Here is a 115,343-nt window from a genome sequence, read left to right as displayed (position 1 = left end):
AGCCGATGAAAATACTATAATTGGCGTATCCTTGTCCAGAGCAATTCTTATATGACTAATTACTTCTAGTCCGCTAATAAAGGGCATCATAATGTCTGTAATAATTAGGTCTGGATTGGATGCTTCAATTAAGGTTATGGCTTCTTTACCATCTTTGGCCATGAATAGTTCGTAACCTTCTTTTTCTAACCTAAACTTTAATAATAGGGAAAGTGTATTGTTGTCTTCTGCTAAAACAATTCTTTTTTTGTCCATTGGATTTAGATTTGGGTCTTAGATTATTGAAAGTCATTTATTTAATTATCTGATTAATTTTACTTTCAAAAATCGGTGTAATATACAAAAAAATCGACAAAACGTAAAAAATATTAGATGAAATGCAGTTTTTTTTAAAATGAATAGGGTAAATGCAGAACGTTTTGGATTATGGCATTTAAAAAGGTATTCTTTAGAAGAAAAAAAATGAGGGTGTCTAAAAGTATGAAATCTATCATTTCTGAATTTATATCAAACAGGATTGTTATACCAATTACACATTAAAATGATCTAAAAAGGGTTTGCATAATTTTTGATTATAAATAATCCATTTTATGATTTCATTGTTTAATTTATTATTGACAAAATCATATAGCCATTGTTTTATGTTATCAAGGGTTTCGAACACGTTGTTTTTGTAGTGTTGTTTGATGTAATGCCATATTTTTTCACTTGGATTCAATTCGGGAGAATATGGTGGTACTCTAATGAGTATAATATTGTCTGGTAATGTGTATTTTGATAAGCTATGGAATGCAGCATTATCTATAATTATGATTATAATTTCTTTAGGTTTATATAGTGAGAACGCTTTTAGGTATTGATAAAATATTTCACTAATTATACCTTGAATCTCGTAAATAAAGGCATCGCCATCAATAGGAGAAAAACTATCGTATAAATAGGTGTTTTTAAAAGCGTGTTAATAATTAACAATTGGCTTAACATCTTTTGCTGTTAAGCAGCTTCCAATATGGGTTTTGAGTCCAAATCTGCTTTCGTCTTGAGCATATAGATTTACTGTAGTTTCAGCATTAAAAACTATGCCTTTTTTAATGATTTCAATTCATTTGGAAGTTTTAAAAAAGGCTTCAATAGCCTGCTCATCTTTTTTGTAGTGTGATTTTCTTGGTACTTTTATTTTGGTTTTAAAATGACGTATTAAATAGGTGCGAACCGTATTGTATTTCATCTCTAAACCAAAATTATTTTTTAGCCATAGTTGCGCTTCCCAATACCCTTTGAGAGGATTGGAAGCGTTATTAACCTTTTGCTCCAACTGATGATGCACCTTCGGTGTTATAATACTAGCCTTATTACCTCCAGAATTGATGCTCAAATAACTGGCTAAACCTTCTTCTCTATACAATTTAAACCAGCGTTTTAAAGATGAATAATCAACCCCTAAATGGGTCGCTAAGATTGTTTGAGTTTTGTACTTATTCTCTTTAGTATAAATCAAACACTTTAAACGACGTCTTAGCTTTGGATTTGATTCCTTTTTATGTAAGTCCTTAAGTTCTTCTATAGACTCTTTAATAATAATAGTTGCTTGTCTTCCCATAAGAGAAAGATATAAAAAATTTAGCTTGTTTTAAAATTTATTTGGTATTACACGTTTTCCATATAATCATTTTCTATATCCTGATTATAATTATGAAGATATGGCGTAGAATTTGGGCGCTACCTAAAGCTCAGGCATTCACTAAAAGTTTACCTTGAGCGCAGCCGAAAGGCTTTTTGCAAGGAGATCCAATAAACCTATGCTGAGCATAGTCGAAGTATGTCTTAATCCTTAACGCAAAAAAATGCGCTTCTTTAAAAATTTATAATTATATATATTAAGTTTTAAAAGGAGTAATTAAGTCCTAGCATCCAGTAAGATTGCAACTTATTATCAACGTTTTCAAGTCTTGCCGCAGAGATACTTCCTGGTTGGCTTTGTTGGTAGTTAAAGGCCTCTTGTTTGTTTTGTCTTAAACCAAAATCAAAACCAACACCAATCATTTTCCATAAGGTGTATCCAAAAGAGTTGGTCCATGTCCAGTTCGATAAATCACCAGATTTATAACTTTGAAACATCGATAAATTAGTTTTAAAACTTACAGCATCAATTTGTCTGGTATAGTCAACAAGAATTTTTGCTCCTAACGACGATTGAAAATCAATAACCGAATTACTACTAAATACAAAATTGTAGTTAAACGGGTGCACAACTACTACTAAATCTTTAGTAGGAGTCCAAGTAGCACCAACACCTAAATCTAAAAATCCAGGGTCGTTAAAGTTACTTAAAAGGGTTGTTCTATATTCTCCCATTCCAGAAATGGCAAATTTTTTGCTTAGTTTGTATCCGTATAAAGAATTAATATTGAAAACGTCTGTCGCTTCCCTAAACTTGTCACTATCTGTTGGGTCATCTTTATCATCTAATTTCACCCAAGTTAAGTTTACGTTAGCCGCATTTCTCCAAAAGAATTTATCCTGATTTAAGTTTGCGAAAGCATTAACGGTAAATCCAATATTTCCAGAATTATTATTTGGCGTACCTTGAGCATACCAATTTTTAAAACTAGAAATGCTTCCGCCAATAGTACCAAATGCCCCTTTTTTCCATCCAGGTAAAGCATCTATTTGTGCTTGAATAGCATCAACCCGACCTTGGATAGCAGTAATAGAATCTTTTTTAGCTGCTTGGGTTGCCTTTAATTCCTCTAAAGTTTGTGCGTTAATCGAAACAATTCCAATTAAAAAAATAAATAATAATAAAGTTTTTTTCATTTTAAGTAGATTTATTTTTTTACTTGTTCAAGTAATAAGACACTAAAGTATTAATTTATGTCACTGTAAAAGTAAATATTATTTTTTTTTAAATAAAGGAACAGAAGAGCAAGCTTCTCCGTACATAATAGATTTAGCAACAAGTTTTAGTTTAGTTGCTAGCATAATATAAGCGTTTTGAGGTACGGGTTTATTTGAACAGCCTTTAATAATGATGGGTTTGTTTTTGTATTCTGAAACATCAAGCCTATTAATAACATCTTGATAAATGGAAGTTTCTAAAGTGTCCAGATTACCTATAATAGTTTTTTTAGTAAAAGACTCTAAATGAATACTTAACAACATAAAAGCCCATGCCGGAATTATAGCATCTGTACTACAAGTTAACGCTACATAATTATCTTGATATTGAGACCAATCGTGTTCTGAAACTTTTTGTCTAAACTCTTTTTCACGCAATACAAAACCTTCAAACAACCAGTCTTTAATATCGAATAAAACACGTTTCCCTTCAGGATAATAATCCTCAAGGTTTAACGTGATTAATTTACTATTCGCTACGCGATTTACGATTTCGTTTGGCATATTGATTCCAAGTTATAAATTATCTTATAAACTTTATAATGTTAGGGTAATAATTTTTGATTTTTCCATTTCTGATCATTATTGCAAAAATAATGGATAAAACAATGTTAGGAATAATGAATACAAAATATGTAGTTACTATAAGCAAATTACCTGTAAATGGCCCAATCTCAAAATGAATGATTTTAAAAAAGGCTCCAACCATTAACACTAAAAATGTAATAAATGTCCAAACAATTTGAAAATTTAAAAGATTAACTCCAATACTTTTCAGCCCAATTATTTTCTCTTTATTAGTTACCCATAAAATAAAAGGAAGGATTATATTTCCTATTGGAATTACTAATCCTATTATAACTGATAAGTGCATGTAAACTAAAAAACTATTATCATTTTGCTTTCCGTAGTCTAAAATATCTTCAACATTTATTTCTAAAACATCACAAATTAAATGCAGTGTTTTTCCCCTAGGCTCACTTTCATTATTCTCAATGCGTTGGATGGTTCTTAAATTAATAGTTGCAGATTCAGCTAGTTCTTCTTGAGATAGTCCTTTTTTCTTTCTTACGTTTTTAATTTTCTCTCCAATGTTGTCCATAATTAAAATTGTTTTAAATTTTGGTCAAAACTAATTATGAAAGCATCTTTTTGATAACGGTTTTTATACGACATTTTTACGACAAACTTGACTATAGGTAGATTTTACGGGAAAAGCTGAATACTGCAACTGCCAACTGAATACTGCTAACTAAACTAAAGCATCCCTAATTCTAACTTCGCTTCTTCGCTCATTAAATCCTGTGTCCAAGGCGGATCGAAAGTAATTTCTACTTCAGCAGATTTAACGTCGTTTAGAGATTTTACTTTTTCTTCAACTTCCAGCGGTAATGTTTCGGCAACCGGACAGTTAGGTGTTGTAAGTGTCATTAATATTTTAACGTCGTAATCTTCGTTTACAAACACATCGTAAATTAACCCGAGTTCGTAAATGTCTACTGGAATTTCTGGATCGTAAATGGTTTTTAAAACGTTTACTATTTTTTCGCCTAAGGCGTTGGTATCTATTGTTGTTTCACTCATAATTCATGCTGTTTTTTGTTAAGTTGTTTGTTGTAAAGTCGACTTTAACTATAATGACTCAACGGCAAACGATTCTACTATCTACTAATTTAATTGTGTTTGGTATGCAATAGCATACATTTTAAGTTGTTTTACCATACTTACTAAGCCATTTGCACGTGTTGGCGACAAATGTTCTTTTAACCCAATTTTATCAATAAAATCAGTATTGGCATCAATAATATCTTTTGGATGCTGATTTGAAAATGCACGAATCAAAATAGCAATAATACCTTTTGTTATAATGGCATCACTATCAGCAGTAAACTCAATTTTATCATCCTTCATTTCGGCATGTACCCAAACTTTACTTTGGCAACCTTTAATAATATTGCTTTCGGTTTTGTATTGGTCGTTAATTAAAGGTAAATCTTTACCTAAATCAATCATATATTGATAACGTTCTTCCCAATCTTCAAACATTGAGAATTCGTCTATTATTTCTTTTTGTATATCTTCAATACTCACAGTTACAGTTTTATGCAAAAATACAATAACAAATATTCTTATTCAATGTTTTCAGAAATAGATAAGATTTCTTTAACAAGTAAAGCGATTTCTTTTGGAGGATTACCATGATCGAAGCTTTGCGATTCGTAAACTTGATTGTTATAAGTGATTTTTAAAACAGCTATTGCTGCACCATCAAAAAAGCGTTTTTCTGAAGGTGCTTTTAAAGTTAGAATATTTTTAACCTCAAAAGTTTCAAAAGCGTCTATTAGTTTTTGCCAATCGGCTTTATTGCATGCTTTTTTATTCGGTTTACCGTTTTGTGTAGTTGTTGATGAAATACTTTTTTGATTAATTTTAATTAATTTATAAGTGCCTCTAGATATGGCAGAATATTCAAAACTAACATCTATATTGTCTTCTTTTTTAATGGCTGATAATAGTACCTTCTTTTTATTGTAAAGTGCAAAACCATCTTTTGTAAAAAGAATTAAATTGGCTTTTTCTAATGCTTTGAAAAACTCTATCTCAACTTTATTGAACTCTTCTTTGCATAGCATTTTTGTTGAGCCTAAAGCACCGAAGTTTAATGCATTATTTTTTAAAGAATAAGAACCAAAAAACCGATTACAACCTAAAAAACCTGATACTTGTTTGGTGCTATCGTTAAAAACAATATTGAGCTTGTAAGACGAAACGTCTCTATTGTATAAATGCTTTATTTGATATGTGTCATTGAGTTCTTTCAAGATTGTATTGTCATTTTGTTGTGCTATAATTAATTGATAATCTGATGGTCCCCAACAACAGCGTAATACAATCATACTGAAAATCATTAACATAGATTTCATTTTAATTTAGGTTTTTTTGATTTATAAGTGAGAACTCATCTTGACTTTTTCTGTTTCCTAAAAAATGAATCAAATTCGTTCAGATGAGTTCTGAATATACAAAAAGGAAGCCAAAGTATTAAGCCAACATCATTTTAGCTTTTTTAACGCCTTTAACTAAAACATCAATTTCTGCTTTGGTATTATAAAACGCAAAAGAAGCACGTATAGTTCCAGGGATTTTATAAAAATCCATGATAGGTTGTGCACAATGATGCCCTGTACGGACAGCAATACCTAATTTATCTAAAATAGTACCAACATCGTATGGATGAATACCTTCTAAATTAAATGAAATAACCGATGTTTTATTTTTTGAGGTTCCGTAAATTTTTAATCCATCAATTTTTAAGAGCTGTTCTGTAGCATAATTTAACAACTCGTTTTCGTATGAAGCGATGGAATCAAAACCAATAGTATTCATATAATCAATGGCTGCACCAAATGCGATGCCTCCAGCAATGTTTGGTGTACCTGCTTCAAACTTATGTGGTAAATCTGCATAGGTGGTTTTCTCAAAAGTGACTTCGGCAATCATTTCGCCACCACCTTGATAGGGTGGTAATTTTTTTAACCATTCATCTTTTCCGTAAAGCATGCCTACTCCTGTTGGACCACACATTTTATGCGCTGAAGCGACATAAAAATCAACATCTAAATTTTGAACATCTGGTTTTATATGCGGGCAGGCTTGAGCACCATCAATTAAAACTGCTGCGCCAACCTTGTGGGCTTGTTCTATAATATACTCGATAGGATTTATGGTACCTAAGGCATTGGATATATGATTTACAAAAACAAGTTTTGTTTTTTCAGAAAGTAAATTGTTGTATTTAGTCATTTCCAACTCGCCAGATTCGTTCATTGGAATAACTTTTAAAACAGCTCCAGTACGCTCACAAAGCATTTGCCATGGCACAATATTGCTGTGATGTTCTAAAGCAGAAACGATAACTTCGTCACCTTTTTTTAAGCGTGATGAAAAGCCATTTGCTACTAAATTAATACTATGTGTTGTGCCAGATGTTAAGATAATCTCGTGCGAATATTTTGCATTAAAATGTGTTTGTATTTTTAAGCGTGCTTGCTCGTATAAATCTGTTGCTTCTTGACTTAAGGTATGCACGCCACGATGGATATTAGCATTATAGTTTGAGTAATAATCTACAATAACATCGATAACTTTTTGTGGTGTTTGTGATGTTGCTGCATTATCAAAATAGACCAAGGGTTTACCGTTTACTTGTTTGTTAAGTATCGGGAAGTCTTGTCTTATGTCGTTTACCTTAAACATGGCTTATGGTTTAGCCCCGATAGAAGCGGCATCCTTTTTTGAGGTACGAAAAAAAGATACAGCGAATAGCGGGAAATAGCTTCAAATAATTTTAAAGATCGAATCCAATATTAACGCCTAATTTATTAGCGATTATTTTGGTGATACGTTGTTTTATTTCTGGAATTTTAACCGAATTTAACACGTTATTGCTAAAAGCGTACATTAAAAGTGCCTTAGCTTCTTTTTCTGGAATACCACGCGAACGCATATAAAACATGGCACTTTCGTCTAGTTGACCAATGGTGCAACCGTGAGAACATTTAACATCATCGGCAAAAATCTCAAGTTGTGGTTTTGTGTTTATCGTAGCTTTATCGTTTATTAAAATATTGTTGTTAGACTGAAATGCATTGGTTTTTTGCGCTTCTTTTTCAACAATAATTTTGCCGTTAAAAACGCCTGTTGAGTTCTCTCCAAATATGCCTTTATAATCTTGGTGGCTTTCGCAATTTGGTTTGATATGATGCACCAGAGTATTATGATCGACATGTTGCTTGCTGCCTAAAATAGTAACCCCTTTTAATATAGAATTTATACGCTCGCCTTCTTGATAAAAATTAAGGTTATTACGCGTTAATTTTCCTCCAAAAGCAAAGGTGTGCACCGAGGCAACACTTTCGCGCTTTTGCTTAATAAACGTATTATCTATTAACGATGCGTTTGCATTATCATTTTGAACCTTGTAATAATCTACTATAGCACGTTTGTTTGCAAAAATTTCGGTTACACTATTAGTTAAAACGGCATTATTGGTTAAACTTTGGTGACGCTCAATAATTTGTACATGAGAATTCTCATCGACAACAATTAAATTACGAGGTTGCAATAGTGTAGCAGACTCATTACCTGTTGACAAATGTATAATTTGAATAGGTTTTTCTACCAGTTTGTTTTTTGGAATATGTATATAAGCACCTTCTTTAGAAAAAGCTGTGTTAAGCGATGGTAAGCTTTCTTTTGTTGCCGCTTTATTAAAGTAGTTCTCTATAATTAAGCGGTATTTTGGTTTTGATAATGCTGCCGACATTAAGCAAACATCAATTCCATCGTGCGTGGTTTGCGATAAGTGCGATGAATATTTTCCATCAATAAATACGATTTTATAGCTGTCTATATCGTGGATAAAATATTTTTTTACATCTCTATATTCTAAAGCATTTTCTTGTTTCGGGAAAACACTATAATCTTCTTTTAAAATTTTGTTTAAAGAGGTGTATTTCCAAGCTTCTTCTTTTTTTGTTGGGAAGCCTTTTTCTTCAAATATTTTTATGGCATCATTTCTAACGTCATGAACGTAAGTGTCAACATCAGCTTGATCTTCAAATACTAGAAAGGATGATACTAATTTTTCTTTTAAATCCATTGTTTTCAGTTTTCAGTCTCAGTCTCAGTGTTCAGTAATAAGGAAAACTAAGAAAGTACTGTTTACTATTTTTAAACTTTTGAGTAATCAGTCTAGAGTAAGCAACTGCAAACTGCGACTGAATACTGCCAACTAATGTTACGCTTTCACTTCTTCTTTAATCCAGTCGTAACCTTTTTCTTCAAGTTCGTGTGCTAATTCTTTTGGTCCAGATTTAACAATACGACCTTCGTGTAAAACATGCACATAATCAGGAACAATGTAATCTAACAAACGTTGGTAATGTGTTATAACAATTACTGCATTGTCTTTGCTTTTAAGTTTATTTACGCCGTTTGCAACAATTCGTAGAGCATCAATATCTAAACCAGAATCGGTTTCATCAAGAATAGCCAATTTAGGTTCTAACATGGCCATTTGAAAAATTTCGTTTCTTTTTTTCTCACCGCCTGAAAAACCTTCGTTTAGCGATCGCGATAAAAATTTTCTATCAATTTCTAACAAATCAGCTTTATCGCGAATTAATTTAAGCATATCTTTTGCAGGCATGTCTTCTAATCCTTTTGCTTTTCGTGTTTCGTTAATAGCCGTTTTAATAAAATTGGTAACAGAAACCCCTGGGATTTCTACAGGATATTGAAACGAAAGAAAAATACCTTTATGTGCCCGCTCTTCAGCTGAAAGCTCATCTATATTTTCATTTTGTAAAATAATTTCGCCTTTATCAACATCGTATTCTTCTTTTCCAGAAATAACAGAGGCTAACGTGCTTTTTCCAGAACCATTAGGTCCCATTATGGCATGAACTTCTCCAGGTTTTACCTCTAAATTAATACCTCTTAAAATAGCTTTGTCTTCAATACTTGCGTGTAAGTTGTTTATTTTTAACATAATTATTCTTTTCCTGATTGCACAACATTATTTTTTTCTTTTGAAGCAGGTTTTACACTTAGTATTTCTATTATTTCTAAACGATTGTCCCAACCTTCTTCGCCTTCTGGTTTTTGAGTGATTTTTCCTCGAACCTCAACTAGAACAAAATCTGTTGCTTCTTTTTTAAATGCTTTTGCTTTATCGTTTAACTCGTCAACTTTATTGTTAAGAATTACACCATAAATTTCGGCATGTGTTTGTAAAATTGCTGCATCAGCATAATATACAAAATCACCTTTTAAAAGGGTTAATCCATCACTTTGCTTTTCTGTTCTTTCAGAATTTTCAGTTGAAATATTTTCATCTGTTTTCTTTTCGTTTTTGCAATTAAAAAATGCAGAAAAACAAATAATAACAATTAATACGTTTTTCATGTGTTTATATTTATTAATTTAACCAACGCTTCCTTCTAAACTAATTTCTAATAATTTTTGAGCTTCAACAGCAAATTCCATGGGTAGCTTATTAAGCACCTCTTTACTAAATCCATTTACAATCAATGCAATGGCTTTTTCGGTATCGATGCCACGTTGGTTGCAATAAAAAATTTGATCTTCTCCAATTTTACTGGTTGTGGCTTCGTGCTCTATTTTTGCCGATTTATTTTTTGCTTCAATGTATGGAAAAGTGTGTGCGCCACATTCGTTACCCATTAACAAACTATCGCATTGCGAAAAGTTACGAGCGTTTTCGGCTCTGGAATTTATTTGAACTAATCCTCTGTAACTGTTTTGAGATTTTCCTGCGGAAATTCCTTTTGAAATAATAGTCGATTTGGTGTTTTTTCCCAAATGAATCATTTTGGTTCCCGTATCGGCTTGTTGATAGTTATTAGTTACAGCAATAGAGTAAAATTCGCCAACCGAGTTATCACCTTTTAAAACACATGAAGGGTATTTCCAAGTAACTGCAGATCCTGTTTCAACTTGTGTCCAAGAAATTTTCGCATTCTTTTCACATAAACCGCGCTTGGTTACAAAGTTGTAAACACCACCTTTGCCTTGGGCATTTCCAGGATACCAGTTTTGTACTGTTGAATATTTTATTTCAGCATCATCTAAAGCTATTAATTCAACAACTGCTGCATGTAATTGGTTTTCGTCTCTGCTTGGTGCGGTACAGCCTTCAAGGTAACTTACATAACTACCTTTGTCTGCAATTACTAAGGTTCTTTCAAACTGACCAGTTCCTGCTTGGTTGATTCTGAAATAGGTTGAAAGTTCCATTGGACAACGCACCCCTTTTGGAATATAACAAAACGACCCATCACTAAATACAGCAGAATTTAGTGCAGCATAAAAGTTGTCTTTTTGTGGAACGACAGTACCTAAATATTTTTTTACAAGTTCTGGATGCTCTTTGATAGCTTCAGAAATACTCATAAAAATAATGCCTTTTTCGCCCAATGTTTTTTTGAATGTTGTTGCTACCGAAACCGAATCAACCACAACATCCATAGCAACTCCAGCTAGTTTTTTTTGCTCGTCTAATGAAATCCCTAATTTTTCAAAAGTTGCTAATAACTCTGGATCAACTTCATCAATACTATCGTATTTAGGTTTACTGTTTGGTGCCGAATAATAAGAAATACGTTGAAAATCGGGTTTTTGGTAATTTACATTTGCCCAGTCAGGTTCTGTCATCTCTTTCCAAACTCGAAAAGCTTCCAAGCGCCAATCAGTCATCCATTGTGGCTCTTCTTTCTTTTTAGAAATAGCACGTACAATTTCTTCATTTAAACCATTAGGGAATGTATCCGATTCAATATCGGTGTAAAAACCATATTCATATTCTTTGGTCTTTAATTCTTCCCGTAGGTCGTCCTCTGTATATTTGTTACTCATATTTTATTTTAAAGTGAAAACGATTCCCCGCAACCACAAGTTCGGTTAGCATTAGGGTTATTAAATACGAAACCTGTTCCGTTTAATCCTCCAGAATATTCAAGAGTAGTACCAATTAAATATAAAAAGCTTTTTTTATCGACAATAATTTTTACACCGTTGTCTTCAAAAACCTTGTCGCCATCTTGCTGTTCTTTATCAAATTTTAAATCGTAAGACAATCCAGAACAACCACCACTTTTTACACCCACACGAACGTAATCGGTTAATGCATTATAGCCATCATCTGCCATAAGCTCAACTACCTTTTTCTTAGCTGTTTCAGAAACTTTTATCATAATTTTTATATAGATTGTGTCTAAATAGAGTGCAAATATACAATATAAGTCATGGATTACCGAATAACCTAACATTATATTATTATATGGTTTTATAAGTTTTTCTTATTGATTTAAGAAGTTAGGATTGCTTATAAAATCAAAATCAGATAGCGATAATAAAAAGGCTTTTAAATCGGCTTTGTCCTGGCTTGATAATTTTACGCCACCTTGAGTTACTTTTTTTATTAAAGGATCTATGGTTGGAGAGTTTTGTAAACCTTCACTGTAGTGATTTATTACTTCATCTAACGTTGCAAATCTGCCATCATGCATATATGGTGCCGTAAATGCAAGATTACGTAAAGAAGGTGATTTGAATTTGCCATTATCAGCAGGATCGCCAGTTACTTCGCCCAAACCTAAATCTGTAATTACTGTATCTAAACCATTGTTATGAAAAATATTATCTGTCCAGAGTGGGTTTTTATCGCTACCATGGCAATGAAAACAGTCGCCTTTAGCTTCATCCATAAACACATTAAAACCGTTTAGTTCTTGTGGAGTTAATGTTGCTTTGCCTAAAAGAAATTTATCGAACTTAGAATTTGATGAAATTAAAGTGCGCTCAAATTGCGCAATAGCTTTTGTGACAAGAGTGGAATCAATTTTTGAAGTGCTGAATGCTTGTTGAAATAAATTTGGGTATTCTGGATGCTGTTGAAGTTCGGTTTCTAGTTCAGTCCAAGAGCTTTTCATTTCAATAGGATCAGAAACAGGTACAAATGCTTGATGTTCTAAACTAAAAGAACTTCCATCCCAAAAGAATTTCTCATCGTAATTCCATGCGAGATTAAATAAAGGCATTGAGTTTCTATTGCCTCGAATACCATCAATTCCATCGCTAAATCTGTCGGTGTCAGAAAAAGCATTTTCGGGTGCATGGCAATCGGCGCAGGCTTGTGAATTATCAGCAGATAAAATAGGGTCGAAAAACAGTTTTTTACCTAAAGCGATACCTTCAATAGTTTGCGGATTATCTATTGGAATTACAGGGTTTAAAATATTGTCTTCAAATAATTGAGGGATTTGTAACGGACTTGGTGTTGCCACATAGGTTTCTACACTTTCATTTGAACAAGATGAACAGATGAAAATAAAAACACAGGCAATATGTAGAATCCATTTTTTCAAAAAGATTAGGGTGTAACAGATTTTAAACTAAATACATTTTGCCTATTTTCAAACATCATAATTTGGGCATTAAAGTTGAACATTAACGCGTTGTTTAAAATATTTAAATCCCATGTGTTTGGGTTTTTAAACCATTCGGCAATATTCATTTCTATATTAAATGTTGAATTGTTTTCAATGCTTACTGCTCCTAAATCAACCACAAAAAAAGTGTCCTGAAATTCTTGGGGTATTTTAGAGTTATCAACCGCTCTTATTACATGATATGCATAACCTGTTTCAGCACCTGTATTGTTAATAAACTTACCCTCTAATTGCATAAAATGATAGCCACCACCTAATATTGCAGGAACTATCCATGAAACCGAGTTTAAATCTTGATAATTGTTATTGTAATTAGCATTGTTATCAAATCCAAAAGTAAAATAAACATGGCTATAATTACCTGAAGGAATTGTTGCCGATGGCGTAAATGATAGATTTGTGTTGTTGGTAACATCAACTAAATTGTAACCTTCCAGAATAATTTTTTCTCCGTTTGATTTTTGAAAAGTGATTTTAGAAATTAAATATCTGAGTTTAGTAATGCTTAATTGCTCTCCATTTGCATTAGTATATTTAATTTTGTTAAAGTCTGCGTTTGAAACCGATAATTCGTCCCAACTATGAGTGAACCTGAAAGTAGCGTTAACTTGATTAATGTTGTCGTCATTATCTTGACTACAAGAAATAAGAAGTAAACAAGTAAATAATATTAAAGTTGCTTTAGTCATTTATTTTATTTTGAAAATCAGCATATCTGTAAATCCTTTGTTTTCTTTAACATCAAAATCTGAGCTGTTTGTTTCTCCAACTCCTATTATGGATTTATCATTTAGTTCAATCACATCAAATGCAAAATCAATATCGGTGCCTCCAATGGTTTTTTGCCATTTTAAATTAGCATCAGCATCAATTTTTAAAACCCAAGCGTCATTTTGCCCATTATTGTTTGAAAGATCGCCATTGTTACTTCTTGAGCTTCCTGAAATTAAATAACCATTATCTTGAGTTTTTGTGATTGAACGAGCGACATCAAAACTATTGCCTCCAAAAGTTTTCTCCCATATTAATTCTCCTAAAGGAGAGATTTTAATCACCCATAAATCTGCTGCACCATTATTTTTAGAAACGTTTAAGTCGTTGCTTCTAGTATCTCCAACTATAATGTAATTACCGTCATTTGTATTTGTAATACCACTTGCTTCATCAATTTCTGAACCTCCAAATGATTTTTCCCATTGTAAAGTTCCAGTTTCGGATATTTTAATTACCCAAAAGTCGTAAGATCCTTTGTTATTGGAAATATCGACATCGTTACTATCTGAAGCTCCCACTAAAATATAACCATTATCACTCGTTTGAATCACATCATAAGGGGTGTCTGTAAATGTGCCTCCGTAAAATTTGCTCCATTGTTTATTGCCAGTTGCATTAAGCTTTATAGCCCAATAATCGCCTCCAGCATGTTTTGTGGCAAAAGTTTTGCTATTACCTAAACCACCAGAAGCTGTAACGTCTAAAACACCTGTAATTAAGTATCCATTATCGCTGGTCTCGATTAAAGAAATGCCATCATCAGCACCAGAAAAACCAAACGATTTTTGCCAAGAGATATTTCCAGAAGCATCTAATTTTAATATCCAAAAATCGCTAGCACCTGCATTTTCGGTAATATCGCCATCGTTACTTTGGCTAAAACCAAAAACAGCAAATCCGCCATCTGCAGTTTGTACTATATCTGAACCTCTATCATCGCCACTTCCTCCAAATGTTTTTTGCCATTGTAAGCTACTTTCAGCATCAAATTTTAGCAACCAGTAATCAAACCCCTCTTCAATTTTATCAGTAATATCACCATCTGTACTTTGGGTATATCCAAAAACGGTATAACCACCATCTTGGGTTTTAATGACTGCTTTGGCACTTTCGTTTTTAGAACCTCCAAAGGTTTTTACGAATTCTATTTCTGGTTGAATAATACTAGGAGTATTTGTGTTGTCTTCGTTTTTAGAGCAGTTAACAAAACAGAAAACAAGAATAAAAAGGCTTAATATTTTAAGGCATTTTTTTAACATAAAAATAATTTTATGTACCGCTTTTTCTAACTATAAATAGACCACCTTGAATATCACTAATAACTATATTACCGCTTTGAAAATAAGGATATACACTCCAGACTCCATTAAAGTTTGCATTATCGTTTGATGGGAAAGTATCAAAAAAACCAACTTCAGTCATAGCGTTTGATGATGCAGAAATATTGGTGATATCTAATATTCGAAGTCCTGCACTATAATTGGCTAAATAGTAAGTTTTGTCTTTAACATAGCCATTATGGTCTATGGCAAGTGTTGGTCCAAAATAAATAGATGACAAGTCAGGGTTGTCTAAATCTGTAAAATTAAAAACTAATGTTTTTGTATTGTCTCCAAAACGCTGTTCATCTAATTCATCACCTAAAATAAAATATTGCTGATCTTCGGTAAACCAACCTTGATGTGTATAACCTGAATTAGGATATGTTATATCTGCAATAAATTGCGGATTCGCTTTGTCTGAAACATCAATTATTACTACTTTATTAGTGCCAGAAGCACTTCCGTTACTGCCTATATAAATTTGTTTGCCTGTATAATCGCTATCTGGACCACTGTATGTTATTACCTGTGCATCGTGTGAGTAGCCATTAGTTGAATAACCACCAACAGAAACGGGGCTTTTAGGGTTTGTAATATCGATAAAATTTGGGCCACCGCTAAAGGTGTTACAGCCTACTAAATAGGCAAAACCTTCTTCTTCATTAATAACTATGTTATGGCAGCTTCCTACACCTGTATAAACGGCATCTGTAGTAAAAGTTTCTGGCGGATTTGCAACATTTCGTAAACGGGTTAAATCGAATACTTGCATGCCATGAGCACCAACATTATCAGCTACTATAAATGCATGATCTTTATAAACCTTTACATCGCGCCAAGAGTTAGGAACTGTTTCTGTAGGTACATGACCTAAATATATTGGGTTTATAGGGTCTGTAATATCAATAAAAGAAACGTTTGTATCAGTTGCTAATAAAGCATATTCATTGCCAGTAGATTGGTCTGTCCAACCCCAAGAATCATTTCCTCTTGTTGCTCCAAAAGTACTTATTGGCAAATGCGCCATTAAGTCGTAATCCTTACATGGGTAAATGCCTGCAAACCCATTTTCGCAAGGTAAAAAGACTTCAGTATCAACTACTTTTTCAGCTTCAACAGTTTCATTATCACAAGAAAAAAATAGTGACAATGAAAAACATCCTAAAATTATAGTATATAAGACGTTGAGTCTTTTTAAATGTAAGTACATGTTTCGCAATTTTTTAACTATTCTTTTTCAATTTTTTAGAATCGTTTTAATATCATAGCATAATACTAAAACGACAATTTGTTACAGGTAGTATAACTTTAAAAAACTAATTAATAGAGAATTACCAGTTTCTACTACACAACAAAGTTAGCTTAATAATAGCAAAAAAGACTGACAACTCATCGATTTTAATGTTAAAATTGAATGATACGTTTCACAGAAAGGGCTTGTTTTTGTAGTTATAATGTTAAAAGCATACTGATTAATTAAAATAGCTTCTTATTTTTGCAACATGATAGAAGATAAAAATCAACAAACTACACAATTAAGTGATTTAGGTGAGTTTGGACTTATTGAGCATTTAACTAAGCATTTTAAAATTAAACAAAAATCTACCATTAAAGGTATTGGTGATGATGCTGCTGTTTTGGAGTTTAAAAATAAAAAAATAGTTGTTACTACCGATTTGCTTGTTGAAGGAGTCCATTTCGATTTAAGTTATATGCCACTAAAGCATTTAGGGTACAAAGCGGTTATTGTTAATTTATCAGATGTGTTTGCAATGAATGCTACTGCAACACAAATTACGGTTTCTATTGCTGTATCAAACAGATTTCCTCTAGAAGCTCTAGAAGATTTGTATGCTGGAATTGGTACTGCAGCTAATATTTATAATGTAGATGTTGTTGGCGGAGATACTACATCTTCAACTAAGGGATTATTAATTTCTGTTACTGCTATTGGTGAAGTTGAGAATAATGATGAGGTTTATAGAAATGGTGCTAAGCCAAATGATTTACTTGTGGTTTCGGGCGATTTGGGTGCTGCATATATGGGGTTGCAAGTTTTAGAACGCGAAAAAGAAGTGTATAAAGTAAACCCAAACAATCAACCAGATTTAGAGCCCTATACTTATATTGTAGAGCGTCAATTAAAACCTGAAGCAAGAAAAGATATTATTAAATTGTTGAGCGACTTGAAGCTAAAACCAACTGCGATGATTGATGTTAGCGATGGTTTGTCATCTGAAATTATTCATATTTGTAAACAGAGTAAAGTGGGTTGCGATTTGTATGAAGAAAAAATTCCGTTGGATCCTCAGGTTATTTCTACTTGCGAAGAATTTAATATTGATAGTACAACAGTTGCTTTAAATGGAGGTGAAGATTATGAGTTGTTATTCACAATTTCTCAAAAGGACTATCCCAAGATTAAAGCGAATCCAAATTTTTCAATAATTGGTCATATAAAAGAAGAGCGAGCAGGCACACATTTAATTACCAGAGCAGAAACAAAAATACCAATTAAGGCGCAAGGGTGGAAAAATTTTAGTGCTTAAAGACCAGTAAATCTGCATTAAAATTTTGCCGATTAATTTTAGAGACACGTTTCTTGTGAATGTATTCTAAAACTTTGTTTATCTCTTTGTACTTGGAAGTGAGTTCTATTAAATTGCCATTACTACTAGTAGTAAACTCTTTTCTGCAATTTTTACAAGTGTATTCTTTAACATGATATGTAACCTCTCGAGCAACTTCTAAATCATGCCCAAACACTTTGCAATGAATGTTTTTCATAAACCTTAACTATTAATAATTACTACTTCTTTTGGAGAGAAACGTTAAATGTATTAAAAAGTCGTTAAAGTTATGAACAAGGTGTTAATAAATCGACGAAGCGAATGATTTCTTCTTTAAACGTTGCGTTCTTGAAGCATGTATACGGCTTAAAATGTCATTTATTTCTTTAAACTTAGGGGTGAGTTCTGTTAAGTTACCGTTGCTATTTGTTGTTAATTCTTTTTTGCAATGTCTGCAAGTGTATTCTTTAACATGGTAGGTTACTTTTTTAGAGACTTGATAATCATGTCCAAAAAGATTGCAATACATTTTTGGGATAATAGTAGGTTTGCTTTGTGTTTTTTTCATGGGTTAAAATTTAGGAAAATAAAAATAAGGAAAATAATTAATAAAAACGACGAAAAGATATTAATTTTCGATAAAATGCATTATGTGGCATAAGAATTTACCCCTATTTTCAATATGACACATATGTCCATCAGGAAATTCTACTACTTTTATACGTGCTTTTTTTGCTTGTAATACTAATGAATTGTAATTTAAAACGGGATCCCTTTTGCTAATTATCATCATTACCTTAAATTGGTTTGAGCTTAAAACTGATTCTTTATTGTATCTAATTTTCATGCCTTCTAAAGCAGCAATAATACCCTGCAAAGGTGTTTGTAAAGCTTCAGCAACTATTTGTTTTATTTCATTAACAAAAATAGTTCTGTTTTTTGGTCTGAATAAATTACTAATCGCAATTCTAATAAATGTTTTATGGTTTTGCTTTACTGCTATAACAGCTCTATCTCTATTATCTTTTTTTTCTTTTGTATCTGCTTCAGCAGTAGAATTCATTAAGCATAAACTTGTTACAGATGTTGGATTTTTTTCCGCGAAAGCGAGTGCCACATAACCCCCCATGGAATGTCCAATAAAAATAGATTGTTTAATTTTTAAATGATTTAAAACCGCTTTAACAACATTAGCCATAAGTTCCATAGAATGAATATACCCTAAACAATTTGTCTGCCCATGACCCAATAAATCGATACAAACAACTCTGTTGTTTTTGGTTAATTCTGGCAGAAAAGGCGTCCACATGTTAGAGTTTTCTAAAAAACCGTGAAGTAAAACAATGGCTTGCCCTTTGCCCTCATCGGTATAAAAAACATTGATTCCTTTGTGTACTAAAATCATATTTATACTATATTAGGCAAAGATAAAATCATAAATGAATAAAACTAAAGAAATACTAATTACAGGTTTCAGTCATTGTCCTAGATAATGCAACGTTCCATAAAAGAAATGATGCATCACAAGCAATACAAAACGCTGGACATACTTTAGAATTCCTTCCTCCATATAAGTCCAGATTTGAATCCTAATTGAAAAGAAATGGGCGCAAGCAAAAAGTATCAGAAGAAAATATGATTATAATACTGATGAATTTTTTTTACATCCTAAATTATAACATTTTATTTTGATTTAACTATAAAATCGGTCAATTCAGAACAATACTCTAGCTCATGTTCCAAATTATCATCTTCATTCTTTTTAGGCAATTCATTCTTTATGCTTTCATCAACAGAATAAACCGATTTGCGAAGTAGTTTAGCTCTTTGCTTTAAAACTTCAAGAGGCGATAAAGTATTGGATCTGGCTTTTGTGTGGGTAGCATCAACAATAATAAACTTTGATTTGATAACGCCTTTCTCAAAAGCAATAGAAACCGTTTTTCCTATTAATAAATTTAATAGTTCTGAATCTCTTAAGCACAACTTTCTAAACTTGGTTGGTGAACTTGGTCTTATCAGACTGTCTTCTGGTGACATACCCAAAAAATATTTAAACGACATATCAAATCTTGAGCGTTCAACAACCTCAATGTCCGAGATGTTATAAAATGTTTTAAGCAATAAATACTTAAACATCCTTATAGGGCTCTCTGGGTTGTGTCCTTTATTAAGGCAATATTTTGTAACAATTCATTATACACAAAAGTAAAATCTATTAATTCATTTATTTTGCGCAGTAAATTGTCTTTTCTTTGGCTACGATTAAATCATAAAGATCAGAATAGGCACTTAAAGGCAGACTTTCTTTTTGAACTAGCACTAGCATAAACTGTATTTAGAATAATCAAGATACGAAAAAGCAGTAAAAACTTTGATTGAATCAACGCTTTACTGCTTGTGTTTTTATGTTACTTTTTCAGCGCCCTCTTTTCAGACAGCACTCTTTGTTTTTTGTTAAAGAAAACTTCTAAAGTTCTTAAGCCTCAAAAGGCTCAATAGATACGTATGATTTGTTATCTTTTTTCTTTGTAAACTTTACAAGACCATCTACTTTAGCGTGTAAAGTATGATCTTTTCCTTGGTATACATTTTCACCTGGGTGATGTGTATTACCACGTTGTCTTATGATAATGTTTCCAGCAATAGCAGCTTGACCACCAAAAATCTTAACACCTAAACGTTTCGATTCTGATTCTCTACCATTCTTAGAACTACCTACTCCCTTTTTATGAGCCATTGTCTTAAGTTTTTATATTATTAATTTAGCTTAATGCAGCAATTAAATCAGCCTTTTTCATTGAAGAAATCCCTGTAATTCCTTTTGCTTTTGCCATCTCTTTTAATTCAGCAACTGTTAATTTTCCTAAATCTTGAGTTGCCTCAGCTTTTGGTACTGCAGTTTCAACTTTTGCTTTTGGATCTGCTTTTTTAGCTTCTTTACTTGGAACGGCTTTCTCAGCTTTAGCTGGAGCTGCTTTTTTTACTCCTGAAGCAGCAATGCTTTCAATTACAATTTCTGTTAACGATTGACGATGACCATTTTTAACACGGTAACCTTTACGTCTTTTCTTTTTGAAAACGATTACTTTATCACCTTTAAGGTGCTTTAAGACTTTAGCACTTACTTGTGCTCCGTCTATAGCTGGGGCGCCTACAGTTATTTTGTCACCATCACCAACTAAAAGAACGTTATCGAAAGAAACTTTCTTACCTTCTTCTGTTGCTAAACGGTTAACAAAAACTTTTTGGTCTTTTTCAACTTTAAATTGATGCCCTGCTATCTCTACAATTGCGTACATAGCGAATTTTTATTAATTAATTTGTTCAAAAAATGAGTGCAAATATACAGCTAAATAATTAAACTGCAAACGTTATTATTTGTTTTAAAGAATATTTCTACTGTTTTTAAATAACTGCATAACTGCCAAGGTAGAAACTACTGATGTAACAAGACCCATAATAGCAACTATAAAAATAACCATACCAATATCTATAGAAAAAACACCATTGATTTTTTCAAATAGTTTTTATAAAAACTCTAAATTTACCTCGTTAGCATAAAATAAGAAAAATGTAGTCATACCATTTTAAATGCATTAAACCAAACTAGCCCTTTCTTTTATGTACCAAATACACACCTAACAAAATAATTAAACCTGCAAATACTTGTAATAAAGTTAAGCTTTCATCATCCAAAATACCCCAAAAAATAGCAACTATTGGCATTAAATAAGTTACAGAAGAAGCAAAAACAGGTGTCGCAACATACACTAATTTATTAAATAAAACTTTTGCCATGGCAGTACCAAAAAGTGATAAAATCAATAAATATAATAGTGCCGGTTTTAAACTAGGAGACACTAAAACTTCTGTCTTAAAAAACCCGGAGCTAATTAATATAATTACTGCTGGAATAATTATTACAGCAAAATTTCCAACAGCAATGGTAAGCGCATGCATATTTTGTAAATACCGCTTTAAAACATTAACGCTAGTTGCATATGAAAGTGTTGCAAGAATTATAAAAATAACATATAAATAATTCTGATTTGAATGAATTGAAGCACCATTAACAATTAACATAACTGTACCTAATAACCCAATAAAAACACCTAGTATTTGCCGTTTAGTAGATACTATTTTAAAAACAAGAAAACCAACAAGAACTGTGTTAAGTGGCACTAAAGAATTTAAAATAGAGGCAATAGAACTATCTATTTCAGTTTGTGCATAAGCAAAAAAGAAAACAGGAAAAAAAGTGCCCAAAAGCCCAGTTAAACCAACCCATTTCCAATCTTTACTTGTAATTGTTTTTATTTTATTAAACCCAACTATAAAAAGAAAAAAACCTGAAAAAATTATTCTTAACGAACCTAATTGTACCGCAGTTAATCCTATCAATACTTTTTTCATTAATATAAAAGAACTACCCCAAATTAATGAAAGTGTAAAAAGATAAATCCATTTTAAATTGACATTGTTCATTTAAACCGTTTACAAAAATCACAAAATTCTACTTTTTTACTCAATAAACAGCTTTATTTAGTAATTTTGTAGCTCATAATAGGTATTTAATTATTTTAGAAAAAATACCTTAGATTATATTAATTAAAATTTAAACATATAAAATATACCCAAATGAAAACTTTTAAAAATATTATAACTATTGCTTTAGTCACTTTTTTTGCCTTTAACTGTAAAAATGAAACTAAAGCCGAAGTAAAAACTGTTGAAATAGCTTCTGAAGCTTCTAAAACATTAGACCCAAATGCAACATACGCTAAAGCGGAATTTACTATTGATGGTATGACCTGCGAAATTGGATGTGCTAAAACCATTGAGAAAAAAATCTCAAAAATGGAAGGTGTAAAATCTGCAAAAGTAGATTTTGACAGAAAACTAGCGATGGTAGAATATAACGAAGCCAAGGTTACGTCTACATTGCTTGAAGAAACCGTTACCAATGTTGCCGATATTTATAAAGTTAGCAACATGAAAACGGTTGAAGAGTTTTCAGAAAAAAAAGCATGTGATGCAGATTGCAAAAAAGCGTGCTGCGCTAATAAAACTGATGCTGAGAAAAAAGCTTGTTCAGCCGATTGTAAAAAAGCATGTTGTGCAGAAAAAGCTAAAGCATAACTTTTTAAAACACAATTTACACTCAAAAGCTTCTCAATAATTGAGAGGCTTTTTTATTCCCACCTTACCGTTTCCATAATATGCTTTATGTCTTTTTGCAAATAATTTGCAGCTGGAAGTATAGAATCGTAGTTGGGTTTAGCATAAAAATAAAGGGACCCCGTTAAAAAATGATTAACACTATCAGTTACATAAAATTGTGCAGGTGAGGCAACATTTCCTATAACTTCAGCAAATGAACCATAAACTTTCCGATTATCATTTTCATAAGATGTTACGGGAATTTCATCTGCCTTAATTGTATGCTTCTGAGTAAAGTTTTGAGCATCTCGCAAAAAATCAATGAGGTTTTTTCTATTACCTTCAACAGATTTATAGGTTAAGAAAATAGTGCCTTTTAATGATGGATATTCTAAAGTAATACCATAACTTTTTGTTGTTGCTCTAACAGGTTTTGATTCTATTTTTGATGCTAAAATATTGGTTTCAAATGAGAAAGGAATATTTAAATTCGACTTCACATATTTTGCTTTTGGGTAATCTAATCTTAAATACCCTTTTGGCTTTGGCACATAACTTTCGCCACAAGAAAAACACACCATTATTAACAATAGCAAATAAAAATTTTTATTCATGTGTTTATATTTATTGTTATTCAACGGTCACATGTAACATCCTAAACAATCATTTGGTTGAGTGATTAAATATTAATCATGGATGTTTCATTAAGTCTTAGTTAATTTAATACGTTTAATACGTTTTTTATCTAAAGCCTCTATAGTGAAAACGTAATTTTCAAAATTTATTTTACTATTCAGTTTCGGAAAGCTTTTTGAGATTTCTAAAACAAAACCCGCTAAGGTTTCTGCTTCGCCTTTTTGGTCTTCAAAAATGGATTCCTCTTCAATTTTAACAACTTTGTAAAAATCTTTTAAAGCGGTTTTACCTTCAAACACATAATTATTATCATCTAATTTTGAGTACATCAAATCTTCATCATCAAACTCATCACTAATATCGCCAACAATTTCTTCAATAATATCTTCTAAAGAAATCAATCCTGAAGTTCCACCATATTCATCAACAACAACAGCTAAATGCACTTTTTTCTCTTGAAATTCTGCCATTAAATCATCTAACTTTTTGTTTTCTGGCACAAAAAATGGTTCGCGTATTAAGGTAGACCAATCAAATTGTTTTCTATCAATATATGGTAATAAATCTTTTACGTATAAAACGCCTTCAATGGTATCGATATTCTCTCTGTAAACAGGAATTCTTGAATATCCATTGGCTATTATTTCAGGCATAATTTCAGTATACTTCTGCTCAATATTAAGCGCAAAAATATCAATTCGCGGGCGCATTACTTGTTTGGTGTCGGTATTCCCAAACGATACAATCCCTTGGAGTATTTTTTGTTCTTCTTTAGTAGTATCGTCTTCACTTGTAAGCTCTAAAGCTTGTGATAACTGATCAACACTTAAATTAGATTTTTGTTTGCCTAATTTTTTATGAATTGCTAACGTAACACCACGCATAGGCATACTAATTGGTGTTAATAACACATCTAAAAACCATAATGGATATGCCATAAACGAAACAAATTTCATCTTGTTTCTGCTGGCATAAATTTTTGGTAATATTTCGCCAAATAATAGAATAAGAAAAGTTACAATAATAACTTCTAACACAAATTTTAATATAGGAGATGTTATGGATTCGAACATGTTACCACCTAAATAAGCGAATAAAATTACAATGGCTATGTTGATAAAATTATTTGAAACTAGTATAGTAGCCAGTAATTTTTTTGGGCGTTCTAAAAGTTTCGCTATGATTTCAATACGCTTAGAATTATCTTCAAAACCTTCTTCAATATCGGTTCTTGTTATTGAAAATAAAGCAACTTCGGCTCCAGAAATAAGGCCTGAGCAAATTAAAAGCAAAAATAGTAATGCAAAACCACTAACAACTGAAAAATCAATTGCAATTAATAAGGTAAAAAAACTCGCGGGATCAGGATCCAATTACGATAGTATTAGTTAAACATAGGATTTAAAAAACAAATCCACTCATAATATTAAAACGGAAGATCATCATTTTCTTCCTCAATAGGTTTTGTTGTTTCAGATGGTTTAGCAACAGCGTTTTGGGCTACAGGTTTATTAACGGCATTATTTTCACTTTCTTTTTTTGTAGATAAAAACGTGAAATCTGAACAATGAATTTCAGTCGAATACCTATCTGCGCCTTTATCATCTTGCCATTTTCTGGTCTTTAATCTACCTTCAATATAAACTTTGTCGCCTTTACTTAAATATTTTTCACATATTTCTGCACCTTTGTTTCTAACCACAATATTATGCCATTCAGTATTTGTAATACGTTCATTTGTTTGCTTACTGGTGTACGTTTCGTTTGTTGCCAACGGAAAACGCCCGATGCACCCGCCTCCTTCAAAATAATGCATTTTTACTTCATCTCCTAAATACCCTATAAGCATCACTTTATTTAATGTACCTGACATAATTAATCCTTTTAATTTAATGCAGCAAAATTACTCTTTTGCATTTTGATAAACTTAAAATTAATAAAAAAATCTCATTGTTTATATATTACATTCAAAAATGTAGAATTCATTGAGTGTACTAATTCATATTATAAAGATTCCCTCCCGATAGTTATCGGGATCGGGAATGACAATTTCAATAGCTTCTCAAAAGTTTACTTTTGAGAGTAATGTTAGAAATTAAAGTTTTCAATAAAATTACCTATTAAAATGGGTACAGGAAAATCCTGGATTTTATCAACTGAAATGCTATTAGCACTCAAAGCATCAGTATTTACAATCCAAAATTTAGTATATAAATGCTGGTGCGATAATTTATGAATTATGGCGTCCTTATTATATAATGTTAATTCAAAAGGCGTGTCTTTTAACAAATGATGCGATGTTACCCTTTTTTTAAATGCATTATAAGTTTGCTCTCTGCTAGTTTCTACTAACGGAAATTGATACAAGTTTTGCCAAATGCCCTTGTTTTCTCGTTTTTCTAAAATGGTTTTTTCGTCTTTAGAAATAAATACCAAGAAATTAAAATGCTTTTTTTTCGCTTTTACGGATTTTATTTTAACTGGTAATTCGGCTATTCTGTTTGTATTAAAAGCTATACATCCTTTGTTAAGAGGGCATATATTACAATCAGGCTGCTTTGGCTTACATTGCATAGCACCAAATTCCATAATGGCCTGATTAAACTCTGCAGGGTTTTTTTTATCAATTAGTTCTTGTGCTAATTGTTTAAATTCTTTTGATCCTTTTGAAGAATTAATAGGTGTATCAATTCCAAAAAAACGTGATAAAACGCGATACACATTACCATCAACCACTGCAGTAACTTCGTTAAAGCAAATTGAGGCAATAGCACTTGCCGTATAATCGCCAACACCTTTTAATTTTAGCAACTCGTTATAGCTATTAGGAAATTTTCCGTTTAGCTCATAAGCAATATGTTTTGCTGTTGTATGCAAGTTTCTGGCACGAGAATAATAACCAAGTCCTTGCCATAACTTTAACACATCTCTTTCATTGGCTTTAGCCAAATCAAAAACCGTAGGATATGTCGCAACAAATGCTTCATAATAAGGCAAACCTTGTTTTACTTGTGTTTGCTGTAAAATAATTTCTGATAACCATATATAATAGGAATCTTTAGTTTGCCGCCACGGTAAAATCCTCTTACTATTTGAATACCAGTATATTAATGTTTTTGAAAATATCATTAATTAGTTAAATAGAGTAAACAAAAATAAACCTTTATATTCTTAAATTTTAATGAATTAGGTTTGAAATATTGAATATTTAATTCCTATATTTGCATCCCTTTTGTAATCAATAATAGTAACTAAAAAATAATATATTAAAAATGACGAAGGCTGATTTAGTAGCAAAAATTTCTGAAAAATTAGGAATTGAAAAAGGTGATGTTCAAGCAACTGTTGAAACATTTATGGAAGAAGTAAAAGCATCATTAGAAAGTGGTGATAATGTTTACTTAAGAGGTTTTGGAAGCTTTATAATTAAAACTAGAGCTGAAAAAACTGGTAGAAATATTTCTAAAAATACAACAATTAAAATACCAGCTCATAACATACCTGCATTTAAGCCTGCAAAAGTTTTTGTAGAAGGCGTTAAAACAAATGTAGACGTTAAATAAAAGAGCACAAGTGCTGAACTTGTTTCAGTATTAAACGAATTATTAATTAAAAAAAGACACTATTTATGCCAAGTGGTAAAAAACGTAAAAGACATAAGGTAGCGACGCACAAACGTAAAAAACGTAGACGCGCTAACCGTCACAAAAAGAAAAAATAAACCGAAAAAGTAGTTAGAACAACTACTTTTTCGGTTTTAAAAAAACAAAGTTCTTTGAAATGAGTTCATTAAAATTTTAACATCATTTTTCTGATGTTTTTTTGAACTCCACAGATTTAAAATCCTGTGAAATGCCTTAGTAAAAAGTTAATCTTAAACCAATTAGATTAATTAAGGCATTCAATCTGGCAATTATAAAATATCATTAATTATCAGATTAAAAATAATGTATAATCCATCTGTACAATTCAGCTGGCAGTATTCAGTAACAGTTAACAGTAAAAAAACTGTAAACCGTAAACCGAGACTGTAAACTAGAGTGTATGGATAAAAATTAACTAAATGGATAAAGAATTGATCATTCGATCTAGTTCCGACAACGTTGATTTTGCCTTATTAAAAGATGGAAAACTTATTGAATTACAGAAAGACGAAGATGATAACAACTTCTCGGTTGGCGATGTGTTTATAGCCAAAATACGAAAAGCTGTTCCTGGTCTAAATGCCGCATTTGTTAATGTAGGTTACGAGAAAGATGCCTTTTTGCATTATCATGATTTAGGACCAAAATTACCTTCGCTTTTAAAATTCACAAAACGTGTAAGCACAGGTAAACTAAACGATTTTTCTTTAAAAAATTTCCCATTTGAAAAAGATATTGAGAAAGATGGCAAAATTGCCGACGTCTTAAAATCTAATCAATCGCTATTAGTACAAATAGTTAAAGAACCTATATCAACAAAAGGCCCTAGAATAAGCTCCGAGCTTTCTATTGCCGGTAGATATATTGTTTTAGTCCCATTTTCTAGTCGTATTTCTATTTCTCAAAAAATAGAAGATAAAGCAGAAAAAGACCGGTTAAAACGCTTGGTTAAAAGTATCACACCGCAAGGTTTTGGTATTATTGTTCGTACGGTAGCACAAGGCAAAAAAGTAGCTGAACTAGATAAAGATTTACAAAATTTGCTTAGTCGATGGACGGCAATGTGTAAAAAGCTACATAAAGCACATCACCCCAGTAAAGTATTAGGAGAAATGAATAAAGCCTCGTCTATTTTACGAGACATATTTAACGACTCTTTTACAGGAATTACTGTTGATGATGAAGAGCTTTACTATCAAATTAAAGATTACGTGCAAGAAATTGCACCAAAAAAAGAATCAATAGTTAAATTGTATCAGTCTAAAGTTCCAATTTTTGAAAAATTCGGGATTGAAAGACAAATTAAAACTTCCTTTGGTAAAACCGTTTCTATGGCAAAAGGTGCGTATCTCGTTATTGAGCATACAGAGGCACTACATGTTATAGATGTAAATAGCGGAAACAGATCTAACAAAGCAAATAACCAAGAGGATACTGCACTAGAAGTTAATTTAATTGCAGCTACTGAAATGGCTCGCCAACTCCGATTGCGTGATATGGGTGGCATTATTGTAGTAGATTTTATTGATTTAACCAAAGCAGAAAACAGGCAAAAATTGTTTAATCACCTTCGCGACGAAATGAAGGACGATAGAGCAAAACACAAAATATTGCCTCCAAGTAAATTTGGATTGATACAAATAACAAGACAACGTGTTCGACCAGAAATGAACATTAAAACTCGTGAGGAAAACCCCGATGAGATTATTAATGGTTCTGAGGTTGAAGCTCCAATAGGTTTGGTGCAAAAAATAAATCACGATCTTGAAAGACTATTAAAAAAAGACTATAAAAAGTTGACTTTAAACACACATCCTTTTATAGCAGCCTTTTTAACAAAAGGTTTTCCATCAGTGCGTTCAAAATGGTTTTTTGAGCACAAAAAATGGGTTAAAATTTTACCAAGAGATGCTTACACATACTTAGAATATCATTTTTTCGATAAAGATGGTAATCAAATTAAATAATTTAAAAACGCCTTGCTATTTGTTTAGTAAGGCGTTTTTGTTTTATACGCCATTGAGAGAAGTGAAACGACGTGACAATCTGTTGAATTATTTTATTTTTATTTGAGCGTTACCACAAGGGTCGGGCTTTTTCGCTGTATCTTTTTTCGTGCCTTAAAAAGGATGTCGCTTCAATCCCTAACGCAGTCTAAATATTTATTAAGTTAATGAACCGAAGCAATTTGTTTTTTAGGAAGTTCGTTTAACGTTTAGTATATGGCAGTAGGGCAATAGAAAGCGATAAACTTTCGGGTTTGCTCTGAGCCAAATCGTTGTATTTTGTTTTTATCTTATTCATTTTAAAAGCCAAATCAACGATTTGGCGGTATTGGTAAATAGCACTAAACTTCCGTAAACAACAGAACGCCCTATTTGCTATATACAGTGTTATGCCCTTTTTTTATTCTTCCCACAATGCATTGCTTGTTATAGTCCACTCATTATTTATCTTCTTAAACATTAGAGATAGAGTTATTCCTTCAATCGGATAATACAATTGCATTCTCACGGAATTTGTCCCACAAACCCAATCACCAAGTCCAAAGTAATTCTTAATTCCTTCTTTCTTAATTTCCTCTTCCGTTTTAATGATTACTTGTCGATCAAATTTTGACACACCTTGCAAATTGTTGTGGTTCGCATCTCCGAAATACTTAATAATTACTTGTTTTCGAGTAGAGTCAAAGTCGGTGTGGTAATACTGTTGTAAATCTGGAAAGTCTAACGCTTTTTGAAATATCTCTTTGAAGTCAGCTGGTGTTAAATCTTTTGTTCTATCATAAAGTCCCATTAGCCGATTTAACTCAATAGTCGATTCCGAACCAATTAAAGTGTCAGATTTTCTATTTGCCTTTAGCCAATATTCGCCACAGTTCGAAATTGAGTAATCATTCTCCGTTTCATTCAAATGACCAAATTCACTTCCTTTTTCTCCTTTTTGAAATGCGATAACATATATGCTGTCAACGGAAAATTGATTTAGGTAAGGTCTGCACAAATGTCCAACGTCTCCCCAAACTTTAACTGTTTTTCTATTATCAACTCCTTTAAAAACTTCAAGTATTTCAACTTCCATTGACATTGGTGTCGGACTATCGTAAATATCCTTAAATGTCAAATATTTATTGATTTTTACTAAAGCAACTAAGTCAGAATTTGGTGAGACTTTGTAGAAATTCCCTTGAGATTCACAATCACAAGCATATGTTTTCATAGACAACTGACTAAGGAATACTGTCAATATGATAATTGCTGTTCTCATTTTTTTCTAATTGGGCATAATGCTCAACTGATATGAAATCGTTTTAATGTTTTATATCAGCCGTTAAACGAAGTTATCATTTTTTTCTGACAAAGTCAAATAGAACATTAAGATAGAGAATCAATAAAATAGCAAGAAAACAAGAACTGTTGCTCACTCAAAAATTAAGGCGCAGGATTAGGTATCACATCATGCACTTCATTTATTTGAGTCAAAACCGCATCACTTAAAACCACATCAACACTATCAATATTTTCTTTAAGCTGCTCTAAATTAGTAGCACCAATAATATTACTGGTTACAAAAGGCTGTTGGGTTACAAATGCTAAACTCATTTGTGCTAAAGTCATGTTATTATCTTCAGCAATTTTTAAATACTTTTTTGTTGCTTCAGTAGCTTGCGGATTGGTATAACGACCAAATCTTGGGAATAGTTTTAAACGCGCATTATCAGCAGCTGTTCCTTTTATATACTTTCCAGATAGCACACCAAACGCCATTGGCGAATATGCCAACAAGCCTATATTTTCGCGAATAGACACTTCGGCTAAATCACCTTCAAAGGTTCTGCACAATAACGAATAAGGGTTTTGAATGGTTGCCATTCTTGGTAAATTATGGTTTTTAGATTCTTCTAAATAACGCATAGTTCCCCAAGCCTTCTCGTTTGAAATACCAACGTTTCTAATTTTACCTTCTTTAATTATGCCGTCAAGTGTGTGTAAGACTTCATTAAAATTATCTTCCCAAGCATCATTTGTATTATGCTTATAATCTCTAACTCCAAAATAATTCGTTTCGCGCTCTGGCCAGTGTAATTGATACAAATCAATATAATCAGTCTGTAAACGTTTTAAGCTATTATTCACTGCCTCTTTAAGTGCCTCTGGAGCAAAACCATTAGTACGAATGTGTGCTGTATAATCACCATTACCAGCTATTTTTGAGGCTAAAATTACTTTATCTCGATTACCATTTTTAGCAAACCAATTACCAATAATAGTTTCTGTACTTCCGTAAGTTTCAGGACTTGCAGGAACAGCATACATTTCGGCTGTATCCCAAAAATTAACACCTCTGTCTAAAGCATAATCCATTTGAGCAAAGCCTTCTTCTTGAGAGTTCTGGTTTCCCCAAGTCATGGTGCCTAAGCATATTTTGCTAACTTTTATTTTTGTATTTGGTAGTGTTGTGTATTTCATAAATGCTGTTTTTATCATTCCCACCTTCACGGGAATCTTTTTAATTTAATTTCAAAGTTTATATAGATTCCTGCCTTCGCAGGAATGACAACTTAGTTAGATTTTTAGACTAGTTGATAAAGATAAAAAACCTTTAAAAGTTATTAATAACTTTTAAAGGTTTTTTATGCGTTAGTGACCCGATAATTATCTGGAGAATCAATATGCTTTTTTAAAAAGATAAAATTACTTTTGCTTAAAGTAATATTTAGCAATAAGCCACGTACTTCGTACTTGATATGACGTAAAAAATATATAGCGAATAGTCCCGACCTTTTTTGAACAACCTGCCTGTCGACAGGTAGGCGCCCTACTTCTCGATATAATTTCAATACATTGAAATCACTCGAAGTGACGATTAATTATCGCTTAACAACTTAGAAAGCTCATCTAACTTTGGTGTTAAAATAACTTCTATACGTCTGTTTTTTGCTTTACCTTCGGGGGTATCGTTAGTTGCTATTGGTGCAAATTCACCACGACCAGCAGCAGTTAAATTTTCTGGATTAATATTATTATTTTCTCTTAAAATATTAACGATTGCAGTTGCTCGCTTAGTCGATAAATCCCAGTTACCACTAAGATTACCGCTACCTTGATACGGTGCATTATCGGTGTGTCCTTCTATTAAGACTGCAATATCTGGATTATCTGCCAACACACCACCTAATTGATTTACGGCTCTTCGGCCTTCTGCCCCAACTGCCCAACTACCTGAGCTAAATAATAGCTTATTTTCCATAGACACATATACCTTCCCGTCGCGTTGCTCAACTGTTAATCCTTTGCCTTCAAAATCGGTTAAAGCCCTTGAAATAGCATTTTTAAGAGCTGTCATTGCTGCGTCTTTTGATGCTATTACGCTTTCTAATTCTGCAACTCTATTTGAACGATCTTGCAACTCTTTTTTAAGTTTTGCTAATCGTGCACTTTCGGCAGCTAAAGCTTGCTCTTTAGCTTCTAACTGCGCTAACAATTCTCTATTTTTTTTAGAGTTTTCTGTAATGGCTGCAGTACTATTTTTTTCTAAAGCATCATAAGACGCCTTTAGATTTTCTAGATTGGACTTTGTCGCATTGTAATCGGCTTGTAATTTATCGCGTTCTGCAACAGCTTCATTATAAGCTGTTGTTAATTGCTTCAACTCATTTTCAGCTGTATTTTTAGCATTTAATAGTGCTTCGTTTTCATCTGAAAGTTTTCTGTTTTCTTGTTTTAAATTGGCATACTTACCTTCTAATTCTTTATATACTTTAGGTGATACACATGATGCTAAAAGCGCTAAAGTTAATACGGCAAATGAGATTTTTTTAATCATGATTTTGGGTTAAATTTATTATTTATAAAAATTAATTTTCTATTTCAACTAAAATAGGGCAATGGTCACTATGTACAGCTTCGGTTAGTATAACGGCTCTTTTTATATTTTCTTGTAATGGCTGCGAAACCATAGCGTAATCTAATCGCCATCCTTTATTATTGGCACGTGCATTGGCACGATAACTCCACCAGCTATATTGCTGTAATTCTGGATTTACAAACCTAAAAGAATCGATAAATCCGCTATCAATAAAATTTCCTATCCACTCACGTTCTACTAGCAAAAACCCAGAAACACCTTTCATTTTAGGGTTATGAATGTCTATTTCTTCATGACAAATATTATAATCGCCACAAATCACTAGGTTTGCAATATCTTTTTTCAGCTTATTTATATAGTCTTGAAACATATCCATATATTCCAATTTATGGTTTAATCTTGCATCATTAGTGCCAGATGGCAGATACAAGCTCATTATAGAAAAACCATCGAAATCTACTCTAAGGTTTCTACCCTCAAAATCCATTGACTCTATTCCTGTGCCATATTCAACATGATTTGGTTCTGTTTTACATAAAATAGCCACTCCGCTGTAACCTTTTTTTTGGGCACTAAACCAATAGTTATATTTGTAACCTGCTGCTTCAAAAAGATCTAAATCCAACTGCTCTTTTAAAGCTTTAATTTCTTGTAAACAAATAACATCTGGATTTGCACTTTTTAACCAATCAATAAAGCCTTTATTTATTGCAGCACGAATACCATTTACATTATAGGATATAATTTTCATAAATTCTGATATCTTTCAAAAGATCTCAACCTTCGCTGAGATAACTCTTTTTATATAAAACGAGTTAATTTTAGCTAAAATAAATAATGCGTTACATTTACACTATTAAATCTAGCAGGAGTTTTAACGAAGCTATTAACAAAATATTTTAAGCTATTTGTAGTTTATGTAACTGAATGAAATATTTACTGTTTTTTTTATTTTCTTTAATTGGTTTTTGCGCCTTAGCACAAAACAAAAATTCTAATTATAAAACTAAAAAAGTTGCAATAAAAGATACTATTAGGATTGACAGTGTTAGTATTAACGCTAATTTCTTTTCAATTAAAAGGAAAGATAGCTCAATAATTGATTCTACGTATTATAATATAGATTTTGCAAAAGCCATTTTAACTTTTAAAAAGCCTATTCTTGCAGATTCTGTAATTATACATTATTTAAAATTTCCAGATTTTTTAACAAAAACCTATAAACAATTAGACGACAATATTATTGTTGAAAACAATAGTACCGCACAAACGCTTTACAAATTATCGCAACCTAGCGAATCAAAAAACTTTATTCCTTTTGATGGTTTAACAACTTCGGGTAGTATTTCTCGTGGCGTTACTATTGGCAATAATCAAAATTCGGTTTTAAATAGTGAACTCGATTTACAAATTACAGGAAAGTTGAACGACAAAGTATCGTTACGAGCGTCTATTCAAGATGCTAATATTCCATTACAAGAAAGCGGATATAGCCAACGTTTAGATGAATTCGATCAGGTTTTTATTGAATTGTTTAGCGCCAATTGGAACATACGTGCAGGAGATATTGATTTACTAAATACCAATTCATATTTTGCTAGTTTTTCTAAACGAGTTCAAGGATTAAGTATCAATGCAACATTAGGTAGCGAGGATGCTAAAACTAATTTATTTGCTGCGGGTGCTTTTGTACGTGGGCAATTTACCAGAAGTACCTTTACAGCACAGGAAGGCAATCAAGGCCCGTATAAACTACAAGGGCAAAATGGCGAATTATTTGTACTTATTGTTTCTGGTAGCGAAACTATTTATGTAAATGGCGTTGCTTTAAAACGTGGCGAAAATCAAGATTATATTATCGACTATAATGCTGGCGAAATAATTTTTAACTCTACATTTCCGGTGACTTCAGAAATGCGTATTACAGCCGATTACCAAGTTAGCGAACGCAATTATTCGCGCTTAGTAGCTTATGGTGGCGCACGCTTTGAAAGCGATAAACTTAAACTTGGTGTTTCGGTTTATTCTGAAAATGACGCTAAAAACCAACCTTTGCAACAAAATTTATCATCAGAACAAGTTCAAATATTGGCAGATGCTGGCGATGATAGAGCACAAATGGTTGCCCCATCAGAAGTTTTAGAAGCATTAAATGATAATAGAATTTTATATAAAAAAGAACTTGTTAGTGGTGTTGAAACCTTTGTGTTTTCTAACGACCCAAATGATGAATTGTATCGTGTTACCTTTACACTAGTTGGAGCAAATCAGGGCGATTATATTTTAAGTAGTATTAATGCTATTAATAATATTTACGAATATGTTGGTGTGAATCAAGGCAACTATGCTCCTATAGTTCAGCTTGTTGCTCCAACAAAACTTCAAATTGCAGTTATTAATGGAAGTTTTAATCCTTCTGAAAAAACAAGTATTAATTTTGAAGCCGCTGGTAGTAAAAATGATTTAAACCTCTTTTCTAATTTAAATGATGAAGATAATGACGGGTTTGCTGGCAAGCTAAAAATTAATCAGAGCATTATAAAAAAAGATAGTCTTTGGAATTTAAATGCCTATATAGATGGCGATTACATTCAGAAGAATTTTAAAACTATTGAGCGCTTATATAATGCTGAATTTAACAGAGATTGGAACTTAGACCAACCACAAAGTAACGCCATTGCTGGTAGTTTTGGTAATCAAATTCTTTTAAACTCTGGTTTTAAAATATTTCACCATAAAAAAGGGTTTATAAATTATCATTTTGAACATTTAGAATTTTCAGAAAATTTTAGTGGCAACAGGCATGTTTCAAACATAAATCTGTTTCTTGATAGGTTCAATATTAATTCTAATTCTAGTTTTTTAAAAGCACAGTCAAATATTAATTCATCAACTTTTTTAAGGTCGCACAACACCATAACCTATGGTATGCAAAAAAGTTGGTTAGGTTCTAAATTAGCGATTGAAGCTAACGAACAAAAAAATACTGCTACCCAAATATTAACGCCTTTAAGTCAGAAATTTAAATCGTACGAGTTGTTTTTTGGTGTTGGAGATAGCACCAAGATTTTTGCAGAAATTGGGTATAAAAATAGAGTTAATGATAGCATTAGAAATAATGAATTACAAAAAGTAAACACTTCTAATACATTTTATTTAAATTCAAAACTTATACAAAACACAAACACCAACTTATCGCTTTTTGCAAATTACAGAACACTTAAAAGTGAAGAAGAAAGTATTGAAGATGAACAATCCATAAACTCCAGATTGCAATTCAACCAAAAACTGTTTAAGCAAGTGGTTTTATGGAATACTGTTTTTGAAACTAATTCAGGCACATTACCACAACAAGACTTTACTTATGTTGAAGTTGAACCTGGACAAGGTACCTATACTTGGATTGACTATAACAATAACAGCATCCAAGAACTAGAAGAATTTGAAATTGCTCAATTTCAAGATCAAGGTAAATATATTCGTGTGTTATTGCCCAATCGTATTTATATAAAAACGCATCAAAATAGATTGAGTCAAACATTAACTATTAATCCGTCGCAATGGTCTGTTACTAACAATACATCCAAGACTTTTTGGTCGCATTTTTACAACCAAACTAGCTACTTAATAGATCGAAAAATACAGCGAGAAGGCAATAGTTTTAATCTTAACCCTTTTGAAAATGATGTAGATAATCAATTAGGTTTACAATTAAATTTTAGAAATGTATTGTTTTTTAATCGCGGGAAACAGCGTTACACAACATCTTACACATATTTGTCTAATCAGTCTCGAAATATATTGTCTGTTGGATTTATAGAAAATAATTTGAACAGTCATCAGTTTAACTTTAATCATAAAATTGAAGAAAGTTGGTTGCTATCATTTCAATCTGCTTTTGATAAAAATGAAAGTGTTAGTGAAAATTTTGCTAGTAAAAATTACAATTTTGACGAAACGCTTTTTAATCCTAAAATTTCTTATTTATTTAATGATAATTCACGTTTCGACATCTTTTACCAACATACAAAAAAGCAAAATACCATTGGTGGTTTAGAATCTTTAACACAGCAAAAGTATGGTGTTTCGTTTGCCTTTTCAAATAAAGACAAAAATGCTATAAATGGAGAGTTTAATTATTTTTCTAATGCGTTTAACGGAAATTCAAATACCCCTGTTTCTTATCAAATGCTAGAAGGTTTACAACCAGGGATAAACTTTACATGGAGTTTATTAGCACAAAAAAAACTGACTACATTTTTAGATTTAAACTTAAACTACTTTGGACGAAAAACTGAAACTAGCCGAACTATCCACACTGGAACCATTCAATTGAAAGCTTATTTTTAAGTATAAAAAAAGCCTAAACAAAAGTTCAAGCTTCTTGACTTATTTTATGACTTGCTAAATATTTGCCTTCATTAATTCTCTATTCATTCTTGCAATATTATCCAAAGAAATTCCTTTAGGACACTCTATCTCACATGCTCCAGTATTAGTACAGTTTCCAAAACCTTCCAAATCCATTTGTGCTACCATATTTTTTACACGATCAGCAGCTTCAACTTGTCCTTGTGGTAATAATGCATATTGAGATACTTTTGCACCAACAAATAACATAGCAGAAGAGTTTTTACAAGTAGCAACACAAGCGCCACAACCAATACAAGTTGCTGCATCCATAGCTTCATCGGCTGCATGTTTTGAAATTGGAATTGAATTTGCATCTTGAGTATTACCAGATGTATTTACGGAAATATAACCTCCAGCTTGTTGAATACGCTCAAAAGCTGTTCTGTCAACAACCAAATCTTTTATTACTGGAAATGCTGCTGCTCTAAATGGCTCAATTGTAATAATATCACCCTCTTTAAACATGCGCATATGCAACTGGCAAGTTGTAATACCTCTATCTGGACCATGTGCTTCTCCATTTATATACATGGAGCACATTCCACAAATTCCTTCACGACAATCATGATCGAAAGCAACTGGATCTTCTCCTTTAGCTACTAATTGCTCGTTCAACACGTCCATCATTTCTAAAAAAGACATGTGTTCTGAAATCTCAGTAACTTTATAATCTACCATTTGACCCTTTGAACTCGAGTCTTTTTGTCTCCAAATTTTAAGCGTTAAATTCATAACTTTTAGTTTTTAGTTTTCAGTTGATAGGTGCTGGTTTAAAACTAATAACCAACAACTATCATCCAATAACTATTTATAACTTCTTTCTTTTACTTCAATATTTTCGTACTCTAATGACTCTTTATGAAGCTTTGCCTCACTTGGTTCGCCTACATATTCCCAGGCAGAAACAAATTGAAATTCTTTTCTTCGCTTTGCCTCTCCTTCTTCGGTTTGATATTCTTCTCTAAAATGCCCCCCTGCAGATTCCTCTCTAACAAGTGCATCTTTAGCAAATAACTCTCCTAATTCTAAGAAATCTGCAACACGTCCTGCTTTCTCTAATTCAGGGTTCATTTCGTTTGCCCCACCAGGAACAGTAACCTCTTTCCAAAATTCTTCACGAATCTCTTTAATCTCTTTTATGGCTTCTTTTAGTCCTTTTTCATTACGCGACATCCCACATTTATCCCACATTACTTTTCCAAGTTTCTTATGGAAATAATCTACAGATTTTGAACCTTTATTGGTTGTGAAGAATTCAATTTTATCTTTAACTTCTTTCTCGGCTTCATCAAACTCTTTAGAATCTGTTGGAATTTTACCTGTTCTAATATCATCAGCTAGATAATCACCAATAGTATAAGGCAACACAAAATATCCATCAGCTAAACCTTGCATTAAAGCTGAAGCTCCAAGTCTGTTTGCACCATGATCAGAGAAGTTGGCTTCACCAATACAATACAACCCAGGTACGGTAGTCATCAAATTATAATCTACCCAAACACCGCCCATAGTATAGTGTACTGCAGGGTAAATCATCATTGGCGTTTCGTATGGATTTTGATCTACAATTTTCTCATACATCTGGAAAAGGTTTCCGTACTTAGCTTCAACAATGGCTTTACCTAAATCATATATTTTTTCTTTTGAAGGATTTGAAATATTATGAATTTTAGCCTGCTCCGTCCCATAACGATTAATCGCATCTGCAAAATCCAAATACACAGCTTCTCCAGTAGCATTTACACCAAAACCAGCATCACAACGTTCTTTAGCGGCTCTTGAGGCAACATCTCGAGGCACTAAGTTTCCGAATGCTGGATAGCGGCGCTCTAAGTAATAATCTCTTTCTTCTTCTGACAGGTCTGTTGGTTTCTTTTTACCTTCTCTAATGGCTTGAGCATCTTCTAACTTTGCAGGCACCCAAATACGACCATCATTACGAAGTGACTCAGACATTAAAGTCAATTTAGATTGATAGTCTCCCGAACGTGGAATACAAGTTGGGTGAATTTGAGTATAACATGGGTTAGCGAAATACGCTCCTTTTTTATGAATTTTCCATGCCGCAGTCACATTGCTTCCCATCGCATTGGTTGACAAGAAATAAACATTACCATAACCACCAGTACCCACCACAACAGCATGTGCCGAATGGCGTTCTATTTCTCCAGTAATTAAATTTCTTGCAATAATACCTCTAGCCTTACCATCAACAATAACAACATCTAACATTTCGTGACGATTGAACATCTCTATCTTACCACGAGCAATCTGTCTGTTCATGGCAGAATACGCACCTAATAGTAATTGCTGACCTGTTTGTCCTTTGGCATAAAATGTTCTTGATACTAATACCCCTCCAAACGAACGATTATCTAATAACCCTCCATAATCACGAGCAAAGGGAACTCCTTGTGCAACACATTGGTCTATAATATTCGCAGAAACTTCAGCTAATCGATATACATTTGCTTCACGCGAACGGTAATCACCACCTTTTACAGTATCATAAAATAATCTATATGTTGAATCGCCATCACCTTGATAGTTCTTTGCTGCATTAATTCCGCCTTGAGCGGCAATAGAGTGTGCACGACGCGGAGAATCTTGATAAGCAAATGCCTTAACATTGTATCCTAATTCTGCCAAAGTAGCTGCTGCAGAACCTCCCGCTAAACCTGTACCCACAACAATAACATCTATATGACGCTTGTTTGCAGGATTTACAAGGTTAATTTTATTTTTATAATCTGTCCATTTATCTTTAATTGGACCTTTTGGTACTTTTGAATCTAAAGCCATAATATTTTTCTAGATTAATGGTTAAGATGATGGAAAATTGCAATAATTATAAATCCTAAAGGAATAATAATCGAATATGCTTTACCTATATTTTGAAGAGCTTTTTTTCGTCCAGCTGTTGAACCCATAGATTGAAAAGCCGATGTAAACCCATGTGCCAAATGCAAACCTAACAGCACAAAAGAAACCACATAAGCAACCACTCGCCATATTGGAACAAACTTTTCTACCAACTCATGATAGTAACGCGTTGGGTCTTCTGGTTGAACATTAACATATTTTACATTGATTTCATGCACCCAAAAATCGGCAAAATGTAAAACAAGAAAAGCTAAAATAACTAGTCCGCTATAAATCATATTTCTACTAATCCAAGTAGAGTTAGCAGCACCATTATTTCTAGCATAACTTACGCCGTTTGCTTTTTTGTTTTTTAATTCTAATATAAATCCCATTACAAAATGAAATATTACACCAAAAAGTAAAACGGGCTGCAATGCAAATTGCACTAAAGGATTTGTACCCATAAAATGAGATAGCTCGTTGAAAAGGTTTTCACTAAAAAGCGAAGTTATGTTAACCGCTAAATGAATGATTAAGAAAAACATAAGGAAGAATGCAGAAAGCGCCATAGCTACTTTTCTTCCAATCGAAGATTTAAAAAATCCGCTCATATATTTTGAAATTAATTAAAGTTTTACAAAGGTAGTCATGGATTAAGTTATAGACAAATAACAAATGTCATGTTTTTGCTATTTAGAACGATTTTAATCTATGTTATTTTAATGTGAGTTCGATGTAAGATGCTATGTGTAAAAGGCATGGTCTACTTTTTTAAGGGCTAGACAGATTATTAAAAAACCTGCAAAATAATTTCACAGGTTTTTAATCGTTTAGTGTATAAACTTAATTAATCTAATACTATCTTTTTTGTAATAACTGCCAAATCAGAATGAATATTTACAAAATAAATACCTTTTGATGCATCTTGCATATCTATAGTTTTTGTATTTGAAGCGTTAGAAATATCGTGCTCTGAAATTAATCTACCACTAATATCGTAAATAACAGCCTTCTCTAAATTGATATATGATGCCTTATTAATGTAAAATTGGCCTCTAGTAGGATTAGGGTATAAGTTAATAGCTGCATCAAGTTCGTCTTCTTCAACACTTAAATTGCAAATAGAAGAATCTGTCATTACTGGTTGACTACAGGCAACTAAAGAAGTACTTCTGCTATGAACATCACTTGCACCAGATATATTACTAGCTAATAAAACGCGTTGTTGCTCACTATTAGAAATTGCATAATGCATTACATCGTCCATATTATCTCCGTCAAAAACAGGGTCATTAGTATGACCTAATTGATGCCCATGTCCTAGTTCATGTAATGCCACACTTTCAAAATCATATTCGGTAAATGCAGGTAAACCAGCACCAAAATGCCAGTTAGTTTCATCATCAAAAACAATATCTAATTCTGTAACATGCCAATTCCAGCTAGATATATTACCAAATGCACCACATCCAGAATAATAACTAGAACATCTTCCTAAAACTCCATCAGGTAAATCATCTGCAGGCACTGCATTATTATCAAATTTAACCACATTAATCCCATCTAAAGCTACAACATCTGTTCCTGTAGCAGAACCACTTATAATCCAGTTAACTTTTGTTTCACAACGCCATTTGTCTAGTGCACTTTCAAAATCTGCTTTTGCTCCAGGAAATTCAGAGTCGTTAAAAAAGTCTGTTTGCATTGACCATGTATAACCCCCAACTACATTATCGTTGATATGCCTAGTTTGATATGCATAATCTCCCAATGGGCCATTAGGTCCCGGGGGCATTTGTCCTGTTTCGTCATCTGGATCGAAAGTGACACTGAGTTGTGCATAAGTAATTGTTAAAGATGATGCAGAAATACCTGTAGTGGTATCATGATGTGTAATTAAAATAGGTCCTGTTCCAGCTCTAGTTGGAATTTCAACAGTAATTTGGGTGTCTGACCATGTTAATACTTGACTATCTAAGGCGTTAATAAATGTAGCCCCACCATCATCGGCATCGCTAAATCCAACTTGTCCCTGTGTTCCACCAAAACCAGAACCATTAATTGTTAATACAGACTTAGTACCAGCTGAAGCAGTCATAGGTGTAAAAGTTATAGATGCCGGAGGTAAGAAAACGTTAGATGTGTTCGATTTAGAGAAATTATTTGTGTTAAACTCCGATACTTCTACGTAATCAGATTTTGTATAATTCATTATTTCATTATAAAACGAATTTGAAATTCCTTTCTTTTTACTAAAAGGATTTACAGCAACATCTTCATATAAATTATACTTATAAAACCCTTGTAACGAACTATAGGTTCTGTATTTTTTATTTGATGATTTAGCTTCTAATTCTACAGGAATATCATTATTGTATAACGTGAATATTCCAACATCTCCTCTTCTTAGCTCCAATCGAGGGAATACAATTAAAGCCTTATCTCCTATTGTTCCTCCAAGAGTTATAACTTCAATGGTTTCGGATTGTTCTCCTTTAAAAACTTTATATATCTCAACTGTATTTTTGGTGTAAATGTTGTGATAGTTATCATCCCAAAAAGATTTTTTTGCTATAACTTTCCCTTCAACAACCAAACTTGAGTTGTCAATTTGTTGCTCTAAAGGTATTTGTTTAAGCATCTTTTGAGCAAGTAAATTTTTAGTAAAAACCAAACTAAATAACAATACCATAAGTAACGTAATTTTCTTCATCTTTTTATGTATTAGAAGTTAATATAAAAAAATTGAAAAACGAAACACTTGAGTCTTACAACTAAGGCTATGTGCTCTTTGATAGTTTTTCAAAAAAAATCTGAGGATTACCAAATATAACAAATTACACCTAATAATATAATTAAAATTATTACATTTATCCCATAAAATTATATTCCATATCATTTATGAAATACCACCCTATTAATTTTAAACTCTTTATAAAAAACAGAAAGAATTTTTCAGAAAAAATGAAGCCTAATAGCTTAGCTGTTTTTAATTCAAATGACATCTACCCTATAAGTGCAGATAGCACCATGCCTTTTGAGCAGCACCGTGATATTTTTTATTTAAGTGGTGTAGATCAGGAAGAGAGTATTTTGGTGTTATTTCCAGATTGCCCTAAAGAAAGTCATCGCGAAATTTTATTTTTAAAAGAAACAAGCACACATATTGCTATTTGGGAAGGTGAAAAACTAAGCAAAGAAAAAGCTTTTGAAACCAGTGGAATTAAAACTGTTTATTGGCTTCAAGACTTAGAAAAAATCATGTTTGAGCTAATGGCGCAGTGCGACACTGTTTATATTAATACTAACGAACATTATAGGGCTAATGTTGAAACCGAAACTAGAGAAGATCGTTTTACTAAGTGGTTAAAAAATAAATATCCTGCACATTCTGTCGCAAAAAGCAACCCTATTTTACAGCGTTTACGCTCTGTTAAAGACCAAATAGAAATCGATTTAATCCAACAGGCTTGCGATATTACCGAAAAAGGGTTTCGTCGTATTTTAAACTTTGTAAAACCTGATGTTTGGGAGTATAATATTGAAGCAGAATTTATGCATGAGTTTTTAAATAATCGCTCAAAAAGATTTGCATATACACCCATAGTTGCCTCTGGAAATAACGCTAATGTATTGCATTACATTGAAAATAATCAACAATGTAAATCTGGCGATTTAGTTTTAATGGATGTTGGTGCAGAATATGCTAATTATGCTAGTGATATGACACGAACAATTCCTGTTTCTGGTAAGTTTTCTAAAAGACAAAAAGCCGTTTACAATGCCGTAAATAAGGTTAAAAATGAAGCAACCAAAATGCTGCTTCCAGGGACGATTTGGGCTGATTATCATGTGGAAGTTGGTAAATTAATGACAAGTGAATTATTAGGTTTGGGATTACTTGACAAGGCTGACGTTAAAAACGAGGACCCCAATTGGCCTGCTTACAAAAAATATTTAATGCACGGTACAAGCCACCACATGGGATTAGACACACATGATTACGGTATTTTAACAGAACCCATGCAAGCTAACATGGTATTTACTGTTGAACCTGGAATTTATATCCCTGAAGAAGGTTTTGGAGTTAGACTAGAAGATGACGTAGTTATTCAAGACAAAGGAGAACCTTTTAATTTGATGAGAAATATTCCTATCGAAGCTGATGAAATTGAAGACATAATGAATTCTTAAAAAATGATTAAGGGTCGCTTAAAAAACGACCCTCAAACTAAAAACACTAAAAAATGCAATTTACCGTATTTATACAGTGACTAACTCAAATAAATAACTGTTTAACTTTTGGAGTGTTTTTATTTTATCGTTCGCATCTATTAATAACGATATATTGTTTTTACTACCACCATAAGAAATCATTCTTATTTTTACATCCTTTAAAATTTTGAACAGTTTATAGGTACACTCATGATTTACAACAGAATGCCCAACTAAACAAACAATACTTTGATTTTTATCAACTTCTATTATTGCAAATTGTTCTAGCTCAGCAACAATTTTATCTAAATTTCTATCGTCATCAATAGTAAGTGATATAGCAACTTCGGATGTTGTAATCATGTCTATCGATGTTTCAAAAACCTCAAAAACCTCAAAAACTTTCTTTAAAAAACCATGCGCTTGAAGCATCCGTCCAGATTTAATTTTTATAGCAGTAATATTATCTTTAGCGGCAATGGCTTTAACACCATTTTCAGAAGTTATGTTTGAAATTAAAGTTCCTTTTGCAGTAGGATTCATTGTGTTTTTTAAGCTTACAGGAATGTTATCTGCACGCACTGGTGTTACAGTTTGTGGATGCAATATTTTTGCTCCAAAATAAGCTAATTCTGCAGCTTCATCATAAGACAAATTTGAAATAGGTTTCGTGTTTTCAACATACCTAGGGTCATTGTTGTGCATGCCATCAATATCAGTCCAAATTTCAACCTCATTAGCTTTTACAGCTGCCCCAATTAAAGTTGCCGTATAATCGCTACCACCTCGTTGTAAGTTTGATATTTCATCATTAACATCTAAACATATAAAACCTTGAGTAATATAAACATCAGCTGTTTCAGCAGCATTAAAAATAATTTCAAATTGTGTTTTTATATAGTGTGAATCTGGTTCTTTATTAGCATCTATTCGCATAAAACTTAAAGCTGGCAATAATGTTGAACTAATACTTTCTTGCTTTAAATAACAATTAAATATAAAAGTTGAAAGCAACTCGCCTTGTGCTAAAATTTTATTTTCTAAAACTTCTGAAAACGACTTGTAAGTTGATTCAATTAATAGATTAAATATTTCTGAAACATAATATTTAGCTTCTTTGTTTATAGCTTTATTAGGTAACAACTCATCAATTGTAGCAATATACTTTTCATGAAGTGCATTTATTTTATTAATAGCCTCATTTGAGTTTTTATCTTTAATACTGTTTGCAATTGAAACCAACTCGTTTGTGGTTCCAGACATAGCAGACAACACAACAACTTTTTTGTTGCCATCGTTAATTATATTTTTAACGTTAATTATATTTTTAACAGAGCCAACCGATGTACCTCCAAACTTTAACACCTTCATTATAATAATTTTAAAGTGTAAAATTATAACTCCTTTCTACAACAATGATATTTATTAAAAAAAATATTTACATTTGCACAAATTGTTATATAATTAACATGAGGACGGTTTCAAATTGCGTAGAAGACATATTAATTTCTCAACCCTATTTAGAAGAGGCTTTATCTAGAAACATCATAAATTTTAGTGCTTTAGCAGTTGAGTTAACAAAACCAATAAGCGAAATGCTAAAAAAAGAAGTGAAACCAGGAGCTGTTATGATGGCTTTAAGGCGTTACAATCCTCCTGTAAATTTATCAAATTCTGTAAAAATGAAACGAATGTTACAGAATTTAGGCGATATTACGGTGCGCTCTAACCTAACCGATTTTACAGTTAAAAACTCAAATACGCTAATACATAATCACGCTAAAGTTTTAGAAAAAATAGATGATAAATCTAAATTATTTTACACTTTTACTAGAGGGATTCATGAAAGTAATATGATTATTTCTAGCAGTTTAAAACATTATATTACCACACATTTACAAAATGAAACGTTTCTTGCTGTTCAAGATAATTTATCAGCAATCACAATAAACTTGCCACAAGATAACTCTAAAGTTGCAGGTTTATATTATCACTTTTTTAAACGATTAGCTTGGGAAGGCATTGTATTATACGAAGTAATTTCAACCACAAATGAGTTCACCATCTTAGTTGAAGATGAATATGTCGACAAAGCTTTTACAGCAATTAAAAGAGTGAAATTATGATTCTTACTAAGGGATTTAAACCTGAACCATAGTTTTACAGAAGGTATTATTAGCTAATTGTCCCGTTTTTTTTTACCCCTGGACTGTCTTTTAAAAGTGTCATCCATTTTTTCGAGTTTGTAGTCCAAATCACGCAAAACCATTATGCATATTAAACGTATATTTTGAAAAATCAATAAATTTAGCTGGTTGTATGCCGTAAATACAATATAGCTAAATTGATATAAAATGACATAAAAGATTTTAAAGAAAAAAATCAAAGTTTTAGGCAAAAATTTGAGACATAGACATAGCTATAGTGATTATTTTTAACGAAGAAATTTGGATTTTTCACTTAAAATATTAATATTATTTATGTTGATTTAGCTATCCCTCCCTATAGGGCTGCCAATAACTGCATTGCTTGAGATTGCTTAAAGGGAACTCCATTCCGCTTTGGTTGGAAATTTAATAAAAGTACACTAAAACAAATAGATAAAAAAAGTCAACAACGGCAACGTCCAACAATAAGATTCCCCTAATCTATTTTCGATTTAAAAATGACTAAATCCGTTTCATTTTACGGCTTTTTGTCTACTATTTACAAGGGCGGAGTGTCATCATAATCAGGATACAGAAAATGATTATATGGAAAACGTGTGATATGAATTTCTCGCACCTCATCATAAACACGTTTTTTAAAGTCTTCTAAATTCTGTTTATTTAATGCAGAGATAAATAAAGCTTTATTACCTAATTTACTCATCCATGTTTTTTTCCACTCGTTTAAACTGTAATGTGCTTCGGTTCTTTTAGCTACTAAATCGGTGTCATCAAAAGGTTCTGCTTGGTAAGCATCAATCTTGTTAAACACCATGATAATTGGTTTATCACTACTATCTATTTCACCTAAAATTTTATTTACAGACTCAATATGTTCTTCAAAATTGGGGTGCGAAATATCTACCACATGCAATAACAGATCGGCTTCTCTAACCTCATCTAAGGTGCTTTTAAAACTATCTACCAATTGGGTTGGCAGCTTTCTAATAAATCCAACCGTATCGCTTAACAAAAAAGGTAAATTTTGTATAACTACTTTTCTAACCGTAGTATCTAAAGTGGCAAACAGTTTGTTTTCGGCAAATACTTCACTCTTACTAATTACATTCATTAAGGTAGATTTACCAACATTGGTATAACCTACAAGCGCCACACGAACCATTTTACCACGGTTTCCACGTTGTACAGCCATTTGTTTGTCAATGGTTTTTATTCGTGCTTTTAAAAGCGAAATTTTGTCTCGAACAATACGTCTATCTGTCTCTATTTCAGTTTCACCTGGTCCACGCATTCCAATACCCCCCTTTTGACGCTCAAGGTGAGTCCACATACCTCTAAGTCTAGGTAGCAAATATTCACATTGTGCTAATTCCACTTGTGTTCTTGCATAACTTGTTTGTGCGCGTTGTGCAAAAATATCCAGTATTAAATTAGTTCTATCTAATACTTTAACATTAAGTATTTTACTTATGTTTCGTTCTTGTGCTGCAGACAATTCGTCATCAAAAATAGCTGTACCAATATCATTTTCTTCAATAAATTTGCGCACATCTTCCATTTTACCAGAACCTATAAAAGTTTTAGGATTTGGCATGTCCATTTTTTGGGTAAAGCGTTTTATAGCATTTCCACCAGCAGTAAAGGTTAAAAATTCTAACTCGTCTAAATATTCTTTAGACTTATCTTCATCTTGATCTTTAGTAATAATACCTATTAAAACGGCGCGTTCTAAAACCGTATCTTTCTTTTGAATCATGTTGCAAAGTTACATAATTGCCTTGATTTTAGTTTTAATATTTTTAATCCTATTTTTGAACCATGACAGACACCTTTGATAACATTCCTGTAAGGCACAATATGCAAACTGTTGCGTTTTATAATCTTGAAAATTTATTTGATTTACGGGACAATAAACACACTAACGATAATGATTTTTTACCTATATCGGTTAAAAAATGGACACCTAAACGCTATAAAAATAAACTTAGGAAATTAGGCTTTGCAATTTCTAATATTGGGAGAAAAGAAACAGGAAAACATCCTGCAATTGTGGGCTTATGCGAAGTTGAAAACGCCAAAGTTATTGAAGATTTAATGGCTTCCAAACATTTGGAAGATTATAATTACAGCTACGTGCATTATGATTCTCTAGACGAACGGGGGATTGATGTGGCTTTACTTTATGACACAAATATGTTTAAGGTTTCTGCTTCTGAAACATTTACTATTAAACTAACGGATGAAGATGGCTCTCCTGACTATACCCGAGATATTTTATTGGTTTCTGGTTTATTAGATGGCGAACTTGTTCATGTTATTGTTAATCATTGGTCGTCTAGACGAGAAGGCGAAAAGGAAACAGAGTACAAGCGTTTAGCATCTTCAAATAAAGTTGGAGAAATTATTACGACATTGCGATTAGAAAATAATGATGCTAAAATTATTGTTATTGGTGATTTTAACGATGATCCGCATAGCAATAGTATAAAACAACTGGTTAATGGTTTTGATATGTTTAACCCAATGGAAACATTGCGCTCGTATAGTCGAGGAACAACTTACCATGGCAGACAATGGAATTTATTTGATCAAGTATTAATTTCGACTAACTTTTTTAAAACTTCAGATAGCTTATTTGAATTTTACACTGCAAATATTTTTGATGAAAACTTTTTAAAAACTTTTAATGGCAAATTTAAAGGTTCTCCTTTTAGAACCTATATTGGTAAAAGATATAATGGCGGTTATAGTGACCATTTTCCAGTGTATACTGTTTTTAAGAAGTAATTATATTGCTTGAAACATAATGTAAGCCAAAATTAAAATAAAGACTGGCAAAACGACAAGTAGCCAAATGTTAGTTAATGGTTTTTTCTTTTTAATCAATTTTGCGTTTATCATCATGCGTCTCTTACCAGAGTATTGCATCCAATTTTTAAAATGAATAGCGATTGATATTAAAATGAATAGTGTCCAAGCTTTAGTAGATGACATTGTATCCATATTCATTTTACTAAAAAAAGCGGCAAAAAAACAGCCTAAAAAAAGCACTAAACTTATTTGAAGTACAGATACATAAACCAATGCCAAAGTATTTGCCTTTTGCTTATATCGTTTTTTATAAAACGCATAAATAGAGTAGTAAAATTGGTCGAAAACAGTCATTTTGCGAATTTAAGGTATTCTTATAACCTTTAGGTTAATTATCAACCTATTAATATCATTACTTAATTTGAAATGGTATATGGTAAATATGTCAAAAAAATTTGACACTTCTGCTCTTAATTACTCAATAAAATCAATACTGATTTCATCCAACTCATAAATACCATCAAAAGTATCTTGTCCGCTACCAGTATATTTAAATGCGATATGAATGGTGCCTGAAATACACGATAAATCTACACTACCAGAGTTAAACCAAGGCACAAATGCATCAGTATCTTTTACTACATAAGCCGCAGATAACACACCCCAAGTTGCTGATTTAATATTGGCCTCATTACCATCCCAATCTAAAGCATACAACACTTCCATATAGCTGCTGTCTGCACGACTATTAGATGTTTTAAAACGTAGAGTTTCTCCATCTTGAGCATCTAAATCGATAGCGGGCATAATTAACCAACCTATATTACTTTCATCACCCGAACTGGCAGACTGAAACCTCGCCGACCGCCCCAAAGAAGCATTTGTTGAGGTTGATGACCAACCTTCCCAAGCTTCTGTACCAGCCTCGATGTAATTGGTCCATCCAGTAATATTTATAGGTTTACTATTTTTTTGAGATTCAAAATCTTCAAACAATAAGTTTCCTGTGCCTAGTGTTGCTGCTAAACCACAGCTTAATTCCATAGGGTCGCAACGTTCTGTACTTTCAAAATTAATAGCCTCAGAACTATTAATGATTATAACACTAAAATCGTCTCTAAAATCTCTACTATATATTCCTGTTATGCTTCCTTTCCCTTGTGGCACAATTAACGATTTAAAGTCTGAAAATGTACTGGTTTGCATAATCATAGAAACACCAGAATCGCAACTTTCTAATAATCGGAATCCGTCAAACTCATCAAAAGATTCACTGGCGTAAGTAGCTCCTAATTCAAACCGGTTTAATTGCATGTTTTCTAACTTAATTAAGGTGTTTTCATCAGCTTCAGTTAAATCTGCTAATCCAACAATTTTGGGTGATATTTCGGCAACTTCACTAGTTCTAATAACAATGTCTTTATATTCTGAGGCTTGAATTTGCTTTACATTTACCGCATCACCTTTGCCAATAGTAATAACACCACTGGTTTCACCAACGGTCAATCCGTTCATTTTAACATATACTTTTTGACCAAATTGATAGGTATCTGATAAACTGCTTACATTTATGTCTATCTTAAAACCGAGCCTCGTGTCGTTATCGGGGTTACTATGATCTGTTTTATTTTGAATAATGAGCTCTTCAAAAAAGTTTCCCGATTTATCTGATGACACCACATAGCCTTCAATATAAACATCATCATTTATTATTACTGTTGAATTTCCACCATTCACAGCTTGTTCAAAAAGCGATTTAATAGCTTTAAACGTGGTAATTTTTTCTTGCGGAATATCAGGATTTGTTATTGAAATATCTGGCACACCATAATCGTCGTCTTTTACACAAGACACCAAAAACAGTATTAATAATACAGTTCCTGTTTTTAAAAGTTTTTTCATAACTATCTATATTTTTAAACCTACAAGGTTTTCAAAACCTTGCAGGTTTGTTTATTTTAAAATCTAAGGTTAAGGTTTAAAAAATATGTTGTCCCTCTTCCATACCAGTATTTTGGACCAAAAACTGGAGTTTCTAACGCTTTATCATCACGCAACTCTCTAAAATTGGCATTTCTACCCTGTTCAAAACCACCTGTTTTATATATTTCATCTAAAAGATTATTAACGCTTGCAAAAAGTCCCACATAGTATTTACCGATTTTCCATGATTTCCCGCCCACTAAATTCACCACCATATAATCGTCAAAACGTTCTTGCTTTAAAAGTGTCCTTGCTAAATCTTCATCATAATCGTTAAAAATATTGCCATCAAAATCGGTTGTAAAGTTTGATGAGCGTGTTAGCGGACTCACATCAATATACGTATTTGAGAAAAAATTTGCCGTGGCACCAAACCACCAAAAATCGGGGTCTCGATACTCAAATCCTACTGAATATGCATTTTGCGGACCAGAGGCAAGTTTATAATTTTTAAGTTTAGATTGCCCAAAATCTTTAAATCCATCAATAAATCCTGCTGTAATAGATTCGTCATCTGGCTCTGTTGACAAAAATAAATTGGGGTTATTGTCATAAGTAAATTGCCCCACAGCTGCAGCCCCTTTTAATTTAATAGTTGGTGTCACTTGGGCTTCAATACCAAATTCGGCTCCTAAATGTTTTTTATTTATCCCTTGTAAAATTTCCTGTACAAATGCGGTATTATCGCCACCAATGCCATCGGCAAAAAAGAATGATATCTCACTGGCATCAGTAATTTTTGTAAAATATCCTGTTAATTTAGCTTTTACTATAGAGGAACGAAAAATATAACTCGCATCTACCGAAGCTACTTTTTCTTCTGAGATATTAGGCACTATATTATGATTTTCTCTAGAATTTGAAAAAGTATTTTGAATTGATGGTGCTCTTGAGATATATCCTGCATTAACATCAAACACATGTTTACCAGTTAGCTTATAAGTAGCGCCTACTTTGGCTCCAAATCCTGTAAATGTAAGCTGTTCGCCTTTGCCTAAAGAATTATCGGCAAAGCCTCCGTTTTGGTAAATACCTTCTCTTTGGTATTGCGTGTTTTTTATACTACCTGAAACATAAAAATCTAGTGTTTTATAATTAAACTGAGCTTGTGCATAAGTACTTAATTCATTAGCAAAAATGTTATAATGGTATTTAAATTTATCACCTTCAGATACAATTCGATTTGGATTTAACAAATCGTTTTGAGCCTCATTTATTTCAGTGGCAAACCCATCAATATCTAAATAGGTTTGTGCGCCTAAGAGGTCTAACACCTCAGCAAAATTTTCAGACTTTAAGCTTTTATAATTAATACCTGTGTTTATCAGAATGTGGTCATTAATTTCAGTGTTTAAAATAGAATTTATGGTTAATTGTGAGTCATCCACCCGGTCTTCATAAAGGGCATAAATAGCATTTCCTCCATTTTGAGCATTGTTAATATTAGCAATGTACATGGCATTCCAATTAACTTGTCCTTCATTTTGAAATATTTTTAAAGCATTGTATGCAAATTGCAAATCGTTAGGAAAGTTTCGTTCAAAATAACTGGGTAATTTTTGATAATACGTAGGGCTTGGGTTTGCACCGCCACCTTGCGGAAACCCATTAACTAAATCGGCACCATTATAATCCAATCGGCTGTTGCCTAATTTTCCAAATTGGTAGCCAATGTTTGTATTTATACTTGTTTTACTATTCAAATCCCAATAATGATTTAACATCATAATAGGTTCGTTAACCTCCTTAATTCTTGAGTTTCGTTTTTCTCCGTTTTGCCAACCCCAATATTCATTGTATTTAATATCTTTTAAATCGTAGATTTCTTGAGTGTTGGGTGACGATTTACCACGTCTGTTAGGCGTGTAAATAGCAGTTACATTCAAACTATGCGCATCATTAATTTTCTTTTCCGCGGAAGCGAAAAATGAATTAGAATTATAACTTGTTGCATCTTGATAGCCTTCATTACCCCAGCGTCTGCCAATAGAAATAGTATATGCCCAATTGTTTTTTAATAAACCTGAAGCATAGGTTGCCATGACTCTATTGGTATAACTTCGGTTAGATGACGAGTATGTTATTCTACCTCCAGGTCTTGCTTCGGAAGCTCTTACGTTAATATTTGTTGTACCTAAAATACCTCCAAAATTATAGTTTGAAGGTGTTGAGCCCCATGTAAGCTCTTGATTACGCAATACATCATTAATACCGCCCCAATTGCTCCATTGTGGTCTTCCGTTGTAAATTTTATTCATTTCTATACCATTTATTAGTATAGATCCGTTTTTTGAATCTAAGCCCCTAACTCGAAAAAACGAGGAGCTAAACTCAAACGCAGCAGTACGTTGAAACACATCTAGTGAAGATGCCAATAATCCCGAAATATTATCTGCACCACTCGTGTCGTCGTTTAACTCATCATCAGAAAGTGTTATTGTAAATAGGTTTTGTGAAGCGGTATCGACTTCCAAAGTCATATCGGTAATATTCACCGTTTGGTTTTCATTAACAACAATGGGGTATCTTTTAGTAATATATCCTATTTTGGAAATTCTTAAAATTTGTTCGCCCAAAGGCACATTATTATTAAATATAAATTCGCCTAGTAAATTTGTTTGAGTAGTTTGATTTGTTTCTTCAATAGTAACAATCACTTCAGGTATAGGATTAAAAGAAATACCATCTACAACACTCCCTTTAATAATAGTTTGTTGAGAAAAAACAGCTGAAATTGAAAAAATTCCGAATAAAAAAATGAGTGCTATTCTATTCATACATTAACTTTATGACACCAATTATAAGAAAAAGTAACTAATTGTTTTTAATTTTTTTACATCGACATAACAACTTTGGCTTAGGTTTTGTATTATTACAAACCAACCTGTTAGTTATTAAAATGTATATTATACGACTTGGATTTTCAATTTTATTTTTAAGCTTTTTCACTATTGTAAATGCTCAAGAAAAAAATTTTAGAATTCACACCATAGCCTTTTACAATTTAGAAAATTTATTTGACACTATAAATGATCCTAATAAATTTGATGAATTTAGCCCTATAATGGAAATAAAAAAGAATCGTGCAGAAGCCTATAAAAAGAAAGTAAAAAACATGTCTCGGGTGATTGCTGATATTGGATTTGAGCCTACAAAAAACACGCCCGCAATAATTGGAGTTTCTGAAGTTGAAAACAGAGAAGTGCTAGAAGATGTTGTTAACGACTCATTACTTAGACATAAAAATTATGGCATTGTTCATTTTGATTCTCCTGATACTCGAGGAATAGATGTGGCTCTGCTTTATCAGAAAAAAATATTTACCCCTTTAAATACCAGCACTCATGGATTGAAAATTTATGATGACCAAAACCAAAAAAGAATATATACTCGAGACCAATTATTAGTAAGCGGCAAGCTTGAAGATGATCTCGTTCATATTATAGTAAACCATTGGCCATCAAGACGAGGTGGAGAAGCTAGGAGCAGACCCAAACGTATTGCAGCTGCAAAATTAAATAAACGTATTATAGATTCACTTCAGTCGATAGACCCATACGCTAAGATTTTTATTATGGGCGATTTAAATGACAACCCAAATAACGCTAGCGTTAAAGATGTGCTAAAGGCAAAAAAAACTAAAAATAAAGTGGGTTTAAAAGGTATTTATAATCCTATGGAAAGTTTTTATGCAAATGGTGTTGGCACAAATGCTTATAGAGATAATTGGACTTTATTCGATCAAATTATGATTTCAAAACCTTTATTAGAAAAAGAGTTTTCATCATTTAGGTTTTATAAAGCAGGCATCTTTAACAAACCTTATTTAATTCATAATAAAGGAAGATATAAAGGATACCCCTTTAGAAGTTTTTCTAATGGAAACTTTACTGGTGGCTTTAGCGACCATTTCCCTGTTTATTTATACTTAATTAAGGAGGTTATTGACTAAAAAAAGCCACAAATCGTTTTGTAGCTTTTTAGTATTTGTTTTCTCTCGATTTGTATTAACTCATCCACGTACTCCAAGGAATTCTTGATAAAAACAAGACTAATGCGATGGTATAAAAAATCGCTATTGTTTTTAATTTTGAATTGGATGTAAGTTTCTTTTTATGTTTAGAATAACCCATTGTAATTAAAGCAATTGCTAAAATATTTACAAAAGGGTGCTCTACAAGATATAAACGTGCTATAGAATTACTCATTACTTTACCTCCTAACTCGCTCCACAAATCAAATCTTGGAGACACAAAATATAATATCAACCCAATTAATAGTTGGATGTGAGATACTATTAAAGTAAAAAGTGATATTCTAAAATCTTTGGCTGAATATTCTTTGTCTCCAAACGATTTAAATAACGCATTGCCTACTGCTATAATTAAAATTATTAAAACAAGATAAGCCCAATATGAGTGTAGATTTAATATAGTTTCGTACATGGTGTGTGCTTTAAAATTAATTTTTACAAATGTAACAATAAATGGTATAAAAAAACCGCTTCGAATGAAGCGGTTTGTAATTTTATAATCTATAAAAATTAGAAGTTGAAACGCATACTAAAATTCCATGTTCTACCGTAACCAAATCTTACGCGGTTTTCTACATTAACACCATTCCAAGCTACATCTCCTGTATCAACATGCTTATTCTCATCAGAATATTCTAAATAAACTTCGCTAAATATATTATTAACGTTTAAGCGAAACTGTAATGAATTCTGGTCATTTTCACCTACTAAACATTTATATGATAATCCTGCATCTACAGTATCAAATGAAGGTAATTCAATAGAACCTCTATTATTAGCAGTTGAAAACTCACTTCCGCCATAGTTAGCATTGCCATAAAGTTTATCATATTGATTCCAATTCGCATCTATTTTAAATCTTGGTAAGATTTCATATTTAGCACCAATACCAGCTGTAAATTGAGCAGCATTACCAATCTTTACACCATCAATATAACTTGTTTCACCAGTAGTTGTTGTGCCTCCTCCTTCTAAAGTTTCAGTAAGTGTTACATTACCATCATATCGCCAATCACCAATTGATAAAAATCCTTGAAGCTGAAATTTATCTGTTAAACGCGTAAATATTTCTAATTCTCCACCATAGTGCACTTGCTTAATAGCACTTGTAGAGTAAAATACATCAGCTATATTATCATCATCTGTATCTTCAGAATCATAATCAATTCTATTATCCCATATTGTATAGTATAAGTTGGCATTTACAGAAATTTTATCTCCCATAAATTTATATCCAGCTTCAATTCCTGTAATATTTTGGTTTTCGTCACTTAACGGATTTAATTGGTTAGAAGCTCTGTCGTCTATAAATAAATCACTATGGTAAGGTTGGCGAGAATAATATCCTGTATTTAAGAATACAGTATTATTATTATTAATTTGGTATGCTCCTCCTAACTTAACATTGAACCCTGGGTTATTAACTTTCTCAGACACTTCTCCTTTACCAGCTATTGAAGAATTTCCATATTCTGTTCTTACATGTGATTGTGTAGAAGCTGATCCTTGGAAATAAGCAGAGAATTTATCTTTATTATATTCTAATTGACCAAATACACCTAAATAGTTAATGTCTTCTTCATAATCATAATAAGGGTGTAAACGTTGTCCATGGTCATCATTTGAGTTGAATAAAAGATTCCAAGGATTTATTCCTCCAAAAGTTTCAGTTATTTCATAACTACCTCCATTATAAGTACTAGAATCGCCAACAGAATCAACAGAGAAAAATTCGTTTACACTTCTATAATGGATTCCATTATACATACGCACATCAGCACCTACACTAAAATTAAGGTTTTCATTTAATTCGTTATTATAATTAGTTACTAAACCATACCAGTCATGATTGTTATTGGAACCTCTAGCATATGTTGCCTCACGTGTGTTTCTATCAAACTGTGATTGCACAAAAGCCCCTCTACCTTTAGAACCGTATAAAACTGTTGATAAAGATGATTTTTCATTTATATCCCAATCCCAGTTTAAGTTAATTACTGGTTTATGATATACATTACGTCCACCTGGGTAAACACCAGAGTTTAAATTATTTGAACTATTTACACCTGTTGCGTTCCAGGAATTGTAACGTCTTCCTCTATCTTCTGCTAAAAAATCTTCTAAATCTGCATTTCCTGCAGCTGCGTGCCATTGTGGCGCCCCAGTTATCATTAAATTTAAAAGATGGTTATCATTTACTTTATAACCAAAAGATAAGAAATACGTTTGGCCTTGACCCTCTGTATGGTCAACATACCCGTCACCTCTCCAATGTCCAAACATAGCTGTAACAGCTAACCCATTTTCCATCAAACCTGTAGAGTAAGAAGCAGTTGATTTTGTGTAGCCATCATTTGCTAACATTTGTTGTATAAATCCACCTTCCTTTTTATCTAGTGTCTTAGTGACGATATTTACTGTACCTCCAACAGAAGATATTGCTAATTTAGAAGATCCTAAACCTCGTTGTACTTGAACAGCTTGTGCTACATCTAATACACCTGACCAATTCGACCAGTACATTTTACCATCTTCCATACCATTAATCGGCTGACCATTAAGTAAGAATGCTGTATTGGTTTGATCAAAACCTCTTAAAAATAATTGTCCGTCTCCAAATCCACCACGTTGTGTGGTATGTACTGAAGGTGTTGATTTCAAAAGTTCAGGTAAATCAGAATTACCAGCTTTTTCTTGAATTTGAGCTGCTTTAATTGTAGAAACCGCAATTGGCGTTTTTCTATCTTCAGCTAAATCGATAATTCCAGAACCAACGATTACTATTTCTTCTAAGGAATTGTCTGATGTTAGTTTAACATTCCCTAAATCAGCATTACCATCAAAAGATAAAGTTACTGAGCTATAACCTACATAAGAAATAACAACCTGTCCAGAAGACTCTTGAGTTGTTAAAGTAAATTTTCCATTAAAATCTGTAGATACTCCATTTGTCGTTCCTTTTTCGACAATATTTGCACCAGGTAATGGCGCATTAATTTCGGCATCAATTACGGTACCTGTTATAGTACTTTGTGCCATAATAACTGTAGAAAACATAAATGCTACAGTAAGCATTAAAAATTGAATAGATTTTTTCATAATTTAGTTTAATTATATTGAAATTAGTCGTCGCAAAAATACATATAAATAACAGATATTTATTATGCGTGCCTAATAAATTTTATCAAAAAATATAAATGAAATTATGAATATTTTAATGTTTAAGCTTTAAAATAAGAAAAATGATGCTCTTTTATCTTAATTTTTTATAATATTCTAACAAATTGTTTGTTGAAGATTCGTGATTGGTAATTTTATCACTATTAAATTCCTTTAGAATTTTACTGGCTAACTGCTTCCCTAATTCAACTCCAAACTGGTCGTAACTAAAAATATTCCAAATGATTCCTTGTACAAATATTTTGTGTTCGTACATCGCAATTAGTTTTCCTAAACTTTTTGGGGTAAGCTTATTTATAAAAATAGTGTTTGTGGGTTTGTTTCCTTTAAATACCTTGAAGGGTATTATCTCTTTTGAAGTCCCCTCATCTATTACTTCTTGTTTAGTTTTTCCGTTTAAAAGCGCTTCGGTTTGTGCTAAAAAATTAGAGATTAACTTATCCTGATGGTTTTTATTACCGTGTAACGATTTTACAAATCCAATAAAGTCTGCAGGAATTAATTTAGTACCTTGGTGAATGAGTTGAAAAAAGGCATGTTGCGAATTGGTTCCAGGTTCCCCCCAAATTAAAGTGCCTGTTTGGTAATCTATAGCGTCTCCATTTCTATCAACACTTTTTCCGTTACTTTCCATTATACCTTGTTGTAAATACGTAGCAAACTGATTTAAGTATTGCGAATACCCAATAACAGCTTCACTTTCGGCTTTAAAAAAATTGTTGTACCATACACTTATAAGTGCCAAAACAACAGGGATATTGGTTTTAAAATCCTCATTTTTAAAATGCTCGTCCATTTTGTTAGCTCCTTTTAAAAGGCTATCAAAATTATCATACCCTACAGCTAAACTTATAGATAAACCTACAGCACTCCATAGAGAAAAACGACCACCAACCCAATCCCACATAGGGAAAATGTTGTTTTGGTCTATTCCAAAATTCTTTACACTTTCTATATTAGTTGATACCGCAACAAAATGTTTTGCAATAGCATCTTCAGTAGCCAATTTTAAAAACCAGTCTTTAATGGTGTTGGCGTTTGATAAAGTTTCTTGCGTAGTAAATGTTTTTGAAACCACTACAAAAAGAGTGGTTTCTGGGTTTAGCTTTTTAATAACTTCGTTTACATGATCGCCATCTACATTACTTACAAAATGTGTTGTTAAATGGTTTTTGTAATACTGTAAAGACTCTACAACCATGGCTGGCCCTAAGTCCGATCCGCCAATACCAATGTTTACAATATCAGTAAATGGTTTTCCTGTAAAACCTTTTCTGTCTCCATTTACAACTTCATTGGTAAAGCTTTCAATTTTGTGCTTTACTTGATAAATTTCAGGAATAACGTTAACACCATCAACATAAAATTCAGCATCTTTTTTAGCACGTAATGCAGTGTGTAAAACAGATCTTCCTTCGGTTTGATTTATTTTTTCACCAGAAAACTGACTCTCAATAGCCTCTTTTAATTTAACCTCATTGGCTAGTTCTAATAAATATTTAAATGTTTCTTCGGTGATTCTATTTTTAGAAAAATCAACATAAAAATCATCCCATTTAATGGTGAATTTATTTGCTCGCTCACTATCTTGAGCAAACAAATCCTTCATGTGCATATTATTAACTTGATTGAAGTGCTCTTGAAGTTTTTTCCAAGAATTTGTTGTAGTTGGATTTATATTTGGTAATGACATATTATGAATCTGCTTGCGTGATTATTGGTTGTTCTAGTTGTTCGTCTTCTATAATTTCTGGTTCAAATTGAATGTTGTCTAATTGATATTTTATAGGTTTTATGTAATCTAAAAACTTAAATTTTAACGAATCTGAAATAGGTTTAGCTTCAGGAAGTTTTTGTTTAAAAGGATCGACCTCTCTTCCATTTTTCCAAAAGCGGTAACATACATGAGGTCCTCCAGTATTCCCTGTCATACCAACTAACCCAATAATATCACCTTGTTTTACAAATTGCCCTACTTTAACAAGACGTTTACTCATGTGCAAATATTGGGTTTCGTAAGTTGCATTATGCCTGATTTTTACGTATTTACCATTACCTCCTCTTCTTGTTGATGCAGTAACAGTACCATTTGCTGTAGCCATAATAGGTGTTCCAACACGAGCTGCAAAATCAGTGCCTCTATGCGGTCTTATTTTATAGCCATAATATGCTATTCTTCTTTTTAAATTATATCTAGAAGATAATCTACCAAATTTGATGGGTGATTTTAAAAAAGCTCTGCGTAAATTTTTAGCTTCATCATTAAAATAATCAATTATACCCTTTGCAGAATCTGTTTCAAATTGAAAAGCATAAAAAGGTTCTTTATTGTGTTCAAAATAAGCTGCTTTTACATCGTGAATACCGCTGTAAATACTGTCATCAATATACTTATCAATGTATATAACCTTAAAGCGATCGCCTTTTTGAAGACGCCTAAAATCTATAGTCCATGCATAAATATCATCTGCCAATTTATTTGTTAAAACTGCACTAACGCCTTTTTGGTCTAAAGTTTCAGAAATACTACTTGTAATTATACCAGAAATTGTTTTTTCAACATATTTTATAGGTTTTCTATTTTTAAAGGCATGAATTGAATCTTTAAAATTTATAACTACATATTCCTCTTTTGTAGGTTGATAAATAAAGCTTTGGGGTAACTCTAAAGAGTCTTTAGAAAATAAAAGTGTATAAGGCTTACCTTTTTGAAAAAATCTGGCAATATTATAAGTTTCTTTAGTTTTTTCAGCAATATGAAATATTTTAGGATAACCTATTTTGTTTCGCTCTAAAATTTGCCCAAAACTCTCTCCTGCTTTTACCGTATCTCTTTTTACTATATAGTCGTTCAATTTAAAACCAAATTCAATAATCTCTTTTGATTTTTCTACTATAGCTATTTCTTTTTCAATAACTGATGGTTCTGGTTTATCTTTTTTACAGGCAAAAAAACTTATTGCTAATATTACAAGAATTAAACATTTGTTCCCCATTCTTCAATTTCTTTTTTGGTCCATAAATCTGGAAAAAATATTCTCTTTTGATATTTTGGGTGCATATATTTTACCCATTCACTTCCTCCTGTAGCTTCGGCTGTTTCGCCACCAATGTTTAAATAATGATTGGCAGTGTCATAGTGTGCCATAACCCATTTTATATTTACTGTATAATCGTAATGACGCATAGCTATTATTAAATCTTTATTCTCGCGTACTTTTTTCGGGAGTTCTCTAAATTTCGACAATAAATTATGCGTGTTGTAAAACTTTGTAAATCTAATAAACTCTTCTTTATATTTTTCTTCAAAAGCTGTTAAAGTATAGCTTTTTTTACCTGTTTTATAATCTTTCCCAGCAGCTTGCCAATATAAATGCTCGAAAGCATGTTCGTAAGATGTGTCTCTATCAATTGAATCTCTAAATCTGTTATCTATAAGATTGATAAGCTCTGTAGATGCAAATTCAATTTTTCGATACTGAGCGCTTTGAAAACCACTTGCAGGTGTTAATGTAGTTCTAAATTTATTATACTGATCTACATCCATACCGTCTTTCATAATGGTGAAAGATGAGGTTAGCATATCAAAATAACGGCTAATGCGCATTAATTTTGAAGTAAATAATTCAGCATCAACAGTGTCCTGTTTTGCTACTTGCTCAATTTCGCCAAGTATCATTTTAAACAACAACTCGTTTATTTGATGGTACATAATAAATACCATCTCGTCTGGCAACGTTGTGCGTTGTATTTGAAGGTTTAATAAGGCATCGGTTTGAATATAATCCCAATAATTTATGGGCTTACTGTACAATAAACCTTCTAAATGAACGTCTAAATCTTGATCTATGCCTTCGTATTTTTTTTTAAGTTGGTTGGTTATTTTTGTACTCAAAATTTCTTTAATTATCAACAACTATTCTGAAAGGGTGTTTTAAGCCTTTATAAGCTTCAAGATCTGCTCTTAATGAACCTACAGCCAAATCTGCCTTAATGCGCAAAGGTACTTTATTTTTGTCTTTCGACACCCAAAGTGTTAAACTTTCTTCTTCTTTAAAAACACGACCTGCCATAACATACGGTCTAAATATTAAGGCTTCAACTTTTTGATCATTTTCCATTTTAATAATTTCTTCACCTAAATACTGCAACTTAAATCCATAACTTTCTTCGTCAAAAAACATATCGATTTTAAACTCATCGCCAATTTTTAATGCAGTTATGTCAATACTATTGCGTAAATAATAATACGTCGATACCATATCCTGAATATTTGGCTTAGTATCTATAACTTTTTTTGTTTTATGCTTTTTATTATTAACGTAGGCTTTATTGTTTTTTTGGTCGAACTCAATTTCAATATCTTTGGTATGGCCTCCTTCGTCAATATTTCTAATAAATTTATAAGGCATTATGGTTTGCTTATCAAAATAGCTTTCGTATCTATCTTTAACTTTAAAAAACCATTTAATCATCCCTGTAGTCCAGCCTTTGCCAACTACGTGATAAACTTCTTTATCGTTTAATTTGGTGTCTTTAACAGTAAGCGTGGCATTTCCGGCTTTAAGAAAACCGCTATAGCTCATCTTGAATTTAAACCATTCGCCTTCAGTAAATGCAGATTCTTGTTGGGAGAAAGACACTTGCATTATACCTAAAGTTATTAATATAAGTAGTAATTTATTCATGCTTTATTGGGTAATTGATAATGTAACTCTTCGTGTTAAACATTTATTGCTTTTTTAAAGAAATTACAATTACTGTTCCAAAAATATAAAAAATCTTCACACAGCCTGTTATTATAAGAAGTTCTTAACGTTTTTTTGTTACATCAAATAATATGAATTTAAAATTTTAGGATGCTACCGCTCCCGATAGTTATCGGAACGATACAATATTTTTTTCTAGGCCTTATAAAAAGGATTTTTTACTGCTATCCCTAAGGTAAAGAGACTGTCTTAAAAGTAAATTTATATTATTCAAAGCCTGTTGAAATATTTTTAATTCCCTCATAACCAACTCAATTTCAACAAGATAAACTTTACAAATTGAGTTGCAATGACTTTTAAGGTCTTTTTTTAAAGTGTTCCTCTGTTTGCTTGTTCTCTTTCAATAGATTCAAAAAGGGCTTTAAAATTTCCTGCTCCAAAACCGCGAGCTCCCATGCGTTGTATGATTTCAAAAAACAAGGTAGGCCTGTCTTCTACTGGTTTTGTAAAAATTTGTAACAAATAACCTTCTTCGTCAGCATCAATCATAATTCCTAAGCTTTTTAACGTTTCAACATCTTCCCTCAATTCATGGCTATGTTCTTCTAATCTGTTTGGGACAGCCTTATAATATGCTTCTGGAGGAGTAGACAAAAATTCTACCCCTCGAGATTTTAATTGACTTACAGTTTCTATAATATCATCAGTTGCTACTGCTATATGCTGTACTCCAGCGCCTTCATAAAAATCTAGATACTCTTCTATCTGAGACCGTTTTTTGCCTTTTGCCGGCTCATTTATCGGAAATTTTATACGTCCGTTTCCATTACTCATAACCTTACTCATTAGTGCTGAATATTCGGTGTGAATTTGTTTATCATCAAAAGACAAGAAATTTTCAAACCCCATAACATCTTCATACCATTTAACCCAAGTATTCATTTGTCCCCAACCTACATTTCCAACCATGTGGTCAATGTATTTTAAACCAACTGCTGTTGGGTTGTAATCGGATTCCCAAGCTCTAAATCCAGGCATAAATATACCCTTATAGTTTTTACGCTCTACAAACATATGCACGGTTTCACCATAGGTGTAAATACCTGCGCGAACTACTTCTCCATGTTCATCTTTTTCAACAAAAGGCTCCATGTAAGATTTTGCCCCTCTACTTGTGGTTTCCTCATAAGCTTTTCTGGCATCTTCAACCCATAGGGCAATTACTTTTACACCATCACCATGCTTTACAATATGGTCGTTTATTTTAGATTTGCTATTTAATGGTGTTGTTAAAACCAAGCGTATTTTATCTTGTTTTAGCACATAGCTTACTGTGTCTTTTGATCCCGTTTCTAAACCTTTGTAAGCATAAGATTGAAACCCAAATGCTGTTTTATAAAAATGTGCTGCTTGTTTTGCATTACCTACATAGAATTCTACATAGTCTGTACCCAAGAGTGGAAGAAAATCTTGCGCGCCTTCAAATATTTTTTCTAAACCGTAGTTTACTGATTTTATGTCTTTATTCATAATAAATTGTTTATTCGTCAAGTTGTTTAGCTTTATAACGAACGTCTTATGCTTTTGGCCCTGATTGAGGCATCTGTTGGAGCTCCTCGCAGAGAGCGACTGCCGAAAGCATGAGATAGCTTTTAATAATTATTTTAAAATTTATTTACTCTAACCACGATTTATGATAGGTTTCATCGGCAATTTTCATACCTTCTTCGGTTACCATTAATGGTTTAAATGTATCTACCATAACAGCTAACTCATCTGTTTTTGTTTTTCCTATACTTCGTTCTGCTGCTCCTGGGTGCGGACCGTGTGGAATACCTGCTGGATGCAGTGAAATATGACCTGCTTCAACATCGTTTCTACTCATAAAATCGCCATCTACATAATACAACACCTCATCACTATCAATATTACTGTGATTGTATGGCGCTGGTATGGATTGCGGATGGTAATCGTAAAGTCGAGGCACAAAACTACATACCACAAAAGCATCGGTCTCAAAAGTTTGATGCACTGGTGGTGGTTGGTGAATACGACCTGTAATAGGTTCAAAATCGTGGATTGAAAACGCATACGGATAGTTATATCCATCGTACCCAATTACATCAAAAGGGTGTGATGCATAAACCATTTCAATGATATCATCTTGTTTTTTTACTTTGATTAAAAAATCGCCACTTTCGTTATAAGTTTCTAACTCTTGTGGTTGACGAATATCGCGCTCGCAAAATGGTGAATGCTCTAATAGTTGCCCAAACCAGTTACGGTAACGTTTTGGTATATAAATGGGTCTGCGGGACTCCACTATAAACAGTCTATTGTCTTCAGTATCAAAATCTATTTTATAGATGATCCCTCTAGGAATTAGAAGGTAATCGCCATATTTAAAATCGAGATTTCCTAACATGGTTCTCAACTTCCCAGTACCTTTATGGACGAAAATCAATTCATCAGCATCTGTATTTTTACAGAAATAGTCTTTTGTTGATTGTTTAGGCGCTGCTAAAATAATAGCACAATCGCTGTTAATTAAAACTGTTTTTCGGCTTTCTAAAAAATCGTTTTCTGGTTTTACTTGAAAACCCTTTAAACGATACGATTTTATATTATTGGCATTTGCAATTTTTGGCGCAACATTATATTGCTTTCCTACTTCTTTTACTTGCGTAGGGCGTTGCTCGTGATAACTGTTTGTAGACATACCATCAAAACCAATAGTACCAAATAGCTGTTCGTAATATAAACTTCCATCGGGTTTTCTAAATTGGATATGACGCTTATGCGGAATGTTTCCTAATTTATGATAAAAAGGCATACTTTAAAATTAAAAAAATGAATATTAAATGCTCTATTAAGCTTAACTTAAGTTGCTAAATAACTCGTATTTATAAAGATACAAAAAGTATGCTCATTCAGGATTTCTCTTGATGAGGTAGTGAAGATGTGCTAATAAATCTTTCCAAAAATGCTGCATAATGGAACAAATATCGTGAAAATTACTGACTTTTTAAAAACGGTTTTAAAACCAAAATCCAACATTAAAAAACCAAACACTTTGCTTTGCTTCGGGCGAATAACTAAATTTAGCTTGAATTGGTCCTATAAACGTATCTATAGCGTAACCTAAAGCATAACCACGATAATCTGGAAGCGTAAACCACTCGCCGGTTTCAAAAATATCATCGTCAACATTTGCCCAATTTGCTTCTGCCGTTATGTGGTGGTTTTTTAAAACTTCGTAATCTGCACTAAAAGATGCTTTTACAAAACTATTACCTGTTAAAGACACAAAATCGTAACCCAAAAATGGTATAAAATTATTAACCAAATTATTGCCATACCCACCAAGTGCAAAATCTAAAGATTGTGTAGATTTATCACCTAATTTAAAGCCACCACTTGCTTTTATATTTAACGCTAATTTGTCTGTAATACTATAGGTGTAACCCATATCTGCTTTTGCTATTGAAAAATCTTCAAATTCGGCGTTAAAGCCTGAAGACCATAAATACATATGTAAATCGCCATTAAAATAAAAACCTCGTTTAGGAAAATATTTATTATCGTAAGTATCCAACTTTAAGCTTCCAAACACACTAAAATAATCGGTGTTTTCAAAAACAAAATCATTGTTCTGATTATTGGCAAGGGTTTCAGACTTTATCTCTAAACGCTTATGTTCTGCTCCTATACTAAATGAGAAATCATTTTTTAATAAGGTTTGTAAATAAAACTGATTGGTTTGATCTTGAAAATCGATATCAATTTTATTTATTCCCGTCGTCATTAATTCATCATCATCAAAAAATAATTGCGCATTAACATTTTTATGAAACTGATTAAATCTAGATCGAACACCAACACTCCAATAAAAACCTTTATCGATTAGATACTCAAAATTGTAACGCACATTATCTCCAAAAATTAAATCTAACGATGCTATATCATTATTAAAAAGGAGTCTTTTTTTAGTGGCATTAACTAGTGCTGCACTTTTGTACAAACCATCATAATGCAATCCTAATTTTAAAAAAGTAGTAATGCTGGTTTCTTTAATAGTTGCAGATAAATCATACCCATCGTTATATTGAGATTTACTAAACTGATATTGAAATGAATCAAAATTATTAGTAGCTATTAGGTTATTAACGCCTTTATAAAAATCTTTAAACGCCATTTTCTTATTCAATTTTAACCTCAACTTTCCTAAAACATAAGCGCGTGTATACTTTTCATTTCCAGTAAGTGTAATGGAATTAATCCTAATAGAATCTTGCGTATGCAAATTAGCTTTAAACCTTGGTTTGCTTTTGTTGTATTTAGACAAATCTTTTAAAGCAAAAGCTTTTGCAATAGCTGCTGTAACACCTCTTTTTATAATTTTTTCGCCTTCATTAAAAGACACTACATTAAAATCTGTAATGTCTGGTTTTATATAAATATCGGTTTTTTTAGACTTCTCTTTCATGTCTTTAATGGTCCTAAAGTTGTTAATTTGTAACAATACTTTGGGAGCAGAAGTCAATTCTTCTCTAGTAGATAATCCATCTTGAACATCGACACCAATAATAATGTCCATACCTTTTGCCCTTAATTCATCAATAGGATAATTATTTGCAACACCTCCATCAATTAATAATTTGTCATTTATTTCAACGGGCTGAAATAGTGATGGAAACGCTCCACTAGCCATTACAGATTGCGTTAAATTACCATTATCAAGCATTACTGCTTCGCCAGTTTCAACATTAGCACCAATGCAGAAAAACGGAATAGGCAACTTACTAAAGTCGTGAATATCGCTTACATGCAATGTTAATTTTGATAATAAGCTATAGGTGTTTTGACCTCTTGAAAGTGCTGAAGGCAATTTAATTTTCAGCTTATCAAAAGGTAATGTTATGGCATATTTTTCGGAGTTATTACGCTCGTAAAATGCTTTAGACGACCTAGGTAAATCGTCGCTTATAATTTTATCGAAATCTACTTTTTTAAAGATGGAATCCAACTGTTTTCCTGTATAACCTGATGCGTATAACGACCCAATAATAGCACCCATACTTGTACCAGCAATATAATCGACCTTAACACCTAAACTATCAATAACTTTAAGTGCGCCAATATGCGCCAACCCTTTTGCCCCGCCACCACTTAATACTAAGCCTACTTTTGGCGAATGGTTTTCCACCTCATTATTTTGCGCTTTCACGGAAAGTGAAGCGATTAAGAATAGGGTTAATATGATTGTTTTTATTTTCAATTTTTATTTTAATATCAAAATGGAAAACCGATACTATTATTTATAGATAACAGATGTATTAATTTTGTTTACCAAGATAGTTCGGTATCGTTTTCTGAATTCCAAAATATCCCATTTTGAAAATCACTTTGAATAAATCTAAATATATTTTCTGCTGATTTCTCAGGAGTCAACCTTCCATTAATATTACTTTTTGCAATTGTTGTTTGCACCCATCCAGGATGTATGCTCGCAACCTTTATATTGTTATAAAGCCTATTAGCCAATATTTTTGTGTACATATTCAAAGCGCTTTTAGACATTCTATATGCTACTGAATCTGTTAATTTACAAAAATCAATCGAACCCATTTTTGAAGATATGTTTAGAATCATCCCATTATTATTAATTAAAGGGATAAAAAATTCTGTAAAAAAAACGGTTCCTATAGTATTAACTTCAAAAGTTTTTGTAAAGGATTCCTTATCAGGAAATAAAGTATCTAAATCTGGTCCAATTCCTGCATTATTTATCAAAATATCAATTGATTTGAATATTTTAAATATTTTATTTTTTGCTTCTTTAACAGAATTACTATTTGATATATCAAGCTTTAATGGATAAAAATTATCATCATTAAAATTTTCAATCATGCTATTTCTACCTGTTCCAATTACAAAAAAGCCATTTTCGAGAAATTTTTTAGCTAAAGCACGTCCAATACCCATGCTTGCACCAGTAATTAATACTTTTTTGTTACTTCCCATGATAATAATTATAAACCTTTTCAGCCCTAGAAACCCCAACTACAACCTCTAATTCATCTAACTTTGCATTAGCAACACGTTTCGCCGATTTAAAATACTTTAATAACTCTACTACCGTTTTTTCGCCAACTCCAGGAATAGTTTCAAGCTCTGTATTTAACGCTGTTTTACTACGCTTATTTCTATGATGTTCGATACCAAAACGGTGTGCTTCGTTGCGCAATTGCTGTATCATTTTTAGGGTTTCGCTTTTTTTATCTAAATATAAGGGAATTGGATCATCTGGATAGAATAATTCTTCTAAACGTTTTGCAATTCCTATAATAGCTATTTTTCCTCTTAAGTTTAAAGCATCTAAGCTTTTTAATGCAGATGATAGTTGTCCTTTTCCACCATCAATAATAATAAGCTGTGGTAATGGTTGTTTTTCATCTAACAAACGTTTATATCTGCGATAAACCACTTCTTCCATCGATGCAAAATCGTCTGGTCCTTCAACCGTTTTTATATTAAAATGGCGGTAATCTTTTTTACTTGGTTTTGCGTTTTTAAAAACGACACAAGCTGCTACGGGGTGTGAACCTTGTATGTTACTATTATCGAAGCATTCAATATGTCGCGGTTCTTCAGGCAATCGTAAATCTGCTTTCATTTGTGCCATAATACGGTTTACATGCCTATCAGGGTCAACAATTTTATCCTGTTTAAAACGCTCCATTCTAAAATATTTCGCGTTACGAAGTGATAAATCTAAAATGTGCTTTTTGTCACCCAATTTAGGCACAGTAACTTTAATATAACCTCCTAAATCTACTTTAAAAGGCACGTATATTTCTTTTGATTTTGAATGAAAACGTTGCCTAATCTCAGTAATAGCGAGTGTTAATAATTCTAAATCGGTTTCGTCTAATTTCTTTTTAATCTCTAAGGTATGTGATCGAATGATAGATCCGTATGATAATTGCAAAAAATTAACGTAACCATAACTTTCGTCGCTCATAATAGAAAACACATCAACATTGCTAATTTTAGGATTTACAATAGTAGATTTTGCTTGGTAATTTTCTAAAACCTCAATTTTTTCTTTTATTTTTTGAGCGTCTTCAAACTGCATTGCTTCAGCATACTGCTTCATTTGCACTCTAAATTGCTGTAGCGAATCTTTAAAATTTCCTTTTAAAATCTCACGAATGGCTTTTATATTTTCGTTGTATTCAGTTTCGGTTTCTAAACCTTCACATGCACCTTTACAATTTCCTAAATGGTATTCTAAGCACACTTTGTATTTTCCTGCTTGGATTTTTTCTTCGGATAAATGGTAATTACAAGTTCGTAAATTATACAACCCTTTTATTAAATCTAATAGTGTTGAAACGGTTTTCATACTGGTATAAGGACCAAAATATTCGCCACTACCCTTAAATACACGTCGTGTAGAAAACACTCTTGGGAAGCGTTCTTTTTTTAAACAAATCCATGGGTACGATTTATCGTCTTTCAACATCACATTATACCTTGGCTTGTACTTTTTAATAAGGTTGTTTTCAAGCAACAAAGCATCAGTTTCGGTCTCAACAACAATATGTTTTAACTTTGAAATTTTTTTTACTAAAACTCTGGTTTTACCATTTTCGTGTGTTTTAGTAAAATAGGAACTTACTCTTTTTTTTAAATTTTTTGCTTTGCCTACATAAATAATCGTATCATTAGCATCAAAATATTGATACACACCAGGAGCGTTTGGCAACGTTTTTAATTGTATGTCTAGGGTAGGTTTACTCATTATATCAAAGGTATACTAATTACCCAAATACTAAAAATTAGAGTTGGTTTTTTAGTATATTGCAACTATAATACTCATTATAAAAGTAAGTGAACATTGTTATTCTTTCTCGTAATGAAAACCTTTATTCTACTAGCAGGCTTGCAGAAGAGGGTAAAAAACGTGGTCATATTATTGAGGTTATTGACCCTTTAAAGTGTGATCTTATTATTGAAAAAGAAAAACCTTCTATCTATTATCAAGACCGTTATTTAGATTATGTTGATGCTATTATACCTAGAATTGGTGCCTCAGTAACCTTTTTTGGATGTGCAGTTGTAAGGCAGTTTGAAATGATGAATGTTTTTACTACAGTAACATCTGATGCTATAATTCGCTCGAGAGATAAGTTACGAAGTTTTCAAAGACTTTCTAAAGCTAGAATTGGCATGCCCAAAACGGTATTTACAAATTATTCTCGCGATGTAGAGGAAGTTATTTCTCATGTTGGAGGAACTCCAGTAATTATTAAACTTCTTGAAGGCACGCAAGGTTTAGGTGTTGTTTTAGCTGAAACAAAAAATGCTGCCGAGTCTGTTTTAGAAGCTTTTAACGGTTTACAAGCACGAGCTTTAGTACAAGAATATATAGCAGAAGCTAAAGGCGCTGATTTGCGTGCTTTGGTAGTTGACGGACATGTTGTAGGCGCTATGAAACGCCAAGGAAAAGAAGGTGAATTTCGGTCTAATTTACACCGAGGTGGCTCAGCCGAAATTGTTAAACTTAACGAAGCTGAGTTACGAGTTGCCATGAATGCTTCTCGCGCTTTAAAACTTCCTGTTTGTGGCGTAGATATGTTGCAATCTGCACGCGGACCATTACTTTTAGAAGTAAATTCTACTCCAGGTTTAGAAGGGATTGAAAGCGCCACAGGACGAAATATTGCCAAAGCCATTATTACTTTTATTGAACGTAACCGAAGATAAATGCCTAATAAAAAAAACGACACTTTAACCTTTTTAGGAGAACAAATTGACCCTGGACAAAGCAAAGAAGTAAATTTTGATGTTGCCAATTTGCATACAGCATCACCAGTAAATGTGCCCGTTATTATTGAGCGTTCAAAAAAATCAGGACCAACAGTTTTGTTTACTGCAGGCATACATGGCGATGAAGTAAATGGTGTTGAAATTGTACGACAACTTATAGCCAAAGGTATTAACAAACCTAAATGTGGCACTATTATTTGTATGCCCATCATCAATATTTTTGGGTTTATAAATTTAAAACGCGAATTCCCCGATGGACGCGATTTAAACCGTGTATTTCCTGGTAGTCCAAATGGCTCTTTAGCAAGTCGAGTAGCCCATAAACTTATAAAAGAAGTGGTTCCTCATGCCGACTTAATAATCGATTTTCATACTGGTGGATCAGGACGATTTAATGCACCTCAACTTAGGTATTCTAAAGAAAATAAAGACCTAAATACATTGGCAAAAGTATTTGGAGCTCCCTTTGTTTTATATTCTAAAAATTTATCTAAATCCTTTAGAACTACTTGTAATAAATTAAACAAACCACTTCTTCTTTTTGAGGGCGGAAAATCTTTTCATATAGATGATATTGTAACAAATTCTGGTGTTAATGGTTCTAAGCGTATTTTAAAGCATTTAGGTATGTTAAAAACTGTTTTTAAATCATCGAAACCTAAAAAAGGTTGTACTTTTATTGATAGTAGCAAATGGATTCGCGCAAAATATTCTGGCATGTTTAAAGCATCTGTATCTATTGGTAGTCAAGTAAAAAAAGAAGATATTATTGGTAATATAACTGACCCTTATGGTAAATTTAACTACTTTGTTAGAGCTTCAAATTCTGGCTACATCATTAATATAAATGAATTGCCTATTGTTTATCAAGGTGATGCGCTTTTTCATATTACTACCAAATTGAAACGTTAAAAAGTGACAAAATCTGAATTACGTAAAAAATATAAATCTTTAAGAAAGACACTACCTTTAAGTCAAATTGATGATTTAAGTATCGCCATCGCAAACCAAACGCTTAAACTTCCTATTTGGGATTATTCTTTTTATCATATCTTTTTATCTATTGAAGAACACAAAGAAATTAACACCGATTATATTTTAAACATTCTAGCGGGGAAAGATAAAAACATAGTGATTTCTAAAAGCGATTTTAAAACAACTTCTTTAATTAACTACCTTTTAACTGATAGTACGGTTATAAAAAAAAATCATTGGAATATCCCCGAACCTGTTGATGGTATTGCCATAGAGGATAAAAAAATAGATGTAGTTTTTGTTCCGCTTTTAGCTTTTGATAAACAAGGAAATCGTGTTGGATATGGCAAAGGGTTTTACGATAACTTTTTAGCAAACTGCAAACCTGAAACGATAAAAATTGGATTGTCTTTTTTTGATATTGAGAATGAGATTAAAGGTGTTTATAAAGGTGATATTGGGTTGGATTATTGTGTAACACCTAATGCTATTTACACGTTTTAGTCATTGCAATTCTCGCAATATGTATTTCTTAAATACTCATTATCTAACAACTGAAACGTAACGCCTCCTTTATCAATTGAATTAAATAATTTACAAAATCGTTCTTCATTCATGTTTATTGCATTAAGCATAATGGTTCTATAATGAGAATCTTGTGTTAACTCTTTATTTATTAGTGTTAAGTTTAAATAATAGAATAATAAATCTTCATCAATATCAATGGTTCTTGCTTTTCTTTCTAATAACTTAACAGCTAAATTAGAATTACCATAAAGACTAAAAAACTGAGCTAAACTCAAATAATCATAATCGGATAATGAAACCTTTTCATAATTTTTATTTACATAGGCAACCGATTTATCTTTGTTATCAAAATCTCTGTTTTTCATTAATTTATTAGCTATAACCATGTGAAAATTCACCATCATTCTAGAAATAAGTGATTTATGAATGCCCTGTTTTTTTAAAGCATTTATTTTTTTAATTAACATAGATTCATCAACATCAATAGCGTTATAGCGCCATAATATTATTTCAATTGCTGCAATATTGTACTTTACCTCTTTATTGTTAGGTGCCAATTTTTCAAGGTTGAGCAATTCGTTATAAACAATTAATGCTTGTCTTTCATTTAGTATATATTTATAAACTACATTTTTATTTATTATTGTAGCATATTTAGCCTGTTTTGGTATCTCCATTTTTTGTAAAATAGAGACAGAGGTTTCTTTTGTTTTTATTTTTTCAAAAATTGAATTTTGAATAGCTTTTGCTTTATCTATTTTTTCTTCGGTAATTGCGCGATTAAATTCTACTAATAGCATATTAGTAGATTCGCCTTTATTTTTTTCTTTCTTTTCCAGTTCTAATTCTACAACGGCCTTTCGGTGAGTTTTTAAAAGATATTCCATTTCTCTTGAAACAGTTCCCGCTATTTTTTTTCTAATGTCGTTTTTAGTTAACAATTTTAAATTTTCATATTTGGTTTCATTAATATCATTAAAAAACTCTACCCAATTTTCTGATGCAGAAACAACTGTTTTAATAGTTGGTTTTTGAAATGCTTGCAATGCAGCAATTATACTATTTGCACGTTGCTGTTGTAATTCAATATTTCGCTTAGATATGCCTTCAATAGAAGAATATGCTTTAATATTTAAAGATTTAATATCAAAGTCTGTTAATCTTAAAGAATCATAAATTGGTTTTATATCTGCTTGAGAGTAATTAGATTTATTTTTTTTAAAAGGAATTATAAACTTTAATATTTTATTTCTAATCGTATAACTTTCTTTAGCTGAAGCTCTTATTTGTTTTGTATCATAAGTTAAAAAGTCTAAATACATGCCCATATCAAGTAAATCCCATGAATAGTAGTCCAAATCGTAAGTTACATAATATTGGCAAAGGTTTTTATTGCCCAAAAACAGGATGTTGTATTCTAATTCTAAATCGTGTTTTTGAAGCTTTTTAGGTATTTCGCCAACTTTTACTCTAAATATATTTTCAGTACTAGGTTTTAAACCCCTTTTTAATTCTTGGGAATAAACGGGTTTAAGTAAAAGTCCTTTAATTTGATTTTTATAAATAGATTCAATATCACAATCGTATCTATTTTTTAAAACTATATCTATTGCTATACCATCGCCTGCATTTTTAAAGACTGAATTAAACCAATATTTATCGTTTATCTCAAAATAAAGGTTGTCGTTTTCTCTTTTAATTGAATACTTTACTTCTTTGGGTTTTTGACGAAATGCATAAATACATGCTTTGCATTTTTGATTACGCTCATTTTCAGTTGAAGGAAAAACAATATCGTAGGTGTTTTGGGATAAAATAGTTTTAGAACTAAGTAATAGAAACGCAATTAAAAAAAGAAAATTTATTTTCATTATTTGAGGGGTTACAAAGAATATTATTAAAGATTAAATATAGGAAATCCTCTTTAAGTAGAAAAACACTTACTTAAAGATAATTTAAGATTCTTTCTTCTTAAACGCCTTCTTATTAAAAACAATTAGCATAATAAATCCAGTGCTTATTGCCATATCTGCAATATTGAATACGGGGTTAAAAAAGACAAAGTATTCACCGCCTTTAAAAGGCAGCCATTCTGGTAAATAACCTTCCCACAAAGGGAAATATAACATATCTACTACCTTGCCATGAAGCAAAGCATCATAACCACCAGATTCTGGTAAAAACGTAGCGATTTGAGCATAACTATCGTCAAATAAAATACCGTAAAAAACTGAATCGATAATATTACCTAAAGCGCCAGCAAAAATTAATGCAATAGCTAATATTAATACTTTAGGGCTATTCTTTTTAACAACATCATATAACCAATACCCAATTCCAAAAATAGCAACAATTCTAAATAGTGTTAGTGCTACTTTTGCAGTTCGATCATTTATAAACGAGACAAAATCGCTAATTTTTGTACCCCAAGCCATTCCATCGTTTTCTATAAAATATATTTTAAACCAGCTAAAAACGGTAACACTATCCTGAAGTGCAAAATGGGTTTTTATATAAATCTTACTTATCTGATCGATTAGCAAAATTATAATGATTAGTATAATGGATTTTTTTAACGACATGAGGTTTTAAATAAAAAACGTCTCGACACAAAAGCGAGACGTTTTAATAATATAGTTGAAATAATTACTGCATGTTTTTAGCTTCAATACTTAGTGTAGCGTGTGGAACAAGTTCTAATCGTTTTTTATTAATTAGTTTGCCCGTAACTCTACAAACACCGTAAGTTTTATTTTCAATTCTAATTAATGCATTTTTTAAATCACGAATAAATTTTTCTTGACGAATAGCTAATTGCGAATTCGACTCTTTACTCATTACTGCACTACCCTCGTCAAAAGCTTTAAATGTTGGCGATGTATCTTCTGTTCCATTATTATGGTCGTTCATATACGCGCTTTTAATAAGCTCTAAATCGTGTTTTGCTTTTTCTATTTTTTCTATTATCAGTGCTTTAAATTTTGCTAAATCAGCATCTGAATATCTTACGTTATTATCTGCCATAGTTTTTTAATGTTTTTGAATAAATAATTTGGTTCTTACATCATCAAAGGCAATTTCTATACCATTATCTACTCGATCAATAATTTCTAATTCTTCGGTTAAGGTTTCTGTTTTAATATATTCGACATTGTGGTTTACAGCTTTTTCAATATTTGTGTCTTTTTGAAGCAAAACATTAATTCTATCGGTTACTTCAAACCCAGAATCTTTACGCAAATTCTGTATACGGTTAATCAATTCTCTTGCTATACCTTCTTTTCGCAAATCGTCATTTATTGTTACATCAAGTGCTACAGTTAGTGTGCCTTCATTAGCAACTAACCAACCTTCAATGTCTTGTGATGTAATTTCTACATCTGTGCGTTCTAAAGTAATATTTTTTCCATTAACTTCAATATCTAAATTACCATTTTGTTCTATTTTGTTAATATCTTCTCCTGTAAAGTTAATTACTGCATTAGCAATAGCTTTCATATCTTTTCCAAAACGCGGCCCTAGTACTTTAAAATTTGGTTTTATTTGCTTAACCAATATATCTGAAGCATCATCTAAAACCTCAACTTCTTTTACGTTTACTTCGTGCTTTATTAGTTCAGAAACGGCTAAAATTTCTTCTTTTTGCTGAACATTGTCAACCGGAATCATTATTTTTTGAAGCGGTTGACGTACTTTAATCTTTTCTTTTGCTCTTAACGATAACACTAATGATGATATTGTTTGAGCTGCTTCCATTTTTCGCTCTAAACTTTTATCTACATAAGCTTCATTATAAACAGGGAAATTGGCTAAATGGACACTTTCAAATGTTTCTTTTTTGGTAACCGAATTTAAATCTAAATATAACCTATCCATAAAGAAAGGAGCAATTGGTGCGCTTAACTTAGCAATGGTTTCCATACAGGTGTAAAGTGTTTGATATGCAGAAATTTTATCGGTTTGATAATCGCCTTTCCAAAAGCGTCTTCTACTTAAACGAACAAACCAATTACTTAAATAATCTTGTGTAAAGTTTGAAATTGCTCGTGCTGCTTTTGTTGGCTCATAATCGGCATAAAACCCATCTACTTTTTTAATTAAGGTATGTAATTCTGATAAAATCCAACGGTCTAATTCTGGGCGTTCATCAATAGAAATATCTGCTTCAACGTAACTAAATTTGTCTAAATTAGTATATAAGCTAAAGAATGAATAGGTATTGTAAAGCGTTCCGAAGAACTTACGTTTTACTTCTTCAACACCTTCTAAATCAAATTTTAAATTATCCCACGGGTTAGCGTTGCTAATCATGTACCAACGTGTAGCATCAGCGCCGTAATGACTTAACGTTTTAAACGGGTCGACTGCATTTCCTAAACGTTTAGACATTTTTTGTCCATTTTTATCTAACACCAACCCGTTAGACACCACATTTTTATAGGCAACAGAATCGAAAACCATAGTCCCAATTGCGTGAAGCGTATAAAACCATCCTCGGGTTTGATCGACGCCTTCTGCTATAAAATCTGCTGGAAATGTTGTTCCCTTATCAATTAAATTTTGGTTTTCAAACGGATAGTGCCACTGTGCATAAGGCATACTTCCAGAATCGAACCAAACATCAATTAAATCGCTTTCGCGGAACATTTTTTGTCCACTTTTTGAAACCAATACAATTTGGTCAACGATATTTTTATGCAAATCGATTTTAGCATAATTTTCTTCAGAGTTGTTACCAACTTCAAAACTTTTAAAGATATCGGCTTCGAAAACCCCAGCCTCCACGGCTTTTTGCATTTCGACTTTTAATTCTTCAACAGATCCGATACAGATTTCTTCTTTCCCGTCTTCAGTTCTCCAAATTGGCAATGGGATGCCCCAATAACGAGAACGTGACAAATTCCAATCGTTAGCGCTAGCTAACCAATTACCAAAACGCCCTTCGCCAGTAGATTTTGGCTTCCAATTAATACTTGAGTTTAACTCATGCATTCTGTCCTTAACATCGGTCACTTTTATAAACCAAGAATCTAACGGGTAGTAAAGAATAGGCTTATCGGTACGCCAACAATTTGGGTAACTGTGTTTATATTTTTCAACTTTAAAGGCTTTGTTTTCTTCTTTTAATTTGATAGCAATTTCAACATCTACAGAACGCTCTGGTGCTTCGCCATCAGCATAATATTCGTTCTTTACATATTTACCTGCAAACTCACCCATTTCTGGACGGAATTTACCTTGCAAATCTACTAACGGTACCAAGTTATCATTCTCATCTTTTACCAACATCGGTGGCACTTCTGGTGTTGCCTGTTTTGCAACCAAAGCATCATCGGCCCCAAAGGTTGGTGCTGTATGTACTATTCCAGTACCATCTTCGGTAGTTACAAAATCTCCAGATATAACTCTAAATGCATTTTCAGGGTTATCATTTGGTAAGGCATAAGGTAATAATTGCTCGTATGTGATACCAACTAAGTCTTTTCCTTTGAATTCTTTTAAAACGTAAAAAGGAATCTTTTTATCTTCTGATTTATAATTTAATAATTCTAATTTTTCTTCAACCTGATTGAACTTACCAGCAAATTGTTTTGCAACCAATGGTTTTGCTAAAACCACATTTATAGGTTCGAATGTGTACTGATTATAAGTTTCAACTAAAACATAATCAATTTTTGAGCCTACGGTTAATGCAGTATTACTTGGAAGCGTCCAAGGTGTGGTTGTCCAAGCTAAAAAGTAAATATCACCTTCATTTTGTAAAAAGTCTGGCAATGAATTTGCATCTGCTTTAAATTGAGCGACAACAGTAGTATCGGTAACATCTTGGTAGGTTCCAGGCTGATTTAATTCATGCGAACTTAAACCTGTTCCTGCTTTTGGAGAATAGGGCTGAATGGTATAGCCTTTATACAACAAACTTTTATTATAAATTTGCTTTAACAACCACCAAACAGATTCCATGTATTTTGGTTCGTAAGTAATATATGGATCATCCATATCTACCCAATAACCCATTTTTTCAGTCAGGTTGTTCCATACATCAGTATAACGCATAACGGCTTTTCGGCACGCAGCATTATAATCTTCAACCGAAATTGTTTTGCCAATGTCTTCTTTGGTAATGCCTAATTCTTTTTCAACACCTAATTCAATTGGTAATCCGTGTGTATCCCAACCTGCTTTACGCTTAACTTGGTAACCCTTCATGGTTTTATAACGCGGAAAAATATCTTTAATAGCACGTGCTAAAACGTGATGTACTCCTGGAAGTCCGTTTGCTGATGGTGGACCTTCATAAAACACATACGGTTTATTGCCTTCTCTTGTAGAAACACTTTTTTCAAAGATGTTATTTTCTTGCCAATATTGTAGTATTTCGTTAGCTACATTTGGTAAGTCAAGTCCTTTATATTCAGGAAATTTCATCTGATATATTTAATTTTATTTTAATGGACAGATGTAAACTTTAAATCATATTAATCACAAATTATAATTAACTAATTATCAAAGTTTTCGCGCTCATTTACTCTTAAATCTTATAAGTTCGCGAATTTAAGGAATTATATATAATTTTTATTATAAAAAAAGCCAAAACCTAGGTTTTGGCTTTATAGCTTTATTTAATCAAAATTAGTTAAATATAAATTTTTTAGTGATTACTTGATGATCCTCCGTTCTCATACAAACAATATACGTTCCAGTGGACATATTTGATAACCTTAATCCCTTATTTAAGGTTGCTTGAGGAACATCCGTAAGCTCCATAACTATTTGCCCTTTCATATTTATAACAGCCAACCTACTTACTGGTGAACTCAATTTTTTTGCAAATAGAGTATTTGTGTTGTTTTGGTAGTACACAAAGTTAGCATCGTGTTTATCCTCTTCAATACTTAGGCTTTTTTGTTCGGATTGAAATACAATTTCAAATCTTTTATTAAACTTTCCTTGCTCTGAAGAAAAATTATATGCTGTATTATCTCTTAAATCAAAATACTCTCCTGTTAAATTATCTCTTAAATAGATTTCTTGAGATGCATCTATACCTTCACTTTCTGTCATTTTAATTTCAAATGTATTACTTCCAGAAGATTTAAAATTTAATGACACAACTTTATCACTAGTAATATCTGCATACGCTTGTATGTTCATGTTTTTACCTTCGAAATTTAGATTAAAGTCATTTTTGTTTGTATCTGTACACTCAGCTTCATATCCGTAATCAAACCCATCTGTTGTTGTTTCGCTAAAACCTAAAAGCAATTCTCTTCTTGTTGCTGGTCCGGATACAGAATTCAATTCTAATCGGATTTTTTTAAATTCATTTGCTTCATTATTATTTACTGATGTGTTTTTGTTTTGTTTCTTAGTGCTTTCATTTTTGAAAAATGAAGATCCGTTATTGTATGTGTCATCAGCATCACCTTCTTTTATAAAAATACGTTGCGAATTATTAAATTCTACATTTCCGTCTGCAACAATTTCGGTTATAAATCCTTGACCTACTGGCAAATATCTTGATGGTGTTAAAGTACCATCTTGCGAGCCACTGTTTTGTCCTTCTATACCAACAAATTGATAGGCTCGAATAGATCCTAATTTATTTACTTGTGCATAACCACCTTCATAATCTCTAAGTTGATGCGAATCTCCAGCCCATTGTTGCCATAATTGTAAAGAACCATCTATTACACCTGCATTGTCATCTATAAATTTATGGATGTCTAAAGCTGATGGATAGGGATTTCCAAAAAGGTACTCCGTTTTTGAAACCGATGGTACTGAGCCCGCCCCACCTTTATCAGTAACATTTATAAGTATTGTACCATTGTTTGGTTTTCCTTCAAAAGTATATTGCTGTTCTAAACCTGCATTTCCTGTTCCTTTTTGAGTATATCCTACTCCTGACTCAATTGGTGTATTAGTATCTAATACAGCCCAATCCCAGTATGATAGTCCATTTATATAGGTGTATAACCAATAGGAACTAATTTTTCCAACTTCATGATGGCTAGGAGTAAATGATAAATTAATTCCTATTTCATCTTTTATCATATCTAGTGTAAATGCTGTATTATTTGTATTGTTTGTAGCTGCATTGTTATTACTTAAAGCAGTAACACCTTTTGCTCCCACAGGAGATCCCCAATAATTGTACCTATAAAGACTTGAAGTACCTTCTTGCCTTCTTAAAATTTTACCATCAGCTGATGTTACTAAATCGCTATTTATCGTTTGAAGTAATTGCGAATCCTCCATTAAATCCAGAACGCCATTTAATTTTAGATACGAACTATTTTTAATTAAATGACTTCCTTTAACTGTTAATGTACTTCCATGGTCTATAATCAACCCAAAGGTATTATGCGAACTTGAGGTCTCTATATTATTAGAAATTTGCACAATACACCAATCTTTATTTTCTGACAGTTGCTCTATATCCCATACATCGCCATGCAACCAGGTGCTTTCTGATTCCCATGCCCCATTTGAATCTGTTATATAAGGCATCGGAGCCGTTTGCTCCTGTATGGTTGTTATATTATTCATTGTAATCTTGTTATTGTTTTTAGAATAATCTAAAATTTGGTTTGAGCTAATTTCAGTCATTGGGTAATACGCTATAAGGTTATCCGATGAAATTGTAGACCCTGTTTCCACATCAACAATATTTTTGGGTATTACAGAGCCTTTTATGTTTTCAGAATCAGCATTAATCTCTTGATATACCATAGCTTTAACTTGAGACTCGGTTAGGGCCTTGTTAAAAACTCTTATTTCATCTATTTGACCTTTAAAGTATTGCCTATTAGGTATAGATCTGGATAGACGTCCAACTTCAAAATCTCCAATCCATTTATTTGTAGTTGAAATCCTTGCTCCTATATTAGGAGAACTAACGTCTCTTTTAATTTGTTCGCCGTCAATATAAATAATCTGTTCTCCTGTATTACCAGAAAAAATTCCAGCAACATGGTGCCACTCATCGTAATTTATTTGACCTCCATTAACATTTTTTGAATTACCTGCTGATGTATTTACGCCAAAAACTATTTGATTACCATTTTCTACAAATAGCCTACAACCAAGCCCTTCGGACATTATGGTTGCTTTTGGCACACCTGTACTTGTTTTATCTATCTTTATCCATGCCATTATAGAAACTTCTCCTAAACCATTTAAGATGCTATTCCCGCTCAAAAAATCATCCATCCCGTCAAAATCTACCGAAGCAGATGATGGTGGATTGATGTTAAATAAATCTCTATAATCTAAGTCACCACCTGTATTTAAATCGGAGTCGGAATCTGGAAGTATCGATAAATCTGCGGGATTTTCAATGTCTTCATTCACATCCCAAGTACTGTCGTTAACTCCATTAGTTTCAAAAGAGTTAATAAGGCCGTCATCATCCACATCGGCAGCGGTGCTAGTATTAGCCATTCCATTTTCCTCTATATCATTATAACCATCATTGTCACTGTTTAAATCTCTATAATCCGGTATACCGTCAGAATCTGTATCCACAGGTGTTAAACCCGTTCCATAGTTACTCCAAAGTCCAATATAAGGCCCTGAAGTATTAACAACCCCGACTGGAGGCGAATATCCTAAAGTTGTTTGTGCTTCAACATTATCAGGAATGCCGTCATTATCACTATCAATATCCAACTCATCTACAAAGCCGTCTCCATCAGAATCTGTATTGCAAGGCGGTTCTTCTATAATAGTAATACTAAAATCGTCAATTAAATTCCCAATAGTTTTTGACCCTGATGAGGTACTTAGAGCTTCGAGAATAAAGAAGGTGGTATCTTGCCCCTCTGGCACATTATAAACACCTGTGTAGGTACCCCAGGATGTTTTGCCATCAGACATGGTTTCTACTATTGAAGCTGATGCTAAATCTTTACCAATCTTTACTTGGGCTACATCGGTTCCTCTTCTTCCTCTATGCTTAACCGACCATCGTATTTTCGATCCGCCAGAAATAGATAATTCTTGATATAATGCTGCTGTCTGGTTAGCATTAAGTTCTGCCAATTGGTTGCCATGACCAGCTGGAGTCCCCAAAAAGCCACTACGCCACAATTCTATTTTCTTATCAGTAGCTGTTGTTTTCCAACCGGGCACATCATCTTCATGAAATAACATCCATGTTCCGTTACTAACAGATGGTTCCTCAAAACTTGAATTTCCTACATTTTCTAGACTATATACCATCCCACATTCTACAGCATCTAGAATACCATCATTATCATCATCAACATCGACTGAATCCTGAATACCATCACCATCTGTATCCTGCGCCATAATGGCATTTGCAGAAAACAATACAGCTACAAATAGCGTTTTATAAAATAGTCTTTTTTTCATAGGTTAAATATTTTAAATAGATTTCAAACTCTATTTTTAATTTAATACTACAAACGGTACTTTTAGTAGAATGGATTAACTATAATAAAAACATGGTGAGGGAAAATTACTTTGCCCTTGAGACAATATTAGGCTCAAGATTCAATGTTGCAATAGTACTATAATAGTATTAAAAATCAAAAAAAAAATTCGACAAAATGTAAATAAATCAGATAAAAAGCGTTATTTTACTTGAGCCACATAAAGAATAAAAATGTAAAAACCTGATTTTATGATATTTACACTAAAAAAGCAAAGTACCCTATTTTTCTTCTAAAATCCAATTTGATATTGTTAAAATCACTACCAAAAAAAAATCAGATTATATGCGCTATCAAATCCTCTATTTTAGAAATGAATTGAATTTTAATAGCTATGTTTTTTAAAGAAACTTTACTGTATTTAGACACAAAAATGGTTGAAAACCCTAATTTTTCGGCTTCTAAAATGCGTTGCTCCACACGTTGTATAGGACGGATTTCTCCAGACAAACCAACCTCAGCAGCAAAGCAAAAATCTTTTTGTAAAGCGACATCTTCGTTAGATGATAGTATAGATGCTACAACAGCTAAGTCTATTGCAGGGTCATCTACCGTAATACCACCTGTAATGTTTAAAAAGACATCCTTTGCTCCAAGTCTAAAACCAGCACGTTTCTCTAAAACAGCAAGCAACATATTGAGGCGCTTAGCATTAAATCCTGTGGCGCTTCGCTGTGGCGTACCATAAACTGCAGTGCTTACTAAAGCTTGCACTTCTATCATTAGTGGGCGCATACCTTCTAAAGTTGCTGCAATGGCATTACCCGATAATTCTTCATCTTTCTTAGAAATTAAAATTTCCGAGGGGTTGGAAACTTCACGTAATCCAGAACCTTGCATTTCGTAAATTCCTAATTCATTTGTTGAGCCAAAGCGGTTTTTATGGGCTCGCAAAATTCTAAACACATGATTGCGGTCGCCTTCAAATTGCAAAACCGTATCTACCATATGCTCTAAAATTTTAGGTCCAGCAATATGTCCATCTTTTGTAATATGACCAATTAACAAAACAGGTGTTGCTGTTTCTTTAGCAAACTTTATAAGTTCGGTTGTACATTGTTTTATTTGAGAAATACTTCCTGAAGATGATTCGATATAGTCACTATGTAAAGTCTGAATAGAATCAATAATTACAATATCGGGTTCTAAAGTTTCAATTTGCTTGAATATGTTTTGAGTCTTCGTTTCGGTTAAAATATAACAATTATTGTTGTTTGGGTTAATACGTTCTGCCCGCATTTTAATTTGCTTCTGACTTTCCTCTCCAGAAACATACAAAGTTTTATAAGGTAATTTTAATGCAATTTGAAGCAATAATGTACTCTTCCCAATTCCAGGCTCACCACCTAATAAGGTTAAAGAACCTGGAACAATGCCGCTACCTAAAACACGGTTAAATTCGGCATCAAAGGTGTCTAATCGAGGTTCTTTTGAAACATCAATATCTTTAATTCGTAATGGGACTGAATCACGTTTTACTGATGATACTGGAAATTTCCAATCACTCTTTTCTGGTTTTTGAATAACTTCTTCAACAATAGTATTCCATTCTTTACAAGCTGTACATTGTCCTTGCCATTTAGCATATTGATTGCCACAACTTTGGCAAAAAAAAGAAGTTTTAACTTTTGCCATTAATACCCAAAATCTTCTTTAATTAAATCTGCTTTTTCTAACATTAAATCCTTTGTAAGACCCGCTATTTCATCTAAAGTATAAGCCGATTGATAGGTACGCATTGCTTTTTTAGGTTCGCCTGTTTCCTCATAAAATCTTGCTAAATAATAGTTTCCTATAAGGGTTTTAGGGTATTCTTTACGTGCCATTTTTCCTAAAGACTCATAATACTCAAATTTTTCAGTCTTTTCTATGGCTGCAGAAATGGCTTTAAAATCGTTAATTAAAATTTGCTTTTCAATATTAAACAACTCATTAATCATTTGATATTTTTCTTTAAGGTATTCAACAGGAGAACCTTCTAATTCTAAAATAACGTCTTTATATTCTTTTTTACTAATAGGCTGAAATACATAAAATATGCTTTCCATAGCTTTAGGTAAGGCATGTGCTGGAACCGAATAATGCGACCCGCTTTCAAAACTATCAAAATTATAAAACACATTTTTAGTTTCTAAAGCCGAAATATCTTTATTTAAAGCTTCTGTCATCTTTTTTATAGACTTAGAATCGTTTTTTGTATTAGCTAAATAATAAAATAATTTAGATTCTAATTTTCCTAATTGCTCTGGAATATAATCTAACATATTAGGTGCTAATTCTGGGCTAATAACAATATAACCTTGAAATAATGGTTGTTGTTTTAATAAATAATAATTGATGAAATTTGCGGTTTCTCCATGACCTACAGCAACTTTAAAATTTTCAGTTCGGTATGTTGTTTCAATATATGGAATAAGCTCCATACCTATAAACTCGTAAAAAGCTGCGCCTTTTTCAATTGGCAATGAGTTTTGTTCAGAGTACATGCAATCATCAAATCGTTTATCTAATTGATTAATACCAACTACAATAGATTCCGGCATATCTTCCCAATACGAGTAATAATCTACATTTCCTGCTACGACCTCAAATAAATAATCGCCATCTAACACAATAAAAAGCGGATAACCTCTGTCTTCGTTAGCATTATATCCTCTAGGAAGTTGAATTTTTATTTCGCGTGTTTCTCCTAGTTTTGAAGACTCAAAAGTTTCGTATTTAACTTGAGCATCAATAGTTTTGAAAACACAACATATAAATAATAAAAAAACGATTGATTTTGTCATTTTAAAAAGGATTTTGAGATTTAATATTGGCAAGGTAATAAATAAGCGATAAGAATTCAAAAAAGAAAAAAGCTAAGACTTAATTTGATTTGTTTCTGTTAAAAACAGGCAGATAAAGCAATGATAAGCCTCCAAAAAGAATAATTAAAAGAGTTTGTGATGCCCACATAATCCAACCGAAAGCGATACTTGGCCCATCTGCAATTTCGAATATAGAAAAAGCTAAACTAACAGCAATTGGATACGCTCCTATACCACCACTTGTTGTGGCAATACTAAAACTTGCAAAAATAAAGCCTATTAAAATGGCTCCTGTAGAGATACCTTGTAAATCTTCAATAGCCATAGATGTAACATAAAACATAAGTAAATACATCCCCCAGATAAATAAGGTATGAAAAATAAACGCCCATTTTTTTTCCATTTTAAAAATGCTCAAGGCACCCTCTATTAAACCATTAATAAAAGCTTTTACTTTTAAAGCTAGTTTTGATTTACTTCTTTTAATAAAATTAGATAATAATAAAATTCCAAAAATGGCAATCACTAATCCAATTATAATTTTTAGTGGATTAAATTTTTCGATTAAAAACCCGTAAATAATATCGAACTGAAGAAATAAAGTTATTGTAATGATTCCTAGCATTACAATAACATCTGCAATACGTTCTGCTACTATAGTGCCAAATCCTTTTTCAAAAGGAACATTTTCATAGTTTGCAACTATAGTAGCCCTAGCCACTTCACCAGATCTAGGAATGGTATAATTTATTAAGTAGGTTGCAAAAATAGCCATAATACTATTTTCTAATTTAATATTATAACCCATTGGTTCTAATTGAAAACGCCAACGATATGCCCTTGACAAATGGCTTAATAAGCCAAAAAAAACGCCCAATAAAACCCAAAATTTGTTTGATGATTTCCAGTAATCAATAATTACTGGCATAGGTACGTCTTTTAATGAATACCAAACCAAAAAAACTCCCAGTAATAATGGGAGTATAAGTTTTATCGATTTTATTAATCTTGGATTCAAACCTTTATTTTAACAAGTTTGTGGCTTCATCAGGAAAAACTAAAGATGGTTTAAATATTTTAGCTTCTTCTATATTCATAAACGCATAAGTGATTAAAATAAGTGTGTCGCCAACTGATACCTTTCTAGCTGCTGCACCATTTAAGGTTATTTCTCCACTTTTTCGCGGACCAGGAATACAATAAGTTTCTAAGCGCTCGCCGTTATCGTTATTTACAATTTGAACTTTTTCGCCTTGTATAATGTTGGCAGCATCCATTAAATCTTCGTCAATGGTAATACTACCTATATAATTGAGTTCTGCACCTGTGCATTTAACTCTGTGAATTTTAGATTTTACTACTTGAATTTGCATGAGGCAAAGGTAATTAATTTAGTGCGATATTATCAATAAGTCTAATGTCATCTGCATATGCTGCTATAAACGCTCTATATACTTTTTTGTTTGATTTTCTTTTAACAGGCTTTAAGGTTTTGGAGTCTGCAATAATAAAATATTCTAATTTCAACAACTCATGTTTAGCAAACTCATTTTCAACCCATTCCGAAACTTTATTAGCACTTTTTGTGCCAAATTTCTCTTTGGCAACTTTTAAAGTTTTATAAATAAAAGGCGCTGTATTTTTATACTCTGGTTTCAACCGTTTGTTTCGCGAACTCATTGCTAAACCATTGGTTTCTCTGTAAATAGGACAGCCAATAATTTTAACCGGAATATTATATTTTTCAACCAATTTTTTAATGATAGCTAATTGCTGAAAATCTTTCTCGCCAAAATAAGCACGATGAGGTTTTATGATTTCGAAAAAGCGTTTTACAATGGTGCCAACACCATCAAAATGACCGGCTCTAAACTTGCCTTCCATTTCAAACTCTAAACCATCAAAATCAAATTTTTGAGACACAGCATTTCCTTCATAAATATCCTCAACGGTTGGTGCATAAACTAAAATTTTTTCTTTCGAAACGGTTTTTAATAACACCGTATCTTCATCTAAAGTTCTTGGATATTTTTTAAGATCATCTTTATTATCAAACTGTGTAGGATTAACAAATATGCTTACTATAACTCTGTCGTTTTCATTTAACGCTTTTTTTACCAAAGCCAAATGCCCTTTGTGCAACGCACCCATAGTTGGCACCAAACCTATAGTAAACTTTTTAGCTTTTAATTCGTTAATTGCCCTAGCAATTAGCATATTTTGTGAAAAAATAATCATTATTTAATAAAAAATTAACGCTTGCAAACTTAATATTTTACTACCAATTCGCATAAAATTTTGTACTTTTGCGTGTTTTTTATTTTGATTTCTCAAAAAAGCTATTCATTTATATAGCCATAAAAAGCTAATAAAAACTAATATATGAAAGATAAGAGGATATTATACGTATCATCTGAAGTAGTTCCTTATTTACCAGAGACAGAGATTTCATCCATGTCTTTTGAAGCACCAAGAATGGTAAATCAACAAGGTGGTCAAATAAGAATTTTTATGCCTAGATATGGCAATATTAATGAAAGAAGACATCAATTACACGAAGTTATAAGGTTATCTGGTATTAATTTAGTTATTAACGATTTAGACATGCCGCTTATTATTAAAGTAGCATCTATCCCTAAAGAGCGCATTCAGGTTTATTTTATCGATAATGATGAATATTTTAAAAGAAAAGCTACACTTACCGACGAAAACGGAGAGCTATTTTCTGACAATGACGAACGCGCCATTTTCTTTGCAAAAGGTGTAATAGAGACTGTTAAAAAGCTTAACTGGTCGCCAGATGCAATTCATGTTCATGGCTGGTTGGCATCTTTATTACCGCTTTATTTAAAGCAATATTATAAAGACGAACCATTATTTAGTGAGAGTAAAATAGTTACTTCTATATATAATCAAAGTTTTGAAGGCGCGTTAAATAAAGACATGGTTAACAAAATTAAGTTTGATAATATTGATGAAGACGCTATTAAGTTACTAGAAAACCCGTCGTACAACAACTTAATGAAAGTTGCTATTGACTATTCTGACGCTTTAATAGTGGGGTCTGAAGATATGACTGAAGATTTAAATGCATATTTAAAAGCCTCGGATAAACCTATTTTAGAGTATAAAAGTAAAGATGAATTTGGTGAAGCATATACTGAATTTTTAAATACAAAAGTTTGTAGCTAACCTCTACTTCGTTTAGAAAAGATTATGAAAAAGACATTTAAAGCCCTTAAATTTTCCAGTATTTTTTTATTAGTTATGGCATTATTTATTGCCTGCGATAAAGATTTTAACTCTATTGAAAGTGATGTTTTAGGAAAAGACAATGCCAATTTTAATACAGATAGTTTAAATCTTCAAATTTTAGCTTACAACAAAAAGTTAAATTCACTTCAAATTAATGGTTTATCCTCAAATTTATTTGGTGTTTTTAACGACCCTGCCTTTGGGCAAACAACAGCAAGCATTATAACTCAAATAACTCCAAATACTTTTAGCCCTAATTTTGGAGATAATCCTGAAATTGATTCAGTAGTTTTAAGTATTCCGTATTACAGTAAACAAGTTGGAACCGAAGAAGGAACTACTAACATTAAATATTCTATTGAAGACTCTCTTTACGGTAACTCACCTGTAAAATTAACAATCTATAGAAATAATTACTTTTTAAGAGATTTTAATCCAAGTTCTGAGTTTAACGAAACTCAGAATTATTTTTCTAATGCTAGCGCTTCTACAAATTCAGCTCTTGATGGCACCAATGTTATAAATTTTGAGGATCATAAAGGTGAAATGATTTATGATTATTACGACGATAATGAACAAAAACATTACTTACCAAGTGGTAAAGCCATTATTTTAAAAAGCACTGAAGGTGAAGAAGAGGTTGTTGATAGACAAGTACCGGCATTACGAGTACATTTAGATAAAGATTATTGGAAAACTGTAATTATTGATAAAGAGGGAGATCCTGCACTTAGTAACACCAACAATTTTAGAGATTATTTTAGAGGTTTATATTTTAAAGCTGAGCCTATTAATGGGGCTGGCAACATGACTTTTTTCAATTTATCATCAGCTAATATAACCATCTATTATTCTAAAGATTCAACTGTAGATGGGCAACGAACTCAAAGTAATTACAGCTTAAACTTTACCGGTAATACACTAAACACCTTTATAAATGATTATAGCATTGCCTTAACTAATGGTAATAAAACGACTGGCGACGAAAGGTTATATTTAAAAGGAGCAGAAGGCTCTATGGCAGTAGTAGATTTATTTGGAGGTGAAATGGTAGAATGCGAAGACGAAAGTGGTGTAATTACCATGAGAACTCCATTAGATTGCTTTAAAAAAACATACAGAGAATTAGATGAAAATGGCGAGTATTTACCTAAAGTTAATGGTGATTTCCCGCTTAAAAGATTAATTAACGAAGCTCATCTTCTAATTTACGAAGATGAAAATGCAGATAATGGAGGTGATCCTGATTTTCATAAATTCGATAGGCTTTATGCTTACGATATAAAAAACAATATTCCAACAATTGATTATTCGTTAGATCCAACAGGAAGTCAAAACACGAACTCTAACCCACTAAATTCTAAGATTTTTAGCTTAGGACAACGTATTACAGATAACAATGGTATTTCAAAATACAAAATCCGTATTACCGAACATCTTAATAATATTTTACTTAAGGATTCAACAAACACAAAATTAGGCCTCCTTTTGTCTACTAATGTTAATTTAACTAACAATTTTAAAATTTTAGATAGTGGAGATGAAGTTACAGAAACGCCCGCGGCAGCTATATTAACTCCTAGAGGTACAACTTTATACGGAAATCATCAAAACGTTCCTGAAAACAGAAAAATGAAGCTTGAAATATTTTTTACAGAGCCTAATTTTTAAATTCATATTATAAGTCTTCTTTATTTAAAATAGTATCTGTTTTACTTACTGTTTTTGAGTTTCATCGTAAAAAATGTCAAGTTCATATAATATTATGACATTTGTAGATATTTTTTTTACATATTTGTTCCTAATAAATTAAACCCCAAATTAATTAAACAAATTACTTATGTGCGGAATAGTTGGATATATAGGACACAGAGAAGCTTACCCAATTATTATTGAAGGTCTAAAGCGATTAGAATATCGAGGTTATGATAGTGCTGGTATTGCACTATTTGACGGTAACGACCTTAAAATTTCTAAAACTAAAGGAAAAGTATCAGATTTAGAACAACGATCAGAACAAGAAATTACCAAAAATGGTAGTTTAGGTATTGGTCATACACGTTGGGCAACCCATGGTGTACCTAACGATGTAAACTCGCATCCACACGCTTCTAATTCAGGAGATTTAGCCATCATACACAATGGCATAATTGAAAACTACGATGCTTTAAAAAAAGAACTCATTTCTAGGGGTTATACGTTTCAATCAGATACTGATACTGAAGTTTTAATCAATTTAATAGAGGACGTTAAAAAGAAAGAAAATGTTAAACTTGGCAAAGCAATACAAATTGCATTAAACCAAGTAATTGGCGCCTATGCTATTGCAGTTTTTGATAAAACAAAACCAGGGGAAGTTGTTATTGCTAGGCTTGGTAGTCCATTAGCTGTAGGAATTGGTAAAGACGAATTTTTTATAGCAAGTGATGCTTCTCCTTTTATAGAATATACTAAAAACGCCATTTATTTAGAAGATGAAGAAATGGCAATTATTAGGCTTGGAAAAGACATAAAAATCAGAAAAATTAAAGACGATTCGTTAGTCGATCCTTATGTTCAAGAACTTCAAATGAATCTTGAGCAAATAGAAAAAGGTGGTTACGATCATTTTATGCTAAAGGAAATACATGAGCAACCAAGAGCCATAAGAGACACTTACAGAGGAAGATTATTAAGAGACAAAGCCATTATAAAAATGGCTGGTGTTGAAGATAATATGAAAAAGTTTTTAAACGCTGATCGTATTATTATTGTAGCATGTGGTACCTCATGGCATGCTGGTTTAGTTGCCGAATATATATTTGAAGAGTTTTCTAGAATACCTGTAGAAGTAGAATATGCTTCTGAGTTCCGCTATAGAAACCCTGTAATAACTGAGAAAGATGTTGTTATCGCAATTTCACAATCTGGTGAAACTGCAGATACTTTAGCCGCCATTAAATTAGCGAAATCTAAAGGAGCTTTTGTTTTTGGAGTTTGTAATGTTGTGGGCTCATCTATTGCTAGAGAAACTGATGCTGGTGCATACACACATGCTGGACCAGAAATTGGAGTAGCTTCTACTAAAGCATTTACAACTCAAATAACCGTGCTAACTTTAATGGCTTTGCGTTTGGCAAGAGCTAAAGGCACTATGTCGAGTTCAGATTTTAGATTACACATACAAGAATTAGAACTAATTCCACAAAAAGTAGAACAATTATTAAAAGTTGATGAGCACGTAAAAGACATTGCAAAACAATATTTGCTTTCTACCAATTGTTTATATCTGGGTAGAGGTTATAATTTTCCTGTGGCTTTAGAAGGTGCTTTAAAACTTAAAGAAATCTCCTATATTCATGCAGAAGGCTATCCTGCTGCAGAAATGAAGCATGGTCCTATTGCTTTAATTGATGATAGGATGCCTGTAATTGTTATTGCAACAAGTAAAGGGCATTACGAAAAAGTAGTAAGTAATATTCAAGAAATAAAATCAAGAAAAGGTAAAATTATTGCTATTGTAACCAAAGGCGATACTGCAGTAAAAGAAATTGCTGATCATGTTATAGAAATTCCAGAATCAGAGGAAGCATTTTCTCCTTTATTAACTACTATTCCACTTCAGCTTTTATCATATCATATTGCAGTTATGCGCAACTGTAATGTAGATCAGCCACGTAACTTAGCAAAATCTGTTACGGTGGAGTAACGCTAAGTGACATTTATTCTTTTACCCCTACACATTAATCGTAGAGTCCTCTGTATCAGTAACTACGACTCATTTATTGAAGTCTTATTATACTGAGTGCCAAGAGTACTTATTCGATAGAATTAAGGGCTATTTATAAGAAAATCTTACCCCTTTTGGGTATAGAAAAATATCTCAAATTTTAAATAACGAAGGGTTACTAACACCCTATGGAAAAACTTTTAGTAATTCCTCTGTTCACTCTATTTATAAAAAAGGTAAAATTAGATTGGAAAGAATGAACCGAAAAGACTTATTAATCGTTTAGATAATTAGTTCTTATAAACCTCTTAAGCAGCATACTGTGCGTGCTTATGGTGAAAATATTTTTTTACTTGGGTTTATCTTGTTTTCTTTTCTTCATAAAATGGTTGATATTATCTTTAAGTTGTTCTTTGTTGACGGCTCTTTGATTTTGTCAATAATAACTTAAACAATGAAATCATAAAATTGATTACTTATAATCAAAAATTATGCAAACCCTTTTTAGCTCATTTTAATGTGTAATTGGTATGACAACCACAACCATCTTCACTTACACAGGCTTTGGCGGTTTTTTTCTTAGGTTTCCAAATAAACTTTTTTACTATAAAAACTACTGCAAAAGCAAGTATTGTAATAGCTAATATGTTTTGTATAATGGTATTCATTTATTTTAAAAGTTGAAAAGCAATTAATGCTACAATATATGCAAAAGCACTCATAATAACGAGTTGTAGTGTTGGCCATTTCCAACTATTGGTTTCTTTTTTTACAATGGCAAGTGTACTCATACATTGCATAGCAAAAGCATAAAATAAAAGTAGCGAAATACCAGACGCAAAATTAAATAATGGGCCACCAAGAACAGGGTTTATTTCTCCTGCCATTCGGTTTTTAATGGTTTCTTCTTCATCGCTTCCAACACTATAAATGGTTGCCAGCGTACCCACAAACACTTCGCGAGCAGCAAAACTGCTTACAATGGCAATGCCAATTTTCCAGTCGTAACCCAATGGTCGTATTGCAGGTTCAATTGCTCTTCCTGTTAAGCCTATAAAAGAATGTTCTAGTTTATGAGATGCTATTTTTTGCTGTAATTCTTCTTCATTTAAATTCTGCGAAGCATCCTCTGCTTTCACAATATTTTCAGCATTATTAAAATTTTCTCCAGGACCATAAGATGCCAAAAACCAGAGCACAATAGATATAGCAAGAATAATTTTACCGGCACCAAACACAAAAGCTTTTGTTTTTTCAACAACGGTTAAACCCACATTTTTAAACAGCGGAAGTTTGTAATTTGGCATTTCAACAACAAAAAACGATTTGCTTTTTATTTTTAAAATTTTATTTAAAATATAAGCCGAAAATACAGCCGTACCAAAGCCTATAAGATATAAAAGCATTAATGTTAAGGCTTGATATCCTAATCCTAAAAAACGACCTTCTGGAATTACTAATGCGATGATGATTAAGTACACAGGAAGTCTTGCAGAACAGGTAGTAAATGGTGTTACTAAAATAGTTATTAAGCGTTCTTTCCAACTTTCAATATTACGAGTTGCCATAATAGCAGGAATAGCACATGCGGTACCCGAAATTAAAGGTACTATGCTTTTTCCACTAAGCCCAAAACGCCGCATAATTCTGTCCATTAAAAAAACAACGCGACTCATATAACCGCTTTCTTCAAGCACCGAAATAAACAGAAATAAAAAGGCTATTTGTGGAATAAATATAACGATACCACCAAGACCAGGAATAATGCCTTCGGCTAATAAATTAGTAAAGGCACCTTTAGGTAATTGCGTTTTTGCCCATTCGCTTAACGATGCAAAAACGCTATCGATAAAATCCATTGGTATGCTAGACCAATCGTAAATAGCTTGAAAAATAGTGAGTAAAATAACAAAGAAAATAAGATAACCCCATACTTTATGTGTGAGTACTCTATCTAATTTTGAGCGTAAATCTTTAGCTTGAGAGGCATCAATAGTTTGTCCTTTTTTAAGTACGTTGTTAATAAACTGGTAACGCTTTATTGTTTCTTTTTGCTGTAATCGTTTTAGTTCACTTTCGCTTTTTGTTTTAAAACTAGAGATGGCATCAATTTCGTTTCTATCTGTTTTTCCAAAGTTTACATCTTGAGTAATAACTAGCCAAAGCTTATAAATTAATTGGTTTGGGAAGGCTTTTCGCAAGCTATCAAAATACTCAGTATCTATTTCAGATGCATTTATACATGGTGCTATAGAAATGTCTTTATAGTTAGAAATGAGTTGTTTTAAATCATTTATACCTTCATTTTTACGTGTACTTATTAAAGCTATTTTTGTTTGTAAATGTTTTTCTAAATATTCTATATCTAAAGAAATGCCTTTGTAACGCATTCTATCAGCCATATTGATAACAAGTACAGTAGGGATTTCTAAATCCTTAATTTGAGTAAAAAGTAAAAGGTTTCTTTTTAAATTCTCAACATCGCTAACAACCACAGCTATATCCGGAAAATCTTTGTCTTTTTTATTAAGTAGTAACTCAATAACTACATTCTCATCAAGCGATGAGGCATTTAAACTGTAAGTTCCTGGTAAATCAATAATATGAGCTTTAACACCTCGGGGCAATTTGCAAATACCTTCTTTTTTCTCAACGGTAATGCCAGGGTAGTTTCCAACTTTTTGATTTAAACCCGTAAGTGCATTAAAAACAGAGGTTTTTCCAGTATTCGGATTACCAATTAAGGCGACGTTAATTTGCTTACTCATGTGCTATTTTATCTATTAAAATATGAATAGCTGTTTCTTTTCTTATAGCCAAATGGGTACCGTTAATATTTAAATACATCGGGTCTGCAAAAGGAGCAACTTGTAAAAGTTGCACGGGGTTACCAGGCAAACATCCCATTTCTAATAGTTTTAAAGGGATATGAATTGAGGAAACATCAGTAATTATACCATGTTCTCCGCGTTTTAAATTGGCTAAATTATCTTGCAAGCTTATTTAGATTGATTTTAAAGAATCAAAAATAGTATAAAATTTCAGGCTAAAAAAATTGTTGATATAAAACTATTTGTTGTATTCTTTTTTTAGGTGTTCTATGTCTTTTAACAAAGAATCAATTGCTGTTGAACTAATTCCATTATAAATACCCCTAATCCGTTTTTCTTTATCTATTAAAGCAAAGTTTTCTGTATGAATCATTCCATATTTATTCTGTGGATCATCCTCAACAACTAAATAAGATTTCCTAGCTAAATTATATATTTGTTCTCGATCGCCTGTTGCCAAATTCCACTTACTATCGATAACCCCTTTTAATTTTGCATAACGTTTTAATTGTTCAACCGAATCAATTTCTGGAGTAACCGTATGTGAAAGTAGCATGATATCATTGTCATTTAAAATTTCGTTTTGAATGCGTACCATATTATCCGTCATAATAGGACAAATACTTTGGCAAGTTGTAAAAAAGAAATCTGCTACATAAATTTTATTGGTATAATTTTTTTGAGAAATAGTATCGCCATTTTGATTTAGCAAACTAAAATCAGCTATTTTATGATATTTTTTTACATGTTGTTTGGTGCTATCGACTAATTTAGGTTCAAAATTAGCGGGCTGGTAAATAGTTAGTGGTTTGTAAACATTTAGCGTATTGTAAATAATTGCAATTATAATGATTGAAATAATGGCAAAAACAATGGCAAACCCTTTGTAGTCTTTAAAAAATGAAAGCATTGAAAGTAATTAAAACTGATAGAGTACAAAAATACGATGAAAGATTCACGACTAAAAAATTTTAGGTATTAAGTTTTACTTAAACTTAAAATCGTGTTAAATATTACAGCATTCAAAAATTGATTTTTCAAACTTGGTTTAAAAGCTTACTTTTGTGCGATTATAAAAAAAACGTAATACATGTCTGTATTTTTAATAAAAGCTGGTCAATTATTATTAAGCCTCTCCATTTTAGTTGTTCTACATGAACTAGGACATTTTATACCAGCAAAACTATTTAAAACACGCGTAGAAAAATTTTATTTATTTTTTGATGTAAAATTTTCACTATTCAAAAAGAAAATAGGCGAGACTGTTTATGGTATTGGCTGGTTACCTTTAGGAGGCTACGTAAAAATTTCGGGAATGATTGACGAAAGTATGGATACCGAACAAATGGCACAAGAGCCTCAGCCTTGGGAGTTTCGTTCTAAACCTGCGTGGCAACGTTTAATAATTATGTTGGGTGGCGTTACGGTTAACTTTATATTAGCAATTGTTTTGTTTATTATAATGTTATCTGTTTGGGGTACAAGTTACATAACAAAGGATAGTGTAAAATATGGTTATGGTGTTACTAAAACGTTAGAAAACTATGGTTTTCAGCAAGGTGATAAAATTATTTCTATAAATAATGAATCGATTGAAGATATAACAATTCCTATTAACAAGTATTTAATGTTTCGGGATGTAGATAATATTAAAGTAGAGCATCCTAATGGTTCTGTTGAAGAAATAAAACTTCCTGAAGATATAGGCACGCAACTTTTTGAAGCTGGTGACATACCTGCTTTAGAGCCGCGTTTCCCTTTTGAAGTAGATTCTGTAGCTTCTGAATTTCCTGCTGCAAAATCTGGTTTACAAGTAAAAGACAAGATTGTTGAAATAAATGGGCAACCAGTTAATTACTTTTCAGACTTTACATATGGCATAAAAAATAGGACAGATTCTATTATAAACTTAAAGATAGAAAGAAACAATAGCCTTTTAGATATAAAAATTAAGCCAAATGAGGACAATAAAGTTGGTATTGTTTCCAAAAAAACAGATTCAACATATGTTAAATATTATGACAAAGAGTACACCCTTTCTGAAAGTATAACAGGTGGAATTAGCCAAGGATATTGGGAGATAAAAGATTATTTAGCACAGTTTAAATATATTTTTACCAAAAAAGGAGCAACACAAATTGGTGGATTTGCCGCAATTGGTAATATGTTTCCTCCAACATGGAATTGGCAAGCCTTTTGGTACTTAACAGCATTTTTATCTATTATGTTAGGTGTTTTAAACCTACTACCAATACCAGCTTTAGATGGAGGACATGTCATGTTTTTATTATACGAAATGGTTTCTGGCAGAAAACCAGGAGATAAGTTTATGGAGTATGCTCAAATGATAGGTGTCTTTATATTAATAGCTTTAGTTTTATTTGCAAATGGTAACGATATTTATAAAGCTATTTTTGATTAAATTTTTTTAATTATTAAGTTTGTAGTAAATAAAAATATATCTATATTTGCGCTCGCTTAAGCGAAAATAACCTTCCTCTTTAGCTCAGTTGGTTAGAGCATCTGACTGTTAATCAGAGGGTCCTTGGTTCGAGCCCAAGAAGAGGAGCTTAATAAGAGAAAGGCTTTACAGAAATGTAAGGTCTTTTTTTTGCTGGTGTTAATTTGACTTATAAATAGGACCAAGACAAATTGTTGTGTTTAAGCAAAAATTCTAGTTAATCTAAAAAGGAAGAACTCTACATTTTTAACACCTCTAAACTGCGCTCTAAAGGCTTTAATTTTAGCATTAAAGATTCGCTGAAGCATTGGTGGACTTACAATAAAACTGGACAGTTAATTGAGATATTATGCAGCTAGAGGTTCTTTTTTTAAAAATGTGTTTTGTAGTTTACTAAGTCAATAAAATCATTAGTTTTATAAATCCTGAAAATTATTTAGGACAGGATTGATCTGAGATCTACATTTTTACAAATCAAATTAGTCGAAAAAAACTTCTAATTAATTTTTTTAGTTATATTTGAACAATATTTAAGCTTACTTAAATATTTTATTAAATAAACGATAAATGTCTATAGCGATAGAAAATTTTGTAAAAGCCATTTACAAAAACGATAAGAACGATAGCAATGATACTAAACCAGGTAATATTGCAAAAAAACTTGGCATATCTAATGCCGCAGCTACTGATATGGCTAAAAAGCTAGCAACTAAAGACTTGCTACATTATGAGAAATACCAAGAATTAAGGCTTACTGAAAAAGGCACAAAAATGGCACTTAATGTAGTACGGAAACATCGGCTTTGGGAATCATTACTCTTTAGAATGTTCGATATGTCTCTACACGAAATTCATAGAGAATCAGAATTATTAGAACATCAAACATCCGACTTTTTAGCCGATAAAATCAGTGAATACTTAGGTAACCCTAAGTTCGATCCGCATGGAGACCCAATACCTAATTCAGATGGTAAAATTACTACTAAAGACACCTCTATTTCTTTATCAAATACTCAAGAAGGTAAAACTTATATCATTTCTCGATTAATGAGTGATGATAAAGAGTTCTTCGATTTTTGTGCTCAAAACGGTCTAAAATACGGCAACTCAGTAGCAGTTACAAAACAGTTTAGCAAAAATAAAATGATTCAAATATTAATTAACAATAACACCATTCTTTTAAACGAAGATTTTACAAAAAACATCTATGTTAATGAAACTAACTAACAACAATTTACTTTTAGGCATAATATTGCTTACCTCAACTTTTTCATTTGCTCAAGAAACAAATGAACTTGGTACTATAGTAACTGATAGACCAGATGCAACTGAAGCTTCATCTACAGTTGGCAAAGGGATTTTACAATTTGAAACTGGAGGATTATATGAATCCTTTGAAGCAAATAATATTAAATCTGAAGATTATACATTCAACACCATGCTTATTCGCTATGGAATTCTAGACAACTTAGAATTACGATTAGGTTGGGATTTTGTTGAAGGTGTAACTAAAGTAAATGGCAATAAACTTAATAATGTAATGAGTGGATTATCACCATTATTATTGGGTATGAAAATAGACATCGCCGAAGAAAATGGATGCATGCCAGAAATTGCATTAATCGGTCATGTATTTCCAATATTTAGTGCATCGGCTGATTATCGACCTGAGTACACAGGTGTAGATTTTAGATTATCGTTATCTCATACCTTAAGCGAAAAATCTAGTTTAGGCTATAACATTGGGGCACAATGGGGGGACGACTCACCTGAAGCAGCAGCAATATATACAGTAGCTTATGGCTATAGCTTAAGCGAAAAATTTGGTGTGTATGCAGAATTGTATGGCGATTTGCCTGAAGACTCATCAGCAAATCACTATTGGGACGCTGGTTTTACCTATTTGGTGAATGATGATTTACAGTTAGACACTTATTTTGGAACAAGTATTACAGAAGGACAAGATTTATTATTTGGTCTAGGTTTTAGTTATAGAGTAAGAAAAAAATAATTTCGAAAAGATGAAAAAAAAACTTATAACACTTATAATTATAACACTATTTTTTGGTTGTAAAACCGATAAAAAAGAAAATGAGAAACTAAATATTATTACCACAACAACCATGATTACAGATTTGGTTAAAACCATTGGTGGAGATTATATAAAAGTTGAAGGTTTAATGGGAAGCGGCGTTGATCCGCATCTTTACAAAGCCAGTGAAGGCGATGTTACAAAATTAGTAAATGCAGACATTATTTTTTATAACGGATTACATCTTGAAGGCAAATTAGTTGAAGTTTTTGAAAAAATGAAAAGCAAGACGAAAACACCAATTGCTTTAGCTGAAGAAATTGATAAAAGCACGTTAATTGGCTCAGACTATTTCGCATCTAATTACGATCCGCATGTTTGGTTTAACATTGCCTACTTCAAGCAATTTGCTAAAAAAGTAACTTTAGTACTATCTGAAAAAGACCCTAAAAATGCTAACAATTATAAAGAAAATGAAAAGCAATATTTAGAAAAACTAGATGCGCTTCAAAATAAAATAAAAAACATTATTGAAACACTTCCAAAAGAAAAAAGAATATTAGTAACAGCACATGACGCCTTTAATTATTTTGGAAAAAGTTACGATTTTGAGGTGGTTGGATTACAAGGTTTATCAACAGCGACTGAAGCTGGTGTTCAGGATGTTCAAAAATTAGCAGCGTTTATTATTGAAAAAGATGTAAAAGCTATTTTTGTTGAAAGTTCTGTGCCAAAACGAACTATTGAAGCGTTACAAGCCGCTGTAAACTCTAAAGGACATAATATAAAAATTGGAGGCACCCTTTATTCTGATGCATTAGGGGATGATGGCACAGTTGAAGGCACTTATATTGGCATGTTTGAATATAATGTAAATACTATTGTAAGTGCTTTAAAATAATTCCTGCTTTCGCAGGAATCTCATCAAAGATAGTTGAATTTTAAAATGGAAAAAGAACTAAAGAAAAATATAAGAGACAGTAATTCTATTTATAAGACTCCTGCCTCCGCAGGAGTAATAGCAGTACAAGTAGATGACTTAACTGTAGCCTACAATTATAAACCCGTACTTTGGGATATTGATTTAGAAATTCCCGAAGGTGTACTTATGGCCATTGTAGGGCCAAATGGCGCAGGTAAATCAACATTAATAAAAGCTATTTTAGGCATTTTAAAGCCTATTGCAGGTAGTGTTAGTATTTACAAAAAACCTTATGAAGAACAACGTAAATTAGTAGCCTACGTGCCTCAAAAAGGAAGTGTAGATTGGGATTTCCCTACAACCGCTTTGGATGTTGTAATGATGGGAACCTATGGCAGTTTAGGCTGGATAAAACGTCCAAAACAAAAAGAAAAAAAAGCAGCACTTGAAGCTTTAGAAAAAGTAGGTATGCTAGCTTTTAAAAACAGACAAATAAGTCAGCTTTCTGGTGGACAACAGCAACGCATATTTTTAGCCCGTGCTTTGGTACAAAACGCCTCTATTTATTTTATGGATGAACCTTTTCAAGGTGTTGATGCCACAACCGAAATAGCCATTATTAATATTTTAAAAGAACTGCGAAAAGCTGGAAAAACGGTTATTGTTGTACACCATGATTTACAAACTGTTCCAGAATATTTTGATTGGGTTACTTTTTTAAATGTAAAGAAAATTGCAACAGGACCAGTTAAAGATATTTTTAATGATGATAACTTAACCAAAACATACGGCATTAATTATAAAGTAAGTATACAGGAATAATGGATAGCATTCAATCGATACAGGTATTTGTAGCAATAAATCTATTTGTGGTCGGTTTGTCTCATTTTATACGTCCAAAAATCTGGGTTGATTTTTTTGAGTTTTTACATTCTAAAAACAATGCTAGAAATATTATCAATGCTTTAATTCCTTTAGCAATGGGTTCTATTATTTTAGCATTTAATTTTATTTGGAAAGGCTTCGAAGTATTAATTACATTATATGGTTTATCACAAGTAATAAAAGGGCTTATTTATTTAACCTTTTTATCAATTGGCATAAAAACATTGGAAAAGTTATACCAAAAAAGGCTGGTGCATTTAAATGGTCTGGACTTATTATGGCATTAATTTTAGCAACTATTTTTATTAATTTAATCTAACTATTATAGACTTAACAGAATACATACAGCTTGTTTTTACAGATTATACCTTAAGAACAATTACACTAGGAACAGCAATTCTTGGAACTGTAACTGGTATGCTTGGTAGTTTTGCTGTACTTAGAAAACAAAGTCTCTTGGGTGATGCTATTTCGCATGCCGCTTTACCAGGAATTGCCATTGCTTTTTTAATTACCGGGGCAAAAGACAGCAATACGCTTCTTTTAGGAGCTTTGATAAGTGGTTTAATTGGAACTTTTTGGATTCGTGGTATCATAACAAAAACTCACTTAAAATCTGATACTGCATTAGGTTTAATTCTATCTTTATTTTTCGGGTTTGGCATGCTATTACTCACATTTATTCAAAAACAACCTAATGCGAATCAAGCAGGATTAGATAAGTACTTGTTTGGTCAAGCTGCAACATTAGTAGAAAGTGATGTTTGGATGATGGCAATTGTTACAGGAGTTTGCTTATTCGTATTATTCCTTTTTTGGAAAGAATTTAAAATCCTTTTGTTTGATGCAGATTACACAAAAACCTTAGGGTTCAACACTAAGTTTATCGATATCTTAATTACCTCATTTATTGTTTTAGCCATTGTTTTAGGCTTACAAACTGTTGGTGTTGTTTTAATGAGTGCGATGTTATTAGCACCTGCTGCTGCTGCAAGACAATGGACAAACAGCTTGAGTGTCATGGTTTTTCTGGCAGCTTTATTTGGTGCTTTTTCAGGTGTTTTTGGAACTGCAATTAGTGCGAGCCAAAACAACTTATCAACTGGACCCGTAATTGTTCTGGTGGCTGCTGTTTTTGTAGTGTTTTCATTTATATTTTCTCCAAACCGCGGATTACTATTTAAACAAATCCGTTTTATAAAAAACAGACGCGATTTACAACTTCATAAAACATTAGCATTTATGTACGGTATTGCAGAAACGCATGAGAATATTTCGCATCCACATGCCATTAAAATCTTAAATAATTTTCAAGGCTACACAAAAAGTACTCTCCAAAAATTAGTGAAAAAAAATTACGTAACCTTAGATGGAAATATGTGGAGTTTAACTGAAGAAGGCTTTAAAACTGCATCAAATTTATATAACCAACAAGCTAATGAATAGTGCTCAAATAGAAATACAAATCATTGCTAGTTTGGTTGCTGTTGCTTGCGCAATTCCAGGTACGTTTTTAGTATTACGCAAAATGGCCATGATAAGCGATGCCATTAGCCATTCCATTTTACCAGGAATTGTAATTGGTTTCTTTATTACGCACGACCTTAATTCTCCTCTACTTATTTTACTAGCGGCATTAGCAGGTATTATTACGGTAGTTTTAGTAGAATATATTCAAAAAACAGGATTAGTAAAAGAAGACACAGCCATTGGATTGGTATTTCCTGCTTTATTTAGTATTGGTGTTATTATGATTGCTAAAAATGCCAACGATGTGCACTTAGACGTCGATGCCGTTTTATTAGGCGAATTGGCTTTTGCACCCTTTGATAGACTGTTAATTGCTGGAGTTAATGTTGGTCCAAAATCGTTATGGATTATTGGAACTATTTTAATAATTACAATTACACTATTAATTGCTTTTTTTAAAGAATTAAAAGTAAGCACTTTTGATGCTGGTTTAGCAGCTTCACTTGGCTTTTCACCAGCCATTATGCATTACGGATTAATGTCGGTTTCATCAGTTACAACTGTTGGTGCTTTTGATGCTGTTGGTGCAATTTTGGTAGTTGCACTCATGATTGCGCCTGCTGCAACCGCGTATCTTTTAACAACCAACTTAAAAAAGATGCTCGCTCTTGCTATAATATTTGGCATATTTAGTGCTATTTCTGGTTATTGGTTAGCGCATTGGCTCGATGCTTCTATTGCTGGTTCTATCACAACTATGCTAGGGCTTTTGTTTTTAGCAGTCTATTTATTTGCCCCTAGTAAAGGCATAATTGCTGTTTTATACAGAGAAAAACAACAGCGAACAGAAGTATCTTTGTTAACTTTTTTACTACATTTAAAAAATCATAACGAAGAGGAAGAACGTCATGTAAATCATTTAAACGAACATATAAATTGGCAAAAAGTACGCTCTAAAACTGTTTTAGATTTAGCTTTAAAAAATAATATGATTTCGATTGAAAATAGCATTGTGTCTTTAACTGAAAAAGGAGACGATTTTACATCTCAGGCTATCGATTATATTATTACCAATGAAGATGCTAAAATAGAACATATGAAAGACGATTTCTTTTTGTTTAGGGGGTAAAAGTAACATGGCACAACACAACGAACTTGGTAAAAAAGGCGAACAACTTGCAGTCGATTTTTTATTGAAAAATGGATACGAGATTATTGAACGCAATTACCGTTTTGATAAAGCCGAAGTTGATATTATTGCTAAAAAACAAGATATTCTTGCTATTATTGAAGTAAAAACACGATCGACTATAGATTTTGGAGATCCGCAAGATTTTGTAAAACCAAAACAAATTCAACGCTTAGTAAAAGCTGTTGATGAATATATTACAGCAAATGATTTAGATGTAGAAGCAAGATTTGATATTATTGCCATTGTAAAAGAAAATGATAATTTTATAATTGAGCATTTAGAAAATGCCTTTTATCATTTTTAAAAAATACACTATGAAAACTAAACAATCTTTATTAAAATTATTACTCTGCTTAGTATTAGTTATTATCTCGTGTAAGCCTTCTAATAAAAAAGACAATACCAAATCAACAGCTAAAAAAGATAAAAAACCAAATATTGTAATTGTATTTTTAGATGATTCTGGTTTTGCAGATTTTAGTCCTTTTGCAAAATCTGATGTGCCAACACCAAATGTTCAAAAATTAGCTAATGAGGGCACCATATTCACCAATTTTCATGTTCCGCAAGCCATTTGTTCTGCCTCGCGTTCTGCATTATTAACAGGTTGTTATCCTGGTAGAACTAAAGTATTTGGAGCCCATGGACCAAACGCTAGAGGTTTAGAAACTACTTTTCCTACCATGGGCGAAGTGTTTAAAGAAGCAGGATATAAAACAGCCATTTTTGGAAAATGGCATTGTGGCGACCAGCCAGAAACGCGTCCTCATGCCAGAGGTTTTGATGAGTCTTGTGGTTTAATGTACTCTAACGATATGTGGAAACACCACCCTGAGGCTCCTGAATATTGGGGGCAATTCCCTATAAAATTCTGGAAAAATGGAGAGGTTATTATAGAGGATGTTGGTTTTGATGAACAAAAAAACTTAACTAAATGGTATACAGAGCATGCTGTAGATTTTATAAATAGAAATAATAAAAACCCTTTTTTATTGTATGTTCCGCATTCAATGCCTCATGTACCTATTTTTACAAGCAAAGCATTTGAAGGTAAATCTGGTAAAGGCGTTTATGGCGATGTTATTATGGAACTAGATTGGTCGGTTGGCCAAATTACCAAAGCTTTAAAGAAAAACGGTTTAGAAGAAAATACCATTGTAATCTTTACTTCTGATAATGGCCCATGGATTGCTTATGGAAATCATGCAGGAAAAACACCTTTTCGAGAAGCCAAAGCAACCTCTTTTGAAGGCGGAACACGATCGGCCTGTATTATTAAATACCCTAAAAAGTTAAAAGCAAATAACAAGTCGGATAAATTATTTGTTTCAATTGATTTATTACCAACACTTTGTAGTTTAACAGAAGTACATTTACCTAAAAGAGACATTGACGGAAAAAATGTGTGGGGTCTTATTTCAGGAAAACCTGAAGCTAAAAATCCGCATGAATATTATGCATTTTCTACAGGAAAGCATTTTGAAAGTGTAATGAGTGGTGATGGCAAATGGAAATTACATTTGGATCATAATTACAGAACTTTAGTTGAGCCTGGTAATGATGGAGCCGCAGGAAAATATAAAAATTTAGAGATGCCTTTGTCTTTATTTAATATGGAACAAGATGCTTATGAAACGACAAATGTGATTGAAGAAAATCCTGAAATTTCAAATATACTTGAAACGTTTGCTAAAGCTCATAAACTAAAGTTTTATAATGATTAATAGTTATCGATTATAACACACACTATTCTTTAGATTCGAAGTAAAGTTTTAGGGCATCAAAATTTTCTGGTTTTGCAATAATTTCTTTATCAGTATTTAAAACAAAGTATGTTGGTGTTGCTGTTACACCATAATTATCTCCTATAGGGTTATCCCATTTTCCTTCGCCATAAACGTGGATAAATTCAGGAAAATCGTAAGTAAGGCTTTTCCATTTATAGGGCTCTTCTTCTAAACCTACAGCTATTACTTTTACATGTTCTGGTTCTAGTGTTTTTAAGAATGTTTGTAGTTGAGGTATTTCATCTAAACAATGTGGGCAACCACTACTCCAAAATACAACTATATAGTTTTTAGCTAAATCTAACTCACTTAATTTTTTTGAGATAGTTTTTTTGTTTATAGTAATTTCAAAAGAAAAATCAGGTGCTTTGTTTCCTATAGAAATATTTTTAAATAAAATTAGCCCATCAATTAATTTATTATCATCTAGCTTTTTTGCAACTTCAATTAAATGTTTTTCAGAAATATAGTTGGCTACATTTTCAAACCCCAAATCTGCCATTTGTTGCCACAAATCTACTAATAAAACACGTTTGGTTTCTAGTGGCGCATCCTTCATAGCTTCACAAAAAACATTGATATTGTTTTTATAATTTGTGATTTCATCTTCATTTTCATCCGACATCCCAAACACGTAATTTAACATGCGCTCTTCAAAAAAATTGGAGCTTTGTAGTACTTCATTATTAAAATCTACATAATCAAAATAATGAGTCTTTAAATTGTTTGCATAAGTTTTTACATGCTCAAATGTTTCAGGAATATAGGGTTTGTTTGCTTTAATAAATTGTAGTGCAATAGTTTCTTTAGCTAGATTTTCATAATTAGATTGTGCTTCGTGCTGGGTTTTAAAAATAGATTTTAAGGCTAGTGTATCTTCACTTTTTTCTCTATAAAAATTACCAATACTATGGGTTATTATAGACATGCTATTGGTATATGATGCCAACAATTTATTTTCGGCGGAAGCTAAAAAATCAACTCCTGTTTCAGAATTAAATGTAAACTCAACATCTTCTTTTCCGTTATAAATAATATCAAAATTATAATCCTCTTGAGGAACAGCATAAACTATTCTATACATCCCTTTTGTAACTGTAGAGTCTAATTTAAGCTCAAGAATTCCTTCTTTAATTTCAGCATTAGTAACATACTCTGAAAGGGTTGGTGTTACTTTATATAGTAGTGCGATATTGTAATCTTCTGCAGGAGAAAATGTGCCTTTAATAGTGTGTTGCCCAAAAAAAATACTTGGTAATAAAACCGCTAAGGCAACAATTTGTTTTAACATGAGTTTAATTTAATTTTTTATAAAACAATAATTAAGCCATAATTGGCTGCAATATATTCAATGCTTTTTCAACTGATTTAATATTTTCAAAAGTAAGTAATAACCTTAAACCATTTCGGGTTTGTTTCTCTTTCATATTACAAATATTGGCATTTGTTTGTACAAACTTAAGTAATTTTGTAAAATTCTTACTTTGATAAAACTTGCTTTGTTGATCGTTAATAAAGTATCCAACAAACTTTCCATTTTTCATTATTATTTTTTCGAAACCTAATTTGGTAGCAATCCACTTTATTTGGACACTATTTAGCAAATCGGTCACTTGTGTTGGCAATTCTCCAAAACGGTCAATTAATTCGGTTTCAAATTTTTGTAATTCTTCTTCTGTTTTAATACTATTAAGCTTTGTGTACAAGTTTAATCGTTCTGTAATATTATTGACGTAATCATCTGGGAATAACAATTCAAAATCTGTATCAATGGTTACTTCTTTTACATAAATTTTATCTTCTTCATTATCATTATATAAATCTTTAAACTCTTTTTCTTTAAGTTCTTCAATGGCTTCATTTAGTATTTTTTGATAGGTATCAAATCCTATTTCATTTATAAATCCGCTTTGTTCGCCACCTAATAAATCGCCAGCACCACGAATTTCTAAATCTTTCATGGCAATATTAAAGCCGCTCCCTAACGCTGTAAATTGCTCTAAAGCGGCGATACGTTTTCTAGCATCATCTGTCATAGCTGAATACTCTGGCGTTATAAAATAACAGAAGGCTTTTCTGTTACTTCTCCCAACACGACCGCGCATTTGGTGCAAATCGCTAAGCCCGAAATTATTGGCGTTATTTATAAAAATAGTGTTTGCATTTGGTACGTCGAGCCCACTTTCAACAATTGTAGTGCTTACTAAAACATCAAATTCTCCATTCATAAATTGCAACATAAGTTGCTCTAGTTTTTTGCCCTCCATTTGCCCGTGACCAATTCCAATTTTAGCATCTGGCACTAAACGCTGAAGCATGCCAGCAACTTCTTTTATGTTTTCAATTCGGTTATGAATAAAAAATATTTGTCCACCACGTTGAATCTCGTAACTAACCGCATCACGAATAGTTTCTTCGTTAAACCGGATAACATGACTTTCAATTGGGTAACGATTTGGTGGTGGCGTTGTTATTACCGATAAATCTCGGGCGGCCATTAAACTAAATTGTAATGTGCGAGGAATTGGTGTTGCTGTTAGTGTTAATACATCAACATTTTCCTTTAAAGTCTTTAGTTTTTCTTTTACGGCTACGCCAAATTTTTGCTCTTCGTCAACTATTAAAAGTCCTAAATCTTTAAACTTTACATTTTTATTAACCAGCTGATGTGTACCAATTATAATATCTACTTGTCCATTTTCTAAACCTTTTAAAGTCTCTCGCTTTTCTTTAGCAGTTCTAAATCGATTCACATAATCTACTGTAACTGGAAAATCTTTTAAACGTTGTTTAAATGTTCTTGAATGCTGATACGCCAAAATTGTTGTTGGCACCAAAATAGCAACTTGTTTGCCATTGTCTACGGCTTTAAAGGCAGCTCTAATGGCAACTTCGGTTTTACCAAAACCAACATCACCACAAACCAACCTATCCATTGGTCGCTCGCTTTCCATATCGGCTTTAATATCTGCAGTAGCTGTACTTTGGTCTGGTGTGTCTTCATAAATAAAAGAGGCTTCCAATTCGTGCTGCATATAACTATCTGGGTTGTACTGATAGCCTTTTTGTGTTTTTCGTTTAGCGTAAAGTTTTATCAAGTTAAAAGCAATATGCTTTACACGCGCTTTAGTTTTTTGCTTTAAAGTTTTCCAAGCTTTACTACCAAGTTTGTAAATTTTTGGTGGTTTACCGTCCTTACCATTAAACTTAGTTATTTTATGTAAGGAATGTATACTTAAATACAACACATCGCGTTCTCCATAAATCAATTTTATAGCCTCTTGTTTTTTGCCTTCAACATCAATTTTTTGGAGTCCGCCAAAACGTCCAATACCATGGTCGATATGGGTAACATAATCGCCAATATCTAAACTAGTAAGTTCTTTTAAAGTGATAGCTTGCTTTTTCGCATATCCATTTTTAAGATGAAATTTATGATACCGTTCAAAAATTTGATGGTCAGTATAGCAAACCATTTTATTATCATGATCTATAAAGCCTTGGTGTAACGATAAAATTATGGTTTGATATTGCTTAACATCGAGATTAGAATCATCAAAAATATCATGGAATCGTTTGGCTTGCTGCTCACTAATGCAAGCAATGTAATTCGTGTAACCTTTTTTATGATTACTATTTAAATCTTCAATTAAAAGATTGAATTGTTTATTGAATGATGGTTGTGGGGTGGTATTGAAAGATATTTCGCCATTCTGAACTTGTTTCAGAATCACATCATGAGACCTTGAAACAAGTTCAGGGTGATGCTTAAAATAAGCATCAGTCCCAAACTCAATTATTGTAAAGTCTAATAATTGTTTTTTTAATAGGTTTGAATTAGAAAAAAGCGCGTTAGGCTCAGCATGTTTTAAATCTGACGAGAGTTCTTTAAAAGCCTCTTCTGCTTTCTTATAAAAATCGTCAATTCTTGAAAAAAACAAATCTGCATTTTTAAAACATACTATTGTTTTTTGAGCTATATATTTTAAAAAACTCTGCCGTTTTTCTTCTAAAAATTTATTGGCGACATTGGGTATTATATTTATTTTTTTTATCTGTTCGACAGAGAGTTGTGTTTCTACATCAAAAGTTCTAATACTATCAACCTCATCGCCAAAAAACTCAATGCGGTAAGGTTCATCGTGTGAAAAGGAAAATACATCTACAATACCACCTCGCACAGAAAACTCACCTGGTTCGGTAACAAAATCGACACGTTTAAACTGATATTCAAACAAAACTTCGTTTACAAAATCTATAGATATTTTATCGTTAATAGATATTTTTAAAGTATTGCGTTCTAGCTCTTTTCTTGTTACTACTTTCTCAAAAAGCGCATCGGGATAAGTAACAATAATCGCTGGCTTTTTTTGTGAGTTTATACGGTTTAAAACCTCTGCTCGCAGCAATACGTTAGCATTATCGGTTTCTTCAATTTGGTAAGGTCTGCGATAACTACCTGGGTAAAACAATACATTTTTATCATTACACAACTGCTCTAAATCGTTTAGGTAATGTGCAGCTTCTTCCTTATCATTAAAAACAATTAAAAACGGTTTATCGGCTTGCTTAAAAACACTTGAAATAACGAAGGAAAAAGATGATCCTACAAGTCCTTTTAAATGTAGTTTTGTTCCAGTTTGGGTAATAGTATTTTGCAGACTTTGCATTTGTAAAGTCTGTGTATAGGTTTGCGAGAGGATGGATTTACTCACGTTATTTTAGGTTTAGGCAAATATAAAATTTTTGTTCAATAGATATTGATAAAATGTTTTAATAAAACTATATTTGTGCACTTAAAAAAACAAGAATATATGTCGATTTCAGATTTATTTGATAGTGGTTTTAAAAAACGTAATGAAAGTCATTTTGCTGCCATTGTTCGTGTGGCTATGGCCGATGGTGTAATTACCGATGATGAAAAGAAGTTTTTGGATAGATTAGCTAAAAACTTAAATATTAGTAATGAAGATTATAAGTTGATTTTAAAAAATTATCAATCCCACCCTATTAACCCTCCTGTATCTTACGACCAACGTTTGGAGCGTTTATATGATTTGGTACGTATGATACATGTTGATACCATTAAAGGCGAACCTGAAATGATGCTTTTAAAGAAAATTGGGGTTGGTCTTGGTTTTCATGCAGTAAACGTAAAATATATAGTTGATAAGGCTTTAACGCTTATTAGCAATGGTGTTGATTTGGATACTTTTGTGGAACAAATGAAGACTATGAATAGGTAATTATTACTATGTTTAGATATTAAAAGAAGCTGTCTCAAAATCGAGGCAGCTTTTTTTTGTTAAAAAAACAATGATTATGTGCATGATCTTTTGTGTCTTATATATTGAATATCAGACATATGAATACTAATTTTAAAAACTACAATCAGTAGCAAAATTGGCTTTTTCCACCTAGTATTGAAGAACTTATTCCTAGCGAGCATCCTGTACGTGTGGTTAACGGAGTTATTGAGCAGCTTAACCTTGATTTATTGATTAATCAATACCATAGAGAAGGTAAGCCTAGTTATCACCCAAAGATGATGCTCAAGATTATGGTTTATGCCTACATGGATAACACCTATTCTTCACGTAAAATAGAAAAAGCCATACGCGAGAATATCAATTACATGTGGTTATCGGCTAATCAAGTTGCCGACCATAATACTATTGCTCGTTTTCGAAGTAACAAACTCAAAACCATTTTTAAGGATATTTTAAAGCAAGTCGTGTTATTATTAGCCGATGAAGGCTTGGTAACCCTTAAGAAAGTTTATACCGATGGCACTAAGATAGAATCCATGGCGGGCAGATATACTTTTGTATGGTGTAATGCTATTAAAACCCGTACAGAGAAATGTCTAAGCAGTTGGAAAAACTTTGGCAATATGCCCAGAGCATAGCCAATGTAGAAGACAAAGACCCTACGCCACCAGACTTTAAGTAAATAGAGAAAGATAAAGTAACCAAAACTGCTGCAAAGATTAACAAAATACTTAAAGGCAATCCAAAGGCAAGAAGCAAACAAAAAGCCAAAGCACACTATATTGAAAAGAATTTTCCAGCTAACCTTGAAAAGTACGAGCAGCAAGAAAAGGTACTTGCAGGGCGCAACAGTTAAAGCAAAACTGATCCTGATGCCACTTTTATGCGCATGAAAGAAGATCTCATGCTTAACGGCCTGCTTAAACCAGGCTATAATGTGCAAATCAGTTCAGAGTCTCAATTTGTTATCCATTACAGCATACATCAAACCACTAACGATATACATACTTTAAAACCTCATATAGCATCTTATGAGTATCAGTATGAAACGCTTCCCGATTACCTCACCGCAGATGCAGGTTATGGCAGTGAAGAAAACTATGATTTACTAGAGCAAAAAAGCATGCAAATGCGAATCTTTCAACTCAAAAATAAAACTCTTCAGAGCTAATCAAAGAGGTGTCGTGGACACCAAATTCTTCCTCTTTAGAATGGAAAAACTTTTTACCTAATCCCCTGAAAATTTATGTGAGCCCTAAAAAGTTAAATTATTGTTATTGTGTAATAGCAATAATCTTTTGATTTAAATACAATGAAACTCTTCTTTTTTTTTAGAAAACTAATACATAAGAAAATAAAATCAACTTTCTAAAATTTCAACTTGTTTAATAATATCAGACTCGGTTACCACAAATGGTTTATGATTTCTGACGGTTTGATAAACAGCTTCAAAAATATTCAAGTAAGATGATTTTTTTGATGCTATCTTTTCTTGTTTCTTAATATTATTTTCAATAGTAGTGAGTAAACCTTCTTTATTTGCTTTTTCTATGCCAAATATTTGGTTATCTGGTTTTATTCCTGCTTTTAATTGATCTTCTTGAACATCAGTTCGTTCTTTTACATAAGAGCCTTTTACACCATGTAAAACGAATGAAGGTTGTGCATCTGCCACTAATAAATTGGCTGTTATAAATACTTGTAATCCTTTTGGGTATTTGAGATGAACAAGCGCATAGTCATCAATTTGTGTGTTAGGTCGAAGGCCTAATTTTACGTTTTTCCATTCTAAAGGCATCCCAAACAAAGCAATAGCTGCATCAAGTAAATGCGACCCTAAATTATACATTACCCCATTACCTGGTACAGGGTTTTCTTTTGAAGCATTGGTGTTAATTTTATATGAATACCTATCATAACGAAAGTGGACTTCAATTAAATCTCCCAATTTTTTCGACTCTACAACATGTTTAACGGATAAAAAATCACTGTCAAATCGACGATTTTGAAATGGCATAACAAAAACATTTCTTTTTTTAGCCTCTTTAAAAAGGGTTTTTGCTTCTAAGAAATTAACAGTAAATGGTTTTTCTACTAAAACGTGTTTATTGGCCTGAATTGCCTTTAATGCTAAATCAAAATGTGTAGCACTTGGTGTGTTAACAACAACCAACTCAATATTTGTGTCTTTTAGTAATTCTTCAACAGAATTATAACTAATTACATTTGGATAAGTAAGATGTGCTTTTTTTTTGGTTCTTTCAACTATAGCAAATAAATCAAATCCAGAATGCACCTCTAAAAAAGGACAATGAAATAAGCTTCCAGACATTCCAAAAGATAAAACGCCTGTTTTTATGGTGTTATTCATCTAAACGCTATAAAAATTATAATACAACTAAATACGTTTTACAAAACTTTGCTTATTGTAAAGTTAATAAATTATAAGGTGTAAATAAATATTAAGGTCCAAACCTTAATAAAAATTAGAATACCGTTGAGCAAAAACTTGGTTTGTTTTTATATCTGAAAACAATGCTTTTGTATTCTCTTTTTCTGCGGCAATAATTTTTTTATTGGTATAAATAATCTGATTTCACACAATAATCAATTGATATAAAAAACTAAACGACTATTC

Annotated in this window: 99 protein-coding genes, 1 tRNA gene and 1 pseudogene (1 of these 101 running past the window's edge); 30 read left to right on the top strand and 71 right to left on the bottom strand. The window is 32.2% G+C overall.

All coding sequences use genetic code 11. The annotated features are described in order from the left end of the window. From L3X37_RS01365 to L3X37_RS01275, 19 genes are all read right to left on the bottom strand, one after another. Positions 1–255, bottom strand: partial view of a response regulator transcription factor gene (locus L3X37_RS01365; RefSeq protein ID WP_237238369.1) — the 5' portion only. Its footprint begins 111 nt before the window's first position; 255 of the gene's 366 nt are visible here — the first part of the coding sequence; the start codon lies at positions 253–255; the stop codon falls past the left edge of the window. A 274-nt stretch (positions 256–529) separates the two neighbouring features. Beyond that, positions 530–916, bottom strand: coding sequence for a transposase (locus tag L3X37_RS01360; RefSeq protein ID WP_369409863.1), 387 nt, complete (start codon positions 914–916; stop codon positions 530–532). A 186-nt stretch (positions 917–1,102) separates the two neighbouring features. Then, the gene (locus tag L3X37_RS01355) at positions 1,103–1,600 is read right to left on the bottom strand and encodes a helix-turn-helix domain-containing protein (protein WP_237238368.1); all 498 of its coding nucleotides are present in this window, start codon (positions 1,598–1,600) and stop codon (positions 1,103–1,105) included. Positions 1,601–1,884: 284 nt separating this feature from the next. Next, a complete protein-coding gene (locus L3X37_RS01350; protein ID WP_237238367.1) occupies positions 1,885–2,817 on the bottom strand; it encodes a DUF3078 domain-containing protein in 933 nt (310 codons plus the stop codon). A 78-nt stretch (positions 2,818–2,895) separates the two neighbouring features. After that, entirely contained in the window at positions 2,896–3,402 is a 507-nt protein-coding gene (locus L3X37_RS01345; protein ID WP_237238366.1) for a DUF2480 family protein, read from the bottom strand. Between the two features lie 19 nt (positions 3,403–3,421). Continuing rightward, positions 3,422–4,000 carry a helix-turn-helix domain-containing protein gene (locus tag L3X37_RS01340; protein WP_237238365.1) on the bottom strand — a complete coding sequence of 193 codons (579 nt, stop codon included), beginning with the start codon at positions 3,998–4,000 and terminating at the stop codon, positions 3,422–3,424. Positions 4,001–4,155: 155 nt separating this feature from the next. Beyond that, the gene (locus tag L3X37_RS01335) at positions 4,156–4,482 is read right to left on the bottom strand and encodes an SUF system Fe-S cluster assembly protein (RefSeq protein ID WP_099564886.1); all 327 of its coding nucleotides are present in this window, start codon (positions 4,480–4,482) and stop codon (positions 4,156–4,158) included. An 84-nt stretch (positions 4,483–4,566) separates the two neighbouring features. Further along, the gene (locus L3X37_RS01330; RefSeq protein WP_237238364.1) at positions 4,567–4,989 is read right to left on the bottom strand and encodes a SufE family protein; all 423 of its coding nucleotides are present in this window, start codon (positions 4,987–4,989) and stop codon (positions 4,567–4,569) included. Between the two features lie 38 nt (positions 4,990–5,027). After that, positions 5,028–5,822 carry an META domain-containing protein gene (locus L3X37_RS01325; protein WP_237238363.1) on the bottom strand — a complete coding sequence of 265 codons (795 nt, stop codon included), beginning with the start codon at positions 5,820–5,822 and terminating at the stop codon, positions 5,028–5,030. 118 nt (positions 5,823–5,940) lie between these two features. Continuing rightward, complete coding sequence (locus L3X37_RS01320; RefSeq protein WP_237238362.1) at positions 5,941–7,155, bottom strand: aminotransferase class V-fold PLP-dependent enzyme; 1,215 nt, start codon at positions 7,153–7,155, stop codon at positions 5,941–5,943. Between the two features lie 91 nt (positions 7,156–7,246). Next, a complete protein-coding gene (gene sufD / locus L3X37_RS01315) occupies positions 7,247–8,560 on the bottom strand; it encodes a Fe-S cluster assembly protein SufD (RefSeq protein WP_237238361.1) in 1,314 nt (437 codons plus the stop codon). 138 nt (positions 8,561–8,698) lie between these two features. Then, positions 8,699–9,451 carry a Fe-S cluster assembly ATPase SufC gene (gene sufC, locus L3X37_RS01310; RefSeq protein ID WP_237238360.1) on the bottom strand — a complete coding sequence of 251 codons (753 nt, stop codon included), beginning with the start codon at positions 9,449–9,451 and terminating at the stop codon, positions 8,699–8,701. A 2-nt stretch (positions 9,452–9,453) separates the two neighbouring features. Next, positions 9,454–9,867: a hypothetical protein gene (locus tag L3X37_RS01305; RefSeq protein WP_237238359.1), complete on the bottom strand. Its 414-nt coding sequence runs from the start codon at positions 9,865–9,867 to the stop codon at positions 9,454–9,456. A gap of 18 nt (positions 9,868–9,885) precedes the next feature. Beyond that, positions 9,886–11,337, bottom strand: a complete 1,452-nt coding sequence (gene sufB / locus L3X37_RS01300) for a Fe-S cluster assembly protein SufB (protein WP_237238358.1) — start codon at positions 11,335–11,337, stop codon at positions 9,886–9,888. An 8-nt stretch (positions 11,338–11,345) separates the two neighbouring features. Then, a complete protein-coding gene (locus L3X37_RS01295) occupies positions 11,346–11,675 on the bottom strand; it encodes a HesB/IscA family protein (RefSeq protein WP_237238357.1) in 330 nt (109 codons plus the stop codon). A 105-nt stretch (positions 11,676–11,780) separates the two neighbouring features. Further along, positions 11,781–12,848, bottom strand: coding sequence for a cytochrome-c peroxidase (locus tag L3X37_RS01290; protein ID WP_237238356.1), 1,068 nt, complete (start codon positions 12,846–12,848; stop codon positions 11,781–11,783). 5 nt (positions 12,849–12,853) lie between these two features. Beyond that, on the bottom strand, positions 12,854–13,621 hold the full coding sequence (locus tag L3X37_RS01285) for an MbnP family protein (protein ID WP_237238355.1): 768 nt from the start codon (positions 13,619–13,621) through the stop codon (positions 12,854–12,856). After that, positions 13,622–14,965 (bottom strand): hypothetical protein, encoded by a 1,344-nt coding sequence (locus L3X37_RS01280; protein WP_237238354.1) that lies wholly within the window; start codon positions 14,963–14,965, stop codon positions 13,622–13,624. A gap of 10 nt (positions 14,966–14,975) precedes the next feature. After that, positions 14,976–16,238, bottom strand: coding sequence for a choice-of-anchor B family protein (locus tag L3X37_RS01275; RefSeq protein WP_237238353.1), 1,263 nt, complete (start codon positions 16,236–16,238; stop codon positions 14,976–14,978). Between the two features lie 292 nt (positions 16,239–16,530). Between L3X37_RS01275 and thiL the strand changes: the two genes are divergently transcribed. Then, positions 16,531–17,577 (top strand): thiamine-phosphate kinase, encoded by a 1,047-nt coding sequence (gene thiL, locus L3X37_RS01270; RefSeq protein WP_237238352.1) that lies wholly within the window; start codon positions 16,531–16,533, stop codon positions 17,575–17,577. On the opposite strand, the gene L3X37_RS01265 is transcribed toward thiL, so the two are convergent. The 3 genes from L3X37_RS01265 to L3X37_RS01255 all read right to left on the bottom strand — a co-directional run bounded on the left by L3X37_RS01265 (position 17,567) and on the right by L3X37_RS01255 (position 19,003). Next, complete coding sequence (locus tag L3X37_RS01265) at positions 17,567–17,815, bottom strand: DUF1660 family phage protein (protein ID WP_237238351.1); 249 nt, start codon at positions 17,813–17,815, stop codon at positions 17,567–17,569. The genes thiL and L3X37_RS01265 overlap by 11 nt on opposite strands. An 84-nt stretch (positions 17,816–17,899) precedes the next feature. After that, positions 17,900–18,166 (bottom strand): DUF1660 family phage protein, encoded by a 267-nt coding sequence (locus tag L3X37_RS01260; protein ID WP_237238350.1) that lies wholly within the window; start codon positions 18,164–18,166, stop codon positions 17,900–17,902. 60 nt (positions 18,167–18,226) lie between these two features. Beyond that, a complete protein-coding gene (locus L3X37_RS01255) occupies positions 18,227–19,003 on the bottom strand; it encodes an alpha/beta fold hydrolase (protein ID WP_237238349.1) in 777 nt (258 codons plus the stop codon). 74 nt (positions 19,004–19,077) lie between these two features. Here L3X37_RS01255 and L3X37_RS15350 point away from each other — a divergent pair, with 74 nt between their 5' ends. Then, the gene (locus L3X37_RS15350; protein WP_369409862.1) at positions 19,078–19,191 is read left to right on the top strand and encodes a transposase; all 114 of its coding nucleotides are present in this window, start codon (positions 19,078–19,080) and stop codon (positions 19,189–19,191) included. A 117-nt stretch (positions 19,192–19,308) separates the two neighbouring features. Here the strand turns inward: L3X37_RS15350 and L3X37_RS01250 are convergent. From L3X37_RS01250 to L3X37_RS01235, 4 genes and pseudogenes are all read right to left on the bottom strand, one after another. Beyond that, a pseudogene (locus L3X37_RS01250) lies at positions 19,309–19,921 on the bottom strand (transposase); the annotation flags it as partial. A gap of 156 nt (positions 19,922–20,077) precedes the next feature. Further along, the gene (rpmA, locus tag L3X37_RS01245; protein WP_013869859.1) at positions 20,078–20,338 is read right to left on the bottom strand and encodes a 50S ribosomal protein L27; all 261 of its coding nucleotides are present in this window, start codon (positions 20,336–20,338) and stop codon (positions 20,078–20,080) included. A 25-nt stretch (positions 20,339–20,363) separates the two neighbouring features. After that, positions 20,364–20,900, bottom strand: coding sequence for a 50S ribosomal protein L21 (rplU, locus tag L3X37_RS01240; protein WP_237238348.1), 537 nt, complete (start codon positions 20,898–20,900; stop codon positions 20,364–20,366). 307 nt (positions 20,901–21,207) lie between these two features. After that, positions 21,208–22,086, bottom strand: coding sequence for a DMT family transporter (locus L3X37_RS01235; protein WP_237238347.1), 879 nt, complete (start codon positions 22,084–22,086; stop codon positions 21,208–21,210). A 153-nt stretch (positions 22,087–22,239) separates the two neighbouring features. Between L3X37_RS01235 and L3X37_RS01230 the strand changes: the two genes are divergently transcribed. Next, on the top strand, positions 22,240–22,740 hold the full coding sequence (locus tag L3X37_RS01230) for a heavy-metal-associated domain-containing protein (protein ID WP_237238346.1): 501 nt from the start codon (positions 22,240–22,242) through the stop codon (positions 22,738–22,740). Positions 22,741–22,793: 53 nt separating this feature from the next. On the opposite strand, the gene gldD is transcribed toward L3X37_RS01230, so the two are convergent. The 4 genes from gldD to mutY all read right to left on the bottom strand — a co-directional run bounded on the left by gldD (position 22,794) and on the right by mutY (position 26,526). Continuing rightward, the gene (gene gldD, locus L3X37_RS01225; RefSeq protein ID WP_237238345.1) at positions 22,794–23,375 is read right to left on the bottom strand and encodes a gliding motility lipoprotein GldD; all 582 of its coding nucleotides are present in this window, start codon (positions 23,373–23,375) and stop codon (positions 22,794–22,796) included. A 90-nt stretch (positions 23,376–23,465) separates the two neighbouring features. Beyond that, complete coding sequence (locus tag L3X37_RS01220) at positions 23,466–24,770, bottom strand: gliding motility-associated protein GldE (protein WP_237238344.1); 1,305 nt, start codon at positions 24,768–24,770, stop codon at positions 23,466–23,468. A gap of 53 nt (positions 24,771–24,823) precedes the next feature. Then, positions 24,824–25,270, bottom strand: a complete 447-nt coding sequence (locus L3X37_RS01215; RefSeq protein ID WP_237238343.1) for a single-stranded DNA-binding protein — start codon at positions 25,268–25,270, stop codon at positions 24,824–24,826. 215 nt (positions 25,271–25,485) lie between these two features. Continuing rightward, complete coding sequence (gene mutY / locus L3X37_RS01210; RefSeq protein ID WP_237238342.1) at positions 25,486–26,526, bottom strand: A/G-specific adenine glycosylase; 1,041 nt, start codon at positions 26,524–26,526, stop codon at positions 25,486–25,488. Positions 26,527–26,669: 143 nt separating this feature from the next. Between mutY and L3X37_RS01205 the strand changes: the two genes are divergently transcribed. Together L3X37_RS01205 and L3X37_RS01200 are read left to right on the top strand one after the other, a co-directional pair. Continuing rightward, positions 26,670–26,960 (top strand): HU family DNA-binding protein, encoded by a 291-nt coding sequence (locus tag L3X37_RS01205; protein ID WP_237238341.1) that lies wholly within the window; start codon positions 26,670–26,672, stop codon positions 26,958–26,960. 500 nt (positions 26,961–27,460) lie between these two features. Next, positions 27,461–29,008, top strand: coding sequence for an Rne/Rng family ribonuclease (locus L3X37_RS01200; protein WP_237238340.1), 1,548 nt, complete (start codon positions 27,461–27,463; stop codon positions 29,006–29,008). Between the two features lie 439 nt (positions 29,009–29,447). On the opposite strand, the gene L3X37_RS01195 is transcribed toward L3X37_RS01200, so the two are convergent. From L3X37_RS01195 to L3X37_RS01180, 4 genes are all read right to left on the bottom strand, one after another. Further along, entirely contained in the window at positions 29,448–30,308 is an 861-nt protein-coding gene (locus L3X37_RS01195; RefSeq protein WP_237238339.1) for a hypothetical protein, read from the bottom strand. Positions 30,309–30,472: 164 nt separating this feature from the next. Further along, positions 30,473–31,510, bottom strand: coding sequence for an aldo/keto reductase (locus L3X37_RS01190; protein WP_237238338.1), 1,038 nt, complete (start codon positions 31,508–31,510; stop codon positions 30,473–30,475). 397 nt (positions 31,511–31,907) lie between these two features. Then, a complete protein-coding gene (locus L3X37_RS01185; protein WP_237238337.1) occupies positions 31,908–32,867 on the bottom strand; it encodes an OmpA family protein in 960 nt (319 codons plus the stop codon). A 31-nt stretch (positions 32,868–32,898) separates the two neighbouring features. After that, complete coding sequence (locus L3X37_RS01180) at positions 32,899–33,660, bottom strand: exodeoxyribonuclease III (RefSeq protein WP_237238336.1); 762 nt, start codon at positions 33,658–33,660, stop codon at positions 32,899–32,901. A 176-nt stretch (positions 33,661–33,836) separates the two neighbouring features. Between L3X37_RS01180 and L3X37_RS01175 the strand changes: the two genes are divergently transcribed. Continuing rightward, positions 33,837–37,259, top strand: a complete 3,423-nt coding sequence (locus tag L3X37_RS01175; protein WP_237238335.1) for a DUF8818 domain-containing protein — start codon at positions 33,837–33,839, stop codon at positions 37,257–37,259. Between the two features lie 54 nt (positions 37,260–37,313). Here L3X37_RS01175 and L3X37_RS01170 read toward each other — a convergent pair whose 3' ends face one another. The 4 genes from L3X37_RS01170 to L3X37_RS01155 all read right to left on the bottom strand — a co-directional run bounded on the left by L3X37_RS01170 (position 37,314) and on the right by L3X37_RS01155 (position 42,900). After that, positions 37,314–38,054: a succinate dehydrogenase/fumarate reductase iron-sulfur subunit gene (locus tag L3X37_RS01170; protein ID WP_237238334.1), complete on the bottom strand. Its 741-nt coding sequence runs from the start codon at positions 38,052–38,054 to the stop codon at positions 37,314–37,316. 72 nt (positions 38,055–38,126) lie between these two features. Next, on the bottom strand, positions 38,127–40,124 hold the full coding sequence (locus tag L3X37_RS01165; RefSeq protein WP_237238333.1) for a fumarate reductase/succinate dehydrogenase flavoprotein subunit: 1,998 nt from the start codon (positions 40,122–40,124) through the stop codon (positions 38,127–38,129). Between the two features lie 14 nt (positions 40,125–40,138). Then, complete coding sequence (locus tag L3X37_RS01160) at positions 40,139–40,798, bottom strand: succinate dehydrogenase cytochrome b subunit (RefSeq protein WP_237238332.1); 660 nt, start codon at positions 40,796–40,798, stop codon at positions 40,139–40,141. 236 nt (positions 40,799–41,034) lie between these two features. Beyond that, a complete protein-coding gene (locus L3X37_RS01155) occupies positions 41,035–42,900 on the bottom strand; it encodes a T9SS type A sorting domain-containing protein (protein ID WP_237238331.1) in 1,866 nt (621 codons plus the stop codon). A 188-nt stretch (positions 42,901–43,088) separates the two neighbouring features. Between L3X37_RS01155 and L3X37_RS01150 the strand changes: the two genes are divergently transcribed. Then, a complete protein-coding gene (locus L3X37_RS01150; protein ID WP_237238330.1) occupies positions 43,089–44,381 on the top strand; it encodes an aminopeptidase P family protein in 1,293 nt (430 codons plus the stop codon). A gap of 69 nt (positions 44,382–44,450) precedes the next feature. Here the strand turns inward: L3X37_RS01150 and L3X37_RS01145 are convergent, their stop codons facing one another. Then, complete coding sequence (locus L3X37_RS01145; protein ID WP_237238329.1) at positions 44,451–45,773, bottom strand: aspartate kinase; 1,323 nt, start codon at positions 45,771–45,773, stop codon at positions 44,451–44,453. A gap of 98 nt (positions 45,774–45,871) precedes the next feature. Here L3X37_RS01145 and L3X37_RS01140 point away from each other — a divergent pair, with 98 nt between their 5' ends. After that, positions 45,872–46,528, top strand: a complete 657-nt coding sequence (locus L3X37_RS01140; RefSeq protein WP_237238328.1) for a hypothetical protein — start codon at positions 45,872–45,874, stop codon at positions 46,526–46,528. A 580-nt stretch (positions 46,529–47,108) separates the two neighbouring features. Here L3X37_RS01140 and hflX read toward each other — a convergent pair. After that, a complete protein-coding gene (gene hflX / locus L3X37_RS01135) occupies positions 47,109–48,326 on the bottom strand; it encodes a GTPase HflX (protein WP_237238327.1) in 1,218 nt (405 codons plus the stop codon). 62 nt (positions 48,327–48,388) lie between these two features. On the opposite strand from hflX, the gene L3X37_RS01130 reads away from it, so the two are divergent. Then, on the top strand, positions 48,389–49,357 hold the full coding sequence (locus L3X37_RS01130; protein WP_237238326.1) for an endonuclease/exonuclease/phosphatase family protein: 969 nt from the start codon (positions 48,389–48,391) through the stop codon (positions 49,355–49,357). Here the strand turns inward: L3X37_RS01130 and L3X37_RS01125 are convergent, their stop codons facing one another. The 3 genes from L3X37_RS01125 to L3X37_RS01115 form a co-directional block, all read right to left on the bottom strand. Next, entirely contained in the window at positions 49,358–49,735 is a 378-nt protein-coding gene (locus L3X37_RS01125) for a hypothetical protein (protein ID WP_237238325.1), read from the bottom strand. A gap of 120 nt (positions 49,736–49,855) precedes the next feature. Continuing rightward, positions 49,856–51,283: a DUF5689 domain-containing protein gene (locus L3X37_RS01120; protein ID WP_237238324.1), complete on the bottom strand. Its 1,428-nt coding sequence runs from the start codon at positions 51,281–51,283 to the stop codon at positions 49,856–49,858. Positions 51,284–51,339: 56 nt separating this feature from the next. Next, a complete protein-coding gene (locus L3X37_RS01115) occupies positions 51,340–54,141 on the bottom strand; it encodes a carboxypeptidase-like regulatory domain-containing protein (RefSeq protein ID WP_237238323.1) in 2,802 nt (933 codons plus the stop codon). A gap of 122 nt (positions 54,142–54,263) precedes the next feature. Between L3X37_RS01115 and L3X37_RS01110 the strand changes: the two genes are divergently transcribed. Then, positions 54,264–55,316, top strand: a complete 1,053-nt coding sequence (locus tag L3X37_RS01110; protein WP_237238399.1) for an endonuclease/exonuclease/phosphatase family protein — start codon at positions 54,264–54,266, stop codon at positions 55,314–55,316. Positions 55,317–55,371: 55 nt separating this feature from the next. Here the strand turns inward: L3X37_RS01110 and L3X37_RS01105 are convergent, their stop codons facing one another. The 11 genes from L3X37_RS01105 to uvrC all read right to left on the bottom strand — a co-directional run bounded on the left by L3X37_RS01105 (position 55,372) and on the right by uvrC (position 71,093). Continuing rightward, positions 55,372–55,809, bottom strand: a complete 438-nt coding sequence (locus L3X37_RS01105) for a hypothetical protein (protein ID WP_237238322.1) — start codon at positions 55,807–55,809, stop codon at positions 55,372–55,374. Between the two features lie 98 nt (positions 55,810–55,907). Continuing rightward, entirely contained in the window at positions 55,908–58,496 is a 2,589-nt protein-coding gene (locus L3X37_RS01100) for a TonB-dependent receptor (protein WP_237238321.1), read from the bottom strand. A gap of 154 nt (positions 58,497–58,650) precedes the next feature. Then, positions 58,651–60,270 carry a glucose-6-phosphate isomerase gene (gene pgi, locus L3X37_RS01095; protein WP_237238320.1) on the bottom strand — a complete coding sequence of 540 codons (1,620 nt, stop codon included), beginning with the start codon at positions 60,268–60,270 and terminating at the stop codon, positions 58,651–58,653. A gap of 1 nt (position 60,271) precedes the next feature. Continuing rightward, positions 60,272–61,573 (bottom strand): peptidoglycan DD-metalloendopeptidase family protein, encoded by a 1,302-nt coding sequence (locus L3X37_RS01090; protein ID WP_237238319.1) that lies wholly within the window; start codon positions 61,571–61,573, stop codon positions 60,272–60,274. After that, on the bottom strand, positions 61,555–62,472 hold the full coding sequence (locus L3X37_RS01085) for a tryptophan 2,3-dioxygenase family protein (RefSeq protein WP_237238318.1): 918 nt from the start codon (positions 62,470–62,472) through the stop codon (positions 61,555–61,557). The genes L3X37_RS01090 and L3X37_RS01085 overlap by 19 nt, the downstream gene beginning before the upstream one ends. A 7-nt stretch (positions 62,473–62,479) precedes the next feature. Then, the gene (locus tag L3X37_RS01080; RefSeq protein WP_237238317.1) at positions 62,480–63,265 is read right to left on the bottom strand and encodes a DUF3108 domain-containing protein; all 786 of its coding nucleotides are present in this window, start codon (positions 63,263–63,265) and stop codon (positions 62,480–62,482) included. A 390-nt stretch (positions 63,266–63,655) separates the two neighbouring features. Then, positions 63,656–64,816, bottom strand: coding sequence for a 4-hydroxyphenylpyruvate dioxygenase (gene hppD, locus L3X37_RS01075; protein WP_237238316.1), 1,161 nt, complete (start codon positions 64,814–64,816; stop codon positions 63,656–63,658). 145 nt (positions 64,817–64,961) lie between these two features. After that, positions 64,962–66,119, bottom strand: coding sequence for a homogentisate 1,2-dioxygenase (locus tag L3X37_RS01070; protein WP_237238315.1), 1,158 nt, complete (start codon positions 66,117–66,119; stop codon positions 64,962–64,964). A 204-nt stretch (positions 66,120–66,323) separates the two neighbouring features. Beyond that, positions 66,324–68,564 (bottom strand): patatin-like phospholipase family protein, encoded by a 2,241-nt coding sequence (locus tag L3X37_RS01065; protein ID WP_237238314.1) that lies wholly within the window; start codon positions 68,562–68,564, stop codon positions 66,324–66,326. 68 nt (positions 68,565–68,632) lie between these two features. Next, positions 68,633–69,310: an SDR family NAD(P)-dependent oxidoreductase gene (locus L3X37_RS01060; RefSeq protein WP_237238313.1), complete on the bottom strand. Its 678-nt coding sequence runs from the start codon at positions 69,308–69,310 to the stop codon at positions 68,633–68,635. Next, positions 69,300–71,093: an excinuclease ABC subunit UvrC gene (uvrC, locus tag L3X37_RS01055; RefSeq protein WP_237238312.1), complete on the bottom strand. Its 1,794-nt coding sequence runs from the start codon at positions 71,091–71,093 to the stop codon at positions 69,300–69,302. Before uvrC ends, L3X37_RS01060 begins: the two co-directional genes overlap by 11 nt. Before the next feature lie 89 nt (positions 71,094–71,182). On the opposite strand from uvrC, the gene rimK reads away from it, so the two are divergent. The 3 genes from rimK to L3X37_RS01040 are packed head-to-tail and all read left to right on the top strand — an operon-like array spanning position 71,183 to position 73,600. Next, the gene (rimK, locus tag L3X37_RS01050) at positions 71,183–72,058 is read left to right on the top strand and encodes a 30S ribosomal protein S6--L-glutamate ligase (RefSeq protein WP_237238311.1); all 876 of its coding nucleotides are present in this window, start codon (positions 71,183–71,185) and stop codon (positions 72,056–72,058) included. Then, on the top strand, positions 72,059–73,033 hold the full coding sequence (locus L3X37_RS01045; protein WP_237238310.1) for a succinylglutamate desuccinylase/aspartoacylase family protein: 975 nt from the start codon (positions 72,059–72,061) through the stop codon (positions 73,031–73,033). 3 nt (positions 73,034–73,036) lie between these two features. Then, positions 73,037–73,600, top strand: a complete 564-nt coding sequence (locus tag L3X37_RS01040) for a 5-formyltetrahydrofolate cyclo-ligase (protein ID WP_237238309.1) — start codon at positions 73,037–73,039, stop codon at positions 73,598–73,600. Here the strand turns inward: L3X37_RS01040 and L3X37_RS01035 are convergent. The 10 genes from L3X37_RS01035 to panC all read right to left on the bottom strand — a co-directional run bounded on the left by L3X37_RS01035 (position 73,597) and on the right by panC (position 89,129). Then, entirely contained in the window at positions 73,597–75,495 is a 1,899-nt protein-coding gene (locus L3X37_RS01035; protein ID WP_237238308.1) for a hypothetical protein, read from the bottom strand. The genes L3X37_RS01040 and L3X37_RS01035 overlap by 4 nt on opposite strands. Before the next feature lie 84 nt (positions 75,496–75,579). Continuing rightward, positions 75,580–76,206, bottom strand: a complete 627-nt coding sequence (locus L3X37_RS01030) for a lipoprotein signal peptidase (RefSeq protein ID WP_237238307.1) — start codon at positions 76,204–76,206, stop codon at positions 75,580–75,582. Between the two features lie 64 nt (positions 76,207–76,270). Further along, positions 76,271–76,648 carry a TraR/DksA family transcriptional regulator gene (locus tag L3X37_RS01025; RefSeq protein ID WP_237238306.1) on the bottom strand — a complete coding sequence of 126 codons (378 nt, stop codon included), beginning with the start codon at positions 76,646–76,648 and terminating at the stop codon, positions 76,271–76,273. 6 nt (positions 76,649–76,654) lie between these two features. After that, on the bottom strand, positions 76,655–80,053 hold the full coding sequence (gene ileS, locus L3X37_RS01020; RefSeq protein WP_237238305.1) for an isoleucine--tRNA ligase: 3,399 nt from the start codon (positions 80,051–80,053) through the stop codon (positions 76,655–76,657). A gap of 204 nt (positions 80,054–80,257) precedes the next feature. After that, positions 80,258–84,004, bottom strand: coding sequence for a DUF8693 domain-containing protein (locus tag L3X37_RS01015; protein ID WP_237238304.1), 3,747 nt, complete (start codon positions 84,002–84,004; stop codon positions 80,258–80,260). A 356-nt stretch (positions 84,005–84,360) separates the two neighbouring features. Beyond that, complete coding sequence (radA, locus tag L3X37_RS01010; RefSeq protein WP_237238303.1) at positions 84,361–85,719, bottom strand: DNA repair protein RadA; 1,359 nt, start codon at positions 85,717–85,719, stop codon at positions 84,361–84,363. After that, entirely contained in the window at positions 85,719–86,870 is a 1,152-nt protein-coding gene (locus L3X37_RS01005; protein WP_237238302.1) for an alpha/beta hydrolase, read from the bottom strand. Before L3X37_RS01005 ends, radA begins: the two co-directional genes overlap by 1 nt. A 79-nt stretch (positions 86,871–86,949) precedes the next feature. Further along, positions 86,950–87,909 carry a lysylphosphatidylglycerol synthase transmembrane domain-containing protein gene (locus tag L3X37_RS01000; RefSeq protein WP_237238301.1) on the bottom strand — a complete coding sequence of 320 codons (960 nt, stop codon included), beginning with the start codon at positions 87,907–87,909 and terminating at the stop codon, positions 86,950–86,952. Positions 87,910–87,913: 4 nt separating this feature from the next. Beyond that, complete coding sequence (gene panD, locus L3X37_RS00995) at positions 87,914–88,264, bottom strand: aspartate 1-decarboxylase (protein WP_237238300.1); 351 nt, start codon at positions 88,262–88,264, stop codon at positions 87,914–87,916. Between the two features lie 13 nt (positions 88,265–88,277). Further along, a complete protein-coding gene (gene panC / locus L3X37_RS00990; protein ID WP_237238299.1) occupies positions 88,278–89,129 on the bottom strand; it encodes a pantoate--beta-alanine ligase in 852 nt (283 codons plus the stop codon). 144 nt (positions 89,130–89,273) lie between these two features. Here panC and L3X37_RS00985 point away from each other — a divergent pair, with 144 nt between their 5' ends. The 3 genes from L3X37_RS00985 (at position 89,274) to glmS (ending at position 93,834) form a co-directional block, all read left to right on the top strand. Beyond that, a complete protein-coding gene (locus L3X37_RS00985) occupies positions 89,274–90,083 on the top strand; it encodes a glycogen/starch synthase (protein ID WP_237238298.1) in 810 nt (269 codons plus the stop codon). Between the two features lie 24 nt (positions 90,084–90,107). Next, positions 90,108–91,817 (top strand): BamH family beta-barrel-assembly machinery protein, encoded by a 1,710-nt coding sequence (gene bamH, locus L3X37_RS00980; RefSeq protein ID WP_237238297.1) that lies wholly within the window; start codon positions 90,108–90,110, stop codon positions 91,815–91,817. A 169-nt stretch (positions 91,818–91,986) separates the two neighbouring features. Beyond that, positions 91,987–93,834 (top strand): glutamine--fructose-6-phosphate transaminase (isomerizing), encoded by a 1,848-nt coding sequence (glmS, locus tag L3X37_RS00975; RefSeq protein WP_237238296.1) that lies wholly within the window; start codon positions 91,987–91,989, stop codon positions 93,832–93,834. 530 nt (positions 93,835–94,364) lie between these two features. On the opposite strand, the gene L3X37_RS00970 is transcribed toward glmS, so the two are convergent. The 4 genes from L3X37_RS00970 to L3X37_RS00955 all read right to left on the bottom strand — a co-directional run bounded on the left by L3X37_RS00970 (position 94,365) and on the right by L3X37_RS00955 (position 97,596). Next, positions 94,365–94,523 carry a FeoB-associated Cys-rich membrane protein gene (locus L3X37_RS00970; protein ID WP_237238295.1) on the bottom strand — a complete coding sequence of 53 codons (159 nt, stop codon included), beginning with the start codon at positions 94,521–94,523 and terminating at the stop codon, positions 94,365–94,367. Next, positions 94,524–96,623, bottom strand: a complete 2,100-nt coding sequence (gene feoB / locus L3X37_RS00965; RefSeq protein WP_237238294.1) for a ferrous iron transport protein B — start codon at positions 96,621–96,623, stop codon at positions 94,524–94,526. Beyond that, entirely contained in the window at positions 96,616–96,852 is a 237-nt protein-coding gene (locus tag L3X37_RS00960; RefSeq protein WP_237238293.1) for a FeoA family protein, read from the bottom strand. The genes feoB and L3X37_RS00960 overlap by 8 nt, the downstream gene beginning before the upstream one ends. A gap of 72 nt (positions 96,853–96,924) precedes the next feature. Next, positions 96,925–97,596, bottom strand: coding sequence for an SCO family protein (locus L3X37_RS00955; protein ID WP_237238292.1), 672 nt, complete (start codon positions 97,594–97,596; stop codon positions 96,925–96,927). Between the two features lie 180 nt (positions 97,597–97,776). Here L3X37_RS00955 and rseP point away from each other — a divergent pair, with 180 nt between their 5' ends. From rseP to L3X37_RS00900, 11 genes are all read left to right on the top strand, one after another. Further along, entirely contained in the window at positions 97,777–99,108 is a 1,332-nt protein-coding gene (rseP, locus tag L3X37_RS00950) for an RIP metalloprotease RseP (RefSeq protein ID WP_237238291.1), read from the top strand. Positions 99,109–99,181: 73 nt separating this feature from the next. Beyond that, a tRNA-Asn gene (locus L3X37_RS00945) sits at positions 99,182–99,255 on the top strand. Between the two features lie 459 nt (positions 99,256–99,714). Next, complete coding sequence (locus L3X37_RS00940; protein WP_237238290.1) at positions 99,715–100,374, top strand: metal-dependent transcriptional regulator; 660 nt, start codon at positions 99,715–99,717, stop codon at positions 100,372–100,374. After that, on the top strand, positions 100,361–101,158 hold the full coding sequence (locus L3X37_RS00935) for a transporter (RefSeq protein ID WP_237238289.1): 798 nt from the start codon (positions 100,361–100,363) through the stop codon (positions 101,156–101,158). The genes L3X37_RS00940 and L3X37_RS00935 overlap by 14 nt, the downstream gene beginning before the upstream one ends. Positions 101,159–101,168: 10 nt before the next feature. Further along, positions 101,169–102,080 carry a metal ABC transporter solute-binding protein, Zn/Mn family gene (locus tag L3X37_RS00930; RefSeq protein ID WP_237238288.1) on the top strand — a complete coding sequence of 304 codons (912 nt, stop codon included), beginning with the start codon at positions 101,169–101,171 and terminating at the stop codon, positions 102,078–102,080. Between the two features lie 45 nt (positions 102,081–102,125). After that, complete coding sequence (locus L3X37_RS00925) at positions 102,126–102,923, top strand: metal ABC transporter ATP-binding protein (RefSeq protein ID WP_237238287.1); 798 nt, start codon at positions 102,126–102,128, stop codon at positions 102,921–102,923. Beyond that, complete coding sequence (locus tag L3X37_RS00920) at positions 102,923–103,273, top strand: hypothetical protein (protein ID WP_237238286.1); 351 nt, start codon at positions 102,923–102,925, stop codon at positions 103,271–103,273. The genes L3X37_RS00925 and L3X37_RS00920 overlap by 1 nt, the downstream gene beginning before the upstream one ends. A gap of 37 nt (positions 103,274–103,310) precedes the next feature. Further along, positions 103,311–104,432: a metal ABC transporter permease gene (locus L3X37_RS00915; protein ID WP_237238398.1), complete on the top strand. Its 1,122-nt coding sequence runs from the start codon at positions 103,311–103,313 to the stop codon at positions 104,430–104,432. Then, positions 104,425–105,585, top strand: coding sequence for a metal ABC transporter permease (locus tag L3X37_RS00910; RefSeq protein ID WP_237238285.1), 1,161 nt, complete (start codon positions 104,425–104,427; stop codon positions 105,583–105,585). The genes L3X37_RS00915 and L3X37_RS00910 overlap by 8 nt, the downstream gene beginning before the upstream one ends. Before the next feature lie 7 nt (positions 105,586–105,592). Further along, a complete protein-coding gene (locus L3X37_RS00905; protein WP_237238284.1) occupies positions 105,593–105,952 on the top strand; it encodes a YraN family protein in 360 nt (119 codons plus the stop codon). Positions 105,953–105,962: 10 nt separating this feature from the next. Further along, entirely contained in the window at positions 105,963–107,372 is a 1,410-nt protein-coding gene (locus L3X37_RS00900; protein ID WP_237238283.1) for a sulfatase family protein, read from the top strand. Positions 107,373–107,394: 22 nt separating this feature from the next. Here L3X37_RS00900 and L3X37_RS00895 read toward each other — a convergent pair whose 3' ends face one another. Next, positions 107,395–108,726: a TlpA family protein disulfide reductase gene (locus L3X37_RS00895; RefSeq protein WP_237238282.1), complete on the bottom strand. Its 1,332-nt coding sequence runs from the start codon at positions 108,724–108,726 to the stop codon at positions 107,395–107,397. A gap of 31 nt (positions 108,727–108,757) precedes the next feature. Further along, on the bottom strand, positions 108,758–112,150 hold the full coding sequence (mfd, locus tag L3X37_RS00890; RefSeq protein ID WP_237238281.1) for a transcription-repair coupling factor: 3,393 nt from the start codon (positions 112,148–112,150) through the stop codon (positions 108,758–108,760). 99 nt (positions 112,151–112,249) lie between these two features. Between mfd and L3X37_RS00885 the strand changes: the two genes are divergently transcribed. The 3 genes from L3X37_RS00885 (at position 112,250) to L3X37_RS00875 (ending at position 113,876) form a co-directional block, all read left to right on the top strand. Further along, positions 112,250–112,681 (top strand): tellurite resistance TerB family protein, encoded by a 432-nt coding sequence (locus L3X37_RS00885; RefSeq protein WP_237238397.1) that lies wholly within the window; start codon positions 112,250–112,252, stop codon positions 112,679–112,681. A 212-nt stretch (positions 112,682–112,893) separates the two neighbouring features. Further along, on the top strand, positions 112,894–113,343 hold the full coding sequence (locus L3X37_RS00880; RefSeq protein ID WP_237238280.1) for a transposase: 450 nt from the start codon (positions 112,894–112,896) through the stop codon (positions 113,341–113,343). Positions 113,344–113,609: 266 nt separating this feature from the next. Next, the gene (locus L3X37_RS00875) at positions 113,610–113,876 is read left to right on the top strand and encodes a transposase (protein ID WP_237238279.1); all 267 of its coding nucleotides are present in this window, start codon (positions 113,610–113,612) and stop codon (positions 113,874–113,876) included. Positions 113,877–114,065: 189 nt separating this feature from the next. Here L3X37_RS00875 and L3X37_RS00865 read toward each other — a convergent pair whose 3' ends face one another. Further along, entirely contained in the window at positions 114,066–115,076 is a 1,011-nt protein-coding gene (locus L3X37_RS00865) for a Gfo/Idh/MocA family oxidoreductase (RefSeq protein WP_237238278.1), read from the bottom strand. Positions 115,077–115,343 lie beyond the last annotated feature (267 nt).

The sequence above is a fragment of the Wocania arenilitoris genome, assembly GCF_021728535.1.
GTDB classification, from domain to species: domain Bacteria; phylum Bacteroidota; class Bacteroidia; order Flavobacteriales; family Flavobacteriaceae; genus Wocania_A; species Wocania_A arenilitoris.
This window is presented reverse-complemented; position numbering and strand designations above follow the sequence as displayed.

Coding starts and splice junctions, on each gene's coding strand:
- L3X37_RS01120 (WP_237238324.1), bottom strand. CDS start 51,283: ATGAAAAAACTTTTAAAAACAGGAACTGTATTATTAATACTGTTTTTG.
- mutY (WP_237238342.1), bottom strand. CDS start 26,526: ATGATATTTTCAAAAACATTAATATACTGGTATTCAAATAGTAAGAGG.
- rseP (WP_237238291.1), top strand. CDS start 97,777: ATGTCTGTATTTTTAATAAAAGCTGGTCAATTATTATTAAGCCTCTCC.
- L3X37_RS01205 (WP_237238341.1), top strand. CDS start 26,670: ATGACGAAGGCTGATTTAGTAGCAAAAATTTCTGAAAAATTAGGAATT.
- L3X37_RS01030 (WP_237238307.1), bottom strand. CDS start 76,206: ATGTCGTTAAAAAAATCCATTATACTAATCATTATAATTTTGCTAATC.
- L3X37_RS01280 (WP_237238354.1), bottom strand. CDS start 14,965: ATGTTAAAAAAATGCCTTAAAATATTAAGCCTTTTTATTCTTGTTTTC.
- L3X37_RS01325 (WP_237238363.1), bottom strand. CDS start 5,822: ATGAAATCTATGTTAATGATTTTCAGTATGATTGTATTACGCTGTTGT.
- L3X37_RS01115 (WP_237238323.1), bottom strand. CDS start 54,141: ATGAATAGAATAGCACTCATTTTTTTATTCGGAATTTTTTCAATTTCA.
- L3X37_RS01340 (WP_237238365.1), bottom strand. CDS start 4,000: ATGGACAACATTGGAGAGAAAATTAAAAACGTAAGAAAGAAAAAAGGA.
- hppD (WP_237238316.1), bottom strand. CDS start 64,816: ATGAATAAAGACATAAAATCAGTAAACTACGGTTTAGAAAAAATATTT.
- L3X37_RS01260 (WP_237238350.1), bottom strand. CDS start 18,166: ATGAAAAAAACACAAAGCAAACCTACTATTATCCCAAAAATGTATTGC.
- L3X37_RS00910 (WP_237238285.1), top strand. CDS start 104,425: ATGAATAGTGCTCAAATAGAAATACAAATCATTGCTAGTTTGGTTGCT.
- L3X37_RS01265 (WP_237238351.1), bottom strand. CDS start 17,815: ATGAAAAACATTCATTGCAAAGTGTTTGGGCATGATTTAGAAGTTGCT.
- L3X37_RS00905 (WP_237238284.1), top strand. CDS start 105,593: ATGGCACAACACAACGAACTTGGTAAAAAAGGCGAACAACTTGCAGTC.
- L3X37_RS01175 (WP_237238335.1), top strand. CDS start 33,837: ATGAAATATTTACTGTTTTTTTTATTTTCTTTAATTGGTTTTTGCGCC.
- sufC (WP_237238360.1), bottom strand. CDS start 9,451: ATGTTAAAAATAAACAACTTACACGCAAGTATTGAAGACAAAGCTATT.
- L3X37_RS00875 (WP_237238279.1), top strand. CDS start 113,610: ATGCTTAACGGCCTGCTTAAACCAGGCTATAATGTGCAAATCAGTTCA.
- L3X37_RS01190 (WP_237238338.1), bottom strand. CDS start 31,510: ATGAAATACACAACACTACCAAATACAAAAATAAAAGTTAGCAAAATA.
- L3X37_RS01005 (WP_237238302.1), bottom strand. CDS start 86,870: ATGACAAAATCAATCGTTTTTTTATTATTTATATGTTGTGTTTTCAAA.
- L3X37_RS01200 (WP_237238340.1), top strand. CDS start 27,461: ATGGATAAAGAATTGATCATTCGATCTAGTTCCGACAACGTTGATTTT.
- L3X37_RS01080 (WP_237238317.1), bottom strand. CDS start 63,265: ATGAATAAATTACTACTTATATTAATAACTTTAGGTATAATGCAAGTG.
- L3X37_RS01305 (WP_237238359.1), bottom strand. CDS start 9,867: ATGAAAAACGTATTAATTGTTATTATTTGTTTTTCTGCATTTTTTAAT.
- hflX (WP_237238327.1), bottom strand. CDS start 48,326: ATGATTCAAAAGAAAGATACGGTTTTAGAACGCGCCGTTTTAATAGGT.
- L3X37_RS01105 (WP_237238322.1), bottom strand. CDS start 55,809: ATGTACGAAACTATATTAAATCTACACTCATATTGGGCTTATCTTGTT.
- sufB (WP_237238358.1), bottom strand. CDS start 11,337: ATGAGTAACAAATATACAGAGGACGACCTACGGGAAGAATTAAAGACC.
- L3X37_RS01235 (WP_237238347.1), bottom strand. CDS start 22,086: ATGAACAATGTCAATTTAAAATGGATTTATCTTTTTACACTTTCATTA.
- L3X37_RS01195 (WP_237238339.1), bottom strand. CDS start 30,308: ATGAGAACAGCAATTATCATATTGACAGTATTCCTTAGTCAGTTGTCT.
- L3X37_RS01145 (WP_237238329.1), bottom strand. CDS start 45,773: ATGAAGGTGTTAAAGTTTGGAGGTACATCGGTTGGCTCTGTTAAAAAT.
- L3X37_RS01345 (WP_237238366.1), bottom strand. CDS start 3,402: ATGCCAAACGAAATCGTAAATCGCGTAGCGAATAGTAAATTAATCACG.
- L3X37_RS01320 (WP_237238362.1), bottom strand. CDS start 7,155: ATGTTTAAGGTAAACGACATAAGACAAGACTTCCCGATACTTAACAAA.
- L3X37_RS01230 (WP_237238346.1), top strand. CDS start 22,240: ATGAAAACTTTTAAAAATATTATAACTATTGCTTTAGTCACTTTTTTT.
- L3X37_RS01110 (WP_237238399.1), top strand. CDS start 54,264: ATGTATATTATACGACTTGGATTTTCAATTTTATTTTTAAGCTTTTTC.
- L3X37_RS01215 (WP_237238343.1), bottom strand. CDS start 25,270: ATGTCAGGTACATTAAATAAAGTGATGCTTATAGGGTATTTAGGAGAT.
- L3X37_RS01090 (WP_237238319.1), bottom strand. CDS start 61,573: ATGGGGAACAAATGTTTAATTCTTGTAATATTAGCAATAAGTTTTTTT.
- L3X37_RS01160 (WP_237238332.1), bottom strand. CDS start 40,798: ATGAGCGGATTTTTTAAATCTTCGATTGGAAGAAAAGTAGCTATGGCG.
- L3X37_RS01255 (WP_237238349.1), bottom strand. CDS start 19,003: ATGATTTTAGTACACAAAGGAATCAATGTTTTTTATACCGATGAGGGC.
- L3X37_RS01295 (WP_237238357.1), bottom strand. CDS start 11,675: ATGATAAAAGTTTCTGAAACAGCTAAGAAAAAGGTAGTTGAGCTTATG.
- bamH (WP_237238297.1), top strand. CDS start 90,108: ATGAAAAAGACATTTAAAGCCCTTAAATTTTCCAGTATTTTTTTATTA.
- feoB (WP_237238294.1), bottom strand. CDS start 96,623: ATGAGTAAGCAAATTAACGTCGCCTTAATTGGTAATCCGAATACTGGA.
- L3X37_RS01170 (WP_237238334.1), bottom strand. CDS start 38,054: ATGAATTTAACGCTTAAAATTTGGAGACAAAAAGACTCGAGTTCAAAG.
- L3X37_RS00895 (WP_237238282.1), bottom strand. CDS start 108,726: ATGTTAAAACAAATTGTTGCCTTAGCGGTTTTATTACCAAGTATTTTT.
- L3X37_RS01100 (WP_237238321.1), bottom strand. CDS start 58,496: ATGAAAAAATCTATTCAATTTTTAATGCTTACTGTAGCATTTATGTTT.
- L3X37_RS01140 (WP_237238328.1), top strand. CDS start 45,872: ATGAGGACGGTTTCAAATTGCGTAGAAGACATATTAATTTCTCAACCC.
- ileS (WP_237238305.1), bottom strand. CDS start 80,053: ATGAAATTTCCTGAATATAAAGGACTTGACTTACCAAATGTAGCTAAC.
- L3X37_RS01180 (WP_237238336.1), bottom strand. CDS start 33,660: ATGAAAATTATATCCTATAATGTAAATGGTATTCGTGCTGCAATAAAT.
- pgi (WP_237238320.1), bottom strand. CDS start 60,270: ATGTCATTACCAAATATAAATCCAACTACAACAAATTCTTGGAAAAAA.
- L3X37_RS00865 (WP_237238278.1), bottom strand. CDS start 115,076: ATGAATAACACCATAAAAACAGGCGTTTTATCTTTTGGAATGTCTGGA.
- L3X37_RS00885 (WP_237238397.1), top strand. CDS start 112,250: ATGTCGATTTCAGATTTATTTGATAGTGGTTTTAAAAAACGTAATGAA.
- panD (WP_237238300.1), bottom strand. CDS start 88,264: ATGCAAATTCAAGTAGTAAAATCTAAAATTCACAGAGTTAAATGCACA.
- glmS (WP_237238296.1), top strand. CDS start 91,987: ATGTGCGGAATAGTTGGATATATAGGACACAGAGAAGCTTACCCAATT.
- rplU (WP_237238348.1), bottom strand. CDS start 20,900: ATGTACGCAATTGTAGAGATAGCAGGGCATCAATTTAAAGTTGAAAAA.
- L3X37_RS01285 (WP_237238355.1), bottom strand. CDS start 13,621: ATGACTAAAGCAACTTTAATATTATTTACTTGTTTACTTCTTATTTCT.
- radA (WP_237238303.1), bottom strand. CDS start 85,719: ATGGCAAAAGTTAAAACTTCTTTTTTTTGCCAAAGTTGTGGCAATCAA.
- L3X37_RS00940 (WP_237238290.1), top strand. CDS start 99,715: ATGTCTATAGCGATAGAAAATTTTGTAAAAGCCATTTACAAAAACGAT.
- thiL (WP_237238352.1), top strand. CDS start 16,531: ATGATAGAAGATAAAAATCAACAAACTACACAATTAAGTGATTTAGGT.
- L3X37_RS01070 (WP_237238315.1), bottom strand. CDS start 66,119: ATGCCTTTTTATCATAAATTAGGAAACATTCCGCATAAGCGTCATATC.
- L3X37_RS01025 (WP_237238306.1), bottom strand. CDS start 76,648: ATGGCAGATAATAACGTAAGATATTCAGATGCTGATTTAGCAAAATTT.
- L3X37_RS01015 (WP_237238304.1), bottom strand. CDS start 84,004: ATGAAAAAAAGACTATTTTATAAAACGCTATTTGTAGCTGTATTGTTT.
- L3X37_RS01155 (WP_237238331.1), bottom strand. CDS start 42,900: ATGAAGAAAATTACGTTACTTATGGTATTGTTATTTAGTTTGGTTTTT.
- L3X37_RS01335 (WP_099564886.1), bottom strand. CDS start 4,482: ATGAGTGAAACAACAATAGATACCAACGCCTTAGGCGAAAAAATAGTA.
- rpmA (WP_013869859.1), bottom strand. CDS start 20,338: ATGGCTCATAAAAAGGGAGTAGGTAGTTCTAAGAATGGTAGAGAATCA.
- L3X37_RS01165 (WP_237238333.1), bottom strand. CDS start 40,124: ATGGCTTTAGATTCAAAAGTACCAAAAGGTCCAATTAAAGATAAATGG.
- L3X37_RS00985 (WP_237238298.1), top strand. CDS start 89,274: ATGAAAGATAAGAGGATATTATACGTATCATCTGAAGTAGTTCCTTAT.
- L3X37_RS01275 (WP_237238353.1), bottom strand. CDS start 16,238: ATGTACTTACATTTAAAAAGACTCAACGTCTTATATACTATAATTTTA.
- panC (WP_237238299.1), bottom strand. CDS start 89,129: ATGATTATTTTTTCACAAAATATGCTAATTGCTAGGGCAATTAACGAA.
- L3X37_RS01350 (WP_237238367.1), bottom strand. CDS start 2,817: ATGAAAAAAACTTTATTATTATTTATTTTTTTAATTGGAATTGTTTCG.
- L3X37_RS00925 (WP_237238287.1), top strand. CDS start 102,126: ATGGAAAAAGAACTAAAGAAAAATATAAGAGACAGTAATTCTATTTAT.
- L3X37_RS01185 (WP_237238337.1), bottom strand. CDS start 32,867: ATGATTAAAAAAATCTCATTTGCCGTATTAACTTTAGCGCTTTTAGCA.
- L3X37_RS01355 (WP_237238368.1), bottom strand. CDS start 1,600: ATGGGAAGACAAGCAACTATTATTATTAAAGAGTCTATAGAAGAACTT.
- L3X37_RS00970 (WP_237238295.1), bottom strand. CDS start 94,523: ATGAATACCATTATACAAAACATATTAGCTATTACAATACTTGCTTTT.
- L3X37_RS01130 (WP_237238326.1), top strand. CDS start 48,389: ATGACAGACACCTTTGATAACATTCCTGTAAGGCACAATATGCAAACT.
- L3X37_RS00935 (WP_237238289.1), top strand. CDS start 100,361: ATGAAACTAACTAACAACAATTTACTTTTAGGCATAATATTGCTTACC.
- L3X37_RS00900 (WP_237238283.1), top strand. CDS start 105,963: ATGAAAACTAAACAATCTTTATTAAAATTATTACTCTGCTTAGTATTA.
- L3X37_RS01060 (WP_237238313.1), bottom strand. CDS start 69,310: ATGGGAAGTAACAAAAAAGTATTAATTACTGGTGCAAGCATGGGTATT.
- L3X37_RS00955 (WP_237238292.1), bottom strand. CDS start 97,596: ATGCTTTCATTTTTTAAAGACTACAAAGGGTTTGCCATTGTTTTTGCC.
- L3X37_RS01125 (WP_237238325.1), bottom strand. CDS start 49,735: ATGACTGTTTTCGACCAATTTTACTACTCTATTTATGCGTTTTATAAA.
- L3X37_RS00930 (WP_237238288.1), top strand. CDS start 101,169: ATGAAAAAAAAACTTATAACACTTATAATTATAACACTATTTTTTGGT.
- L3X37_RS01045 (WP_237238310.1), top strand. CDS start 72,059: ATGCCTAATAAAAAAAACGACACTTTAACCTTTTTAGGAGAACAAATT.
- sufD (WP_237238361.1), bottom strand. CDS start 8,560: ATGGATTTAAAAGAAAAATTAGTATCATCCTTTCTAGTATTTGAAGAT.
- L3X37_RS01150 (WP_237238330.1), top strand. CDS start 43,089: ATGAAATACCACCCTATTAATTTTAAACTCTTTATAAAAAACAGAAAG.
- L3X37_RS00920 (WP_237238286.1), top strand. CDS start 102,923: ATGGATAGCATTCAATCGATACAGGTATTTGTAGCAATAAATCTATTT.
- gldD (WP_237238345.1), bottom strand. CDS start 23,375: ATGAATAAAAATTTTTATTTGCTATTGTTAATAATGGTGTGTTTTTCT.
- L3X37_RS01035 (WP_237238308.1), bottom strand. CDS start 75,495: ATGAAAATAAATTTTCTTTTTTTAATTGCGTTTCTATTACTTAGTTCT.
- uvrC (WP_237238312.1), bottom strand. CDS start 71,093: ATGAGTAAACCTACCCTAGACATACAATTAAAAACGTTGCCAAACGCT.